Raw genomic sequence first — 92,983 nt, 5'->3', positions numbered from 1 at the left:
GGGTATAAGCGACAGCGTCCGGGGTGGGGGTGTCGAGGTCGGTCGTGGGGGTCATGCTTCCACCGTGCCGCGACGAGAACGGCGCCGGAAGGCCTACCTGGCGACCGAGCCATAGGATGAAGCTATGGCCGAGACCGCCCCGCAGCACCTCCCGAACACCCTTCCCCCGCGCCGGGACCGGACGTCGCTGGGCCTCCTGGAGCTGCTCGTCGCGACCGACAGCCACGGCTCGATCAGCGCCGCCGCACGAGCGCTGGGCATCTCCCAGCCCAGCGCCTCGGCCGGCATGCGGCGCCTCGAGAAGCACCTGGGGCTCGAGCTCGTCGCACGCTCGACGCGCGGCGCCCGCCTCACCGAGACCGGGCGCGCGACCGCGACCTGGGCTCGCGAGGTCATCGACGCCTCGGACCGCTTCGAGACGTCGGCCGCGGCGCTGCGCGAGGCCCCCTCGGCCCGGATCCGCCTGGCGGCCAGCCTGACGATCGCCGAGTACCTCGCCCCTCGCTGGCTCGCGACGCTCGCGCTCGACGGTCTGACCCCGGTGCCCGGGTCCGGGGCGGCGACCGGTCCGGTGTCGGGACCGGGCGGCTCGTCGGAGCAGCGCGGCTCGTCGGCGGCCGCCCGAGGGCCCGCCTCCCCCGACGTCGAGCTGCTCGTGCGCAACTCCCGGACCGTCATGGAGCTCGTGCTGTCGGACGACGCCGAGCTCGGCTTCATCGAGAGCTCGACCCTGCGTCGGGGGCTGCGCAGCCGCACCCTGGCCCACGACGAGCTGGTCGTGGTCGTCGCGGCGACGCACCCGTGGGCCGGGCGGCGACGGCGTACCGCGACGGTCGAGGAGCTGGTGACCGGTGGGCTCGTCGTCCGCGAGCGCGGCTCGGGAACGCGCGAGACGCTCGAGAAGTCGCTCGTGGCGGCCGGCGCCCGCCTCCCCGACCACCTGCCCTACCTGGGCTCGACCGCGTCGCTCAAGACCGCGGTGCAGTACGGCGGCGCGGTCGCCGTGCTGTCCCGGCTGACGGTCGCGGACGACCTTGCTCGCGGCACGCTCGCAGAGATCCAGGTGCCCGGTCTCGACCTCTCACGGCGGCTGCGGATGGTCTGGAAGGACGGCACCGAGCTCTCGGCGGCGGCCCGACGGATCGCGGCGGTCGCGGCCGGGAGCGCCGGAGCGCCGCGCTCGAGGACCGTCTGACAGGTCACGGGCCAGCGATCAACCTCACCGCGACACCGGCAGGGGCCCGACCGGTCAGCGCCCCGCGAGCACCAGGTCGCCGACCTCGTCGAGCGTCGCCACGACGTGCACCCCCGCCGCGCGCGCGGCCTCGGGGTCCTCCTCGTGCGGGCCACCACGCCGGGTGCCGGGACGGTCGATCCACACGCCCGTCAGACCTGCGACGGCCGCGGCCCGCGCGTCGACGTCGAGCTCGTCGCCCACGTAGACCGTGCGCGCCGGGTCCGTGCCCAGGCGCGCGCACGCCTCGAGGAACACCCGCGGGTCCGGCTTGCCGAAGCCCAGGGTGTCGACGCCCACGAGCATGGGCACGTCCGAGAGCCCCGACCGGGCCAGCTTGTCCGTCTGGAGCGCGACCGACGCGTTGGAGAGCGCGCCCACCTTGACCCCTGCGGCGGCGAGCCGCCCGAGGACCGGTGCGGCGTCGTCGTGCGCGCGCCAGCTCTCCTCGAACGTGCCCCAGAAGACCGTCTTCCACGCCGCGTACCCGTCCTCGTCGAGGACCGCACCGCCGAACGTCTCCTGCAGCTCGTTCGCACGCAGCATGCGCTGCCCGTCGAACGTCAGCTCGCCGCGCGTGTACGCGCGGTACCAGCCGTGCGGGTCGCTCCGCCAGAGCGCGAGGACCTCGCCGTACCGCTCGACCGGCAGGTGGGGCAGGTGCACCGCACACACCGCGTCGATCGCGAGCGCGAACGCGCCGCGGGTGTCGACGAGCGTGTCGTCGACGTCGAACAGGACCCCGTCGACACCGTCGACAGCACCGCCGGGCGCGACGTCCCCCGCGAGGGGAGCGACGCCGTCGGGAAGCGAGGGCAGCACCGCGCCGGGCGACGGCTCGGACGCGGTCACAGCGACGCGCGCAGCGCCCGCAGACGCGCCAGGGCGGACTCCTTGCCGAGGATCTCCATCGACTCGAACAGCGGCGGCGACACGCGTCGACCCGTCACGGCCACGCGCAGCGGCGTGAACGCGAAGCGGGGCTTGATGCCCATCTCCTCGACCAGGACGGCCTTGAGCGCCTCCTGGATCGGGTCCGTCGAGAAGTCGTCCAGGGCGTCGAGCACGCGGAGCGCGGCGTCGAGCACGGCCGAGGCCTCCTCGCGCAGCGCAGCGCGCGCCTCGTCCTCGACGGGCACCGCGTCGTCGGCCACGAACAGGAAGCCGAGCATGCCCTTGGCCTCGCCGAGCAGGACCATGCGCTCCTGCACGAGCGGCGCGCCCGCCGTGACGAGCGCCTGGTGCTCGGCCGAGAGGTCCGCGAACGAGTCGGCCGGGACGAACCCGCCCTGGTGCAGGTACGGGACCAGGCGGTCGCGGAAGTCCTCGGGGGCCAGCATGCGCAGGTGCGTCGCGTTGATGGCCTCGGCCTTCTTCAGGTCGAAGCGGGCCGGGTTGGGGTTGACGTCGGCGACGTCGAACGCCGCGACCATCTCCTCGACCGAGAAGATGTCGTTGTCCGCGGAGATGCTCCAGCCCAGCAGCGCGAGGTAGTTGAGCAGCCCCTCGGGCGTGAAGCCGCGCTCCTTGTGCAGGAACAGGTTCGACTCGGGGTCGCGCTTGGAGAGCTTCTTGTTGCCCTCGCCCATGACGTAGGGCAGGTGGCCGAACTGGGGCACGACGTGCGCGACGCCCAGCTCGAGCAGCGCGCGGTACAGCACGACCTGGCGCGGCGTCGAGGACAGCAGGTCCTCGCCGCGCAGCACGTGCGTGATGCCCATCAGGGCGTCGTCGACCGGGTTGACCAGCGTGTACAGGGGCTGGCCGTTGCCGCGCACGATCACGTAGTCCGGGACCGAGCCCGCACCGAACGAGATCTCGCCGCGCACCAGGTCCGTGAACGCCACGTCCGTGTCCGGCATGCGCATGCGCAGCACGGGCTCGCGGCCCTCGGCGCGGAACGCCGCCTTCTGCTCGTCGGTCAGCGTGCGGTCGAACCCGTCGTAGCCCATGGCCTTGGGGCGACCGGCCGCGACGTTGCGCGCCTCGATCTCCTCGGGCGTCGAGAAGGACTCGTACGCGTAGCCGCCCTCGACGAGCCGGCGGATGACGTCCTGGTAGATGTCACCGCGCTGCGACTGGCGGTAGGGCTCGTGCGGGCCGCCGACCTCGACGCCCTCGTCCCAGTCCATGCCGAGCCAGCGCAGCGCCTCGAGGAGCTGCTGGTAGCTCTCCTCGGAGTCGCGCGCGGCGTCGGTGTCCTCGATGCGGAAGACGAACGTCCCGCCCACGTGCCGGGCGTACGCCCAGTTGAACAGCGCCGTGCGGATGAGGCCGACGTGCGGCGTACCGGTGGGCGACGGGCAGAAGCGGACGCGGACGGGCGAGGAACCAGGTGCAGGGATCACGTCCCACAGCCTATCGCCGCTGGGTCCCGGGGACCGTGCGCGGCCCGTCGCCGGGCACCCAGCACGCCCCGCGGGCACAATCGCGTACATGTCCTCCTCCCCGCAGCCCACGCCCGACCCGGGCCGCACCGGTGCGAGCGAGCTCATCGCCGACGCGCTCGCCGCGGTCCACGAGGCGTTCCGCGACCTCGACGAGGGCACGGTCGCGACGTACATCCCCGAGCTCGCCACGGCCGACCGCTCGCTGTTCGGCGTGGCCCTCGCAGGAGTCACGGGCAGCATCTACACCGCGGGCGACGCCGACTCCCCCTTCACCATCCAGTCGCTGTCCAAGCCGTTCGTGTTCGCGCTGGCCCTCATGGACCGGGGACTCGCCGAGGTCCTCGAGCACGTGGGTGCCGAGCCGAGCGGCGAGGGGTTCAACTCGATCCGCCTGGACCCTGCCACGGGGCGCCCGCCCAACCCCATGGTCAACGCGGGCGCGATCGTCACGACGTCCCTGGTCCGCGGGGACTCCGAGGAGGAGCGCTTCGCACGCATCCTCGACCTGCTCGGCGCGTTCGCGGGGCGCCCGCTCGACGTCGACGGCCGCGTCTACGTGAGCGAGTCCGAGACGGGAGACCGCAACCGCGCGATCGCCTACCTCATGCACAGCGCCGGCTCGCTCACCGCGGACGTCGAGGCCACGCTCGACACCTACTTCCGCCAGTGCTCGGTCCTGGTCACGGCCCGCGACCTCGCGGTGATGTCGGCGACGCTCGCGAACGGGGGCGTCAACCCGGTCACGGGCGAGCGCGTGGTCGACGAGGTCGTGACCGAGTGGGTCCTGGCCGTCATGGCCACGAGCGGCATGTACGACTACGCGGGCGAGTGGCTGCTGCGGGCGGGACTGCCGGCCAAGAGCGGCGTCTTGGGCGGGCTCGTGTCGGTGGGCGTGGGGCAGTTCGGCCTGGGCCTGTTCAGCCCGCCGCTCGACGCGCGCGGCAACAGCGTCCGCTCGGTCGCGGCCGCGCAGGAGATCTCGCGGCAGTTCGACCTGCACCTCATGCACCGCCCCGACCGCGACGTACCGACGCTCTACCGGAGCACGCGTGCCGACCGGCTGCGCCAGCTCGCGCACCGCACGCCCTCCCAGCTCCGCCGGCTCCGCGACCTGGGCTCGGCGATCTCGGTGCGGGCAGTCCAGGGCACGGTCGAGTTCGCGGCCGCCGAGACCATCCTGCGCTCGGTCGACGAGCTCCCCTCGCCCCTGCCGAGCGGCGAACGATGGCTGATCCTGGACCTGCACCGCACCTCGCGCGTCGTGACGCTCGGTGCCCAGCTCCTGCGCGGGCTCGTCGCACGCCTGCAGGGGCAGGGCGTGCACGTCGTGGTGGTCGACCCGTTCGAGCGCGGGTTGCTGCCCGGGGTCGACCAGGAGCTGACGACGTTCGAGGACGCGCAGCGCTGGTGCGAGGACCGGCTGCTCGAGGCGGCACGGGCCGCCTGACCCGGGGCGCTCGACCGGGCCGACGCCCGTCGTGGGCCGAGAGAGGGCCGCCGTCCCGCGAGGAACGACGGCCCTCCGGCCCCACGACGGTCAGTTGCGGCGGACCACCGGGTTCGCCAGCACGCCCAGGCCCTCGACCTCGCACTCGACGCGGTCGCCCGCCTCGATGCGGCCCACGCCCGCGGGCGTGCCCGTGAGGATGACGTCGCCCGGGAGCAGCGTGAACGCCTCGGAGATGTACGACACCAGGTACGGGATGTCGAAGATCATGTCGCGCGTGCGGCCGTCCTGGCGGATCTCGCCGTTGACGCGCGAGCGCACCGCGACGTCGTCGATGTCGAGGTCGGTGTCGATCCACGGGCCGAGCGGGCAGGCCGAGTCGAAGCCCTTGGCGCGGGCCCACTGGCCGTCGGTGCGCTGGGCGTCGCGTGCGGTCACGTCGTTCGCGATCGTGTAGCCCAGGATGTACGACGCGGCATGCTCGGGGCTCACGTCCTTGGCCATGCGGCCGATCACGACCGCGAGCTCGGCCTCGTAGCTGACCTCCTCCGAGAAGTCGGGCAGCACGATGGGGTCGTCCGGACCCACGACCGAGGTGTTGGGCTTGAAGAAGATGAGCGGCGACGTCGGGACGTCGTTGCCCATCTCCGCGGCGTGGGCCGCGTAGTTCCGGCCGACCGCGACCACCTTGGAGCGCGGGATCACGGGCGCGAGGAGGCGGACGCCGTCCCCGAGCTCGATCCGTTCGCCCGTCGGCAGGACGGGCATGTAGAGGGGGTCGCCGTTGAGGACGGCGAGATAGGTCTTGCCCGCCTCCTCCTGCACGAGGGCGTAGCGGGGGTCTTCTCCGGTGGTGAATCTGGCGATGCGCACGAGCCCAGCCTACCGACGAGAAGGCCGCGGTCCCCTGGGCGGGGGTCCGCGGCCTTCTCGTGGTGGTCGTGGTGGCGCGTGCGGCGCGTCGCGCCTGCGGTTCGTCAGCGTGTCCGTCGCAGCGGCGAGGCCCGACGGCGGCGCTAGGCCCGGGCGAGCACCTCGCCGTTGAGGACGGCGAACCATCCGGCGGGCTCCTCGGCCCAGCGCAGCCACTCCTGCGCGAGCTGCTCGAGGGCGACGTCGTCCGCGAGCGCCGACTCCTTGGCCTGGACGGCGAAGTTGGAGGCGATGCAGCGCTCGGCCCACAGGCCGCCCCACCAGGCGCGGTCGGTGGGGGTCGAGTAGCACCAGACGCCGGCGGACGGCACGATCCCGGCGGGGTCGAACCCGGCCTCCTGGACCCAGGCGAGGAGGCGACGGCCTGCGTCGGCCTGGTAGCCGTAGGCGTGCGTGACCTCGTGGTAGAGCTCGTTCCACTCGGTGAGGCCCGCGGACTCGGGGTACCAGGTCATGGCGGCGTAGTCGGCGTCGCGCACGGCGACGAGGCCGCCCGGCTTGGCGACGCGCTTCATCTCGCGCAGCGCGGCGAGCGGGTCGGAGAGGTGCTGGAGGAGCTGGTGGGCGAACACGACGTCGAACGTGTCGTCCGCGAACGGCAGCTCGTAGGCGTTGGCCTGCTGGAACGAGACGTTGCTCAGTCCTGAGCCGGCGGCGAGCTCACGGGCGCTGTCGAGCACCGCGGCCGAGGCGTCGACACCGATCACGGTGCCTCCGGGCACGTGCCGCGCGAGGTCGACGGTCACGGTCGCGGGACCGCAGCCGACGTCGAGGATCGAGTGGTCGGGGCGCAGGTGCGGCAGGAGGAACCCGGCGGAGTTCTCCGCGGTGCGCCACCGGTGCGAACGCAGGACGGACTCGTGGTGGCCGTGGGTGTACGACTCGGACTCCATGCTGGGAGTGCTGCCCAGGGCCCCGGTGGGGGCATCGGGTGCGTGGGTGTCGGGCGAGGCGTCGACGGTGACGTCCTGGTCCGGCGTGGGGGTGTGGGTCATGCTTGCACGGTAGAACGCTTCCACGGTTCCCACAGCCCCGTTCTCACATCATGGGCGGTGGAGGGTCGGGGTGCGGGTCGCGGGTCGTCGCGAGGCCCGGTCGGGCGCCCCCGCGGCCGGTGCGTCCTGCACGTGCGAGCCGGCTCCGGGGGGCAGGATTCTCCCGTGAGCACCCCCGCGGCCGACCTGTCCCTCCCGAGCCTCGCGACGCCGTCGGGCGGGTTCTGGCGGCGGCACGCCGACCTTCTCCTGCCCGCGGGAGACCGCGTCCCCGGGGTGGACCTGGCGCGCGGGCTCGCGATCCTCGGGATGTTCGCGGCGCACGTGGGCGTCACGTCGGACGACTTCTCGACCGGGGAGGGCTGGCTCTCCCTGGTGCACGGACGGTCCTCGATCCTGTTCGCGGTGATCGCGGGCGTCTCGCTCGCGCTGGTCTCGGGGCGTCGCGCCCCGCTGTCGGGGGTCCCGGCGCTCCAGGCGCGCACGCGCATCCTGGTGCGGGCCGTCCTGCTCCTCGCGCTCGCGGGACTGCTCGACCTGCTGGGCACCCCGGTCGCGCTGATCCTGGGCTTCTACGCGGCGTACTTCGTCCTGGCGCTGCCGTTCCTGCGGTGGTCGCCGCCGCGGCTCGCGGGTCTCGCGCTGGTGGTGGCGGTCCTGGGCCCACCGGTCGCGTACTGGTGGCCCGAGATCATGCTGCGGGCCGAGCTCTGGCTGCCGATGGACGGCTCGGGCGCTCTGACGGACTTCCTTCTGACGGGCACGTACCCGGCCCTCGTGTGGATGGCGTTCGTGCTCGCGGGGCTCGCGGTCGGGCGGCTCGACCTGGCCTCGCGCCGTCTGCAGGTGTCGTTGCTCGGGGGCGGCCTCGTGACGTCGTTCGCCGCCTACATGGCGTCGGCGCTCGTCACGGGCAGCTGGCTGACGGCGGTGCTCGCGGGGAGCGGCCCGACGGCACTGATCGAGCAGCAGGCCGCGGACGCGTCGGGCATCTACCAGCCCGAGCCGCTGCCGTGGTCCGCTCCCCTGCCGACGCCCGAGTACCTGTGGCTCGCGGGGCCGCACACGAACACGACCTTGGAGGTCCTGGGATCGGGTGGGTTCGCGCTCGCGGTCCTGGGCCTGTGCCTCCTGCTGGGATCGAGCCGTGCGGTGCTGCGCGTCCTGGCCCCGCTCGCAGCCGTGGGGTCCATGGCGCTGACGGTGTACTGCCTGCAGGTCCTCGCTATCTGGGCGTGGGAGGACCAGCTCATGAGCGCGACCGGCAACGGCGAGCTCGCGCTGCTCGTCGTGGCGAGCCTGGTCTTCGCGACGGTGTGGCGCTGGGCGCTGGGGCGCGGTCCGCTCGAACGGTTCGTGGGCTGGGTGGCCGGGCGTGCGGCGTCGATCCCCGCGGCACCGGCACCGGATCCCACCAGCCGGGACGACGGCCCGACGGCGCCGCCCACCCCGCGAGGCGACGTACAGTCGGGCGCATGACGACGTCTTCACCCATCGCCCCTGTCCGCCCCGAGGTCCGTCGCCTCGGCTCGTCCGGCCTCGCGGTCTCCGCGATCGGCCTGGGCTGCAACAACCTGGGCCGCCCGCGCACCGCGACCGAGACCCTCGAGGGCTCGACGGCCCTGATCGACGCCGCTCTCGACGCGGGCATCACGTTCTTCGACGTCGCGGACGTCTACGGCGCGCGCCCCGGCCTGAGCGAGGAGCTGCTCGGCAAGGCGTTGGGCAGCCGCCGCGACGACGTGGTGGTCGCGACCAAGTTCGGCATGCCCATGCACGGCGCGAACGGCGAGGACTTCCGGGCACGCGGCTCGCGCCGGTACGTCGTCAAGGCCGTCGAGGCGTCGCTGCGGCGCCTCGGGACCGACTGGATCGACCTCTACCAGTTCCACACGCCGGACAAGCGCACGCCCGTCGAGGAGACGCTGTCCGCGCTCGACGACCTGGTCCGCGCGGGCAAGGTCCGCTACGTGGGGCACTCGAACCGTGCGGGGTGGCAGATCGCCGACGCCGAGTACCAGGCGCGCCTGGCGGGAACCGTCCGCTTCGTGTCGGCGCAGAACCAGTACAACCTGATCGACCGCGAGGCCGAGCTCGAGGTCCTGCCCGCCGCGAAGGCGTACGGGCTGGGCGTGCTGCCGTTCTTCCCGCTCGCGAACGGCCTGCTGACGGGCAAGTACGCGGACGGCACGGGGCCCGACGACGGCCGCCTGGTCCACAGCAAGCCGCACCTCCTCGAGTCCGCGCCCTGGCAGGCGCTGAAGGCGCTCCACACGTTCGCGCGCGAGCGCGGCGTGACCGAGGTCGAGGTCGCGTTCGGGTGGCTGCTGGCCCAGCCGCAGGTGTCGAGCGTGATCGCGGGAGCGACCCGGCCCGAGCAGGTCGCCCAGAACGCCCAGGCCGGCGCCTGGGTCCCGTCGGCCGACGACCTCGCGGCCCTCGACGCGATCTTCCCGCCGGCCCGCAAGGTGGCCCCGTTCTAGGTCAGGACGCGAAGGGCGCTTCGACGTCGACGTAGAGGCTGCTGACCCGGAACGTCACGGCGCGCTCCAGGGCGGCCAGGGCCGACGGCTTGTCGAAGTCGAACACCTGGAGCTGGGCGCTCTCGCCCGGGGGCACCACGACCTCGGTCGCGGCGCCCCACAGGAGCACGTCGCCCGCGGCGTCCAGCGCGTGGATCTCGAAGGCCAGCACGTGCTCCTCCTCGTCGAGGTTGGTGATCGTCACGGGCAGCCCGGCGTCCTCGGCGCGCGTGCCGTCGTCGCTCAGGTGCCCCGTGGGATCGGCGGCCGAGAGTGCGAGGTACTCGGGGACCACGACGCCGGTGCCGAGCACGAGGGCCGTGTCGCCGGTCGCCGCCGGGGGCTCGGCCGGGAGTCCCGTCGAGGTCGGTGCGGGCTCCTGCTCGTCGAGCACGCCACCTGCGGACGGTTCGTCACCCGCCCCCGCGCGAGCGGGGGTCGTCCCGTTCCCCGCGACGAGCAGCGTCACCGCGACGACCAGCACGACCAGCCCCCCGACGGCGGCGGCGACCGCGAGCACCTGCCGACCGCCCGCCGACCGGCGGTCCTGGACCATGCCGACGACGGCCAGTGCGACAGCCACGGTCGCCGGGACCACGGCGAGGACCCGGAGCGCTGGGAGGAAGCACAGCGGGATGGCGAGCACCACGAGCAGCACGGCTGCGAGGGGGGCCAGGCTCGGCGCTGCGGGCGCGGACGGGGCCGCGGGAGCGCCCCGGTCGAGCGTGCTGCCCGGGGAAGCGCTGCGGGACTGGTCGGACATGCGTCTCCTCGGAGGAAGGTCGATCACGAGAGGCGGCACCACCCCTGCCTGGCGCCGCGACCGGTCGACTGCTCCGCGGCGGGACCATTGTGCCGAAGAACCAGCACCTGGGAGGACACGACCGCTCGCCGGGACGCGATCCGCTCTCGATCCTGCGCCCGCAGCACCTCCTCGGGCATGCCCTCCGCTTCCGACCTACCCTCGAAGCATGGGAGAGAACACGGGGCTCGACCCGCAACCAGTCGTCCTCGGCGTTGCCCCCGGGCAACCCGACCACATCCTCCACGACGCGGCGCGCTTCGCGACGCAGTTCGGCACCGAGCTGATCTGCGCGCACGTGAACGCCGGTCGCTTCGCGGTGTCGGAGGACTCGGCCGGGGCAGTGACGTCGGCCCCGATCGACCCGGACTACCACGACGAGCGCGAGGACGAGTTCGACCCTGCGCTCGCGGCCCGTCTCGCCGCGGTGCTCGACCCGAGCGGTGTGCGCTGGAGCACGAGGCTCCTGGTCGGGGACACCGCCGATGCGCTGGCCCACCTCGCCGAGACGGTCGACGCGGCGATGATCGTCGTGGGCACGCACGAGCGCGGGTTCGGCGGGGGCGTCCAGGAGTTCTTCAACCGCTCGATCGCGGTCCACCTCGCGCACCGGCAGAACCGGCCCGTGGTGGTCGTCCCGGCCCGAGCCCCCGGGGTCGAGTCGCCGCTGCCCTGGGTGACGCGCTGATGGCCGCCGCGACGAGGCCCAGCTACCTGCGCTGGGCCTCGATCGGTCTCGTCATGATCGGAGGAGCGTTCGGCGCCGCGGGGCGCGAGGGCGTCTCGCTCGCGGTCCCCGACATCGACCAGCTGCCCATCGCGATCCCGATCGTCAACATCGTCGGAGCGTTCCTGCTGGGCTACCTCTACGAGGCCGTGGCCCGCCGCCTGCCGGGCGACCCGCGTGGGCCCCGGCTCAAGCTGCTCCTCGGGACCGGCTTCTGCGGCGGCTTCACGACGTACAGCTCGCTCGCGACCGACACCGCGGTCCTGCTCGACAAGTCGCGCGTCGACCTGGCCCTCGTCTACGTCCTGGCGACCGTGCTGATCGGTGCGGTCGCGACGTTCGCGGGGATCGTCGTGGCGACCAAGGTCAACGCCCAGAAGCAGACAAGCGACGAGGGGACGGCGCGATGACGCTCGGCATCTTCCTCCTCCTCGCGATCGCCGGTGGCCTGGGAGCCGGGACGCGCTTCGTGGTCGACGGGCTGATCCGCTCGAAGGTCAAGACGGCCTTCCCCTGGCCCACCGCGATCATCAACATGTCGGGCTCGCTCGTCCTGGGCGTCCTGACCGGCCTGGTCGTGAGCAAGATCGCCTCGACCGACGTCAGCGCCGTGATCGGCACGGGCTTCCTGGGCGGGTACACGACGTTCAGCACCGCGAGCTACGAGGCCGTCCAGCTCATCAAGCAGAAGCGCTACGGGACGGCGTTCGCCTACTCGATCGGCATCCTCGTGGTGTGCGTCGCGCTCGCCTACGTGGGCTACCGCTGGGGCGCCTCGCTCTGAGGAGCCCGTCCGTCGCCGTCGGGCAGGTGCGAGAACTCCCGTCACGCCCGACGGCGGCGCTCCCCTTCTCGGGGAGCGCCGCCGTCAGGCCGTGCGTGCTGTGAGAACGCCGCTCAGGACCGCTTGAGCGCCGGGACGAACGCCGCGATGATCAGGAACACCCACGTGGTGAGGATGTAGGGCCACGTGTAGACCGGGCCGCTCGTGAGGTCGTGCATCAGGAGCGTGACCGCGGCCGTCGCGACCGTGCCGATCAGCGCGTAGACCCAGGACGCGGTCGTGCTGCGCAGGAAGACCACCGCGAGCGCGATCGCCGTCAGGACGCCCGAGTAGCCCTCGAGCCCGTTGGCCGTGTTCTGCAGGTTCTCACCGAACGCCAGGGCGCACAGGCTCCCGACGACGCTGCCCATGACGGCCGCGAGGCCCACCTTCCACGAGGCGACGAACAGTCCCAGCAGGATCAGCGCGCCGCCCCACAGGCTGTTGACCAGCACGACCTCCGACACGTTGGTCAGCAACGAGCGGAAGAATGCCGTCGTGGTGTCGTCGGCCACGTGCGTGCCGGCCGAGGAGACGTGCAGGCTCGTGGTGGTGACGTACATGATCCCGGCGACCGTGCAGAACGGGGCCGTGGTGGCGGGCAGCGCGAACCGCTTGAGCGGCTCGGTACCGAACAGCCAGACGAAGAACCACGTCACCGGGGCGCACAGCAGGCCACCGATGAGCGCGACCACGTACGACCACGCCTGGTCGCCGCCCATCGCCGCGAACACCGCGGCACCGACCAGCGCGCCGCAGAAGCCCTGCAGGCCCATCTCGACGTTGTCCGCGCCGACCTTCATCAGGTAGCCCGCGGCCGTCGAGGCGACCGTCCCGACGACGACCAGCAGGGCCATGCGCCAGTCCGCGACCACGAAGGCCGCGAGGATCAGCAGACCCGTCCAGACGTTCTTCTGGAAGAAGATCTGCGACAGGCCGTGGGCCAGGGAACCGGCAGTCACCGCCGCCGCGTTCGAAGGTGCTGTCGCTGCGTTCGTCGCTGACATGTCATCTCCCTGCTGGTCGGGTGTCGGGTCGAGCGGTCGGTGGGGCGGGGACGTCCTGGGTCAGGAGGGACGAGGCCTTGGCGTTCATGGGACCTCAGCTCTTCCGGATCAGCGGAGCCTCGACCCCCGTGAGGAGCAGGCGCACCGCCTGCCAGGCCGCGGTGTTCGCGTGAGCCACCGCCTCGGTGTCGTCCCCGACGATCCGCACCCAGACGCCCGTGTCCCCCGGCAGGGCGCTCACTCCGAGGAACAGGTCCTCCTCGAACCGTTCGGCGAGCACCGAGTGCAGCAGGTCGGCGAGCTGGGCCGCAGGGGCGAGAGGCGTGAGCACGTAGAGCATCGACAGCACGTCCCTGTCGCCGAGCACCGCGAGGCCACCGGTCTGCCCGTCCTCGGGCGTGAGCCGCACGCGGTCGAGCGCGACGATCAGCCCGTCCGGTCGCCGGACCTCGAAGTCCGAGGCGAAGACCGTGTACCGGTGCCGCTCGTCCCGTGCCAGTCGGCCCGCGAAGACCGTCTCCCCTGCCACGAGCGTGGCCGACTCGTCGAGCCTGACCCGCGTCCGCTGGTAGAGCCGGGAGTCGGCGAACGGGATCACGGGATCAGGCAGGTACTCGGCGTAGGCGCCCGCACCGACCTCGATGTTGGTCTGGGCGACCGCGTAGTCGTGCTCCATCCGGTACACCTTGGTGTGCGCCGACGTCGTGACGTGCGCGGACGTCCCCGGACCGAACGTGAGGTCCGTCCGGAGCCGGTCACCCTGGAGGATGCCCCCACCCGTCGACATGAGGTACGTGTACGGCATGTCGGGGCGAAGCGGGTCGTAGTACAGCGGACGCATGATCTGGAGCGGCGACTTCTGGTAATGGTGGACCACCTCGGTGCCGCGTTCGTTCTTGCCGAACTCGATCTCGAGGAGCCCCACCTTGCCCGGGCTGCCCGTCGCCAGCGTGTCCGGGGTGCTGCTGTGCTGGAGGACCTCCCGCGGGACACGGTCCGGCTCGTAGTGCGTGGGCTGGAGGCGATAGCCGCCGTAGGCGTCCGCGCTCGTCCACGAGTCCCCTCGAGGGCCCGCGGGTCCCGGCGAGCCGGTCGGCTCGCCGGGCACCGCGTGCAGGGGTGCCGCTTCCGGCACGTCGGTCACGAGCTCCGCACTCATCCGACGAGCGCGCTTCGTCGGCCGTTCCACAGCGTGAAGATCTGCTCGTACAGCTCGTCGAGCCCCTGCCCCGTCAACGAGTTGGTGAGCACGACGGGCTTGCCGTCGCGGACCCGTCGCGCGTCCGACTCCATGACCCCGAGGTCGGTCCGCACGTACTGCGCGATGTCGATCTTGTTGATCACCAGGATGTCCGACTCCGTGATACCCGGACCCCTCTTGCGGGGCATCTTCTCGCCCTCCGAGGTGTCCAGCACGAAGATGAACACGTCCGCGAGCGAGGGCGAGAAGGTGAGCGTCAGGTTGTCGCCCCCCGACTCGTAGATCAGCGTGTCGACCTCGGGGAACTTCTCGAGCATCTCCGCGCCTGCCGCGAGGTTCATGGTCGGGTCGTCGCGCACCGCGGTGTGCGGGCACGCCCCCGTCTCGACGCCCACGACCCGCTCGGGGTCGAGGATCCCCGCGAGCTCGCGTCGCACGTGCTGCGCATCCTCCTGCGTGTAGATGTCGTTGGTGATGACGGCCGGCTGACGCCCGGCCGCGAACAGCTTGGGCACCAGCGCCTCCGTGAGAGCGGTCTTGCCCGAACCCACCGGTCCGCCGATGCCGATCCTCAGGACGTTCTCGCTCATTCGACTGCCTCGTCTTTCTCGTCTGCCTGTATCTCTTGTCTACGTCTCGTCCGACGCCCTGTCCACGGTTCCTCGCGGACACCGCTCAGCTGGCGAACAACCGCGCCTCGGCACGCTCGTGCTGTGCCGACATCACGTCGGCGAGAGGCACGCACCCACCCATGTCCGTCAGGTCTCGCGTCACCGCATCGGCTGTCGCGGCCTCGATGACCGGCCCGACGGCGTGCAGGACCACCTGTGCGTGCCGGTGGTCCGTGAGACGCAGGCGAAGTGCCGCGCCCACGAAGCTCACCGCGAACGCGAACATGTCCGACGCCACCGCCTGCTCGGTGCTCACGCGGGTGCCGGCGTACGCGACCGCGGTCGCGACGGGCTGACATCCCGGCGTCTCCTTGGCCGTGATCCGTCGCCCCCACTCCTCGAGCTCCGGCCCTCCGATCGCCTCACGGGCGATGTCGGTGAGCTGGTGCCCGCTGCGGACCGAGGCCTTGCGCATCTCGGCGTTGAGCTTCGAGGCGAAGAGCATCTGGTCCACCTCCTGGACCCGGTCCCAGTCGGCGTCCATCGCCGCCTCGTGGGCCCGGGCGAGCGCTGTCGCGTCGCCCGGGCCCACGGAGTGCAGCAACAGACCCGTGAGCAGCCCCTCGACGTCTCCGCGGTCGACCAGGCGCGCCTGGCTGAACCCTTCCAACCCGTGCGACATCGTGTAGAAGCCGCTCGGGAAGGCCGAGTCCGACAGCTGGAGGCTGACGAGGAGGGCACTCACGTCGGTCCTCGTCCGGGCCGTCTCGATCATGACCATCCTCAGGCGAGGAAGAAGAGCTGGGTCATGGGCAGGGACTCGGCCGGCTCGATGTGCGCGGGCTTCCCGTCGAACGTCACCTTGTACGTCTCCGGGTCGACCTCGATCACGGGGGCGACGTCGTTGCGGACCATGTGCTCCTTGCCGATCGCGCGGCAGCGGCGCACCGGCAGGACCTGGCTCTTCAGGTCGAGCTGCTCGGGGACGCCCTTGTCGATCGCGGCCTGGGACATGAACGTGATGCGGGTCTTCTGCAGCGCCTGCCCGAACGCGCCGAACATCGGCCGGTAGTACACGGGCTGGGGCGTGGGCAGCGACGCGTTCGGGTCGCCCATGAGGGCCCAGTTGATGAGCCCGCCCTTGACGACGACCTTGGGCTTCGCGGCGAACGAGTCGACGGGCCACAGCACGATGTCGGCCATCTTGCCCGGCTCGAGCGACCCGATGTAGTCCGAGACGCCCTGCGTGATCGCCGGGTTGATGGTCACCTTCGCCAGGTAGCGCAGCACGCGGAAGTTGTCGTTGTCCCCGGTCTCCTCGGGCAGCGGGCCGCGCACCGCCTTGTTGTGGTGTGCGGTCTGGAAGGCACGCGTCACCGACTCACCGATACGCCCCATGGCCTGGGAGTCGGAAGAGAACATCGACAGGACGCCCTCGTCGTGCAGGACGGTCTCCGCGGAGATCGTCTCGGCGCGGACACGCGAGTCGGCGAACGCGACGTCCTCCGGGATGTCGTGCGACAGGTGGTGGCACACCATGACCATGTCGAGGAGCTCGTCGACCGAGTTCACGGTGTACGGCAGGGTCGGGTTGGTCGAGGACGGCAGCACGTTGGGGTACCCGGCGGCCCTCATGATGTCCGGTGCGTGCCCACCGCCTGCCCCCTCGGTGTGGTACGTGTGGATGGTGCGGCCGTCGATCGCCGAGATCGTGTCCTCGACGAAGCCCGCCTCGTTGAGGCTGTCGGTGTGGATCGAGACCTGGACGTCGTACGCGTCGGCCACGGTCAGCGCGTTCCGGATCACCGCCGGGGTCGCGCCGAAGTCCTCGTGCACCTTGAGCGACGAGGCTCCGGCCTCGATCTGCTCGATGAGCGCCTCCGGCAGCGACCCGTTGCCCTTGCCGTGGAAGCCCATGTTGACGGGCATCTCCTCGGCGGCCTGGATCATGCGGTGCAGGTGCCATGCGCCGGGGGTCGTGGTCACGCCGTTCGTCGCGTCGGTCGGCCCCGTGCCGCCACCGAAGAGCGTCGTGATGCCGTTCGAGAGCGCGGCCTGCGCCTGCTGCGGCGAGATGTAGTGCACGTGGGAGTCGATCGCCCCGGCGGTCGCGATGCAGTGCTCACCGGCAAGGACCTCGGTCGTGGCGCCGACCACCAGCCGCGGGTCGACGCCGCTCTGCAGATGAGGGTTGCCCGACTTGCCGATACCGGCGATCTTGCCGTCCTTGACCCCGATGTCGCCCTTGATCACGCCGAGGACGGGATCGAGGATGATGGCGTTGGTGATGACCAGGTCGAGCGCACCCTGAGCGCTGGTGGCCTGCGGGTCGGCGGCCATGCCGTCACGGGCGGTCTTGCCACCGCCGTACACGACCTCGTCGCCGTAGTGGCCCTCGTTGTAGTCCTTCTCGATCTCGATCACGAGGTTCGAGTCGGCGAGGTGCACCTTGTCGCCGGTGGTCGGACCGAACAGGTCCGTGTACTGCTTGCGGGAGATGATGGCCATTACTTCTTCCCCTTCTTCGCAGCTCCGGAGGTCCGCGCTGCCGGCTTGCCGTCCTTGAACTGTCCCTCGGTCATACGCACGATCGAGTCGATCCGGGTCTGCTGCGAGTCGAGCCCACCGTCGACCAGGTTGTTGAAGCCGACGAGGTGACGCGCCCCGGAGAAGGCCGTCAGCGTGACCTCTCGAGTGTCGCCTGGCTCGATACGCACGCCGGTGCCGGCGGGGATGTCCAGGTGCATCCCGTACGCCTTCTCCCGCTCGAAGAGCAAGGCACGGTTCACCTCGAAGAAGTGGAAGTGCGAACCGATCTGCACGGCGCGGTCACCGGTGTTGCTCACCTTGAGCGTCACCGTCTCCCGGCCCGCGTTGATCTCGATGTCCTCGTTGGTGTGGTGGTACTTGGGGCTACCTAGCATCGTTCTTCCCTCCACTTGCTGCTGTTCGCGTCGGGGTGCTGCCTGTCGACGCAATGACCAGACGGTCTCGGCGACCGCTCAGTGACGATGTGTGAGTACCTCGTCGTTGGAGGCGCCGTGGGCTGCAGGTGCCTCGTGATGCTTGCTGTCGTGCCCGTGCGCGCTGTTCACCGGGGCGTGCGTGGGCTCCCCTCCGCCATGCGGGTGCGGGTGCGGGTGGGGATGCGGGTGGGCATGACCGCCCTGGCTCTCCTCGAACGCGTGGGAGTGCGCGTACCCGTGACCGTGGTCGGCGAGCAACCCTGTCTCGATGCCGTCGTGCCCGTGGCTCAGGCTGTGCTCGGCGGCAGCGAGCCGCTGCCGGACGACCTGGAGGATCGCCTGCTCCGACATGAGCGGACCGTAGAACCTGGCCCTCGCGAGCTCACCGCTCCCCCACGGCGCGGAGCTGGTCCTGGCGAATCCGGCCGGGACCACGACGGACTCCTCCGAGCCCAGCAGCCGGGCACGACGCACCGCGTCCGCGACGTCGCCGTCCTCCTCGACGCATGCGACCTCGACCTCGAGTCCCGCCCCGTGCGTCCGCACCAGGTGCGCCACGCGGTACAGCTCCGCATCGTCGAACGGGTTCGACGCCCGGGCCGTGATCACGAGGGCCGCCCCGGGTCGGTGCTTGGCCGTCTCGGTAGCGGCCTTGCGGAGCCACGCGATCAGGTGGTCGATCGTCCCGAAGTCGTCGCACAGGACAACTCGGCCCGCACCGTCCCCCGTGCTCAGCCACTTGAGGGTCTTGGCCACGTCCGCGACCATCGTCGGGTTCCTGCCGAACGTCATGGGCAGTACCGCGACCGGTGCGTCCCCGGAGGTGAGCAGTGCACTCACCGTGTTGTGCAGGACGCGCCCCGCCGGCGAGACGACCGCACCGGGCAGTGCGTCCCGGAGGAATCCGAGGTCAGCCCCGTCGTCGCTCTCGTGCCCCCCGACGACGACCAGCCGCGCTTCGTCGTGTGCCCCTGCCGACATATGTCAGGCCGCCACGGGGTCGTGACACGAGACCAGCTTGCTGCCGTCGACGAACGTCGCCTCGACCTGGAGGAGGGAGAGCCTCTCGCGCACGCCCGGCATGCAGTCCTTCTCGGAGACGACCTTCTTGCCGAGCTCCATGCACTCGGCCACGGACTTTCCGTCCCGCGCGGCCTCGAGAATTGCTTCCGAGATCAACGCCTGCGCCTCGCTGAGGTTCAGCTTGGTACCACGCTCACGACGCTTCCGCGCGAGATCTGCCACTTGGTACACATACAGCTTGTCGATTTCTCGTGGGGTGAGATTCATTGCCTGCACGACCTTTCGGGGTGCGACCGGCAGCCGGAAGCCATCGGTCTTCGCGTCTGATGTCTTCGACCCTACGCGGGGCGCACGGGACTGCAACCCGAGGAGAGAAAGGGCTCTGAGCAGGAGTTTTATCGCCCGTGAATCCCGACCTAGATGCGACGTCGTCGCAACAGATCGTCATCACAATTCACCCGAAACGATCATGCCGAGGCACCCGGACATTCCTGTCGGGCCGGAACGGAACGCCCCGTATAGCCTGAACGCGTGGAAACCGTGTGGCTCGTCCTCGGAATCGTCATTCTTGGTCTCGTCCTGCTCGACGTCTTCCTGACCGCGCTGAACTACGACGAGTCGGGATTCATCGCCGGGCCGCTCGCGTCGGGTCAGTGGCGGCTGCTGCGTCGCGTCACACGCCGGATGTCCAGGCGGTGGCGCCCCCTCGCGCTGCGCCAGGTCACGGGGCTGCAGATCATGATCACGGTGATCGCCTGGCTGTTCGGGGTGATCCTCGGGTTCGGGCTGATCTACTACGGCCAGATGACCAAGACGGCGTTCTCGGTGTCGGGCACCGGGGCGAGCCTCGACTTCTTCAACGCGATGTACTTCAGCGCCGCGCAGCTCTCGACGGTCGGCGGATCCTCCCTGACCGCCGAGACGGACGTGCTGCGCTTCCTCAGCATCGCGGAGACGCTCACCGGCGTCGTCCTCGTCTCGCTGATCCTGACCTTCCTCCTCGGCGTCTACGACGTGATCCGCGACCTGCGCGCTCTGTCGGCACAGTTCTTCAGCGCCGAGCGGGGCGCCGGCTCGGCCGTCGCGAGCCTCGCCCCGTACTTCCAGCAGGGGCAGCCCACCGGCCTCGACGGGCACCTCGACGGGATCGCGAGCACGTTCTCGAGCTACACGGACGGGATCCGGCTCCACCACGCTGCCTACTACTTCCAGAGCGGGCGCGACCAGTTCGCTCTCCCGTACGCGATCCGGATGCTGGGCGGCACCCTCGGCGCCCTCCGCTGGGGCCTGCCGACCGGGCACACCGCGTCGACCGAACCGGACCTGATACCCCTCTCGTTCCAGTTCCTGGAGTTCGGGGAGTATCTGCAGAAGAGGCTGCGCTGGTCGAGCGTCGACGTCCCGGAGATCGTGAGCGCCGAGGAGTTCGCGCGCCTCGCGCAGGAGAAGCGGCACCGCGGCCGGCGGGACGAGTGGGTCACCCGCTTCGTGGACCTGGAGCGCGACATGGCGGAGCTCGCGGCGATCGAGCCGCTCACCGACCTCGACGACTCCTACCGTCGTTACACCGAGTGGCTGCCCTTCGCCTACCGAGCCCAGCAGATCACGCTCGCGGTCAGCCAGGACCTGGACTACCAGCCGATCATCGTCACCGACAAGCCGGTCTCGATCCTGCACAGCGACGACGCGCTGGCGCTCCAGAACCTCGAGGAGGACGTCCCGGGCCCTGTCGTCGAGGCGCTCGGCCCCCGCGACCGCGGCGCTCGCAGCCGGCTCTCGCGCTGGGAGACCTTCGTCGACCAGCACGTCTCGCTCGTCGACCCCGGCTACGCGCGCCTCCGCGCGGCCGGACGTTCCGTGCTAGCCGCGAGCGCCGCCGTCGTCTCCTTGTACTTCCTGTTCGAGGCCACGGGGCGCGACGGGATGCAACCCGCGATGTTCGGCGGGTTCGTGGCCATGCTCAGCACCGGCATCTCGGTCGACAAGACGCTGCGCGGGCGCAAGATCACCAGCATCCTGCTGATCGTGCCGATCAGCCTCGTGGTCGCGCTCGGCGCGCTGGTCTCCGACTCCCCTGCCTGGACCGCGGTGCTCGTGGTGTCCGTCGCGACGCTCGGGGTGTGGCTCGGCCGGTTCGGGCCACGCTGGGGCGCCCTGGGCCAGGTCACGTTCGTGGCGTACTACTTCGCGCTCATCCTGCGCCTGCACCTCTCCGACGTGCTCCTGTACGTGACCGCGGCCGCGCTCGCGATCGCCTGGGCGTTCCTCCTGAACTACGTGATCCTCCCCGAGCGCCCCCGCAAGGTGCTGCAGGGTGGCATCGAAGGCTTCGGTCAGCGCCTGGTGGCCTCGATGGACTCCCTCATCGACGCCGTGTCCTGGGCGCGCTGGGACCCCGACATCCGCAAGCGTGTGAGCCTCGACATGCGCGAGCTGCACCGTGGGGCCGCGTTCCTCGCGGGCCAGCTGACCGGCGAGGAGAACGCGACGGGCCTCGATCCTGCCCGCAGCGCCGAGCTGCGCCTGCACGTGTTCGACACCGAGCTCGCCGCCGTCAACCTCAAGACGGCGGCTCGCAACGTCACGGGTACCGCGATCCCTCTCGAGCTCCGGGGCCGGCTCGCGGGCCGGCTCGAGCTGCTGCAGGCCCACCTCGCGGAGATCGCGGCCCGGCCGCTCGACGGCTCCGCGCCGACCCCCACCACACCCCACCTCGCGCCCTGGCAGGACGATCGCCCGCCGGCGGACTGGCCCCAGGCAGCACGTCTGCTGTACCAGGCCACCAACGAGCTCTACCGCGCGGCCGACGTGCTCCGGACGGCCGAGACCGCGGGCCTCGACCCCGACGCCCCCCCGCTCACCACGGTCGATCCCGACGACGCACAGGTCGACGACGCGGGCCTCGACGAGCTGGCGACGTCCGCACCACCGTCGGACGGGAAGAAGTCCCTGTCGCCCATGACGAGACGGGCCGCACAGGTCGCCGTGGCGACGGGCGCGGCGCTCGGCGTCGGCGAGGCCGTGTCCGCGACCCACCAGTACTGGGCGACGCTCGCGGCGTACCAGGTGCTGGGCGGCACGGACGGCGAGACGTTCGTCAAGGGCGCCCAGCGCATCACGGGCACCGTCGTCGGTGCAGCCGTGGGCTTCGGCATCGCGATCTGGACGGGAGCAGACCCCGCGATCATCGTGCCGCTGCTGGCCCTCGCGGTGTTCGCCTCGACGTACTACCGGCCGGTCTCACCTGCGGTGTCGAACTTCTGGACCACCATGATCTTCGCGCTCCTGTACGAGTTCCTCGGACGGCTCACCACGCAGGCGCTCGAGATCAGGATCCTGGAGACGCTCTTCGGGGCCGTGGTCGCTCTGCTCGTCGCATGGTTCGTCTTCCCGACGCACACGCGCACCAAGCTCAACAAGGACATCACCCAGCTGGTCACGGACATCGAGATCGTGATCGTCGCGGGCCTCGAGCGGCTCGAGGGCGGGAGCAAGATCTCGAGGAAGGCCATCGACAAGCGGCTCCTCGTCATCAACAAGGACGTCCGGCAGGTCAACGCCACGGCCGCGCCGCTGCGTCGGACGTCGGGCTCGCTCGAGGTCGACGGCATCGAGGGGCGCCTCACGGCCGTCTGGTCCCTGACCTACTACACCCGCCATCTCGCGCACGCGGTCGAGCGCATGATCGAGGCGGGGGGCGACCTCACGTCCGAGGACTGGGAGAACCTGCGCCGCACCACGAGCCACAACATCGGCGCCCTCCGCGCCGCGCTCGCCGACAGGCTCCCGACCAAGGTCGAGGAGAACCTCGACGTCAGCGCCGACTACGACCCGACCGGGCCCACGACTCGCAACGAGGACGTCGTGCTGCGCCAGCTCGAGCGCATCAACCAGACGCTCGTGGTGCTCGTCGAGAGCGTCGCCCCCGGGGCCACCGAGAAGGACGAGGCCGCGGCGAGGTCGACGCTCTGACATCCGGGCCGGCCAGGCGTAGCGTCGGAGGCATGGCCACCTGGGACGACGTCGGTCGGGTCGCGTCGGTCCTCCCCGACACCGAGGAGCGCCGGCCGCGCGAGTGGGCCGTGCACGGCCGGAGCTTCGTGTGGGAGAGGCCGTTGCGCCGTCGGGACCTCGACGAGCTGGGCGACCTGGCGCCGGACGCCGCTCCCCTCGCGTTCTACGTCGCCCACGAGGGCGAGAAGCTCGCCCTCGTGGGCGACGAGCCCGGCACGTTCTTCACGACGACCCACTTCGCGGGCTACCCGATCGTCCTGGCTCGCCTCGACCTGGTCGCGGTCCCCGAGCTCGAGGAGCTCGTCGAGGACGCGTGGCTGGCGCGGGCACCGAAGCGCCTGGCCCAGTCGTTCCTCGACGCGACCGAGTAGGTACGGCCTGACGCCTAGGAGGCCCACCGTTCGCGCGCGCCCTCGCGCGCTCCGGCCCCCTGAGCGCCAGGTTCCGCCTGGGTGACCTCTGCCCAGACGGCGTCGAGCGAGAGGCCGAGGACGTCGGCGATCGCAGCGACGGTCGGGAAGGCAGGGGTCGCGACCCGGCCCGTCTCGATCTTCCGGAGGGTCTCGGGCGAGACGCGGGCGTCGAGCGCTACCTCGAGCATCGAGCGATCCCCCCTGGCCCGACGCAGGAGGGCGCCGAGACGCTGTCCGCGCTCGACCTCGGCTGGTGTGAGGGGCAACCTGACCATGGTGCCGATTCTAGTACCGGGATGATATGACCGGTATAGTTATCGGAAACACGAGAGAGGCACTCCATGATCGAGATCCTGAACCCCACCGAGCTCGCCCAGGCACGCGAGACGGGCGCCCTGGTCGCCCACGTCCTGCAGACCCTCAAGGCCCGCAGCACCGTCGGCACGAACCTCCTGGACGTCGACCGGTGGGCGCAGGCCATGATCACCGAGGCGGGAGCGCAGTCCTGCTACGTCGACTACGCCCCGTCGTTCGGGCGGGGACCGTTCGGCCACTACGTGTGCACGGCCGTCAACGACGCCGTGCTGCACGGGATGCCGCACGACTACACGCTCGCCGACGGCGACCTGCTGACGCTCGACCTCGCCGTGTCGCTGGGCGGGGTCGCTGCGGACTCCGCCCTCAGCTTCGTCGTGGGGGGCTCGGAACCTCCCGAGAGCGTCGCGCTCATCGGGGCGACCGAACGGGCCCTGGCCGCCGGTGTCGCGGCCGCGCGGCCCGGGGCCCGTGTCGGTGACATCTCGCACGCCATCGGCTCGGTCCTCAGCGAGGCGGGGTACCCGATCAACACCGAGTTCGGTGGGCACGGGATCGGGTCGACCATGCACCAGGACCCTCACGTCGCGAACACGGGGCGTCCCGGCCGGGGGTACAGGTTGCGCCCCGGCCTGCTGCTCGCGCTCGAACCGTGGGTCATGGAGGACACCGCGGAGCTCGTCACCGATGCGGACGGATGGACGCTCCGTAGTGCGACGGGCTGCCGGACCGCACACAGCGAGCACACGATCGCGATCACCGACGAGGGGGCCGAGATCCTCACGCTGCCGACCCCCTCGTGAGGTCGAGGCTCCGTGCACCGCTGCCGGCCTGACGCGGTCGACCGGGACGCCCCGGTGCACCCCGGCGCTCCCCCGACGCTCTCGCCCGGCCCGCCGGGCCGTTCCGTCCTAGGCTCGGCTCATGACGTTCGCCGAGGTGATCGAGGTCGTCGGCAAGGTGGTCGACGCCGCAGGGGTCGCCGCGATCGTGGTCGGCGCCCTGTACGCGACGTTCCTGTCGGCAACCCGGCGCCATGAGGGCAACGTCTACCGGTTGTTCCGGCGCCGCCTCGGCAGGTCGATCCTGCTCGGGCTCGAGCTGCTGGTCGCGGCCGACATCATCCGGACGGTCGCCATCACCCCGACGCTCGAGAGCGTCGGGGTGCTCGCGGCGATCGTCCTCATCCGGACGTTCCTCAGCTTCTCGCTCGAGCTCGAGATCACGGGCCGCTGGCCGTGGCAGCAGGTGCCCGCAGGGGAAGAGCCTGGCGCGCAGGAGGGGCCGGCCGCGTCCTGAGCCGTGGCGCGACCGGCGGCCCCCTGCTCAGGGAGCCGTCGAGAAGATGACCGAGTCGTACTCGAACGCTCCGGGGCTGACCTCCAGGGTGAGGTCCGCCGGGTCGTTCACCCCGAACGCGACTGGGAAAGTGACCGACTGACCAGGAAGGAGCGACGTCGTCGGTCCTCCCTCCAACCCGTTCTGGGAGTCGAAGATCTGCGACCCCTCGACCCCGGCCGAAGAGAGGGTCGTGTACGTGAGGGTCGGGTCGAACGCCTCGTCGGTGCCGTTCGTCAGCGTGATGTCGATGCGGACGAACTGCGTGAACCCCTCGGCGCCGGCGGCCCACTCGGACGGGGTGTACGCCGCGGGGACGCTCGCTGCGACGGCGAGGCCGTCCTCGAACGTCGCTGTCTCCCCGAAGGCGAGCGCGAGGGCGGGGACGTCCTCGGGAGCCGGGTCGGCGGGGGCCTCGTCGACCGCGGCGTCCTCGTCGGCGGGCGCCTCGGGGGCGACCTCCTCGACCGACTCGGTCGCCACGTCGTTGACGGCGCTGTCGACTGCCGAGATGAAGATCGCGTTGGAGACGATCACCCCGATGCCCGCCACGACCGCGATGATGATCGCAGCGATGGACAGGCCCTTGCCCGGAGCACCCTTCGAGGCCTTCACGAGGCCGACGATCCCGAGGACCAGTCCGGCGAACGCGAGGATCCCGCCGAAGATGTTGACGACCGGGATGAGGCACAGGACGAGGCCGAGGAGCGCGAGCACGAAGCCCGTGATCGCCAGGCCCGACGACCCCTGCTGCGCCGGGGGCTGCGCGCCGTACCCGGGGCCTTGTCCGTACTGGCCGGGTCCGGTCGGCTGGCCGGGGTAGCCCGCCTGCTCGCCGGGATAGGTTCCGGGCTGGCCCGGGTACGCGGCGGGCTGACCGGGGTACGCGCCCTGCCCAGAAGGGTCCGGCTGACCGGGGTATGCGGGGCCGGGCTGTTGCGGGTCATCCGGGGCCGGAGGCTGCGGCTGTCCGTACGGCGGCTGAGACATGGCTCTCCTTGCGACCGGTGGCCGCTGTCGTGGGCCGTCACCGACCCCCCTGCGGTCCGGCGCGATTGCTGGACCCTGGTGCCATGTTCTCGTGTCCTCGCGCCCTTCCGCTCCTGCTGGTGGGGTGAACTTCGCTCGCCGAGCCACCTACCCTGGGACCATGCCCTCCCTCGACGTCTCCGACCGCGCCCTCGCGCCCGAGGTGCGCGGCGCCGTCGGGCAGGTCCTGGACAGCGACACGTGGCTCCCGCTCGCTGCGGCGCACGCCACGCGTGCCGACGCCCTGACCGCGGGCTGGCGCGAGCGCAAGGCCCAGGGCGAGAAGCACGCGGTCGAGGACTTCCTCTTCACCTACTACCCCACGCGCCCGGCTCAGCTGCGCCGCTGGCACCCGGGTGCGGGCGTCGCGCTCGCTCCCGGCAAGGAGGGCACGCCCGACGACGTCGCTCCCCTTCTCGCCGAGCGTGCGGACTGGCGGTGGCACCGGGCCGACGCGGCCGGCCGGGTGAGCCTCGACGTCGAGGCGTTCCTCGCCGACCGGGGCGACACCGTGCGCTACGCGCGCGAGCTGCTCGCTGCTACGGCGTCGCGCCCGGCGACGCTCGGGTGCTTCGGGCTGCACGAGTGGGCCATGGTCTACCGCGACCACGCCGAGGGGCGTGACCACCGCCACCCGCTGCCGCTGCGGCTCGGGGCACAGGGGACGGACGAGGTCGTCGCGTCGCACCCGGTGCGGTGCTCGCACTTCGACGCGTTCCGCTTCTTCACCCCGGAGGCCGTGAGCCTCAACCGGCTGCAGCCCACCCGGGAGACTCAGCCGGCGCTCGAGCAACCAGGCTGCCTGCACGCGAACATGGACCTCTACAAGTGGGCGACCAAGCTGTCCCCCGCGGTGCCGAGCGGTCTGGTCCTCGACGCGTTCGAGCTCGCTCGGGATATCCGGTGGGTCGACATGAGGGCGAGCCCCTACGACGTCTCGTCCTACGGCGAGGCGCCCGTGGCCATCGAGACGCCCGAGGGGAAGGCCGAGTACGTGCGGCTGCAGCGCGGGTTCGCCGAGCGCTCGGCCGTGCTGCGCTCCCGGCTGCTCGAGGCCTGCGAGCGCCTGCTGGGCTGAGGGACATCACGAGCCCGTGTCGTCCCGTCGAGAGCCGGAGCCGGAGCCGTGCGACAGTTGCCCGCATGACCAGGCCTCTCACGGACCGCGAGCGCAGCGTGCTCGACACTCTGCTGTCCGTCGACGTGGACGGGGCTGCCGAGCTTCGCCGTGCAGCCCGGCGCACCGTGGTGTCCGGCACGTGCGGTTGCGGCTGCCCCTCGATCGATTTCCGGCCCGGCACCGGGATGCGTGTCATGGTGAACGCGACCGTGGCCGGCTCCTTCGACAGCCTGTTCCTCTATCTGATCGACGGCGAGCTCGGCGGCATCGAATGGGTCGGGGTCAGCGACGACAGGCCGACCGAGCTTCCCGAACCTGCACGCCTCACGATCACTCCGGCCTGAACCACCTGACACTGGAGCCCACGCGGGCTGAGTGCCAGACCGCCTCGAACTCCGACTGCTCGACGAGCGCGACCACGAACTGGGGATCTTCCGCGATCTGTGCCGGAAGCGGCACAGGGATCAACCCGAGGCCGGTGCTGTCAGACTCGTGGTCCTCGTCCGCCCACGTCAGACTCCCGTCGGCGAACTCGTCGACCTTGCGCGCCTCCCACCCTCCGACCACGTGCGCCCACAGAACCACCGGGTCGTTGGCGCTGCCGTGGATCCACCGAACACGCTGGAAGTACTCGCTCGTCATTGCGCCATACTCCCGTATCGTCCTCAAGGACCGGTGAGCATGACCGGCACCGACGACCAACCGTACGTGCGGCTGCAGCGCGGGTTCGCCGAGCTCTCTGCCGTGCTGCGCGCCCGGCTGCTCGAGGCCTGCGAGCCCCTGCGGGCTGTTCCGCGACCCAGGGGGTGCCTCTCACCACCGAAGCCCGGCGGGTCATGAGGCACGGGGCGGGTCCTGGCAGGATCAGGGCATGTCGCGTCCGCCCCTTGCCATGATCCCGACCGGCCCCGTGCCCGTGCCACCCGCCGTCCGCTCGCTCGTCGACGCCGCCGGGGGCGGCGACCTTGTCCCGGTGTGGCGGAACAACCTCGGCGGGCTCACGTTCCGCTGGGGCACGAACGGCACAGGCGGCACGGACCGGTACCTCAAGTGGGTCGCCGCGGGCACACCCGAGATCGACCTCCTCGCCGAGGCAGAGCGGCTCGCGTGGGCGTCGCATCACACGGCCGTGCCCCACGTGCTGGACGCCGGGCAGGACGAGCTGGGCACCTGGCTCGTGACCGAGGCCATCGACGCGGCCTCGGCCGTCGACCCGCGCTGGGTCGCCGAGCCCGCCACCGCGGCAGCCGCGATCGGCCACGGGCTCCGCGTCCTGCACGACGCCCTGCCCGTCGAGCGCTGCCCCTTCACCTGGAGCGTCGAGGAGCGTGTCGCGCGCGCCGACGAACGGATCGCCGACGGCGAAGGCCCCACCGAGTGGTTCCCCGAGCACGCAGCGCTCACGGTCACCGAGGCCTGCGCCCGGCTCGACCTCGCGCCGCCCGTGGACCGCCTCGTCGTGTGCCACGGCGACGCGTGCGCACCCAACACGCTCGTGCGCGCCGACGGGTCGTTCGCCGCGCACGTCGACCTCGGCTCGCTGGGAGTCGCCGACCGCTGGGCCGACCTGGCCGTCGCGGCCTGGAGCACCGAGTGGAACTACGGGCCCGGCTACGACCGGATCGTCTACGACGCCTACGGCATCGAGCCGGACGAGGAACGGATCGCCTACTACCGGCTGCTCTGGGACCTGGGCTGAGACGCTCCCCCCTCCCCTGCCCGACGACGGGGCGCACCGCCACGCGCGAGGCGCGCCACGCCGTCGGGCAGGGAATGGGCACGAAGCGGACGTTTCGCGTTCATCGTCGGCTCACCCGGTAGCCACCCGGGTCAGGTGGGATCGGGACGGCGCCAAGGTCGCGCCGCCCAGCTGCCGCGCTCGCGCGCGGGACCGGACGAAGGACTGACATGACGCAGACGATGGACACCCCTGTCCGCCCGGTGCGGAGAAGCGTGCCCGCGCTCGCCCTCCTCACCCTGGTCGGCGGGCTCGTGCTCGCCGCCACCCCCACCCAGGACGCCTCCGCGGCGACCGCACCCCCCGCACCGCTGCTCACCACCGCGGACACCACCTGGAAGTACCTCGACGACAACACGGACCCGGGCACGCCCGAGAACCTGCTGTCGTGGACCCAGCCCGCCTACGACGCCTCGGCGTGGAAGTCGGCCAAGGGGTCGTTCGGGGCCAAGGGCGGCAAGCTCGCGGCCGTCGGGCCGCACACCCCCACGACCCTCCTGACCCAGTACATCGAGGGGACCACGACCGACGTCCCCACGTTCTTCTTCCGCTCGACGTTCGAGTTCGACGCCGACACGGCGGCCGAGCTCGAGAAGGTCGTCGGCAACGTCGTCTACGACGACGGGCTGGTCGTCTACGTCAACGGCGCCAAGGTCGCCGGCTTCCACGACGAGCGCGTCACGAGCACGACGACGAACCTGCAGTACGCGGGCTCGGGCGCCTCCGACCCGGTCGCGGCCTCGTTCGACCTCGACCCTGAGGCCCTGCTCGACGGGACCAACACGATCGCGGTCGCGCTCTACCAGGACCGCGCGTCGAGCTCGGACGTCTACTTCGACCTGACCTCGCTCACGCCGGTCGCCGAGGACGCCCCGGTCGTGGTCGCCCCGCCGACCCGCGTCATCCTCACCCCGACCGAGACGCCCGAGACCTCGCAGTCGATCTCGTGGCTCGCGGGCAGCGAGGCCGACACCACGGGACAGGTCGAGATCCGGCCTGCCTCCGGCGGCGCGACCCGCACGCTGCGCGCCTACGCCGCTGGCGCCGTCAACGGCAACGCCAAGCAGCACTTCTCGGTGACCGTGCCCGGCCTCAAGCCCGCGACCGAGTACTCCTACCGCGTCGGCGTGCCCGGCGCATGGACCGGGTGGAAGACCTTCGGGACGGCCGACCCGGCCGAGACGGACTTCTCCTTCATCTACTACGGCGACGCGCAGATCGGCCTCGACAGCACCTGGCCCAAGGTCGTCGCCCAGGCGCAGGCCACGGCCCCCGACGCGATCGGCTCGGTCCACGCGGGCGACCTGATCGACTCGGCGAGCAACGAGACCCAGTGGGTCAACTGGTTCAAGGGCATGGAGAACGCCGCGGCGACCAGCAACGTCATGGCCGCCCCCGGCAACCACGAGTACTCGGGCGACAAGAAGCTCGCAGCCTGGAAGGCGAACTTCGAGTACCCGCTCAACAACCCCACGACCGAGACCGTCGGCGAGCTCGCACAGCTCGCCGTGGGCGACACCCCCGTGGCCCGCCAGTACGCCGCCTACTTCGCGCACTGGAGCGAGTTCGCGGCCGAGACCGTGTACTTCACCGACTACCAGGGCATGCGCTTCATCACGATCAACGCGACCCGCGACACCGCGTTCCTCACGCCCGACGCGCTGCCCGCGTGCACCGGCACCGACTGCCCGCAGGCCAAGGTCGCCGAGCTCTGGACCCAGTTCCAGGCCGCGTGGCTCGACACCGTGCTCACCGAGAGCCCGTCGAAGTGGAACGTCGTGACCTTCCACCAGCCCGTCTACTCGACGTCGTCGGGCCGTGACGAGCCCGTGCTGCGCAAGTACTGGGTCCCCGTGTTCCAGGAGCACGACATCGACCTCGTCATGATGGGTCACGACCACACCTACGCGCGCGGCTACAACGACGAGGACCGCACCGACACCGAGGGCGTGACCGACGGCCCCGTCTACATCGTGTCCAACTCGGGAGCCAAGCACTACGACCTCGCGGCCCCCGACAAGAACGTCTGGACCAACAACGGCGCGACCCAGGTGCTGCGCGGCGAGAAGATCACGACCTACCAGGTCGTCGACGTCACGGCGGACACCCTGACCTACAAGTCCTACATCGCCGAGAAGGTCGCGGGCGCGAGCACCGACCTGCCCGTGGGCGCGGTCTACGACGAGTTCACGGTCACCAAGCGCGACGACGGTACCAAGTGGGTCACCGAGGCCGGTGTCGCCGTCCCGAGCGAGGTGACGTTCACGACGCAGCCCGCCGCCGCCGTCACGGTCGAGTCGGGCAAGAACGTGACGATCTCCTCGACCGCCGTCTCGACCTCGACGGCCACGCCCGCTCCCCGCGTCGCCTACCAGTGGCAGACCGCCGCCGCGGGCACCGACGCGTGGACCGACATCGCCGGTGCGACGTCGAAGAACCTCCTGCTCAAGAAGGTCTCGGCCACGACCGACCAGCACCGCTACCGCGTGGTCGCCACGGCCGGGAAGTCCTCGACGACCTCGGCCGTGAGCACCGTGACCGTGGCCAAGGCCCCGACGACGCTCAAGCTCGCCGCGTCCTCGCTGCGCACGGGCGCCAAGCCGCGCGTGACCGCCAACGCGTCCGTGGCCGGGACCGTCGAGGTCACGGTCGTCTCAGGGATGTTCGTGACGACCACGAGCGTCCCCGTCGCGAAGGGGGTCACGACGACGGTCACGCTGCCCCAGTCGCTGCCCTTCGGCGTGAGCGGCGCGACCGTCCAGGTCACCGCGACGCTCACCCCGACCGACTCCGTCGAGCTCGCCGGCACGACCGCGGGGTTCACGACGACGATCGGCTGACGCCGGTCGGTTGCACCTCGGCCGGTCGGCTCCCGCGATCCGCGGGGGCCGGCCGGCCGTGCGTCGCGCGACACCTGCGCACCGGTGCCCGGTGCCCGGTGCCCGGTGCGAGCATGGTCCCGTGCTCCCGACCCGCTCCGCGCTCCCGCTCGCCTCCTCGGTCCTGGCCCTCGCTCTCCTCGCCGGGTGCACCGCTCCGGCGCCCGCGCCCACCTCGGCCCGTGACGACCTCGAGCCGACCACCTCGGTGAGCGCCGCCGTCGGGCAGGAGGACGAGGCCCCCGCTCCCCCGCCCGCCGGGGCCGGGCTCGACTACCAGCTCGGCGGGGCCTACCCGCCGCCCGACGGCGTGACCGTCGTCGTCCGAGACGTCACCGACTCCCCCGCGGGCGCGGGCTACGACGTCTGCTACGTCAACGGGTTCCAGACCCAGCCCGGCGAGAGCGAGACCTGGCTGCGCGACCACCCCGACCTGGTCCTGCGCGACGACGACGGCGAACCCGTCGCCGACCTCGGCTGGCCCGACGAGCTGCTCCTCGACACCTCGACCGACACCGCGCGCCGCGAGATCGCGCAGGTCGTCGGCGCACAGCTGGACGCGTGCGCGGACGCGGGGTTCGACGCGGTCGAGCCCGACAACCTGGACTCGTTCACCCGGTCGTCGGGGTTGCTCACGCGCGACGACAACCTCGCCCTGGCCGCGCTGCTGATCGACCGCGCGCACGCGCGAGGACTCGCGATCGGGCAGAAGAACACGGTCGAGCTGGGCGAGGACGGTCGGGCGCTCGGCTTCGACTTCGTGGTCGCCGAGGACTGCGCCGTCCACGACGAGTGCGGCGACTACGCCGCCGCCTACGGCACGCGCGTCCTGGAGATCGAGTACGACGACGAGCCGGACCTCTCCGCCCGCCTCGCCGACGCGTGCGCGCGCGGGGTCTCGGTCGTGGGACGCGACCGCGCGCTCTCGACGCCCGACGACCCGGGCTACGCCTTCGAGTCCTGCTGAACCGGCGCCCACACGTCGCCCGGCACGTCCCCGGGCAGGTCGGGGTTCCCGACCCCGACGAACCGGTCGCCCGCCCCGCTCGCCCGCAGGCGCTCGAAGTCCTTGAGCGCCCCGAAGGCCCACCGGCCCAGCAGCGTGATCGCGACCAGGTTCACGAGGGCCATGAGCGCCATGGCGACGTCCGCGACGGCCCACACGGCCTCGAGCTCGACGAGCGACCCGATCCCGATCGCCGCGAGCACGAGCGTGCGCAGCGCGGTGAGCGCCTTGGCGCGGATGCCGAGGAACGTCAGGTTGACCTCGGCGTACGAGTAGTTGCCGAGCACCGAGGAGAACGCGAAGACGAACACCAGGATCGTCATGGGCCACACGGTCCACGACCCGAGCTGGGCCGCGACGGCCTCCTGCGTGAGCGAGGCCCCGGCCGCGTCGGTCGTGCTCCCCGGGTCGAACACCTCGGGTCCCGCCATGAGGATGATGAAGGCCGTCGCCGAGCACACCACGATCGTGTCGACGAACACGCCGAGCGACTGGATCAGGCCCTGCTTGGCGGGGTGCGAGACCGTCGCGGTCGCGGCCGCGTTCGGTGCGCTGCCCATGCCTGCCTCGTTCGAGAACAGGCCACGCTTGACCCCGTTGAGCAGCGCCGCGAGGATCCCCCCGGCCGTGCCCGCGACGGCCTGGTCGAGCCCGAACGCGCCCTCGACGATCTGCCGGACCACGCCCGGCACGGCGCCGAGGTTCATGAGGATGATCGTGGCCGCGAGCAGGACGTAGATGCCCGCCATGATCGGCAGCACGACACCCGCGACCTTCGCGACGCGCTTGACCCCGCCGAACAGCACGGGCGCGGCGAGGATCATGAGGAAGACCGCGGTCCAGCCCGGCGAGACGGCGTGCCCGTTGTCCAGGGCCTCGCTGATCGTGTTGGCCTGCACCATGTTGAACGCGAAGCCGAACGCGAAGATCAGCAGGATCGCGAACACGATCCCCCAGCGTCGCGAGCCCAGACCCCGCTGGATGTAGTACGCGGGGCCGCCGCGGAAGGAGCCGTCGTCGGCACGGACCTTGAAGATCTGCCCCAGCGTCGCCTCGACGAACGCCGTGGCCATGCCGATGAGCGCGACGCACCACATCCAGAAGATCGCGCCCGGCCCGCCGAGCGTCAGCGCGATCGCGACGCCCGCGATGTTGCCCGTGCCCACGCGCGAGGCGAGGCCCACGCAGAAGGCCTGGAACGACGAGATGCCGCCCTCGGCCGCGCCGGTCGAGCCGCCGACCAGCCGGAACATGAGCCCGAACATCCGGACCTGGACGGCGCGCGTGCGCACCGTGAAGTAGATGCCCGCGCCGATGAGGACGTAGATCAGGACGTAGGAGTACAGGAAGTTGCTGACCGGGTCGATCAGCGCCTCTTGCAGGACGTCCATGGGGTTCCTCCAGCCCGACGGCGGTTCTGCCGTCCGCAGGACGCTAACCTCTCGCGGTGGTCCTTGTCGCGACGGGCACTCAGCGCGGCTGCTCGTGCGCGCGCTCGCCGCGCTGGGCCTTCTGCGCGGTCTCGGCGATCCGGGCGGCGCGGGTCGGCGCCCGCCGGGCGTCCGCGATCCAGCCGAGGACGAGTCGGCGCACCCCGGGCGGGAAGGCGTCCCAGTGCTCCCGGGCAGGCGGCACGGCGGCGAACGCCGAGGCCAGGTCGTCGGGGACGACCAGCGCCTCGGCGTCGTCGTACCTCGTCCAGGAACCGTCGGCCCGCGCGGCCTCGACGACCGCGCGCCCCGCGTCGGTCATCCTCCCGTCCGCCTCGGCCCGCGCGACCCGCTCCTTGCTCAGGCGCGTCCAGCGGCTGCCGGGACGCCGGCGTGTGAGCCACATCATCGAGCGGTCGTCGTCGATCGTCTGCACGGTCCCGTCGATCCAGCCGAAGCTCAGCGCCTCCTCGATGAGCGCGTCGTAGTCGATCGGGGCGCGACCGCTGGCCCGCCGCCACTGCACGACCCAGACCCCGGGCACCTCGTCGTCGTGGTGGTCGACGAGCCACGCGCGCCACTCGGCCGCGGTCTCGGGGTGGAAGCGGGGCGCGTCCGCGCGCCGGTCGGTCACCATGCGCCCAGACTGCCACGGGACCTCCCGTGGGTCCCGGCGAGACCAGCGGGTCCCGTCGGGGCCCGGCCCCCGCGGACGACGAGGGGAGGTGCTGGTCCGGGACGCGTCCGGACCAGCACCTCCCCGGCTCGTGGGTCAGTCGCAGGTGGTGGCGTCGTAGGACACCACGACCTCCTGCGACTGCCCGTCCTGGGAGACCACGACCGTGGCCTGCCCTGCCTCGACCGCACCCGCGCGCGTCGCGAACGACGCCGACGCACTCTTGCCCGGCGCCAGCCCCACGAACGACCTGGACCCGAACACCGAGGACACCTTGACGTCCACCGGCAGGTCCTCCGCGCTCACCGCACGCACCGAGACCACCACACGCCCCGCCACGCACTGCGCCCTGGCCGAGACCACCACGTCGAACACCGGCACCACCACCACCGCATCGCTCGCCACCGCGAACACGTGCAGATCCTTGTTCCGCGGGAAGGTGATCGAGACGATCTTCTTCCCCTCGGGAGCCACGTAGGGGGCCGTGGAGAACACGAACGCGCTGTCCTTGTCCCCGTTGCGGCGGTCCATGCGCGCGACCACCGCGTTCCCCAGGACGGGGCTCCCGTCCGCGCTCGGCAGGACCCAGTCGCCGAACCCGACGGTCGTCGTGGCCGTGGTCCCGTCCTGGAACGTCACGGTCGCCTGGCCCTGCTGGGTCCCGTTGGTCGCAGCCCCGACGAGCGAGAAGCCCGCGCTCGGTGCCGGCAGGACGATCGTCTCGCCGTCGAGCGTGAGCGAGTCCGGTCGGCCCTCGGGCGAGGAGGGCCAGACGAACGGCAGGCCGCCGACGTCGTGCGCCGAGCCCGGCGTGAGCCCCGCCTGTGCGAGCGCCTCGCGCGAGAACGAGTTCCCCGCACCGTCGAAGTTGGCACCTGCCCGCTGGGCCTGGCTCGCGCTCCCGACCGTGTCGAACGCCGCGAACAGGCTGCCCTCGGCCGCGACCCGCACCGTGACCGGCACACGCCTCTCGGTGCCTCCGGCCGTGAGCGTGACCTCGACGTCGTAGAAGCCCTCGGGCACGTCCTGACCCACCGCGAAGGTGAGGTCACCGCGCAGGTGACCTGCGCCGTCGGGCACGAGGGTCTCGCCCGTGACCGTGATGTCCGCGGGCGCGTCGACCGCGACCGTGACCTGGGCGTCGAGGTCCCCGAAGAGCTGGGCGTCGACCGGGGACGTCGCCGTGCCGCCCGGAGCCACCGAGACGAGCGCGCTCCCCGCGTTCGCGACGAGCCCCTGCTCGCCCTCGCGGAACGACGGTGGCGAGGCCTCGGGCGACGTGCCCCAGGTCGTGTCGCGCTCGGCCGACAAGGCCAGCTCGACCACACCACCCTCGTGGATCAGGCCTTCGGGCAGGTAGGTCCTGTCCCAGGGCTGCCCCTCGACCGTCATGCCCGTGATGTACCGCTGGCCCGTCGACGCGCCGGGCGCCCGCAGGTCGAGCGTCTTGCCGTCGCCGAGGTCGATCACGACCCGGTCGAACCGCGGGGTGTTGATCGCCAGGACGTCGGTCCCGGGCGTCGTGGGGTACAGGCCCGCGGCGGCCCAGACGTACCAGCCCGCCTGCGCGCCCAGGTCGTCGTTGCCCGGCTTCCCGTCCGGAGTCGGGGAGAACAGGGTCGCGGTGATCTCGTCGACAAGCTCGGTCGTTCGCCAGGGCTGACCCACGTAGTCGTACAGCCACGGCACACCGAAGTTCGGCTCGTTGCCGATCCAGAGCCGGGGCTCGTTGGGACCCGAGTTGTGGGTCGTGGTGAACCGGTCGAGGCGCTCGGCCACGGCCTCCCGACCGCCCAGCCCCTCGGTCAGCGCCGCGACGTTCTGTGGGACGAGCCACGTGTACTGCTCGGCGTTGCCCTCGTCGAACCCCTCCTGCCCGAACCCGCCGCTGCCGTCCGGGACCACGAACGAGCCGTCGGCGTTGCGGGCCGCGACCGTGCTCGTGCTCGGGTCGAAGATGTTCTGCCAGTACTGGCCGCGCGCCTGGTACTCGGCCGCGATCTCGTCCTGGCCCAGAGCCCCCGCGAGACGACCGATCGCGAAGTCCGCGACCGACCACTCGAGCGTGATGGACGCCCCGACCACGCGGTGGTCGCCCCGGAACTCCTCGGTCTGCGGGGCGTACCCGCGCTCGAGGTAGGTCCCGATCCCGTGCCGCTGGACGTACCCGCTCGGGGTCCGGCCCTCGGTCGTGGCGCCCTTGACCATGTACTCGAGCGCCGTCTCGGCGTCGAAGTCTCGCGCACCGAACGCGTACATGCTCGCGATGAGCGGCACCGAGCTGTCGCCCGTCATCTGCCCCGTGTACCCGTTGGCGACGGGCCAGCGCGGGAGCCAGCCCCCCTCGACGGCCGAGCTCACGAGCGACTGCGCCATGTCCGAGGCGCGCTCAGGAGCGAGCACCGCCTGGAGCGCACCGAGCGAACGGTACGTGTCCCAGTCCGAGAAGTTGGCGTACCGGGTGCGGCCGTCGGCGACCTGGTGGATCTGCTGGTCGAACCCGACGTAACGCCCGTCGACGTCGTCGAACGTGTTGGGGTGCATCATCGAGTGGTAGAGCGAGGTGTAGAACATGGTCTTGTCGTCCGCGTCCTCGCCCGCGACCTGGACCTTGCCCAGCAGGTCGGACCAGGCCGCACGGTTGTCGTCGCGGACAGCGTCGAAGTCCCAGGCCGGGATCTCGGCCGCGAGGTTGGCCTGCGCGCCCTCGACGCTCACGTACGACATCGCGACCTTGGCCTGGACCGTCGAACCCGGCGCGAACGTCGTCCACGCTCCCGCGCGGCGGCCCTGCGCCGAGCGGTCACCCGTCGTGAGGGTCGTGCCCTCCCAGGTGCCGAACGACGAGAAGTCCTGGTCGAACTCGACCGCGTAGTAGAGCGTGTAGCGGTTGCCCTTGCCGCAGAACCCGCCGCTCGACACCGAGCCCGTGACGGTGCGGCTGCCGGTGACCTCGACCGTGGACCCGAAGACCGTGCCGAGCGAGCCGCCCGGGTTGACGATGACCTGCGCGTCCCCTGTCTGCGGGTACTCGAACGTCATGCCCCCCGAGCGCGTCGCGGCCGACAGCTCGGCCTCGATGCCCGAGCTCTTGAGGGTCACGGCGTACCGGCCCACCTCGGCACTCTCCTGGTCGTGCGAGAACTCCTCCTTGCGGTCCCACGGCGCACTGCCCACGTCCCCCGCGACCGGCAGGATGGGGACGTCGCCGAACACCCAGCACCCCGCCGACGCGTGGTTCATCGAGAACCCGCGGATCGCCTGGTGCGAGTAGCGGTACCCCGCGTACGCCCGGTCGCCGTTCCCCACCGACACCTGGGTGTCGGGCGAGAGCTGCATCATGCCGAACGGCATCGACGGTCCGGGGAAGTTGTTGATCTCCCCCACGACGCCGTTCGCCTGCCCCGTGCCGACCATCGGGTCGACCAGGTCGACCGGGTCGGTCACGAGCCCGGCGTCGGAGGCCCCGGCCGCTGGTGCCGGCGGGGCGGCGACCGCCGCCCCTCCCACGAGCCCCGCGCCCGCGACCGCTGCCGCGGCGAGCGCCGCGACGACCCTTCGTGTCCTGCCTCGTGCTGTTCTCACGCTCTGCTCCCTCGTTGGTCGTCCCTGACCTCGTGACGTGCTGCTGCGGTACGCCGGCCGCACCGGCGGACCGAGGCGCGCCCGCCCGTGTCCTGCGCGTCGGGCGGGGCGCGCCGACGGGCCCGACCGGGGTTCCCTCTCCCCGGGCGGGCCCATGGTGGGTCAGTCGCAGGTGGTGGCGTCGTAGGACACCACGACATCCTGCGACCGCCCGTCCTGGGAGACCACGACCGTGACCTGGCCGGCCTCGACCGCACCCGAACGCGTCGCGAACGACGCCGACGCACTCTTGCCCGGCGCCAGCCCCACGAACGACCTGGACCCGAACACCGAGGACACCTTGACGTCCACCGGCAGGTCCTCCGCGCTCACCGCACGCACCGAGAGCACCACACGCCCCGCCACGCACTGGGCCCTGGCCGAGACCACCACGTCGAACACCGGAGCCACCACCGCATCGCTCGCCACCGCGAACACGTGCATGTTGGTCGCGCGCGGCAGGGTGATCGTCGCGAGGGCCTTGCCCTCGGGGACGGCGACCGGAGCCGTGGCGTACAGGCCGCAGCCGATGCGCTGCGTCCCCGTGCCACTGCCTCGTGCCCCCGCCTTGGCGACGAGGATGTTGCCGGCCACGGGCGACCCCGTGCACCAGTCGCTCAGCTCGACGCGCGACGTCTGGCTCGTGCCGTCCGTGAAGCCCAGGACCAGGTCGCCCCCGTGCGTGCCGTTGTTGCTCGAGCCGACGAGCGAGACCTGGCGTGCCGTGCCGATGCTCGCGCGGACGTCGAGCACCTGACCGTTCGCGCGGACGTTGTCGGGCGCACCCGGCTCCTCGGCCGCGAGCACGTAGCCCAGCTGCGTGCCCGGGACGAGTCCCGGCACGCCCTGGACCGCGCCCTGCTCGGCGAGCAGGTCGCGCAGCAGGTAGGCCCCCTGCCCGTCGAAGTTCGCGTTGGCCGCACCGGCGTCGCCGATCCCGGCGTTGTCGAAGCTGCTGCGCAGCCACGACTCCTGCGCGACGACGACGGTCACCTCGCGGGAGACCTCGTGCCCCGCGGCGTCCGTCACGACGACCGTGACGGGGTACGCGCCGGGCGCGACGCCCGGCGCGGCCGAGAGCCTCAGCGGGATCTCGCTCGTGGCAGGCAGGCCGTCCGAGACGACCGACCACGGGCCCGAGCCGTCCTGGACCTGGACGGCGTCGCTCCCGGTCACCTGGATCTCGCCCGAGACGGTACCCGGGCCCTGCGCGACGACGCTCGCCACCAGGTCGACCGTTGCGCCCGGCCGGATGACCGGGTGCGCGGTCGAGAGGCCCGCGAACAGGCGGCTGACCTCGGCGTCGACCCGGTCGACCGCGCCCGGCGCGGCGTCGGGCCCCGTGGCCCACGCGGTGTGCTCGGCGCTCGTGGCGAACGACAGGGTGCCCGCCGCGGTCAGCTCCGGGCCCGTGAGGTAGGCGCGGTCCACCGCGGTGGCCCCTGCGGTGACCGAGGCCGTGTAGCGGTTCTCGGTCGACGTCCCCGGGGCGGTGATGTGCAGCTCGCTACGAGGGTAGAACGACTCGTCGAGGTCGATCCGGACGTCGTCGAACAGGGGCGTCGAGAGGCCCCACGTGTCCGTGCCGGGCACGATCGGGTAGATCCCGAGCCCCGACAGGACGTGCCACGCGGACATGGTGCCCAGGTCGTCGTTGCCCGTGACGCCGTCGGGGCCGTCGGTGAAGAGGGTCAGGGCCGCGCGGACCACGTCGTTGGTCTTCCACGGCTGCCCGGTCCACAGGTACACGTACGGCGCGTGGAGGTTGGGCTCGTTGTTGGGGTTGTAGGTGTCCTGGTCGTAGTAGGAATAGGTGCCGTTGACCCACACCTCGCGGGCCGTCTTCTCGGGGTCCACGAGCAGCTGGTCGTAGGCGAAGAACGAGTCGAGCGCCTCGTTGGCGGCGTCCGTGCCGCCGATCAGGTCGAGGAGGCCCGGGACGTCCTGCTGGACGAGCCACTGGTACTGGACGGCAGTGCCCTCGTGGAACCCGTCGCTCTTGGCCGGGTCCGGGTCGCCCACGAACAGGCCGTCGGCGTTGCGGGCGCGGAAGGCCCCGGTGCGCGGGTCGAACACCGAACGGTAGTTCTGGCCCCGCGCGGCGTAGCGGTCGGCGTCCTCGTCATGGCCGAGGCCCCGTGCCATGGTCGCGAGCATCGCGTCCGAGAGCGCGTACTCGAGCGTGGCCGAACCGCCGTGCTGCAGGTCGTAGTCACCGGGCTTGCCCGAACGTCCCGGCTCGTGCGGGACGAACCCGCTCGCCAGGTACGTGTCGTTGCCCGCGCGCCCGTTGAACGGGGAGTCTGCGGGGGCCATGTTGTCGGCGCTCTGCTGGAGGACCGCGTAGGCCTCCTCCTCGTGCCCCGCGAGCAGCCCCTGGCTCCATGCGCTCACGAGGAAGGGCGTGGCCGGGTCGCCCGTCATGATGTTGGTCTCGACCGTGCCGTACCCCCAGCGCGGCAGCCAGCCGCCCTGCTCCGCGGCGCGGACAACGGACAGCGCCATGTCCTGCGACTCCTGCGGGGCGAGCAGCGCGAGCAGCTGCTGCTGCGTGCGGTACGTGTCCCACAGCGAGAAGTTCTGGTAGTACGTGAAGTCCTCGGCGACGTGGACCTCCTGGTCCCAGCCGCGGTAGCGCCCGTCGACGTCGGTGCCCGTGTTGGGGGCCAGGAAGCTCCGGTACAGCGAGGAGTAGAACGTGCGCAGGTCGTCCTCGGTGCCGCGCTGGACGGCGACCGACCCGAGCCGCTCCTCCCATGCCGCGGTCGCGGCGGTGCGAGCCTCGTCGAACGTGCCCGCCTCGGCGTCGAGGTTCGCGGCCGCCCCGGCCGCGTCGACGTAGCTCATCGAGGTGGTCGCCTCGACGTCGAGGTCGCCGCCCGTGGTGTCGAACCGGAGGTAGGCGCCCACGCGGCCGTCGCCCGTGGCGGTCGCCGCGCCCGCCGTGACGGCGCCGCCCTGCCAGGTGCCGTAGGTCGTGAAGGGGCGGTCGAAGGTCGTGCGCGTGTGGATCGTGAAGGGCTGCGTGTCCTGGCAGAAGCCGCGCTGGGTGATGGTCGTCTCGACCGTGCGGTCGTCGATCACGGTCACGGTCGACCCGGTGACCCGGTTGAGGGCCTGCCCGGTGTTGATCAGCACGTTCGCCTTGTCGGTCGACGGGAACGTGTAGCGCTGGACCGCGGTGTGCTCTCCGGCCGTGAGCTCGGCGTCGATCGTGCCCGCCGACGCCTGGAGCCCTACGCGGTAGTACCCGGGCGAGGCCTCCTCGTCGTCGTGCGAGTACTTCAGGGCGTACTGCCCGTAGTCGGTCGAGGTGACGTCGCCCGTCGTGGGCAGGACCGGAAGCGTCCCGCCCAGCCCGCACCCGACCCCCGAGAGGTGCACGAGCGAGAAGCCTCGGATGCGGTCGCGCCCGTAGTCGTACCCGACGTTGTGGCCGTTGTCGGGCGAGAACTGCACCATGCCGAACGGGACGCTCGCCCCGGGGTAGGTGTTCCCGTCGTCCTTGGTCCCGATGAACGGGTTGACGTAGGAGACGAGGGGTTGGTCCACGGGGCCGACCTCGGCCTGGACCGCCGTCGGGGCGGCGGCCGGCGCCGCGCCCGCGGCCGGGAGCGCGGTCGCTGCGGGCGCGGCCCCCACGAGGAGCGCGAGCGCCAGGGCGGTCGACGGGATCGGGCTCCGACGGTGCTGCTTCGAACGAGTTGTCGCGTGCTGACGAGGAGTCATACGGCTCGCCCTCCTGCCCACCACGGCGTGGGCTGCTCGGTGTACCCAGCGTCAGTGCTGGGCGTTCTGCACCTTTGCATGGCATGACAGCGCTGTCCACAGGAGCCATAAGGTTGCCGCCAGGTCGGACGACAGCCCTGCGACGCACCGAGGACGGCGCCCGCGGGCAGGGGCAGCGCGGCCCACCGCCCGGCGCCCGCTCTGCGACAATGGCCACGATGAGCACCACGACCCCCACCACCCGTCCCGAGCCCGGCCTGGTTCGTCACCTGCCGGCACCGGACGGCTCGGGCACCCCGGACCCTGACGCCCTCTACGAAGGGTTCACCGAGTGGGCCACCGAGACGGGGATCGACCTCTACGCCCACCAGGACGAGGCCGTCATCGAGGTCTTCTCGGGCGCGCACGTCATCCTGGCCACGCCCACGGGCTCGGGGAAGTCGCTCGTCGCGGTCGGCGCGCACTACGCGGCCCTCGCCGCGCACCGCGCGGGAGTCCCCGGCCGCAGCTACTACACGGCTCCGCTCAAGGCGCTCGTGAGCGAGAAGTTCTTCGCGCTCGTCGCGGTGTTCGGCTCCGCGAACGTCGGCATGATGACGGGCGACTCGTCGGTCAACCCGACCGCGCCGATCATCTGCTGCACCGCGGAGATCCTCGCGAACATCGCGCTGCGCGACGGCGCCGACGCGGACGTCGCGCAGGTCGTCATGGACGAGTTCCACTACTACGCGGACCCCCAGCGCGGCTGGGCCTGGCAGGTCCCCCTCCTCGAGCTGCCCCAGGCGCAGTTCGTCCTCATGTCCGCGACCCTGGGCGACACCTCGACGTTCACCGAGGACCTCGAGACCCGCACGGGACGCCCCGTCGCCGAGGTCACGAGCGCCGAGCGTCCCGTGCCGCTGACGTTCAGCTACGTCGTCGAGCCGCTCAACGAGGTCCTCGAAGAGCTCGTCACGACGCACCGCGCGCCGGTCTACGTCGTGCACTTCACCCAGAAGGACGCGGTCGACCGCGCCCAGGCCCTGCTGAGCATCAACGTCGCGAGCCGCTCCGAGAAGGACGCGATCGCGGCCGAGCTGGGCGACTTCCGCTTCACCTCGGGGTTCGGCAAGACGCTCAGCAAGTTCCTGCGCCACGGCGTGGGCGTGCACCACGCGGGCATGCTGCCCAAGTACCGTCGCGTGGTCGAGCGCCTGACCCAGGCCGGGCTGCTCAAGGTCGTGTGCGGCACCGACACCCTGGGCGTCGGCATCAACGTCCCCATCCGCACGGTCCTCATGACGAGCCTCGTGAAGTTCGACGGCGAGCGCATGCGCCACCTCACGGCGCGCGAGTTCCACCAGATCGCGGGCCGCGCGGGCCGGGCGGGCTACGACACGCTCGGCGAGGTCCTCGTCATGGCCCCCGAGCACGTGATCGAGAACCGCAAGCTGCTCGCCAAGGCCGGGGACGACCCCAAGAAGCTCAAGAAGATCGTGCGCAAGAAGGCGCCGGCGGGAGCGGTCAACTGGACCGACGCGACGTTCGAGCGCCTGCGCGACGCCGACCCCGAGGCCCTGACCAGCCACTTCACGGTCAACCACGCCATGGTGCTCAACGTGCTCGCGCGGGGGGACAAGGGGGTCGATCCGGTGCAGGCCATGAAGCACCTGCTCACGGCCAACCACGACACCGAGGCCCAGCGCGAGCGCCACGTGCGCCAGGTGTTCCGCATCTACCGTTCGCTGCGCGTCGCGGGCATCGTCGAGCGCGTCCGCGTGCCGGACCCGACCTACCCGAGCGGGCAGCGCCCCACGGTGCGCCTCACGGTCGACCTGCCGCGCGAGTTCGCGCTCAACCAGCCGTTGTCGCCCTTCGCGCTCGCGGCGCTCGACCTGCTCGACGTCGAGTCCCCCACGCACGCGCTCGACGTCGTCTCGGTCCTGGAGGCCACGCTGTCCGACCCGCGCCAGGTGCTCGTCGCGCAGCAGCACCGCGCCCGCGGCGAGGCCGTCGCGGCCATGAAGGCCGAGGGGTACGAGTACGAGGAGCGCATGGCGCTGCTCGAGACCATCACGTGGCCCAAGCCCCTCGCGGACCTGCTCGAGCCTGCGTTCGTCACGTACAAGCACTCGAACCCGTGGGTCTCCGACGCCGAGCTCTCACCCAAGTCGGTCGTGCGCGACATGGTCGAGCGGGCCATGACCTTCGGAGAGTTCGTGTCCGTGTACGGCCTGGACCGCACCGAGGGGGTCGTGCTGCGCTACCTCGCCGACGCGTACCGGTCGATGCGCCAGACGGTCTCCGAGGAGCACCGCACCGAGGAGGTCCAGGACATCACCGAGTGGCTGGGCGAGCTGGTGCGAGGCACCGACTCGTCGCTGCTCGACGAGTGGGAGCGCCTGGCCAACCCTGACGTGAGCGCAGGCGACGACGTCGACCCCCACCTCGGCGACGGCCCGCTGTCCGGCACGGGCGCCGAGGCCCCGGCCCGTCCCGTCACGGGCAACCCTCGCTCGTTCCGCGTCCTGGTCCGCAACGCCCTGTTCCGCCGGGTCGAGCTCGCGGCGCGAGAGAGCTACGACGCGCTCGAGGCCCTCGACAAGGCGAGCGGTTGGGACGGCGACGCGTGGGCCGACGCCCTCGACCCGATGTTCGACCTGCACGGCAACGACGCGATCGGCGTGGACGCCGCAGCACGGTCGTCGGCCCTCGTGCAGATCGTCGAGAACGGCGTGCGGCCCGACGGCGAGCGCGTCGAGCCCGGCACGTGGTTCGTCCGCCAGGTGCTCGACGACCCGGCGGGCGACCACGACTGGGCGATCAGCGCCGTCGTCGACCTCGCGGCGAGCGACGAGGCCGGCGCCGTGGTGCTGAGCGTCGTGGCGGTCGGGACGATCTGACGCGACCTACCGGAGCACGTCGTCGGCCGGGCGGCGGGGCGTCCGCGGAGACGTCGCGCTGTACCCCAGTCGCAGCACCATCTGCGGCGCCCCGGCGTCGAGCGCCGCTGCGAGCGCGGCCCGCGTGGTCGGGTTCTCGAGGACGGTCGTCGCGAACGAGGCGTGCACGAAGTAGGTCGTCGCGGTCAGCAGGACACGCTCGAGCGCCTGGCCGGCAACGAGCCAGTCGCGCACGGAGTCGCCCGGGGTCGTGAGGACCGCGAGCGTCGAACGGTGCTCGAACGCGGCCCGGTCGCTCGTGGAGTCGCCGCCGAAGTGCCGCACGGGGGCCAGCGCGTCGTCGCTCGCGGGACCGAGCGCCGCGACCGGGATCCCGTCGGGCCGGTCGGGGTCGCTCGTGACCCAGCGCGCCTGCTCGACCCGGCCCGTGTGATCCTTGCCGGCGGCCTCCTCGGCCTCGCGCACGAGGTCCAGCAGGACCGTCCGCTCGGGGGCCTGGGGGGCGAGCGTCACGAACCGCGCCCCCTCGGACGTCGCAGCCTTGTCGAGGTCGTCGACCACGTCGGCGTCGAGCGGCTGGTCCTCGAACGGCACACGGGACGTCGCGCGGCGCTCGATCGCGACCGCGAGGTCCAGCTCGTCGGCGTCGGGCAGGACACCCGGGACCAGGTCGACGCGGGCGACCAGGGCGGGGTCGGCGTCGTCGGGCAGCAGCGTCAGCACCGGACGGAAGGACTCGCGGCGTGCCGCGACGCGCAGGTTCGCGAGGAACGCTCCGCAGCTGATGAGCATCTCGCGGCCCGCAGGGTCGGCGTGCGTCAGTCGGCGCGAGTCGTCGGCGCGCACGTCGAGCGTCGTGCCGTGCACGTGGACGGACCACGGCTGGGTGTTGTGCACGCTCGGGGCACGGGACGCGGCCGCGAGGATCCGTTCGATTCGGGGGTCGTCGATGCTCATGTGCGTTCTCCCTGCTTCCGATGCGCCCCTGACGCATCCCCTGCCGGCGGTCACCTCTGCCACCTCGAGCCTCTCAGGACGAGCACCGATCGGCCAGGGACGAAGGTCCTCGCAGGCCTGAGGTGCAGGTCACACGCCCGGCCGCCCGGGACGCGAGACGGACGCGAGCACGTCGCGGCCCGCCACGACAGGCTCGCTCCCCCGCTCTACCGTGGCCTCATGAGCGCACGGGACCAGGAGACGACACCGCACGAGGGAGAGCAGCACCGGAGCGAGGGCACGGGCGCACGGCTCAATCGCCTGCGGGCCGGGGTGCTCGGCGCGAACGACGGGATCGTGTCGACCGCGGGCGTGGTCGTGGGCGTCGCCGCCACCAGCACGTCGATCCCCGTCATCGCGACCGCGGGCGCCGCGGCCCTGCTCGCCGGAGCCCTGTCGATGGCCGCGGGCGAGTACGTCTCGGTGAGCACGCAGCGCGACACCGAGGAGGCCATGCTCGCCAAGGAGCGCCAGGAGCTCGCGACCATGCCCGACGAGGAGCTCGCGGAGCTCGCCGGGATCTACCGGGCCAAAGGACTGACGCCCGAGCTCGCGCACGAGGTCGCCGTCCAGCTCACGGCTCACGACCCCCTCGCGGCTCACGCGGACGCCGAGCTCAACATCGACCCCGACGACCTCACGTCCCCCTGGGAGGCCGCGCTCGCCTCGATCGTCTCGTTCACCGTGGGCGGGCTGCTCCCCCTGGCCGCCATCCTCCTGGCCCCCACCGCGGCCCGGATCCCCGTGACGTTCGTCGCGGTCGTCCTGGCGCTGGTCCTCACGGGCTGGGGCAGCGCGAGGCTGGGACGGTCCCCGACCCGGCGCGCGACGATCCGCACGGTCCTCGGCGGGGCGATCGCCATGGCCGTGACGTACGGGATCGGGTCGCTCGTCGACGTGAACGTCTAGCAGGAGCCGGCGTCGCGGTTCAGCGCATGAACGGCCCGAAGATGGCGGCGACCATCGCCGCCGCACGGTCGGGGTCACCGTCGGCGATCGCCTCGACCAGCTCGTGGTGGTGGCGGTGGGCCGCCTCCTCGTCGTCGCCCTCGCGCTCCTCGTCGCGCATGTGGACCGCGAAGACGTCGAGCATGCTGGAGTAGAGCTGCAGGTAGAGCGGGTTGTGCGTCGCTGCCACGATCGCGCGGTGCAGGGCGAGGTCAGCGCCGGCTCGAAGGTCGCGATCACCGGCCGACCAGACCTCTTCCCGTCGGTCGCGCAGCTCGCGCAGCAGCTCGACGTCGGCCTCCGAGCGACTCGATGCGGCGAGCGAGGCCGCGGTGCTGTCCAGGGCACGGCGCAGCTCCAGGTAGTGACGACGGGATCCCCCGGCGAGCTGGCGTTCGAGCGTGCCCGTCAGCTCGGAGCTGGAGATGACGAAGGTGCCCCGGCCCTGCTCACGGCGCAGCAGTCCTCCGTGCACCAGCGACTGGATCGCCTCGCGGACCGTGTTCCGCCCGACCCCGAACTCCGACACCAGATCGGCTTCGGTCGGGATCCGCTCGCCGACCGGCCAGCGGCCGGAGACCACCTCGTCGCGGAAGCGCTCGACGGCCTGGTCGATCAGGCCTGCTCGACGCACGGGCCGCCGTGTGTCAGACTCACCAGAATTCATCCCATGATCCCATCATTCACCGATCTCATCGTGGAGTTTAGCGTGACGACACTCTCTCCAGCGCGCATCCCGGTCCGCCGCGGACGCTTGACCGTGTGGGCCGGCCTTGCCGTCGCGCTGACGGCGGTCAACCTCCGGACGGCCGTGACCGGGTTCACCCCGCTCCTCGAGATCATCGGAGCGGACCTCGGGTTCGGCGTGGCCCTGGCGGGCCTGCTCGGGACCGTGCCCGCGGCGTCGTTCGCCGTCTTCGGCTTCCTCGCCCCGGTGGTGACGAGGAGGTTCGGGCTCGAGCGCACGGCCACGGTGGCGCTGGGCCTGACGGCGCTCTCGCTCGTGGTGCGTGCCTTCTCTCCGACGCCCCTCGCGCTCGTGCTGTCGACCGTGCTGGCCCTGGCCGGGATCGGCGCCGCGAACGTGGTGATCGTCCCCTTGGTGAAGGCCTGGTTCCCCGACCGGATCGCCCTGTGGACCTCGCTCTACCTGCTCCTGATGCAAACCGGCCAGTTCGTCGCCCCGCTGCTGGCCGTCCCGGTGGCGGAGGCGACGAGCTGGCGGCTCTCGGTAGGAGTCTGGGCGGTCCCGGCCGCGCTCGCCGCAGTGGTCTGGCTCGTCCTGGCAGCCAGGCTGCCCGCCGACCACCACCGCCCCCAGGCGCCGGCGACGACCGGCGCGAGGCCGAGGATCAGCCGATCGTCGACCGCCTGGGGCCTGGTCGTCCTGTTCGCGATGATGGCGCTGTCCAACTACGGGATCATCACCTGGGTGCCGGCCGTGCTCACCGACGCGGGCGGGAGCCCGGCTCTGGGCGGCTCCATGATCGCCCTGTACTCGGCCTGGGGCGTGGCCGCCGCCCTGGTGGTCCCGCACGTGGCCACGCGCATGGCGAACCCGTTCGTCGTGGTCGTCGCGTGCTCGGTCGTCCTGACCGTCGGTTACCTGGGCCTGATCATCTCCCCGCTCGAGGGCACGGTGCTCTGGGTGTGCGCCCTGGGGATCGGGGTGAGCACGTTCCCGCTCTGCATGACCCTGATCAACCGTCGGACCAGGACCGCGGAGTCGGCCTCGGCCGTGTCCGGCTTCGTCCAAGGAATCGGCTACGGCCTGGCCTGCTTCGGCCCGCTCGGCCTGGGCCTCCTCCGTGAGGCGACCGGCTCGTGGACGATCCCGCTCGTCGCGCTCGCAGCGACCGCCGTCCCTGGAGTGGTCGCCGGCTGGTTCGCGTGCCGCCCGCGCTTCGTGGAGGACTCGGCGACACGGCCGGACCCCGCCTCCGCTCCGTCGCCGCAGCCGGAGACGCGCACCTAGGGGCACAATCTCCCTGTGGCCAAGAAGCAGAAGTCGTCCCACGCCGGCACGCCCGGGCTCGTCGCGCTCGAGAAGGCCGGCGTCCCGCACACCGTCCACCCCTACGAGCACGACCCGTCCTCCGACCTGAGCTACGGGCTCGAGGCCGCCGCGGCGATCGGCATCCCGGCCGAGCAGGTGTTCAAGACCCTGGTCACCTCGGTCGACGGGACGCTCGTCGTGGGCGTCGTGCCCGTCGACCGCAAGCTCGACCTCAAGGCGCTCGCGCACGCGGCCGGCGGCAAGAAGGCCGCGATGGCCGAGCAGGCCGCGGCCGAGCGCGCGACCGGGTACGTCGTGGGCGGCATCTCGCCGCTCGGCCAGCGCCAGCGGCTGCGGACCGTGATCGACGAGTCGGCGCTCGCGTTCGACGCGGTCTACGTCTCTGGCGGGCGCCGCGGGCTCGACGTCGGCCTGGCGCCCTCCGACCTGGTCTCGCTCACGGGCGCGGTGACCGCTCCCATCGCGCGGGACTGACGGGCCGCCCTCCCGGCCGCCCGCGGCGCTGCTCTCCCCCGGGTAACACTGTCTCAGCATGTGCGACGGGCCTTCCGGTCCGTGGACAGCGTTCCTAGAGTGACGAACGTGCCCGAGCGGTACCCACCGCGCCGGCACGCTCCGCTCGACCCCGCCTGCGCCGTCCTGCGTGCATCTCCGCCACCCGCCTCTGCCAGCCCATGAGCCCTCAGGAGGACACCATGTCCGCTCCCCTCGACACGACCGAGAAGATCGCCGCCTACGCCCACCCCGACCGCCTCGTCTCCACGGACTGGCTCGCCGAGCACCTGCACGACGAGAACGTGGTCGTCGTCGAGTCCGACGAGGACGTGCTGCTCTACGAGACCGGGCACATCCCGGGCGCGGTCAAGGTCGACTGGCACACCGACCTCAACGACCCCGACCTGCGCGACTACCTCGACGGCAAGGGCTTCGCCCAGCTCCTGGGCTCCAAGGGCATCTCGCGCGACACCACGGTCGTCCTGTACGGCGACAAGAACAACTGGTGGGCCGCGTACTCGGCGTGGGTCTTCACGCTGTTCGGCCACGAGGACGTCCGTCTCCTCGACGGCGGGCGCGGCAAGTGGATCGCCGAGGGCCGCGAGACCACGACCGACGTCCCCACGCCCGAGCCCGTCGAGTACCCCGTGGTCGAGCGCGACGACGAGACGATCCGTGCCTTCAAGGAGGACGTGCTCGCTCACCTGGGCAACGGCCCGCTCGTCGACATCCGTTCGCCCCAGGAGTTCACGGGCGAGCGCCTGCACATCCCGGACTACCCCGAGGAGGGCGTGCTGCGCGGCGGTCACATCCCCACGGCGCGCAACGTCCCGTGGGCGACCGCGGTCGCCGAGGACGGCACGTACAAGTCGCGCGAGGAGCTCGAGGCGATCTACCAGGACGGCGGCCTGGGACTGTCGACCGACGACGACGTCATCACGTACTGCCGCATCGGCGAGCGCTCGAGCCACACGTGGTTCGCGCTGACGTACCTGCTGGGCTTCGACAAGGTCCGCAACTACGACGGCTCGTGGACCGAGTGGGGCAACGCGGTCCGCGTCCCGATCGTCAAGGGCGCCGAGCCGGGCGAGGTCCCCGCGCGCCTCTGAGGTGACGCCCCGCGCGGGGCACCCTCCTGATGCCCGACGGCGGTGGGCCGGGTCGCGCACCCGGCCCACCGCCGTCGGGCATCTCGCGTTCTCACGGCAGGCCGCCGGGGAGACGGCACGACCTGGCCGCTCGCCTGCCCGGCGCCTCCGTTCAGGCCTTGCGCACGACCGGCGGGACCCAGCGGCCGTCGAGCGCCTCGGGCAGCGGCGCGTAGAGCCGCATGGTCACTCCCACGGGTCCCCGCGGGGCCGGGAGCCAGTTGGACTCACGGTCCGCCCCGGGGCTCTCGTGCTGGAGGTACAGGTCGAGCGACCCGTCGGGGCCGTAGCGCAGGTCGTCCCGGTCCCCGATCGCGAACCGGTCCAGGGCGTTGGCGACCTGGAAGCCCTCGGCGTCGTACATGGTGACCGACCAGAAGGCCGCTGCGGGCGGGAGCTGGTCGGCCTCGAAGTGCAGCACGTAGTCGTGGTCGCCGTTCACGGGCTCGCCGTCCGCGTCCGTGACGAGCATCGGGTAGATCGCGTCCTCGACCGGGTTCGCTCCCAGACCCACGAGGGTGACGAAGGCTCGCTGGAGGTAGTAGTTGCCGTAGACGCCCATCGGCTCCCGGAAGAGCGACCACCCGTTGGCTGTGATCCCCAGCGTCGGCTGAGACTGTGCCAGCAGCTCGCGCGCGCTCGCTGCGCCCGCCTCGATCTCGACGATCTCGGCCTCGTCGAACTGGCCGGGGTCGAACTCGTCGCCCGGGACGATGCCCAGCGAACCGATGCGAGCCAGGACCGAGAAGTCCGTGGGGTGCGGCGGGTTGGTGTCGAGCAGGCGGGTCGCGTAGGTGAAGAAGTCGACCGCGCTGAGGGCCTCGACCTGCCGCAGCGGCTCGGTCCGCGTGTCCGCGGTGGGGTCGATCACGAACGGCGGGCGATCACCCAGCGCGCGCACGCTCATGCCGTCCTGCACCGCGTGCACGGCCGGGTAGTCCGCGGGGCCGTTGGTCTGGATGCGACCGATGGCCCACACGTGCGGGGTCGGCGCGACGATCAGCGCGACCTCCTCGGGCAGGTCGTCGTAGAACTCGGTGAGGTCGCCCTCGTAGTCGGGCCCCACGACCAGGTAGTCGCCAGCACCCGTCCCGGTGGTGCGCTTGCCGATCGTCGCGAAGACGTCGGTCCACATGTCCAGGAGGGGCAGCATGTAGTAGCGGTCGTCGGTGTCCGGGACGTGCAGCAGCACCGGGCCGTCGGTCAGGTCGAGCCACAGGTTCGCGTAGAGGGTGTCGAAGTTCGGGCGGACGACCGCCCGGAAGTCGGCGGGCGGGAACGCGCGCAGGTGGTGGAACGTGTTGGGCGGCCCGAACCCTGGGCGGACCCCCGCCTCCACGTTGGTGCCCTGGCGACGCGTCAGGTCCATCGTCACGAGCGGGTAGAGATAGAGGTACGCCTCCTGGCTCAGCGTGCGCAGATCGTTCGACAGCTTTCCCATGACGCTCCGTCCCTCGGCGCCGAGGGTCGGCGCGCTCGGGCCCAACGTATCCACGGCCGTCGGGCGGTGCGCGGCGAGCGTGGGCGATCTTCCGGAAGCATCACGGTGAGCCCGTCCGCAGGGCGGGCGCGGGCTGCCGCTCCGCGCCCTCGGGTGGGAGGATCGACGGATGACTGACGACGCCACGACCGAGCTGCCCCCGGTCCTCGCCGAGATCCGCGACGACTTCCTCGCGCTCGGCGAGCGTGACCGGCTCCAGCTCCTGCTCGAGTTCTCGCGCGAGCTGCCGGACCTGCCCGCGCGCTACCAGAACGCCCCGGGGCTGCTCGAGCGCGTCGAGGAGTGCCAGTCCCCCGTGCGCGCGTTCGCCGAGGTCGAGGCCGACGGCGTCCACCTCTACGCGACCGCCCCGGCCGAGGCGCCCACGACCCGCGGGTTCGCCTCGATCCTGGCCCAGGGGCTCGAGGGGCTGACGCCTGAGCAGGCCCTCGCGGTGCCCGACGACTACCCGTTCACGATCGGGCTGACCAACGCGGTGAGCCCCCTGCGCCTCAACGGCATGACGGGCATCCTGCTGCGCGCCAAGCGTCAGATCCGCGACCAGGTCGCGGCGGGCTGAGGAGCCGCCGCGGGGACGCCCGGCCCCGGGGTCGAGACGACGCGTACCGCACGTCGCCTCGCTGAGCGATCACGTCGCCCGGCTCGTCCACCCGACCGACGTCACGCCTGACCGCCCGCGGCCTGCGCGTCGAAGCCCTCGCGGTGCCCCTGGATCTCGTCGGTGTTCTCCATGGCCCACTGGACCAGCGCGAGCACCGGCGGCAGCAGCGTGCGCCCCAGGTCGGTGAGCTCGTAGTCGACCCGCGGCGGGACGACGGCATGGACGGTCCTGCTCACGAGCCCGTCCCGCTCGAGCTGGCGCAGGTTGAGCGTGAGCATCCGCTGGGAGATGCCGCTGATCCCGTGCAGGAGCTCGGTGAACCGCAACGGACCACCCGAGAGCGTACCGAGGATGAGGACGCTCCACTTGTCGCCGACCCGGTCGAGCACGCGCCGGACCTCGCTGGTCGCGTGGTCGGCGCCGCAGCCGCCACCGTCGGGGACCGGCACCTGTAAGGCGTCGGGAACTGGCACGTGCAGCGCGTCGGGGACCGGCACCTGTAAGGCGTCGGGGACCGGCTCCTGATGGGCGCCCGTGGCCGTCGTGGTCATGGACTCTCCGTTTCCTGACCCACCGGGAACACCGGTGTGCCTTTTGTAGACCTCCTTCAGGTTACCCATGATGTCCTCCGGCACAAAAGGTGACTGACCAGACGGGCAGTTACTCGTGGCCCTCTCCACCGTGGCGCACGTCGCGCCACCGACCTCGAAGGAATCACATGAACGTCGCCCTCTGGATCGCCGCTGGACTGCTCGCCGTCGCCTTCGCCGGCGCGGGCTTCATGAAGCTCACGACCCCGGCCGGCAAGCTGATGGAGCAGATGCGCTGGGTCACGCCCGAGCGCCTCACGGCCGTGCGCGTGCTCGGGGCGCTCGAGCTGCTCGGCGCGATCGGCCTGATCCTCCCGATCGTCACGGGCATCGCCCCGATCCTGACCCCGATCGCCGCGACCGGCCTCGCGATCACGCAGATCGGCGCGATCCCCCTGCACGCGCGCCTCGGCGAGAAGCAGTCCGTGCCGGTCAACGCCCTCCTGCTGCTGCTCGCCGTGTTCGTCGCCGTGGGGCGCTTCGCCGGCTGGGGCGCGTGACGCCGTCAGGCGGATGAGAGCGGACGCACCGCGGCGGGCGCGGCGTCCGGCCCCTCGACCGGGGACTGCCTGGACGGCCCGCTCCCCGCGGGCCGTCCCACGGCCCGGCCGGCCCAGCCCTCAGGCCGCGTCGCGCAGCGCGAGGCGCCGCGCGAGCACCGCGCACACGATGAGCTGGAGCTGGTGGAAGACGATCACGGGCACCGCCACGGTGCCCGCGACCGCGACCGGGAAGAGCACGGCGGCCATGGGCAGCCCCGTGGCCAGGCTCTTCTTGGACCCGCACATGAGCAGCGCGATGCGGTCCTCCACACCGAGCCGCAGCCCGGCCCCGCCCCACCACGTGACAGCGAGCATGACCACCAGGATCAGGGCGCTGATCCCGACGAGCGCGACGATCGTCCACGCCGAGATCCCGGCCCACACCCCCGCGCTCGTCGCAGCGGCGACCGCACCGAAGACCACGATCAGGATCGTGCCGCGGTCCACGGACAGCGTGAGCCACCGCCGGGCCCGGACCCACCGGCCGACGAACGGCTGCAGGAGCTGGCCCACGACGAACGGGGCGAGCAGGTGTACCAGGACGTCACGCAGGCCGCTCAGCCCACCCGTCGCGCCGCTCGACGACATGAACCACAGGACCAGCAGCGGCGTCACGACCATGCCCACGACGTTCGAGACCGTGGCGCCGCAGATCGCCCCGGCGATGTTCCCGCGCGCGACCGACGTGAACGCCACGGACGACTGGACGGTCGAGGGCAGCAACGACAGGAAGAGGATGCCCGCCGCGAGCGGCGCGCCGACGAGCGGGGTCACGGCCCAGGAGACCGCGAGGCCGACGAGCGGGAAGACGACGTAGGTCGAGGCGAGGATGCCGCCCTGGAGGCGGACGTTCTTGAGACCCGCCCACACCTCGGTGGTCGACAGGCGCATGCCGTAGACCAGGAAGAGGACGGCGACCGCGACGTCCGCGACCGCGTCCACGACGCGCTGGGCCTCTGCGGGGACCGGGACCACGAGCCCCAGGACCATGGTCGCGACGAGCGCCACGATGAACGGATCGACCCACTGCTTGAGAACCTGGCGCACGAGGACCGAGTCTAGGTGTCGCGGGGCGAGGGCCCGCCGGCTGCCCGCCGGGCGACCGTCGACCGTCGACCCGCGGGCGGCTCCTACGACGGACCAGGACCGGCGGGGCCTCGAGGCCCCGCCGGTCCTGGTCCGTCGTTCCGTGGGTGCGCCCGGGCTACGGGTGCGCGTGCCCCTGGTAGCGGTGGAGCGCGGCCTGCGCGTGCTCGGGCACGCTGCCGTCCTTGTTCGCGACCAGGAAGATCCCGCCCATGCCCATGTCCGAGTGGGACTGCACGTGGCAGTGGACCATCCACGCGCCGGGGCCGACCTTCTCGCCCGCGATCACCTGGAACCCGAACGAGTCGCCGGGGTTGAGATCACGCGTGTCGACGACCTGGGTCGGGTCGTTGGGCCCGCTGAGGTATCCCGTACGGTTGTTCGCCCACCGGTGCGCGTGCAGGTGGAAGGTGTGGAACGCGTTGCCGTGGCCGATCGCCACGAACTCGACCCGCTCGCCCTCGTTCGCCTCGAACACCGGCACGTTCGGCGCGACCTGGTTGTTGATCGACATGCCGTTGAAGGCGACCGTGTATGTGCGGTCGGGCAGGACGTCGCCCTTGCGCCGGACGATCAGCGCGCCGTACATGCCGACCTTGACGCCCTCGGTGCCGTGATCGGTCCCCAGCGCGTGGTCGTGGTAGTGCCAGTAGCCCGCGCTCCCGGGCATCCACTGACCGCCCTTGGTCGTGTAGGCGGCGTGGGTGCGCCACACGTAGGTCCGCGACTGGCCGGGCTCGTTGAACGACGCGTTGAGCGGGCTGCCGTCGGAGTCGTAGCTGTAGCTCACGCCGTGCGCGTGCAGCGAGAGCCGCTTGTCCGTGGTGTTGACCAGGGTGATCTCGAAGGTCTCGCCCTCCCACATCTCGAGGGTCGGGCCGGGGACCGTGGCCTTGCCGGGCTCGAGGCCGTAGCCGACGAGGCCGCCGGGCAGCGCCTCGGCGTACATCGTCAGGCGGCGGACCTTGTTCTTGTCCGGCTTGCCCTTGTCCTTGTCGGGCTTGCCGTGGTTCCCGTTCCCGTTGCCGTGCGCCGCGGCGGGAGCCGCGCCGAGGCCGAGCGCCGTGGGCGCCACGAGGCTCGCGACCGTTCCTGCCAGCATCGACCGGCGCGAGATCTGTCGCTTCAGCAGTCCGTCGGGGGCGGCGGTGTCCTGCGTCATGGTTCTCCCTCTCCTCTGCCCGCCGGACCGGTCGTGGGGGCCGGTGGCGGTCAGGTATTCGTCGTTGAATCCCTGCGCGCTCGCACCGGTGACCTCGCGCGATGGCAGGCACGCGAGGTCGGACGGACGAGCATGACTGCACGCGAGCTGCGTGACCGACCCCGCGGCCCACGGCGTCGTGGGCCCTGGCCTCGGTCCGGCCCCACGGTGATGGGGTCCCGGTGCACGCCCGACCCTAGGGAGACTTCTGACAACCGTCAAGCAGAAGTAGAAGGTTCACCCTTTTTGTTTTGCGATTCTTACCCCAGAAGAGGAGCGGAGTCCGAGCGGGCGACCGCGAGGCCGCCCGCCGACATGTCACCGATCAGAAGAGCGTGTACCCGCCGTCGACCGTCACGACGGCCCCCGTCATGAAGCTCGACGCCTCGCTCGCGAGCATGACCACGACCGGCCCCAGCTCGGCGGGGGTACCCCACCGCTTCATCGCGGCGGGAGCCACGCAGTCGTCGTAGTACTCGGGCTGGTCCACGGGTGACGCCTCGGTCAGGATGTACCCGGGCGCGATCGCGTTGACCCGGATCCCGTGCGGTGCCCACTCCGCCGCGAGCCCCTTGGTCAGCTGGTGCACCGCGGCCTTCGACGCCAGGTACGCGGGCTGCCACCGCGGGCGGTTGACGATCTGCGCGGACATCGACCCCACGTTGACGATCGCCCCGCCCCGACCGTCCGTGACCATCTGCCGGGCCACGGCCCGCGAGCAGTACCAGACACCGTCGAGGTTCGTCGCGAGCGTCCGGTGCCACACGTCGTCCTCGATCTCGAGGGCCGCTCCCCCGATCGAGATCCCCGCGTTGTTGACGAGCACGTCGACGCCGCCGCCCTCGCGCCCGACCTGCGCCACGACGTCGTCGACCTGCTCTCGGTCCGTGACGTCGAGCTCGTAGCCGTGCGCCGCGAGCCCCAGCGCCCGCAGCTCGTCGGCTGCCGCCTGCGCGGCCTCGAGCGTCGTCGCCGTCAACGCGACCTGGGCACCCGCCTCCCCCAGCGCCTGCGCGAGCCCGCGCCCGATCCCGCGGCTCGCGCCCGTGACGAGCGCCGTTCGGCCGGCGAGGGAGAACGTGTCGAGAACAGCCATGTCGATCCGATCCGGAGGTCAGGAGGAGCCAGCAGGTGGAGAGGGTACAGAGTTCCAGGGATGCACGACGACGGCGCCGCCCCGGGGAGGGACGGCGCCGTGCGTGGCTCAGAAGTCGAAGAGGTCCTCGAGCCAGGACTCCTTCTTCTTGCGCTTGCGGTAGCGCGGGTCGTCGCTGCGGTACTGCTCCGGGCTGCGGTACCGGTCGTCGCCGCGGTACTCGTCGCGACGCCGGTCGTCGCCGCGGTACTCGTCCCGGCGACGGTCGTCCGCGTAGCCGTAGGGCGCCGGCGGCGGGACCGGCAGCTGCTGGGTCGGGGGGTACTGCACGGGCGGTGGCGTCGCGGCACGCGGAGCCGCCGCTGCCGCCGGGCCGCCGGCCTCGGCGGCGATCTCTGCCTCGAGGCTGCGGTCGATGATCTTGTCGAGCTCACCCCGGTCGAGCCACACGCCGCGGCAGGTGGGGCAGTAGTCGATCTCCACTCCCTTGCGGTCGGACATCACGAGCACGGTCTGATCGAGAGGGCACAGCATGACGGGTCTCCTTCGTCGGGTCGAACGCACAACGGTCGGCGCGCCGCGGGGGTTCCCGCGCGCGCCGGAAAGGCACGAGCCACAGGGCAGGACGGCGGGTCAGACCTCGAAGAGGTAGCCCATGCCCGGCTGGGTGATGATGTGCCGGGGGTTCGCGGGGTCGTCCTCGAGCTTGCGCCGCAGCTGCGCGGTGTAGACGCGCAGGTAGTTCGTCTCGGCCGAGTACGCCGGCCCCCACACGTCGTGCAGGAGCTGGAGCCGCCCCACCATGCGGCCCCGGTGACGCACGAGCACCTCGAGCAGCGACCACTCCGTGGGGCTCAGCCGGACCTCCTCCCCGGCCCGCAGCACACGGCGCCGAGCCAGGTCGATCCGCAGGTCGCCCGCCTCCACGACGGGCTCCGACACCTCGGCGGGCTGGGCGCGGCGCACCGCGGCCCGCAGCCGCGCGAGCAGCTCGTTCATGGCGAACGGCTTGGTCACGTAGTCGTCGGCGCCCGCGTCGAGCGCGTCGACCTTGTCGTCGCCGAGCTGACGCGCTGAGAGCACCACGATCGGCACCGCGCTCCACCCGCGGATGCCCTCGATGACCTCGAACCCCGAGAGGTCCGGCAGGCCCAGGTCGAGCAGGATCACGTCGGGGCGCGCGCTCGCGGCCGCGTCGAGGGCCTCGGTCCCGGTCATGGCGACCGTGACGTCCCAGCCGTGCGCGCGCAGGTTGATCGCGAGCGCGCGCACGAGCCCCGCGTCGTCGTCGACGACGAGCACCCGGTTGCCTTCGCCGCTCATCCGCGCACCTCGCCCGTCTCGCTCGTGCTGCTCGTGTCGCGGGTGCCGCCGTCCGCCGTGCCTGTACCTACGCCTCTGTGCCTGCCTGTGCCGTCCGTGCTCACGTCGTCATCCTCCCGTGCCTCGCGCGGCACGGTGACCACCATGGTCAGGCCGCCGCCGGGCGTGTCCTCCGGCGTGATGCTCGCGCCCACCGCCCGCGCCAGCCCGTCCGCGACCGCGAGCCCCAGGCCCAGGCCCTCTCCGGTCGTGTCGCCGAGCCGTTGGAAGGGCTCGAACATGCGGATCTTGGACTCGTCCGACAGACCGCGGCCCGTGTCGACGATCCGCAGCTCGATCTCCCGGGGCCCGGCCGAGGCCGTGATCCGCACGGGCTCGCCCGGCGGGCTGTGCCGCACCGCGTTCGACGTGAGGTTCGCGACCGCACGCTCGAGCAGCCCGGGGTCGGTGCGCACGAGCGGCAGGTCGTCGGGCACGTCGAGGCGCACGACGCCGGGCCCGTAGGGCTCGATCGCGAGCGGCACGATCTCGTCGACCGACGCCGCTCGCAGCACGGGCCGCACGCTCCCGGTCTGGAGCCGGGACAGGTCGAGCAGGTTGTCGATGAGCTTCTCGAGGCGCCCGGTCGAGTCCTGGATGGTGCGGGTGAGCGCGTCGGTGTCCTCGGCGTCGAGGTGCACGTCGGGGGACGCGAGGCCGTCGACGGCCGTGCGGATCGAGGCCAGCGGGGTGCGCAGGTCGTGCGAGACGGCCGCGAGCAGCGCGGTGCGCGTCGCGTCGGCCTCCTCGAGGACCGCGGCCTGGGCAGCCTGCTCGCGCAGGCGCCGGTACTCCAGGACGAGCCCGGCCTGGGCCGCGAACGCCTCGAGGACCTGACGGTCGCTCGCCGGCAGGGCCCGCCCCCACAGTGACAGCCGGTGCGAGTCGTCGACGCGCAGCTCGGTCCGCTCGGCGTCGTCCAGGTGCCCGACGGCGGAGCGCGCCCCGGTGCGCCCGTCACCCTCGGCGGGGGTCCGGTCGCCCTCGGCGAAGACCCCGTCGCCCTCGGGAAGGCGTACGTCCCCCTCGACCCGGCCCGTGCTCGCCACCGTCCGCCAGGGGCCGCGCTCCCCCGCCCGCGTCTCGAGCTCGACCCTCGACAGTCCGAACGTCTCGGCGAGCCGCGTGACGATGGCCTGCGCGGTGTCCTCGCCCGAGAGCACGGAGCGCGACAGCGCGGCGAGCGTCGAGGCCTCTGCCCGCGCCCTGTAGGCCTGCGCGGTACGGCGCGCGGCGAGGTCCACGACCGACGCGACGGCCGCGGCGACCAGGACGAACACGAGGAGCGCGAGGAGGTTTTCGGGGTCCTGGACGGTGAGGAACCCGGTCGGGGGCGTGAAGAACCAGTTGAGGCACAGGAACGAGACGACGGCTGCGGCCACGGCGGGCCACAGCCCGCCCACGAGCGCGACGGCCACCGACCCGGCGAGAAACAGCATGAGCTCGGTCGAGAGCGAGACGACGTCGCGCAGGAGCCAGAAGATCCCGGTCAGCACGGCGGGCACCACGAACGCGAGCGCCCACCCGGCGGTCCGGCGCGGTCGGGACAGCGCCGACCACCGGCCACGCAGCAGCCTGCCCGCGCGCGCCTTCTCGTGCGTCACGAGGTGGACGTCGATCGTCCCGGCCAGGCGGGCGATCTCGGCGCTCGAGGACCCCAGGAGGGCCTCGCGCCAGCGCGAGTGCCGCGAGACGCCCACCACGATCATGGTCGCGTTGACCCCTTGCGCGAAGTCGACGATCGCCGAGGCGACGTCCTCGCCCACGACCGTGTGGAACGTCCCGCCGAGCGACTCGACGAGCTCGCGCGAGGCCGCGATGGCCGCGGGCGGCGCGCTGGGCAGCCCGTCGGTCGCCAGGACGTGGACCGCGACGAGCTCGGAGCCCGCCGCGCGCTGGGCGATCCGGGCGCCGCGGCGCAGCAGCGTCTCGCCCTCGGGGCCGCCCGTGACCGCGACGACGATGCGCTCGCGCGCCGGCCACGTGCCCGAGATCGCGTGGTCTGCCCGGTACCGGGTCAGGGCGTCGTCGACGCGGTCGGCGAGCCACAGCAGCGCGAGCTCGCGCAGGGCCGTGAGGTTGCCCGTGCGGAAGTACGACGACAGCGAGGCGTCGATCTGCTCGGCCCGGTAGACGTTGCCGTGCGCGAGCCGGCGCCGCAGCGCCTGCGGCGACAGGTCCACGAGCTGGATCTGGTCGGCGTCGCGCACCACCTGGTCGGGCACGGTCTCGCGCTGGCGCACGCCCGTGATGGCCTCGACGTCCGCGGTGAGCGACTCGAGGTGCTGCACGTTGACCGTGGTCACCACGTCGATGCCCGCCGCCAGGAGGTCCTGCACGTCCTGCCAGCGCTTGCGGTGGCGCGAGCCGGGCGCGTTGGTGTGCGCGAGCTCGTCGACCAGGACGACCTGGGGGTCGCGGGCGAGCACGGCCTCGACGTCGAGCTCGGTCAGCTCGACGTCCCGGTGGCTCACGACGCGCCGCGGCACGACCTCGAGGTCACCGATCTGCGTGATCGTCGCGGCGCGCCCGTGCGTCTCGACCAGGCCGACGACCACGTCCGTGCCACGCGACCTGCGCCGGTGCGCCTCGCCGAGCATCGCGTACGTCTTGCCCACGCCCGGCGCGGCCCCGAGGTACACGGTGAGCAGACCGGGACGGCGAGCGGCGCCGTCGGGCCCCCTTGCCCCCCGGCCGACCTGCCCTTCCCCGCCCGGGGACGCGCCGGGGTCCGGGCGCCCCACCTGGGGGCTCCCGGACCCTGCGGCCTCGTGGCCGCCGCGTCCCTCAGGCACGGGGCACCCGCGCCGTCCGGTCCACGGCGGAGGGCCTCGCGCTCGTCGTCATGGGTTCATCTTCTCCGAGTTCTCGAGCGCGAGGTTGAGCTCGAGCACGTTGACACGCGGTTCGCCCAGGACGCCGAGGTCCCTGCCCGCGGTGTGCTGGGCCACGAGGTCCGCGACGACGGCCTCGTCCAGGCCCCTCGCCTCGGCGACCCGCGCGACCTGCACGGCCGCGTACGCAGGACTGATCTGCGGGTCGAGCCCCGAGGCCGATGCCGTGAGCGCGTCAGCGGGCAGCGACGCGGGGTCCACGCCGTTCAGGTCGGCCAGCGCTGCCCGGCGCTCGTCGATCGACGCGACCAGCTCGGGGTTCAGAGGCCCGAGGTTGGTGCCAGCGGACGCGAGCGTGTCGTACCCGTCGCCCGCGGCCGAGGGCCGGCCGTGGAACCAGCGCTCGGCGTCGTCGGTCGCGGCGAAGTCCTGCCCGATCAGCGCGGACCCCACGACGGGCGCGCCGTCCGCGCCCGTGTCGGCGAGGGACGTGGCGTGCGTGCCGTCGCTGCGCACGAGCGAGCCGTTCGCCTGCCAGGGCAGGGCGAGCTGCCCGACGCCCCACACCGCGAGCGGGTAGGCCACGCCCAGGAGCACGGTCAGGACGAGCAGGACGCGCAGGCCCGCGAGCGTCTGGCGGAACAGCGAGGCGGCGCCGGCCGAGGCCGAGGGGCGCGCGAGGGGTGCGGGGCGTCCGGGGACGCCCGCGGGGGTGGTCAGAGTTCCAGGCATGTCAGCCAATCCCGGGGATGAGGGAGATCACGAGGTCGATGAGCTTGATCCCGACGAACGGGGCCACGAGCCCACCCACGCCGTAGACCAGGAGGTTGCGGCGCAGCATCGCGGACGCCGACGACGGCCGGTACCGCACGCCCTTGAGCGAGAGCGGGATGAGCACCAGGATGATGAGCGCGTTGAACACGACGGCCGACAGGATGGCCGACTCGGGGCTCGACAGGCGCATGACGTTGAGCACCGCGAGCTGCGGGAACACGACCATGAACATCGCGGGCAGGATCGCGAAGTACTTCGCGATGTCGTTGGCGATCGAGAAGGTCGTCAGGGCCCCGCGCGTGATGAGGAGCTGCTTGCCGATCTCGACGATCTCGATGAGCTTGGTCGGGTCCGAGTCGAGGTCCACCATGTTGCCCGCCTCCTTGGCGGCGGTGGTCCCGGTGTTCATCGCGACGCCCACGTCGGCCTGGGCCAGGGCGGGCGCGTCGTTGGTGCCGTCGCCCGCCATGGCCACGAGCCGCCCGCCGGCCTGCTCGCGCCGGATGAGCGCGAGCTTGTCCTCGGGCGTCGCCTCGGCCAGGACGTCGTCGACGCCTGCCTCCGCGGCGATGGCCCGAGCGGTCACGGCGTTGTCGCCCGTGACCATGACGGTGCGGATGCCCATGGCGCGCAGCTCGTCGAACCGTTCGCGCATGCCCGCCTTGACGACGTCCTTGAGGTGGACGACGCCCAGGACGCGCGCGGGCCCCTCGCCGACCTGCTCGGCCACGACGAGCGGCGTGCCGCCCGAGGAGCTCACGGCGTCGACGTGGGCTGCGAGCTGCTCGGCAACCGTGGCGCCGGGCCCGCTGCTCGTCCGGACACCGGTCGAGTGGACCCAGCGCTGGACCGCGCTGCCGGCCCCCTTGCGGATGCGGCGCACCCGCCCGTCGGGCAGGGGCAGGTCGATCCCGCTCATGCGCGTGTGGGCGGAGAAAGGCACCATCTCGGCCCCGGCGAAGGCGTCTGCCTGGTCGGCCTGCGCATCACCCAGCCCGTACCGCTCACGGACCAGCACCACGATGCTCTTGCCCTCGGGCGTCTCGTCCGCGAGCGAGGAGAGCCGGGCGGCCTCGGCGAGCTGCGCCGTCGTGACGTCGCCGACCGTGAGGAGGTCGGCCGCCTGCCGGTTGCCGTACGTGATGGTGCCGGTCTTGTCGAGCAGCAGGACGTCGACGTCGCCCGCGGCCTCGACCGCGCGGCCCGACATCGCGAGCACGTTGCGCTGGACGAGACGGTCCATGCCCGCGATGCCGATCGCCGACAGCAGCGCCCCGATGGTCGTGGGGATGAGGCACACGAGCAGCGAGATGAGGACGATCATCGACTGCTTGGACCCCGAGTACACCGCGAACGGCTGGAGCGTCACCACGGCCAGCAGGAAGATGATCGTGAGCGAGGTCAGCAGGATGTTGAGCGCGATCTCGTTGGGCGTGCGCTGGCGCTCCGACCCCTCGACGAGCGCGATCATCCGGTCGACGAACGTGTGGCCAGCAGGCGCGGTGATCCGCACGACGATCGTGTCCGACAGGACGACGGTCCCGCCCGTGACCGCCGACCGGTCACCGCCCGACTCGCGGATCACCGGGGCCGACTCGCCCGTGATCGCGGACTCGTCGACCGACGCGACCCCCTCGATGACGTCGCCGTCACCGGGGACGATCTCGCCCGCCCGGACGACCACCACGTCCCCGACGGCGAGCGTCGAGGAGGGAACCTCCGCCGTCGGGCAGCTCGCGAGGCCCGTCCCGGTCGCCAGGGTGTCGGACGGAGCCATGACGCGCCGCGCGGTCGTCTGCTGCTGGGTCGCGCGCAGGCTCGACGCCTGCGCCTTGCCCCGGCTCTCCGCGACCGACTCGGCGAGCGTCGCGAACAGCACGGTCGCCCACAGCCAGAGCGCGATGGCCCACGCGAAGACGCTGGGCTCGAACGCCGCGAGCGCCGTCGTGGCCACGGCCCCGAGCTCGACGACGAACAGCACGGGCGAGGCGACCAGCTCGCGCGGATCGAGCTTGCGGAACGCACCGGGCAGCGCGGCCCGGACCTGCGCCCACGAGAGCGAGGCACCGCGCCCGGGCCCGGGCTTGCGACCGCCGGAGCTGCCGGCCGAGCCAGCAGACGCCGACGAACCGGCCACGCCGACAGCACCTTCACTGACAGCACCTGCTGGGCCCCCAGCGACAGGAAGCAGGACCGCGTCGGACGCACCAGCAGGCGCATCCCCGCGGGGGGTGGGGCGGGTCGTGGCGGGTCTGGCGGAGGACCGAGGAACGAGGTCCTCTGGAAGACCCGCCCCGCCCCCCGCGGGGACGCGCCCGGAGGGAGCGACGGAAGAGGAACGATTCATGAGAGCGACTCCACGATGGGACCGAGCGACAGCACGGGGACGAAGGTGAGCCCGACGACGACCAGGGCGACGGTTCCCAGGACCCCCACGAAGAGGGGCTGGTGCGTCGGGAGGGTGCCCGCGGTGGCGGGGACCGTCTTCTGGGAGGCGAAGCGTCCGGCGAGCGCCAGGACGAGGGCCATGGGGATGAAGCGGCCGGCGAGCATCGCGATGCCGAGCGCCGTGTTGTAGAAGGGCGTGCCGGACGTGAGGCCGCCGAACGCCGAGCCGTTGTTGTTGGCCGCGGACGTGAAGGCGTACAGGACCTCGGAGAGCCCGTGCGGGCCGGCCTCCTGGATGCCTGCCTGCCCGGCGGGCAGCGCGATCGCCAGGGCCGTCCCGACGAGCACGAGGAACGGGACCGTGAGGATGTAGAGCGCGACGAGCGTGATCTCCTGGCGCCCGATCTTCTTGCCGAGGTACTCGGGCGTGCGCCCGACCATGAGCCCGGAGACGAACACCGCGACGATCGCGAGCATGAGCATCCCGTACAGGCCCGAGCCCACGCCGCCCGGCGCGATCTCGCCGAGCATCATGGTGAACATCGTGACGCCGCCGCCCGGCGCGGTCAGGGAGTCGTGCATGGCGTTGACGGCCCCGGTCGAGGTGCCCGTGGTCGACGCGGCGAACAGCGCGCTCGCGGCGAGGCCGAAGCGGGTCTCCTTGCCCTCCATGGCGCCGCCCGCGGCGAGCGGGGCGGCACCGGGGCCGACCATCTCGGCCCAGGTGATGAGCGCGACCGCGACGAACCACAGCGCGCCCATGGCCCCGAGGATCGCCCAGCCCTGGCGCTTGTCGCCGACCATGAGGCCGAACGTGCGGGGCAGGGTGAACGGGATCACGAGGATCAGGAAGATCTCGAACAGGTTGGAGAACGGGCTGGGGTTCTCGAGCGGGTGCGCCGAGTTGGCGTTGAAGAACCCGCCGCCGTTGGTGCCGAGCTCCTTGATGACCTCCTGCGAGGCGACGGGGCCGCCGAGCACGTGCTGCGTGCCGCCCGCGACCGTGTCGATCGCGGTGTGCGCGTCGAAGTTCTGGATGACACCCGTCGCGAGCAGCACGATCGCGCCCACGAACGCCATGGGCAGCAGGATGCGCACGCACGTGCGGGTCAGGTCGGACCAGAAGTTGCCGACGCGCCCGTCGGTGCCCGAGCGTACGAAGCCGCGGATCAGGGCGACCGCGACCGAGATCCCGACGGCCGCGGACACGAAGTTCTGCACCGCGAGCCCGCTCATCTGGAGCAGGTGTCCCGCGGCGGCCTCGCCCGAGTACCACTGCCAGTTCGTGTTGGCGACGAACGAGACCGCGGTGTTCCAGGCGCCGGCCGGGTCGAACGCGGCGAAGCCGAGGTTCATCGGCAGGTGCTGCTGGAGGCGGGCGATCCCGTAGAGGAGAAGGAGCGAGGCCATCGAGAAGCCGAGGAGCGAGAGCAGGTAGGTGCTCCACTTCTGCTCGGCGTCGGGGTCGACGCGCATGAGCCGGTACCCGGCCCGCTCGACCCGCAGGTGCCGGGGCGAGGTGAAGACACGTGCCATGTAGGCGCCGAGCGGGGCGTGCACGGCGGCGAGCGCGAGGAGCAGCAGGACGAGCTGCCCGACGGCGAGCCACACGCCGGGCGTCTGCGTCACCTGGGTCGCCGTGGTCTGCGTCAGCACGCTGGTCTGGGTCAGCACGGTCGCGCTCACCGGACCTTGTCGCTGCGGAGGAGGGCGACGAACAGGTAGCCGAGCAGCACCACGACGGCACCGAGCCCGACCCAGTCGAGGACCGTCATGACGTGGACCCCCCGGAGGAGCCGTGGCGGCGGGCCACGAGGCCGACGGCGGTGAAGAACACCACGGTCAGCAGGATGTAGGCCAGGTCGGCCATCTGAGTTCTGCCTTCGAACGTCGTGCGGCGGGCGGATCTCGGGGACCGCGGGCAGGTGCCGTGGTCGGCGGGGAGGCGCCGTGCCGGTGCGCAGCTCCTGCGCACACCCCAGGTCTATGCCGTGCGGGACGGCGTGGGGCGGGACGTTGACGGGTTCTTGACGGGGGCGCCGCGGGTGTTGACGCAACCCTGACGGGAGGGGTTGGGGGCGGCGTGGGGGACGCGCCCGCACGGATGAGTTGTCAGAACCACACCGGGCTATCCCCCGACCCACTTCTGACAACTAGTCCACGCTGCGTCACCGCCTCGCCGCTCCGCGTCGTGCACCGCCATGTCGACGACGTCACCACGTCACGCCGGGGTCGCCGCGACCTCGCGCCGCCCCGATGAGTTGTCAGAACCACACCTGGCTATCCCCCGGCCCAGTTCTGACAACGAAGCGGTGGGAAGGGGAGCCGTCGTCGAGACCCACCGGGCGGGCTCAGGGCAGCGGCGCAGTCGACGTCGAGCAGCAATCGACGTCGAGCGTCAGTCGACGTCGAGACGCTCGCGCAGCTCTTCCGCCAGGTGCAGGTCGTCGTCGAGCGCCGCGAGCGCGTCCGCGAGCAGGGGCAGCGCCTCGGCGCCTGCGAGGAACCGGGCGGCCGCGACGTCGTCGTGCAGCTGGAGCGCGAGGTCCGCCCGCAGGACGAGCGCCCGGAAGCGCAGGCGCTCGGACACGGTGCGGGTCCTGACGCCCTCGGCGTCGAACGCCCTGTCGAGCACGCGGGCCGCGCCGGTGGGGTCCCCGGCCCCGCGCAGGATGCGCGCGTGCTCGACCGCTCGGGCGATGTCGGACGGCGCGTCGACCGTGCGTCGCGGGAGGCGGCCCAACGGCACCTCACCACGCTGCACCACGTGAACCTCCTCGTGCGCGTCGGGCCACGGAGGCTCCCGACGCACCGTGTCCGATCTGTCCGTCCTCGTCCACCCTAGCCGCGACCTCCGGGCACCGCTCGGGATGGGGACGGCGCGCCGCCGACGAACGGCGACCGGGCGAAGTGCGAGCGCGACGGCCCCCGGGGCCGCCCCCAGCCGCCCCGAGATGCGGCGAACGGGGGCCCGGAACGCTCCCGGACCCCCGTTCGCCGCATCTCGACGAGCACGGTCAGCGCTGCACGCGCGCGCTCCCGCCCGAGGCGAGCTTGCGGACCTCGGCGAGCGACGCCGTCGACGTGTCGCCCGGCGTGGTCATCGCGATCGCCCCGTGGGCCGCGCCGTACTCGACGGCCTCCTGGATCGAGCCGAGCTCCATGAGCCCGTACGCGAGGCCCGAGGCGAACGAGTCTCCCCCGCCCACGCGGTCGAGGATCTCGAGGTCGGCGCGGTGCGTGGCCTCGGCGAAGCCCTGGACCCGGGACCACGCGATGGCCCCCCAGTCGTTGCGCGTGGCCGAGCGCACGGCCCGCAGCGTGGTGCCGATGACCTGGAAGTTCGGGTACGCGGCTGCGGCGGTCTCGATCATGGCGCGGAACGCCGCGGTGTCGAGGTCCGTCAGGTTCTCGTCCACGCCCTCGATCTCGAACCCGAGGCTCGCGGTGAAGTCCTCCTCGTTGCCGATCATGACGTCGACGTACTGCGCGAGGTGGCGGTTCACCTCCTGCGCACGCGCAGGCCCGCCGATGCCCTGCCACAGCGAGGGACGGTAGTTGAGGTCGTAGGACACGACGGTGCCGTGCTTGCGCGCGGCCTGCATCGCGGCCTCGGCGACGTCCGCGGACGACGCGGACAGCGCGGCGAAGATCCCGCCCGTGTGCAGCCAGCGCACGCCCCGACCGAACAGCTCGTCCCAGTCCACGTCCTCGGGCCGCATCTGGGCGATCGCGGTGTTGCCGCGGTCGCTCACGCCCACCGCGCCGCGCACGCCGTATCCGCGCTCGGTGAAGTTGAGCCCGTTGCGGACCGTGCGACCGATCCCGTCGTACGGGACCCACTGCACGTAGCTCGTGTCGAGGCCGCCCGTGAGCATGAGGTCCTCGACCAGGCGGCCGACCTCGTTGTCCGCGAGCGCCGTGACGATCGCACCGCGCAGGCCGAAGCAGCGGCGCAGGCCGCGCGCGACGTTGTACTCGCCTCCCCCCTCCCACGCGTCGAACGAGCGGGTCGTCTTGATGCGGCGCTCGCCCGGGTCCAGGCGGAGCATGACCTCGCCCAGGGAGACGACGTCGTAGGTGCAGTCCGCGGCCGGGCGCAGCTCCAGGGGGGCACCGGCGGGAAGGGTGGTCGTGTCGGTCATGTCAGCTCACATTCCTGCGGCGGCAACGGCGGGGTCTCCGGCGACGGGCGCCGGAGAGACGGTGGGCACTGCGGGCGCGAGCGACGCCGCGAGGGCGACGGCCTGCGCCGAGCGGCGCGCGATCTCGGCGAAGTCTCCGGCCTCCACGAGGGACTTCTCGACCATCCACGAGCCGCCCACGGCCAGGACCGAGGGCACCGAGAGGTACTCGGTCGCGTTGGCCGCGCTCACACCGCCCGTGGGGACGAACCGCAAGCCGGGGAACGGCGCGGACAGCGCCTTGATCGCGGGCACTCCCCCGTTGATCGCGGCGGGGAAGAACTTCACGACGTCGAGCCCCAGGGCCAGGGCGGCCATGATGTCCGACGGCGTCGCGACGCCCGGGAAGATCGGCAGGCCGTGGTGCTGCGCTCGGCGCACGACGTCGGCGCTCAGCCCGGGAGAGACCAGGAAGCGCGCACCGGCGTCGACGGCCTGGTCGACCTGGTCGGCGTTGACGACCGTGCCGGCCCCTGTCACGAGCTCGGGCAGCTCGCGCGTGACGGCGGCGATCGCGGCGCGGGCACCGGCGGTGCGGAAGGTGATCTCGGCGATGGGCAGGCCGCCGTCCAGGAGAGCGGCTCCGAGGGCGAGCGCCTGGGCCTCGTCCTCCACGACGACCACGGGCACGACCCGCACCGTGGCGAAGAGCTGGTCGAGGTCGGTCGGGGGCGCAGCGGGTGACATGAGGCCTCGCGTTTCGTTATAGTGAACGGATGTTCTGGAATACGAAATCACTCTACGTGGGCGGAGCGCCCAGGTGGTAGCCCGCCCGAACACCGAGACCCCGGGTACCCACCCACCGACAGACCGCACCCCGGCAGACCACGCCGCCGCGAGCAGCCCGCTCGGCTCGGTCGACAAGGCCCTGCTCGCCCTCGAGCAGCTCGCGGCCGCCGGGCCCGGCGGGCTCACCCTGGGCTCGCTCGCGGCCGAGCTGGGCCTCAACAAGACCTCGCTGCACCGCACCCTGTCGGCCCTGCGCTTCCGCGGCTACGCGGACCAGGACCCTGCGACGGGAAGCTACCGACTGGGCCCTGCCGCGACCGCGCTCGGCGACACGTTCCTGGGCGAGGAGAACCTGCCGGCTCTCCTGGGACCGGCTCTCACGGCCGTGTGCGAGGCGTCGGGCGAGCTCATCCACCTGGGCGTCCTGTCGGGCCCGGAGATCGTCTACCTCGACAAGGTCGAGCCCGCACGGGCCGTCCGGGTCTGGTCGGCGATCGGACGCCGCCGCCCCGCTGCGACGACCGCGCTCGGACGGGCGCTCCTCGCGTTCCGGACCACAGATCGCTCGGCCATGTCCTGGTACGCCGCCGCGACCGGCGACACGGGCCCCACGACGATCACCGCGGACTCGCTCTGGGACACGCTGACCACCGCCCGGGCCGACGGCTACGCGACCGAGACCGAGGAGAACGAGCCAGGGATCAGCTGCCTCGCCGTGCCGCTGCTGCGCGCTGGACAGGCCGTCGCCGCACTGTCCGTCACGGCGCCGGCCGACCGCATGGGACCGGACCGGCACCGCGAGCTCGCCCGGATCGTCCGGTCCGTGACCCCGCCGCTCCTGCCGTCGTCGCTGAGCCTCCCCGACGCACTCGACGCGAACGCCTGACCTGCGACGGGATGCCCGGCGCCACCCGCTTCCCGCCGGGGAGCCCGCGACGAGGGGCGAGCGCCACGGGACGCGCGGCGCCGTCGGGCATCCGGACGTGCGACGCGCTCCCACGCTCCCTGCGCGCACCCCCGGGGTGTGAGAGAGTGCGAGGGCACACGCGATCTGCCCGCGGATCCGGGCACGACGAACGAGGAGCACAACGGCGATGACCGTTCTTGTGGCCTACAACGACTCGCCACAGGGTGAGGCGGCCCTGCATGCCGGAGCCGCCGAGGCGGTCCGCCGAGACCTGCCGCTGGCGATCTTCGTCCTGACCCCGCTCGAGGGCCCGCCGCAGGACGACCCGCCCCTCCCGCCCGACCTGGCGCACCTGCTCGACGCCCTGCCCGCGGGCACCCCCGCGGCGAGCGTCACCTACCGCGAGTCGCGCGTCGACCCCGCGGACGCGATCCTCGACGAGGCCGAGCGCCTGACCGCGAGCCTCGTCGTGATCGGCTCTCGCAAGCGCTCCCCCGTGGGCAAGTTCCTGCTCGGCAGCACCACGCAGCGCGTCCTGCTCGACGCCCACGCTCCCGTGCTGGTCATCAAGGCCAAGCACTAGCCCCACCTCACGCCAGGAGGTCTCATGGACCCGGTCGTCGCAGGTCTCGTCATCGTCGCCGTCGGGTTGCTCCTGTGCTTCTTCGGCGTCGGTTCGGTCCACCTGGCGGTGATCGCCTCCGGGTTCGGCCTCGGCTGGATGCTGGGTGACCTGTTCGGGGCGAACCAGTCCACCGCGCTGCTGCTCGGGGTCCTGGGCGGGCTCGTGGCCTGGATCGCCGTGGCGTTCGTGTTCAAGCTCGCGTCGTTCTTCATCGGGATCGTGACGGGCGCCGTGATCGGCGCCAAGCTCTACGGCACGGTCTCGGGCGACTCGGGCAACTGGGTCCTCGCGGCGATCATCGTCATCGCGGTCGCGGCGGCGTGCGGCTTCCTCGCCGACAAGTACCGGCGCCGTGCCCTGCTGTGGCTCACGACGATCGGTGGCGCAGGCCTCGTGCTGGGCGGCCTGGGCCGCGTGTCCCCCGACACGCTGGGGTTCCTGCGCGACCCGTCCGCGGGGTGGGAGCAGGTCGTGTCGTTCCTGGCGTGGGCCGCGCTCGCGCTGGCCGGGTGGCTCGTGCAGCGCAAGCTGTTCGCCAAGCGTCTGGGCATCACACGCGGTGAGGCCGAGGCCACCAAGAGCTGACACGGGGTCCGCTAGGTGCGGGGCTCGTGCGAGCCGCGCCGGGCACGCACCGCACGAGCCGCACCCAGCGGGGGGCGAGCGCGCCTCAGCGCACCGCGACCTCGATGAGGTTCTTCCACGGGTCGTCGAACCGCAGCGTCGCGCCGTCGTGACGCATCTGGATCCCGCGCCGGGACAGCCGGTCGACGAGCGCCGTGACGTCGTCCTCGGAGGGCACCGAGATCGCGACCTGCCCCAGGCCCAGCGTCGAGGCACGCGGCCCCGCCCCCTGGCTGTTCCAGGTGTTCATGGCCATGTGGTGGTGGTACCCGCCCGCCGAGACGAACAGTGCGCTCGGCAGCGAGGCCGTGGCCTCGAAGCCCAGGGTGTCGACGTAGAACTCGCGGGCCGTGGGGATGTCGCCCACCTGGAGGTGCACGTGCCCCACCACGGTGTCGTCCGGCCCGACGACGTCGGTCGAGAGCGCACGCTCGAGCGCCGCGTCCGTGAGGTGCTCCTGCATGAACGCGTTGGGGTCGATGTAGAGCGTGTCCATCGCGACCTGGCCGTCCTGCCAGCTCCAGGTCTCGCGCGGGCGGTCGTGGTAGAGCTCGACGCCGTTGCCCTCGGGGTCGGTGAAGTAGAACGCCTCGGAGACCAGGTGGTCGCCGCTGCCGACGAACGTGCTGGGCGCGGTGCGCGCGACCGAGGCGACCGCTGCCGCGAGCGCGGGCGCGTCGTCGAACAGCAGGGCCGTGTGGAACAGGCCCGCCTCGCCGCGGCGTGCGCGCGGCAGGTCCTTGCCGCGGCGCAGGACCACGAGCGGGGTCGCGCCGCGCCCGAGGACCACGGTCTCGTCGCGCGAGCCGGTCCCGGCGCCGGGGATCGCCGCGAGCAGGGCGTCCGACGGCGCCAGCACGGCCAGGGAGAGCGCGTCCCGGTAGTAGCGGGTCATCAGGTCGAGGTCCGCGACGTGCAGCGTCACGGCGTCCATCGCGGTCTCCGCGGACAGCAGGTCCTTGGTCGCGAAGGCTGTGGCGTCGGTGCCGGGCAGGCGGGAAGCGGTCTCCGCGGGGCTGTTCGTTCGGTCAGTCATGGTGTCCTCCGTCCAGGGCCGGGTCCCGACCTCTGCCTTCCAGAATAGTTGAAGGTTTAACTAAATGGAAGCCCACGATGTTCCCGGCACCTGCCCGTCGGCGTCGAGTGCATGGTTGTGCTGCGACACGCCGGGCGTGTCGCAGCACAACCATGCACTCAGCGGGAGGCCGCGGTCAGGCCGACGTCATGCGGCCGACGTCACGCCCACCGCAGCCCGCAGACCCTCGGCGAGCGGCGTCGTCGGGCGCCCGATGAGGCGCGCGAGCTCGCCCGACGTCGCCGCGAGCAGACCGTCGCGCGTGTTGCCGTCGAGCGCGACCACGAAGCCCGCGGTCCCCTCGTCGAGGCCCGCGTCGAGCAGGACCTGGGTGTGCACCTCGGGGGTCACGTCCTGGTAGACGACCTCGCGACCGACGATCTCCGCGATGGTCGCGGCGAGGAACGGGTAGTCCCACGCGACGTCGCCCGAGAGCTCGTGGACGCCGCCCTCGTAGGCCGCGTCGTCGTTGGCCGCGGCGAGGACCACGGCCGCCGCCTCGGCGTAGTCCTTGCGGCTCGCGGACGCGACGCGCCCGTCGCCCACGCTGCCGAGCACGACGCCGGTCTCGCGCGCCTGCTCGACGTTGCCGACGTAGTTCTCGGTGTACCAGCCGTTGCGCAGGATCGTGGCGGGCAGGCCCGAGGCCGCGATGAGCTCCTCGGTCGCCTTGTGCTCGGGGGCCAGGACCAGCGCGGACATGGTGGCCTGCGGAGCGCTGGTGTAGACGAGGTGGCGGACGCCGGCGGCCCGGGCAGCCTCGACCACGTTCGCGTGCTGCTGGACACGCTGACCCACCTCGGAGCCCGAGACGAGGAGGACGACGTCGACGCCCTCGAGAGCGGTCCCGAGGGTCTCGGGGCGCGAGTAGTCGGCCTCGCGGACGACGACGCCACGCTCGGCGAGGTCGGCGGCCCTGGCCGGCGTGCGGACGGCGGCGACGACCTGCTCGGGGGCGACGCCGCGCTCGAGGAGCGAGTCGACGACGAGGTGTCCGAGGTGTCCGGTGGCGGCGGTGACGGCGATCATGGGGTCCTCCTGAAGGGGTGGTGGGTACCGCGACAGCCTGGCACTAACTTTTCGTAAGTGCAATCCTTTCAGCAGTGCGGCATACATCACAGTGCTCACGAACCGCCTGCGCGCTAGGCTGTCCTCGTGACAGACCTCCAGCCCGCCCCCGAGACCACGGGACCGTCCGACGAGATGCTCGCGGACGTGTTCCAGCGCGGCTGCACGTCCCGCCACGCGCTCGAGGCCGTGACGGGCCGCTGGGGAGTGCTGACCGTCGCAGGGCTGCGGGACGGCGCCGTGCGCTTCAACGCGCTGCGTCGACGCATCGACGGCGTGAGCGAGAAGATGCTCGCCCAGACGCTCCAGGGGCTCGAGCGCGACGGGCTGGTCGTGCGCGAGGTCCGCGCGACCATCCCCCCGCACGTCGAGTACTCGCTCACCGACCTCGGGCGGGTCGTCGCCGACAAGCTCGTCGACCTCATCGACGTCCTCGAGGGCGCGGTCCCGCAGGTGGTCGCCGCCCAGGAGGCGTACGACGCCCGGTCCGCGCGCTGACCCGTCACCGCTTGTTCGCGCGGCCGTCCCGCCGAGTGCCGGATCGCGCTGCGACACGCCCGGCGAGTCCCAGCCGAATCACGCACTCAGCACTGGGCAGACCCCGCCCGACCTCCCGCCGCTGCGTAGACTCGCGACCATGACTGCCGTCGCGCTCGGCCTGCCCCGCGTGCGCTCCTCCGGGGCGCCGAGCACCCTGGGACGCCCGGACACCGAGGCGCTCGTCGACCGCTACGGTCGCGTCGCCCACGACCTGCGCGTCTCGGTGACCGAGAAGTGCTCGCTGCGCTGCACCTACTGCATGCCCGCCGAGGGGCTCCCCGCGATCCCCCGCAAGGACCTGCTGACCCCGGCCGAGATCGGGCGCCTCGTGGGGATCGGCTACCGCCTGGGCATCCGCGACGTGCGGTTCACGGGCGGCGAGCCGCTCATGCGCCCCGACCTCGCCGAGATCGTGCGCCGCTCACGCGCCGCCGCCCCGGGCGTGCGGATCTCGATGACGACCAACGCGATCGGCCTCGACAAGCGCGTCGGCGAGCTCGTGGATGCCGGGCTGGACCGCGTCAACGTGTCGCTCGACAGCATCGACCGCCGGCACTTCGCCGAGCTCACGCGGCGCGACCGGCTCCCCCAGGTGCTCGCGGGGATCCAGGCCGCGCTCGACGCGGGCCTGTCGCCCGTCAAGCTCAACGCGGTCCTCATGCCCGAGACCCTCGCGGGTGCGGCCGACCTGCTCGCCTGGGCCGTGGAGCACGGGTGCCGGCTGCGGTTCATCGAGCAGATGCCGCTCGACGCGGACCAGAACTGGGACCGCGACCAGCTCGTCTCGGCCGAACGCCTGCTCGACGTCCTGGGCGCCCGCTTCGACCTGACTCCCGTGGGTCGCGAGGACCCGTCGGCCCCCGCCGAGGAGTGGGCCGTCGACGGCGGGCCCGCGACCGTCGGGATCATCGCCTCGGTCACGCGCTCGTTCTGCGGGGACTGCGACCGGACCCGGCTCACCGCGGAGGGGACCGTGCGCTCGTGCCTGTTCGGCAACGAGGAGGTCGACCTGCGCGCTCTCCTGCGGTCGGGTCACGACGCGGGCTCCCGGGCAGCGCCACGCACGCACGTGCCCGACGACGGCGCGTCCGACGCGCAGATCGCTGCGGCCTGGCAGGCAGCCATGTGGGCCAAGCCGTTCGCGCACGGTCTCGACCGCGGGGCCCCCGACGCCGGGGCGATCGGCGGCCCGGCAGGCGACCCCGAGGCCTTCGCGCGCACCGAGCGCAGCATGGGCGCGATCGGGGGCTGAGGACCCGCTGGACGCGGCGGGCGACGCGCCTCGACCAGCACGTCGACGAGCACGTCGACGAGCCGCGCAGAACGTGTCCAAGGTCATCGGGTGATCCGCCCCGGCGACCCTCGCGGCGCCCGGCCGGAAGGGCCCTCCAGACCTACCATGGAGGAGTGGCACTCCTCGAACTTCCCAGCGACACCAGCACCGCCCCCGAGCCCGCTCCCCGGACCGACGCCCTCCCGGTCCACCGCCCCGGCCCGAGCCGCCTCACCGCGGGCCCCAGCACGGTGCTCGGCACCCTGATCGGCACTGTGGCGGGCACGCTCCTGCTCGCCGGCCCCGGCCTGATCCTGGGCGCCCTCGTCGGCATCGGGTTCGGCCTCCTCAAGGACAACCCGCGCGACTGACCGGGCAGGCGTCAGCCCCCTCCCGGTACAAGGCGCCTAGAGCCCGACCCACTCGGAGTCGCCGTCGGTGAAGTGCTGACGCTTCCAGATGGGTACCTCGGCCTTGATGCGCTCGACGAGCAGCGAGCAGGCCGCGAACGCCTCGGCCCGGTGCCCCGAGGCGACGCTCGCGACGAGCGCGACGTCCCCGATCGTCAGCACGCCGTACCGGTGGACGGCCGCGACGCGCAGGCCCGTCTCCGCGGAGACGGCCGCGCAGCACCGCCGGAGCACCTCGGTCGCGTCGGGGTGCGCCTCGTAGTCGAGGCCCGTGACGTCGCGCCCGCCGTCGACGTCCCGCACGACCCCGCGGAAGGTCACGACGGCGCCGCACTCGCGCGAGGACACCGCGCCTTCCACGGACCGCACCACGGCGTCGTCGAGCACGTCCCTCGTCACGCGCGACACGTCGCGCGCTGCGGCACCGCCCTGCCCGTCGATGCCCGGCTGCTCGCGTCCCGCGTCGGCGACCGGCGCGCCCTCGTGCTGCTTCTCGTCGCGCGTCACCGTCTGGTCTCCCTCGGTCGTCGTGCCCGTCCCGTCCATCCCGCTCACAGCCTCACGACCCGTACCTGCTCGCCCGCCGCGACGCGCCCGACGCCCTCGGGCACCTCGATGAGCACGTCGGCCGCGGCCATGGTCGCCACGAGGTGCGATCCCGCGCCGCCGACGACCGTGACCCTCCCGTCCGGTCCCGTGCGCCCCCGCAGCATCTGCCGCTTGCCCGGCGGCGAGACGATCACCTCGACGGTCCTGCGGGTCTCGGGGTCGCGTCGTGGTCTCCCCGCCGCGCGTTCGAGGACGTCGCGCGCGAACACCACGAACGAGACCTGGGCGCTGACCGGGTTGCCCGGGAAGGTCAGGACCGGCGTCCCGTGGACGGTGCCGAAGCCCTGCGGCCCGCCGGGCTGCATCGCGACGGGACGGAAGGTCACCCCGTCCCCCAGGGTGTCCTTGACGACCTCGTACGCCCCCTGGCTCACACCGCCCGACGTGAGGATCAGGTCCGCCTCCTGCGCGGCCCGTGCGAGCACGGCCGACAGCTCGGCAGGGTCGTCCCCCGTGCGCTCGGCCAGGGTCACGACGGCGCCGGCCCGCCGGGCCGCGGCCGAGAGCCCGGTGAGGTTCGCGTCGTAGACCTGCCCGGGGACCGCGACCTGCCCGGGCTCGACGACCTCGGTCCCGGTCGAGACGACCGCAACACGTACGCGCACCACGACGTCGAGCTCGGCCACCCCGCACGACGCGGCCGCGGCCAGGTGCTGCGGGCCCAGGAGCGTCCCGGCGGGCAGGACCAGGTCGCCTGCGCGGACGTCGGACCCGACGTCACGCACGAACTCGCCGGCGCCGCGCGGCGCGAGCACGCCGACCTGGTCCCCGAGGGTCCCTCGCGTGGCCCCGGGCGTGCGCCCACCGAACCTCGCGGCGTCGGTGTCCTCGACGGGCACGACGGCGTCGCTCCCCTCGGGCACGACGGCTCCGGTCATGATCCGGGCCGCGGTCCGCGCGGCGAGCGGGGCGGGCACGCCCGGCCCCGCGGGGATCTCCGCGACGACGGGCAGCAGCACAGGGCTCCCCTCGGTCGCGCCTGAGACGTCCGCGGACCGCACCGCGTACCCGTCCATCTGGGAGCTGCGGAACCCGGGCAGGGGGGACGGTGCGTGCAGGTCGGTCGCGAGCACCCGGTCGAGGGCGTCGGCGATCGTCACGCGCTCGGAGCCGCGACCGGCGAACGCGGGGCCCAGGAGCGCCTCGACCTCGCGACGGTGCTGCTCGACGCTCACCCGCACCACGCCCGTCGCCGACGGTGGACTCTCCGCCGGTGCCGTCTCTGCACCGAAGGCGAGCCCCGTCGTCGGGCCGCTCGATCCCTCGCTGCTCGGCGCAACCCGCTCTGCTGTCACTTCTGCTCCTCGTCCGGGCCCCGCCCAGGGCCACCTTGCCCCAGCCTGTCACGACCGGGCTGCCGCGAGCACGAACGCCCAGCGGGCTCAGTAGCCGGTGTGAGAGTCGAGCGCGCGCCAGGCGTCGAACGGCTCGCCCGACGATGCGGTGCGCTGCCGCCGGACGGGCGGCGAACGGTCCTCAGGAGCCTCCGCGAAGAACTCGTAGAACGTGGCGTCGTCGAACCCTGCGCGTGCCGCGTCTCCTCGGTCGGCCGCGAACCAGATCGCGTCGACCCGTGCCCAGAGGCCTGCCGCCAGGCACATGGGGCACGGCTCGCAGCTCGCGTAGAGCACCGACCCTCGAAGGTCGAACGTCCCCAGGGCGGCGCAGGCCGCTCGGATCGCGACGACCTCCGCATGAGCAGTCGGGTCGTTGGTCGAGGTCACGCGGTTGGCGCCCTCGAAGACCTGTCCGTCCGAGGTCACGAGCAACGCGCCGAACGGCCCCCCGTCGGCGGCGACGTTCGCGACGGCGACGGCAACGGCTCTCTCGAGGTGCGCGGCGTGCGTGTCAGAGGTATCCATCGGTCGACGCTAGCAGCGAGGGACGCGAGGCACGGACGCCCCGCGCAGGCGGCCCGCACGGTTCCGGACACCCGTTGCGCCAGGCGCCGCGCGCTGCGACCTTGGAGCGGTGACGTCCACTCCCCCGGTCCCGCCGACCCAGCCCGGCGGGCGCCCGCTCCTCCCCACGCTCGACCAGCGCCCGGGGCCGCCCCTGCGCTTCCCCGTGCGTCCGGTCGCCCCGGCCGTCCGGCAGTTCCTCGCGACCGAGGCGGGCGGCGCGGTGCTCCTCCTCGCGGCGACCGTGATCGCGCTCGTGTGGGCGAACTCGCCGTGGTCTGCCGCGTACGAGGACCTGTGGTCCACCACGGCCGGCATGCACGTCGGCGACTGGTCGCTCGACATGGACCTGCACCACTGGGTCAACGACGCCGCCATGGCGATCTTCTTCCTGGTGATCGGCCTCGAGATCAACCGCGAGGTCACGAGCGGCGAGCTCCGCAACCGCCGGACGGTCGCGGTCCCCGCGCTCGGCGCGCTGGGCGGCCTCCTGGTGCCCGCGCTGATCTACCTGGCGTTCAACGCGGGCACCGACGCACAGCACGGCTGGGGCGTGGTCATGTCGACCGACACCGCGTTCCTCGTGGGGGTCCTCGCACTGTTCGGCCCGCGCTGCCCCGACCGGCTCCGGCTGTTCCTGCTGACGCTCGCGGTCGTCGACGACATCGGGGCCATCACGGTGATGGCCGTCTTCTACAACGACGGCGTGTGGCTGCCCGGGCTGGGCATCGCGGGCGTGCTCGTGGTCGCGCTCCTCGTGATGCGCTGGCTCGGTGTCTGGCGCCTCGCGCCCTACGTGGGCGTGGGTGTGGCCCTGTGGCTCGCGGTGTACTCCTCGGGCGTCCATGCGACGCTCGCGGGCGTGCTCGTCGGGCTGCTCATCCCGTCGCGCCGGTCGCGACGCGACCAGGTCGACGACGTCCCGGGGTACGCCCAGCGGCTGCGCGAGGAGACGACGGCGGAGCGCGAGCACCTGACCGAGCTCGCCGCGCGCGCAGCGGTCCCCGCGAGCGACCGGCTCCAGCGCGTCCTGCACCCGTGGAGCGCGTACGTCGTGGTCCCCGTGTTCGGTCTGGCCAACGCGGGCGTGCAGCTCGACGCCGAGTCGTTGTCGGCCGCGATGACGTCCCGGCTGACGATCGGCGTCGCGGTCGCGCTCGTGGTGGGCAACGCCGTCGGGATCTTCGGCGCCTCGGCCCTCGCGCTGCGTCTCGGCCTGGGCGACCTGCCCGGCCGGGTGCGCTACTCGCACCTGCTGGGCGGCGCGATGCTCGCCGGGATCGGGTTCACCATCTCGCTGTTCATCGCCGAGCTCGCGTTCGACGACGAGGCGCTGGTCGAGCAGGCCAAGATCGGGATCCTCGCGGGCTCGCTGGTCGCCGCGGTCGCGGGCTCCGTGACGCTGCGCATCCTGGGCGAGCGGCTGCCGCTGTGCTCGCCCGAGTCCCCCGGACCGCCGCCCGGGCTGCCCCCGAGACCGTGGCGGGCGCCCGAGGCCGCGCAGGACGCCGACGCGTAGACCTCCTGGCCACCGACCGGTCACGACGCCCGTCGTGCGGTGGCCCGTCCGCCCCCCGGGCGACACACTGAGACTCTCAGCGGGCCGCCGACGACCCGCTGCCGCGACGCAGACGACAGGGGCGACCATGGGCTCGCGCAGCACCAGAGCAGACCGTGCCACGCACCGCTGAGCGCGCCACGGGCATCGTCCTGCTGACGCTCGCCTCGGGCCAGTTCGTCATGACGCTCGACAGCTCGGTCATGAACGTATCGATCGCCCAGGTCGCGCACGACGTGGGCACCACCGTGACCGGCATCCAGACCGCGATCACGCTCTACACGCTCGTCATGGCCACGCTCATGATCCCGGGCGGCAAGATCGGCGGGCTGATCGGACGCCGTCGGGCCTTCGTGATCGGCTGCGTGATCTACGCGTGCGGGTCCTTCACGACCGCCCTGGCACCGAACCTCGGCGTCCTGATCTTCGGCTGGTCCTTCCTGGAGGGGATCGGCGCGGCGCTCATCATGCCCGCGATCGTGGCGCTCGTCGCCTCGAACTTCGCCGCCCCCGACCGGCCGCGCGCCTACGGTCTCGTGGCCTCGGCGGGCGCCATCGCCGTGGCGGCCGGGCCGCTCATCGGCGGGCTCGTCACGACGTACTGGACGTGGCGCTACGTGTTCGCGGGCGAGGTCGTGATCGTGGCCGTGATCCTGCTGCTCACGCGCAAGATCGCCGACGCCCCGCTCGGCCCGAGGTTCCGGCTCGACCTGGTCGGCGCTGCGCTCTCGGCGATCGGCCTGGGCGTCGCGGTGTTCGGCGTGCTGCGCTCGGGCGAGTGGGGCTGGGTCCAGACGCGACCCGGCGGACCCTCGTGGATCGGGCTGTCCCCGACCATCTGGCTGATCCTCGCGGGGCTGCTGGTCCTGCGGCTGTTCTTCGCGTGGGAGCACCGCGTCGTCGCGGCGGGCAAGGAGCCGCTCGTGCGGCCCGACATGCTGCGCAACGCGCAGCTCAACGGCGGCCTGACGATGTTCTTCTTCCAGTTCCTGCTCCAGGCCGGGCTGTTCTTCACGGTCCCCCTGTACCTGTCGGTCGCACTGGGGATGTCCGCGCTCGACACGGGCATCCGCCTGCTGCCGCTGTCCGTGACGCTCCTGATCGCCGCGGTCGGGATCCCGCGCTTCTTCCCGCGCGCCTCGCCGCGCACGGTCGTCCGCTGGGGCGTCGCCTCGCTGCTCGGGGGGATCGTGAGCCTGCTGGCCGGGCTCGAGGTGGGGGCCGGCGCCGAGGTGGTCACGGTTCCCCTGGCCCTCGCCGGGCTCGGTGTGGGGGCGCTGGCCTCGCAGCTCGGGGCCGTGACGGTCTCGGCCGTGCCCGACGAGGAGAGCGGCGACGTCGGCGGGCTGCAGAACACCCTGACGAACCTGGGGGCCTCGCTCGGCACCGCGCTCGCGGGGTCGGTGCTCATCGCGGGCCTCACGGCCACGTTCCTCCAGGGGGTCGCGGACAACCCGGCGGTCCGCGCCGAGATCGCCGCGACGGCCCAGGTCGAGCTCGCGGGCGGGGTCCCCTTCATCTCCGACGCCCAGGTCGAGGAGGCGCTCACGGCCGCTGGCCTGCCCGACGACGAGGTCGCCGCGATCACGGCCGAGAACGAGGCCGCGCGCATCACAGGGCTCCGGGCGAGTCTCGCGGTCCTCGCGGTCGTCGCACTGCTCGCACTCTTCTTCGCGCGGCTGATCCCGACCCGCCCCGTGGGCGAACCGGCCGCCGGTGGGACCGGGCCGGACGACTCGGCACCTCCCCGTGAGCCCCAGGACCGGGACGAGCCCGCTGCCCACGACGCCGCGGGGGCGCCGTCACCGCCTGCTCCGGAGGACGGGACCCCTCAGGCGCCCTGACCCGCGGCGGCCAGCGCGGCGGCGACCGCGGCACGCAGGCCGTCCTCGGTCACGCGCCCGCGGTACCTCTCGCCGTCGACGTACACCGTGGGCGTCCCGCGCACCCCGAGCGCGGCCCCGGCCAGGTAGTCACGCTCGACGACGTCTCCGTGCCGCTGCGCTGCGTCGCCGACCACGCTCGCACCGTCGAGCCCGAGCTTCTGCGCCCAGTGCGCGAGGGCCGTGTCGTCGAGCCGGTCCTGGTGCGCGAACAGGAGGTCGTGCATGTCCCAGAACCGGCCCTGCTCCCCCGCCGCCTCGGCCGCGAGCGCCGCCGTGAGCGCGTACGGGTGCACCTCGAAGAGCGGGAAGTGGCGGAAGACCAGGCGCACCTGCCCGCCGGACTCCTCGACGACCGATCGCAGCGCGGGCGCCGCGTCGTGGCAGTAGGGGCACTCGAAGTCGCCGAACTCGACGATCGTCACGGGGGCGTCGGGGTTCCCGAAGACGTGGGCGTCGGGCGGGACGAGGTCGGTGGCTCGCGGCGTGGCAGGGCCGCCCGGTGCGGAGGTCATGTGCCCCAGCATCACACCGGCCGCACGTCGACGCCCGTTACCCGGCCCGGCGTCCGATCGCTGCGCAACCAGGCGACCAGGGCGTCGACCGCGGACGCCGCTCCACGGGCCGTGACGAGCACGGTCCCGTCGGGCAGGTTCTGGGCCTCGCACGCGAGGCCCAGCTCGGCCGCCCGGCGTGCGGTGGCCCAGCGGAAGCCGACGCCCTGCACGTGACCGTGCACGACGGCGCGGACCGCAGCGTCGGACGCGTCTGCCACTACTGCCAGACCCCGAGGATCGCGCCCATGACCGCGAGCGAGAGCACGTCGTGGAGCCCGTCGATCACGGTGAGCTGGGTCGGCAGGTGTGCGAACCCGTTGTGGATCACGTGGGCTCCGGCCCGGAGGACCAGCCCGACGACCGCACCGAACAGCAGTCCCTCCCAGAGTCCCTCGACGCCCGTCGCCAGGATCAGGGCTCCGAGCAGGATCGCGGTCAGGAGCGAGGCGATTCCCGTGGCGACGAAGCGCGGGCCTGCGCCGGCGCTGCTGTTCATCTCCTCCTCGGTCAGCCCGACGAGCCCGGCCCACCGTCTGCCCAGGGCCCCGCTCGCGTAGAAGAGGAAGCCGACGAGGAACGTCGAGGCGGTCGCGACGAGCACGGCCCACCAGTTGAGGTCTCCGATCGCGTCCAGCCATGCCATGTCCCGCTCCTCCCGCGAGCGCCCTCACGGGCGACACCGACCGGCGGCGCGCCGCGTCACCGTCTCCAGGCCAGCGAGGCCCGCCTCCCGCCGCCCTCCCGTCATGCCGCGCACTGCTCACGGCGTGCGATCACCGACCGACGTGGGTCGGTCGTCACCGGTCCGGGGCCTGCCGCGCCTCCGCTCAGTGGTGCACGTGCGCAGGCACCCCCGTGGAGCCCTCGATCTCCGACTCCGCGAGGCCGAGCAGCCGGTCGGCGAGCGCGCGCAGCGCACGCGCCGCGGCGACGTGGTCGCCGATCGCCTCGATCTCGGCGTCCCCGGGGTCCTTGCGAGCCCTGCCCACGGCGTGGAGCTCGGACGGGACGTCCCCGACCAGGATGGCCTCCGCCGTCGTGCGTCCCTCGCTCTCCACGAGGCTGACCTGGACGTGCCAGGACTTCGAGTGCACCGGGACCGTGACCTCGTGCGCGACGGCCCCCTCCACCGGGGCGCGGACCAGGGTGTCCGGCCCCGGGTAGACCAGGGTCCGTTCGCCCGTGTCGGCCCACTCGACCAGGAAGGGCGGCGAACCGTCCTCGTGCTGGACCTCGACGACCATGCCGTCCCGCACGGCGCCGCCCACCACCCCCGAGGCCCGGATGATCCTGTCTCCCACCGCTGCCTTCATGACGTGCCTCCTCGTTGAGGAACCTGCTTCCATCATGCGCGCCGCGGGCCGCGCACGAAAGGGCGCGCGCCGCCCGGCGGAAGCCACGGACCCCGCAGGGGCCGCCGTGCCCCGGTCAGCGCAGCCGGCGCAGGAACTCCCGTGTCCGCTCGCGCTGCGGGTCGCCGAGGACCTGCTCGGGCGTGCCACGCTCGTGCACGCGCCCCTGGTGCAGGAAGCAGACCTCGTCGGCGACCTCGCGCGCGAAGCCCATCTCGTGGGTCGCGACGAGCATCGTCACGCCCTCGGCACGCAGGTCCGCGAGCAGGTCGAGGACCTCGCCCACGAGCTCGGGGTCGAGCGCCGAGGTGACCTCGTCGAGCAGCAGGAGCTCGGGCGAGGACACGAGCGCGCGCGCGATCGCGGCCCGCTGCTGCTCTCCCCCGCTGAGCTGGTCGGGGTAGGCCGTCATGCGGTGCGCGAGGCCGACCCGGCGCAGCATGGCCTCGGCCGCCGCCTCGGCCTCCGCGCGACCCCGCTTGTGCACGAGGCGCGGGGCGAGGGTCACGTTGTCCATGACCTTCATGTGCGGGAACAGGTTGTAGGACTGGAACACCAGGCCCATGCGCGCCCGGACGACGTTCGCGTCGAGACGCGGGTCGGCGACGTCCTGGCCGTCGAGCAGGATCTCGCCGTCGTCGATCTCCTCCAGGAGGTTCACGACGCGCAGCAGCGTCGACTTGCCCGAGCCCGACGCCCCGACGAGCACGACGCAGCGGTGCTCGTCGACGTCGAGGTCGATCCCGTCGAGCACCAGGCGCTCGCCGTACGACTTGCGGATCCCGCGCAGGGACAGCAGGTGGCTCATCGGATGGCCCCCGCACCGCTCACGGTCGCGAGCGACCCGCGCCAGCCCTGGCGCGCCGAGTAGACGTCGACCACACGCGTGAGCGGGATCGAGACCAGCAGGAACAGGACGCCCGCCACGACGTAGGGCGTGAAGTTGTAGCTGCCCGAGGCAGCGATCTGCGCGGCCCGGATCGCGTCCACGGCACCCAGGATCGAGATGAGCCCCGAGTCCTTCTGGAGCGAGACGAGGTTGCTCGCGAGCGGGGCGGTCACGTGCCGCACGGCCTGCGGCAGGACGACCCTGCGGGTCGTCTGGGCGCGCGTGAGGCCGAGCGATCGCGCCGCGGAGACCTGCGACGGGTGCACCGACTCGATCCCGGCCCGGAACACCTCGGCCAGGTACGCGGTGTACGTGAGGATGATCGCGAGCGCACCGAGGAACGCCCCCGACGTCGGCAGCCACTCGAGCCGAAGCGCCGGCAGGCCGAACCCGACGAGCAGCAGGACCAGCAGCAGCGGCACGCCGCGGAACACGTCGACGTACGCGACCGCGAACGCGCGCAGCGGGAACAGGGCCGGGATGCGGCTCGTGCGGATCACGGCGAGCGTCATGCCGAGCACCATCCCGACGACCGACGCCACGACCCACACCCGCAGGTTGAGCCACAGTCCCTCGGCGATCGCGGGCAGCGAGTCCCAGGCGCTCTGCGGGGAGAAGAACGCGTCGCGCGTGCGCTCCCACCCGGGGGCCGTGGTCACCACGACATACAGGACCGCGACGACGACCACGGTCGAGAGGACGGACACCCATGCGGCCCGACGGCGGCGCGCACGTCGGTAGGACTCCCTCGCCCGGGCGAGGGGCGACGGGGTCCAGCCCGCGCTCGCGGGGCGAGCGCCGTCGTCGGGCACGGGGCCGTCCTGCGGCGCGGCGCCCGACGCGCCCTCGCTCATCTCAGCCCAGCTCGGGGATGTCGTCCGACTTGAGCCAGGTCGTGCGCAGCTCGGCGAGCGTGCCGTCGGCCTCGAGCGCGTCGACCGCGGCCGAGACGCACTCGGTGAGCGTCGAGTTGAGGTCGAGGACCAGGCCGTACTGCTCGACCGTGCCCTGGTCCGGCAGCGTGCCGACGACCACGGAGTCGGGGAAGTACTCGGTCGAGGCCGCGACGCCCTGGTCGACGTCCATGATCATGACGTCGATCGTGCCCGACTGCAGCGCCGTCATGCCGTCGCCCGCACCGTTGAACGGGACGAGGTTCGCGTCGTCGCCGAATGCAGCCTTGGCGAGCGTGAGGCTCGTCTGGGCGGCCGTGACGCCGATGCGCAGGTCCTTGAGCTCGTCGAGCGTCGTGGCCGAGGCGTACGGGCCTGCCTCCTGCACGATCACGCCCTGGCGCGTCGTGAGGTAGGGGCTCGAGAAGTCGACGGCCTTGCGGCGCTCGTCCGAGATGGACGTCTGCCAGGCCGCGAAGTCGAACTCCTTGATGCTGGGGCTGACGATCTGCTCGAACGTCACGAGCTCCCACTCGACGTCGTCCGCGGCGTACCCGAGCCGGTCGGCGACCTCGTAGACGAGCGCGGACTCGAAGCCCTCGCCGCTGTCGTGCTCACCGATGTACCAGGGCGAGTAGGCCTCGCCCGCGGCGACGGTCAGCTTGCCGTCGGTGTGCGTGGGCAGGGCGCCCGGCTCGCACGTGGGGGTCGCTGCGCCGGACGGACCGGCGTCGGTCGACGAGTCGGACGAGCAGCCCGCGAGGAGCAGGGCGGTCGAGACGGCTGCGACGGGCAGCACGGCGTTCAGGCGGCGCATGAGGACCTTCCGGGGTCAGGAGGGTGACGAGGCGGTACCGGGCCGCCGCGGGTGACGCGTGCTGCCGGGACTCGCCGGAGGTCGACTCTACGCCGGTCCCACGCGGTGAGACATAGGCGGGACGTCCGGTGAGACGGTGGGGCGCATCACACCGCGCGTCAGTCCTCCGGGAGGTGGAGCGCGTCGAGCCGCCCTTCGGTGTCGAGGGACTCGAGGATCGCCCGGGCGATCCCGTCGAGCTGCTCGACCTGCTCCGGGGTGAGGCGGTCGATGATGTGCTCGCGCACCGTGCCGACATGGCCGGGTGCGGTCGCGACGACCTTGTCCCACCCTGCGTCGGTCAGGACTGCGAGCGTGGCCCGGCGGTCCTCGGGGCAGGGCGTGCGCTCCACGTAGCCGCGCCCCTCGAGCCGCTTCACGACGTGGGACAGGCGCGGCAGGGTCGCGTTGGTCTTGAGCGCGAGGTCCGTCATGCGCAGCGTGTGGTCCTGGGCCTCGGAGAGCATCGCGAGCACGAGGTACTCGAAGTGGGTCAGCTGCGCGTCGCGCTGGAGCTGGGCGTCGAGCACGCCCGGGAGGAGCTCGGAGACTGCCTGGAGGCGCATCCAGGTCCGCAGCTCGCGGGGGGAGAGCCATCGCACGTCGTCGGTCATGGACCCAGTCTACCGAAGATGGTTGACACAACAACTAAGCAGGTCTATGTTAGTTGTATCAACAACTAATCACGCCGGCTCGGGCCGACGTCGCAGCCCCGGAGGACTTCATGACCAGCATCACGATCATCGGCGCAGGGAACATCGCAGCAGGCGTGGCGCGTATCGGCCTCGACGCCGGCGCACAGGTCCAGGTCCTGGCGCGCGACGCCGAGAAGGCCGCGGCGCTCGGCTCGGGCGCGTCGTTCACCTCGGGCGTCGTGGGTGACGAGATCACGGGCGAGCTCGTGGTCCTCGCCCTCCCCTTCCCCGCGGTGCCCGAGGTCCTCGCGCAGTACGCGGGCCGCCTCGACGGCAAGGTCCTCGTCGACCCGACCAACCCCGTCGACTTCGCCACGTTCGATTCGCTCGTCGTGCCCGCCGACTCCTCGGCCGCCGCCGAGATCGCCGCGCTCGCCCCGACGGCCAAGGTCCTCAAGGCGTTCAACACCAACTTCGCCTCGACCCTCGCGAGCGGACAGGTCGCCGACCAGACCGCGACCGTCCTCGTCGCGGGCGACGACAACGACGCCAAGGGCACGCTCGTCAAGCTGGTCCGTGCAGGTGGGCTCAAGGGCGTCGACGCCGGCTCGCTCAAGCGCGCTCGCGAGCTCGAGGCCCTCGGCTTCGTCCAGATGACGCTGGCCGGCTCGGGCGCGACCCAGTGGACGACCGGCTTCTCGCTCGCCGACTGACACGTCGCGATCGGTTGTCAGAGCTGGCCCGGGGTCGAGCCCGGGCCAGCTCTGACAACTCATCCGGGGCACACGGCGCCATTCAGGACCGTGCAACCCGGGAAATGACGAAGGCCCGGTGCAGCATTTCTGCTGAACCGGGCCTTCCTTTGTAGCGGGGGCAGGATTTGAACCTGCGACCTCTGGGTTATGAGCCCAGCGAGCTACCGAGCTGCTCCACCCCGCGTCGGTAAACACCACTCTACGCGATCTTCGGCCTGCACTCCTACCTGATTCCCTGTCGGCCACGTCACACCTCGGACGATGTGACCCCTGGCAGGCGGACGACGGACGGCCGCTGGGCCGCGATCCGGCAACGGGCCGGGTAGCGAGGCCACGGCGGCGCGCACCCGGTCGCGAGCCGCACCGTGACCAGCCCGATCAGTTGTCAGAGCTGGCCCGGGGTCGAGCCCGGGCCAGCTCTGACAACTGATCCGGGCGCGCAACGCGACGCAAGGACTCCGCGGGAGCCTCGCCGAGCCGAGCGGGCCGAGCGGCGAGAAGGGCAGGCCTCGACGGGCCGACCAGCGGGTCGGGCGCCAGACGGGTGCGCCATACCCCACGCATGACGAAGGCCCGGTGCAGCATTTCTGCTGAACCGGGCCTTCCTTTGTAGCGGGGGCAGGATTTGAACCTGCGACCTCTGGGTTATGAGCCCAGCGAGCTACCGAGCTGCTCCACCCCGCGTCGGTAAACACAACCTTACGGGAGATGGGCCGAGGCGCCAAATCGGGCACCCCGGCCTCCCGTTCACCCCTGGCGCGGCGCGACCACCCGGGCCCCGAAGCGGAACTCGCGCCCCTCCCCCGGCTCGAGCCGGACCTGCTGCGCACAGTCGGGGCGGTTGAAAGCGTTCGTCAGGCTCTCGACGGGTTCGAGCGCGATCGACGTCCGCGCCCGGCCGCCCAGCCCGTCGCCCGTGTAGACGTGCATGTTGCCGCGCTCCTGCCACACCTCGACACCCGCGCCGGTCGCCGGGTCGAGAACTCGCGTGCGAACCCGGCCGTCCGCGTCGGGCACCAGGTCGGTGAACGCGGTGTCGAGCGTGGTCCCGGCGAGCCCCAGCGGCCCGACGACGCCACGCACCTCCCGGGCCGTCTCGCCGTCGAGCGGGATGAGGCTGGCATCCGTCACGATCGTCGCCCGCGCCGGCACGTGCAGCTCCAGGGCGTCGATCGTGGCGTGACCTGGGATGCGGAAGTACGGGTGCCAACCGGCCGTGACCGGCGCGGCCACCCGCCCGGCGTTGCGGTAGGACCAGGTCACGTCGAGGGTCTGCTCGGTCAGCTCGAAGCGGATCCTCGTCTCGAGGTCGAACGGATAGCCTGCGACGTCGGTCGACCGGACGCACGTCGCGAGCGTCACCGAGACCGCACCGTTGGCGGGACCGTCGACGTCGGCGTCGGGCACGACCTCCCAGTCCTGGAGCCGGACGAAGCCGTGGAGGGTACCGATCTCTCCCGGTGCGGGCGGGACATGGTGCCTGGCTCCGTCGAACGTGTAGGCCCCCGCGGCGATGCGGTTGGCGAACGGGAACATGAGCCCCGAGCGCGTCGCCTCCTGCGCGAGCAGCTCGGACTCGGCCTCGTACCCGTCGAGGAGGTCAAGAACTTCGCGCCCCACGGAGCCGATGCCCCACGGCGCACGCCAGGCCAGCGCGGTCGCACCGCGGAGGGCGACGACGAGCTCCGCGCCGCTCGGATGGATGAGCGCGACCGTCGGCAGTGCGCCGAGCGCCCCCTCGACGATGTAAGCGTTGCTGCAAACGGTTGCACTGGTCATGAGGCCCAATGCTTGCCTGCCGTACCAGAAATGACAAACCGTGCCGTCCGGTCGCGCGTGTCGGTCACCCTCAACGTCCGGGTCCGTCACCCTCGGCGTCCGGGCCCGTCACCCTCGGCGTCCGGGCCCGTCACCCTCGGCGTCCGGGCCCGTCACCCTCGACCGGGTAGGCGGCTTCCGCAGACACGACGGAGCGCCGCCCCCGACCCTCTCGGATCAGGAGCGACGCTCCGTCGTCGTGCTGCTCACCTCGACGGGTGGCCGCCGCTCGGGCGCCCCGTGCGGGGCGTCGTGTCACGGTGTCGCGGTGTCCCCCAGCTGCTGCTCTGCGGCGATCGCCGACTCGAGCGCGGTCTGCAGGCGTTCCTGCGACTCGCCGTACGCCGCGAAGTCACCCTCGGCGAGGGCGGCCTGACCGTCCTTGATCGCCTGGCTGGCGGCCTGGAGCGCCTGGTCGAGCTGGGCGCGCGCCTCGGGGTTCTCGGTGCCGGTGTCCGGCGTGGTGCCCGTGCCGGGATCGGTACCCTCGGCCGGCGGGGTGGTCTCCCCGTCCGTCGGGATCTCCGGCAGGACCTCGCCCCCGGCATCACCCGCGTCCGCACCGGACTCGCCCCCGAAGACCTGGTTGAGGGCTTCGTCGAGCGTGTCCGCGAACCCGACCTGGTCACCGAAGTTGACCAGCACCTTGCGCAGCAGCGGGAACTTGGTGCCTTCGGACGCCTGGACGTACACGGGCTGCACGTAGAGCAGCCCGCCGCCCACGGGAAGCGTGAGCAGGTTGCCGTGGATGACCGTCGAGTTGCCGCGGCTGAGGATGTTCAGCTCGTTGGAGACCGTGGGGTCCGAGTCGAACGTGTTCTGCACCTGGCCCGGTCCGGGGACCGTGGCGTTGCGCGGCAGCTCGAGCAGCCTGAGCTTCCCGTAGCTCTCCGACTTCACGCCGGCCGTGCTCCCGGCCTCGGCGTCGACCGCGAGGAAGCCCGTGAGGATCTCTCGGTCGGAGTTGCCGCCCGGGATGAACGTCGTCATGAGCGAGAACGCCGGCGCCTCCTGACCGGGCATCTGGAGCGTCAGGTAGTACGGCGGCTGGAACGGCTTGGTGCCGGCCCCGCGCACCGTGGGGTCGCGCGGCACGTTCCAGAAGTCCTGGCCCGAGAAGAACTCGCGTGCGTCGTCGACGTGGTAGCTCGTGAGCAGCGAGCGCTGGACCTTGAACATGTCCTCGGGGTAGCGCAGGTGGCTCATGAGGTCGCCGCTGATCTCGGAGATCGGCTGGAGCGAGGTCGGGAACACGTTGTTCCACGCCTTGAGGACGGGGTCCTCGGTGTCCCACGCGTACAGGTCCACGGAGCCGTCGTACGCGTCGACGGTGGCCTTGACCGAGTTGCGGATGTAGTTGACCTGCTGCGGCGCGAGGGCCGCGACCGACTGCGAGTTGACCGTCAGGGTGTCCTGCGTCGCCTCGTCGAGGGGCTGCGACGCCGAGTACGGGTAGCTGTTCGTCGTGGTGTAGCCGTCGACGATCCACTTCACGCGCCCGTCGACGACGGCCGGGTAGACCTTGCCGTCGAGCGTCAGATACGGGGCGACCTTGGCGACGCGGTCGCGCGGCGAGCGGTCGTACACGATCTGCGAGTCGGCCGTGACACGGTCGGAGAACAGGATCTGCTCGGAGCCGAACTTGAGGGCGTAGAGCAGCTTGGTGCCGAACGAGCCCACGCTGGGACCCGCGACGGCCCCGTCCTCGGCGCCGAACGTGTTGTTGACCTGGCCACCGGCCTCGTCGTCCGGATAGTCGAACTCCCACGGCTGGGTGCCCTCGGGGGCTCCGACGATCGAGTACTGGGTCGAGTCCGGGCTGAAGTAGATGCGCGGCTCGTACTCGGGCAGCGACCCCACCGAGGGGATGTCCCCCTCGTAGAAGGCCGGCTGCCCGCCCGGGCCGATCTGGTTGCCGTACGCCGCGACGACGCCGTAGCCGTGCGTGTACACGGTGTGGTCGTTGACCCAGTTGCGCTGGCTCGCACCCAGACCGGCGAGGTTGAGCTCGCGGACCGCGATCACGGTGTCACGGCTCTCGCCGTCGATCATGTACCGGTCGACCGAGAGGGTCTCCTGGAAGTTGTAGTACTGCTTGTTCTGCTGGAGCTGGCGGAACGTCGGGCTGACGATCTGCGGGTCGAGCAGTCGGATCGACGCGGTCGTGTCGGCGTCCGCGCGCAGGGCGCCGGCCTCGGCCTGGGTCTTCGCGTCGTAGTTCGCGGCCTCGACGTCGTCCAGCCCGAACGCCGTCTTGGTCGCGTCGATGTTGCGCTGGATGTACTCGGCCTCGAACTCCTGGGCGTTCGGCGCGACCTGGAAGCGCTGGACCACGGCCGGGTAGATGCCGCCGATCGCGATCGCGGAGACCACCATGAGGCCGACCCCGATCGCGGGCAGGCGCCAGTTCCCACGGATCGCCGTGAGCACGAACAGCAGCGCCACGAGGATCGCGACACCGGTCAGGATCGCCTTCGAGGGGATCACGGCGTTGACGTCGGCGTACGAGGCGCCGTCGAACTTGTCACCCGTCGAGGTCAGCAGCGAGTAGCGGTCGAGCCAGTAGTTCGCACCGATGAGGAGCATGAGGACCGCAGCCGTCACGGAGAGCTGCACGCGCGCGGCCTTGGTGGTGCGGGGCCCGTTGCCGGCCCCCGCGCCGATCCGCAGCCCGCCGTACAGGTAGTGCGTCGCGAGCGCCCCGATGCCCGCGATGATCACCGCGGCCATGAGGAACCCGACCACGAACCGCAGCACGGGCAGCGTGAACACGAAGAACGAGATGTCCATCCCGTACTGCGGGTCGTCGGTGCCGAAGGGCACCGAGTTCATCGCCAGCAGGACCGTGCTCCACTGCGAGGACGCCGCCGCTCCGGCGAAGAACCCGATGATGGCGGGCCCAGCGACGGTCACGACCTTGCGCAGCGGCTCGACGGCCTCGCGGTACTGGTCGAGCGTCGCCTGCTCGGGCGTCGAGGGCGCGTAGATGGGGCGTGACCGGTAGGCGAGCGACAGGGACAGGAAGACGAGCCCTCCCATCACCAGGAAGCCGCCGACGAACAGCGCCGCGCGGGTCCCCCACTCGGTCCACAGGACGTCCTGGAAGCCGAGCTGGGTGAACCAGAGGACCTCGGTCCAGAACTGGGCGAGCAGGAACAGCAGGAGGACGAGGGCGGCCACGACTGCGACGGCAATGCCGAGCGGGCTACGTCGTCGTTTGGAGCCGGCCTCGCGCCCTGCGGGGCGTCGTGGCGCTGCGGCGAATGACACGGTGGGCTTACCTCTTTGCGTTCGGTCGAGCGTCAGGTCGTCGGGCGTCTGCACCGGTCCCCGTCGCTCGCGCCGACCGCCCGCATCCACAGGTGGTCCACAGCCCTGACAGGGTCCGG

General features: G+C 72.2%; 84 protein-coding genes and 2 tRNA genes. 32 read left to right on the top strand and 54 right to left on the bottom strand.

What is annotated here, in order from left to right:
• The first annotated feature begins 124 nt into the window (after positions 1 to 124).
• Positions 125 to 1,195: a LysR family transcriptional regulator gene (locus tag OERS_RS07065; RefSeq protein WP_083201284.1), complete on the top strand. Its 1,071-nt coding sequence runs from the start codon at positions 125 to 127 to the stop codon at positions 1,193 to 1,195.
• Positions 1,196 to 1,249: 54 nt separating this feature from the next.
• Here the strand turns inward: OERS_RS07065 and OERS_RS07060 are convergent, their stop codons facing one another.
• Positions 1,250 to 2,086, bottom strand: a complete 837-nt coding sequence (locus OERS_RS07060) for an HAD family hydrolase (RefSeq protein ID WP_322788284.1) — start codon at positions 2,084 to 2,086, stop codon at positions 1,250 to 1,252.
• Complete coding sequence (gene gltX / locus OERS_RS07055; protein WP_083201283.1) at positions 2,083 to 3,672, bottom strand: glutamate--tRNA ligase; 1,590 nt, start codon at positions 3,670 to 3,672, stop codon at positions 2,083 to 2,085. The genes OERS_RS07060 and gltX overlap by 4 nt, the downstream gene beginning before the upstream one ends.
• Here gltX and glsA point away from each other — a divergent pair.
• Positions 3,671 to 5,071: a glutaminase A gene (gene glsA, locus OERS_RS07050; protein WP_068625252.1), complete on the top strand. Its 1,401-nt coding sequence runs from the start codon at positions 3,671 to 3,673 to the stop codon at positions 5,069 to 5,071. The genes gltX and glsA overlap by 2 nt on opposite strands.
• A 90-nt stretch (positions 5,072 to 5,161) precedes the next feature.
• Here glsA and OERS_RS07045 read toward each other — a convergent pair whose 3' ends face one another.
• Together OERS_RS07045 and OERS_RS07040 are read right to left on the bottom strand one after the other, a co-directional pair.
• A complete protein-coding gene (locus OERS_RS07045) occupies positions 5,162 to 5,944 on the bottom strand; it encodes a fumarylacetoacetate hydrolase family protein (protein ID WP_056648194.1) in 783 nt (260 codons plus the stop codon).
• Positions 5,945 to 6,087: 143 nt separating this feature from the next.
• Entirely contained in the window at positions 6,088 to 6,897 is an 810-nt protein-coding gene (locus OERS_RS07040; RefSeq protein WP_056648269.1) for a class I SAM-dependent methyltransferase, read from the bottom strand.
• Between the two features lie 267 nt (positions 6,898 to 7,164).
• Here OERS_RS07040 and OERS_RS07035 point away from each other — a divergent pair, with 267 nt between their 5' ends.
• On the top strand, positions 7,165 to 8,478 hold the full coding sequence (locus tag OERS_RS07035; protein ID WP_068625251.1) for a heparan-alpha-glucosaminide N-acetyltransferase domain-containing protein: 1,314 nt from the start codon (positions 7,165 to 7,167) through the stop codon (positions 8,476 to 8,478).
• A complete protein-coding gene (locus OERS_RS07030) occupies positions 8,475 to 9,482 on the top strand; it encodes an aldo/keto reductase (RefSeq protein ID WP_068625250.1) in 1,008 nt (335 codons plus the stop codon). The genes OERS_RS07035 and OERS_RS07030 overlap by 4 nt, the downstream gene beginning before the upstream one ends.
• A gap of 1 nt (position 9,483) precedes the next feature.
• On the opposite strand, the gene OERS_RS07025 is transcribed toward OERS_RS07030, so the two are convergent.
• Positions 9,484 to 10,284 (bottom strand): hypothetical protein, encoded by an 801-nt coding sequence (locus tag OERS_RS07025; protein WP_068625249.1) that lies wholly within the window; start codon positions 10,282 to 10,284, stop codon positions 9,484 to 9,486.
• 208 nt (positions 10,285 to 10,492) lie between these two features.
• Between OERS_RS07025 and OERS_RS21485 the strand changes: the two genes are divergently transcribed.
• From OERS_RS21485 to crcB, 3 genes are read left to right on the top strand one after another with little or no spacing between them, the layout of a single operon-like run.
• A complete protein-coding gene (locus tag OERS_RS21485) occupies positions 10,493 to 11,011 on the top strand; it encodes a universal stress protein (RefSeq protein WP_068625248.1) in 519 nt (172 codons plus the stop codon).
• Positions 11,011 to 11,460, top strand: coding sequence for a fluoride efflux transporter FluC (locus OERS_RS07015; protein WP_068625247.1), 450 nt, complete (start codon positions 11,011 to 11,013; stop codon positions 11,458 to 11,460). The genes OERS_RS21485 and OERS_RS07015 overlap by 1 nt, the downstream gene beginning before the upstream one ends.
• Entirely contained in the window at positions 11,457 to 11,834 is a 378-nt protein-coding gene (crcB, locus tag OERS_RS07010) for a fluoride efflux transporter CrcB (RefSeq protein WP_056648207.1), read from the top strand. Before OERS_RS07015 ends, crcB begins: the two co-directional genes overlap by 4 nt.
• A 113-nt stretch (positions 11,835 to 11,947) precedes the next feature.
• Here crcB and OERS_RS07005 read toward each other — a convergent pair whose 3' ends face one another.
• The 8 genes from OERS_RS07005 to OERS_RS06970 form a co-directional block, all read right to left on the bottom strand.
• Positions 11,948 to 12,835: an urea transporter gene (locus OERS_RS07005; RefSeq protein ID WP_056648210.1), complete on the bottom strand. Its 888-nt coding sequence runs from the start codon at positions 12,833 to 12,835 to the stop codon at positions 11,948 to 11,950.
• A 139-nt stretch (positions 12,836 to 12,974) separates the two neighbouring features.
• Positions 12,975 to 14,039 carry an urease accessory protein UreD gene (locus OERS_RS07000; RefSeq protein WP_083201280.1) on the bottom strand — a complete coding sequence of 355 codons (1,065 nt, stop codon included), beginning with the start codon at positions 14,037 to 14,039 and terminating at the stop codon, positions 12,975 to 12,977.
• On the bottom strand, positions 14,036 to 14,671 hold the full coding sequence (ureG, locus tag OERS_RS06995) for an urease accessory protein UreG (RefSeq protein ID WP_056648213.1): 636 nt from the start codon (positions 14,669 to 14,671) through the stop codon (positions 14,036 to 14,038). The genes OERS_RS07000 and ureG overlap by 4 nt, the downstream gene beginning before the upstream one ends.
• An 85-nt stretch (positions 14,672 to 14,756) precedes the next feature.
• Entirely contained in the window at positions 14,757 to 15,437 is a 681-nt protein-coding gene (locus OERS_RS06990) for an urease accessory protein UreF (protein WP_231907726.1), read from the bottom strand.
• 38 nt (positions 15,438 to 15,475) lie between these two features.
• Entirely contained in the window at positions 15,476 to 17,200 is a 1,725-nt protein-coding gene (gene ureC, locus OERS_RS06985) for an urease subunit alpha (RefSeq protein WP_068625246.1), read from the bottom strand.
• On the bottom strand, positions 17,200 to 17,616 hold the full coding sequence (locus tag OERS_RS06980; protein ID WP_068625245.1) for an urease subunit beta: 417 nt from the start codon (positions 17,614 to 17,616) through the stop codon (positions 17,200 to 17,202). The genes ureC and OERS_RS06980 overlap by 1 nt, the downstream gene beginning before the upstream one ends.
• A gap of 78 nt (positions 17,617 to 17,694) precedes the next feature.
• Entirely contained in the window at positions 17,695 to 18,450 is a 756-nt protein-coding gene (locus OERS_RS06975) for a hypothetical protein (protein ID WP_139107729.1), read from the bottom strand.
• Between the two features lie 192 nt (positions 18,451 to 18,642).
• The gene (locus OERS_RS06970) at positions 18,643 to 18,948 is read right to left on the bottom strand and encodes an urease subunit gamma (RefSeq protein WP_056648226.1); all 306 of its coding nucleotides are present in this window, start codon (positions 18,946 to 18,948) and stop codon (positions 18,643 to 18,645) included.
• A gap of 264 nt (positions 18,949 to 19,212) precedes the next feature.
• Here OERS_RS06970 and OERS_RS06965 point away from each other — a divergent pair, with 264 nt between their 5' ends.
• Positions 19,213 to 22,653, top strand: a complete 3,441-nt coding sequence (locus tag OERS_RS06965) for an FUSC family protein (RefSeq protein ID WP_139107728.1) — start codon at positions 19,213 to 19,215, stop codon at positions 22,651 to 22,653.
• A 32-nt stretch (positions 22,654 to 22,685) separates the two neighbouring features.
• Positions 22,686 to 23,066 carry an MmcQ/YjbR family DNA-binding protein gene (locus OERS_RS06960; protein WP_068625242.1) on the top strand — a complete coding sequence of 127 codons (381 nt, stop codon included), beginning with the start codon at positions 22,686 to 22,688 and terminating at the stop codon, positions 23,064 to 23,066.
• 14 nt (positions 23,067 to 23,080) lie between these two features.
• Here the strand turns inward: OERS_RS06960 and OERS_RS06955 are convergent, their stop codons facing one another.
• On the bottom strand, positions 23,081 to 23,383 hold the full coding sequence (locus OERS_RS06955; protein ID WP_056648233.1) for a helix-turn-helix transcriptional regulator: 303 nt from the start codon (positions 23,381 to 23,383) through the stop codon (positions 23,081 to 23,083).
• Between the two features lie 66 nt (positions 23,384 to 23,449).
• On the opposite strand from OERS_RS06955, the gene map reads away from it, so the two are divergent.
• Entirely contained in the window at positions 23,450 to 24,226 is a 777-nt protein-coding gene (gene map / locus OERS_RS06950; RefSeq protein WP_068625241.1) for a type I methionyl aminopeptidase, read from the top strand.
• Between the two features lie 121 nt (positions 24,227 to 24,347).
• Positions 24,348 to 24,722, top strand: coding sequence for a DUF1622 domain-containing protein (locus tag OERS_RS06945; protein ID WP_068625240.1), 375 nt, complete (start codon positions 24,348 to 24,350; stop codon positions 24,720 to 24,722).
• Positions 24,723 to 24,749: 27 nt separating this feature from the next.
• Here OERS_RS06945 and OERS_RS06940 read toward each other — a convergent pair whose 3' ends face one another.
• Positions 24,750 to 25,751, bottom strand: a complete 1,002-nt coding sequence (locus OERS_RS06940; RefSeq protein ID WP_068625239.1) for a hypothetical protein — start codon at positions 25,749 to 25,751, stop codon at positions 24,750 to 24,752.
• 160 nt (positions 25,752 to 25,911) lie between these two features.
• On the opposite strand from OERS_RS06940, the gene OERS_RS06935 reads away from it, so the two are divergent.
• Together OERS_RS06935 and OERS_RS06930 are read left to right on the top strand one after the other, a co-directional pair.
• Positions 25,912 to 26,868, top strand: coding sequence for a 3-methyladenine DNA glycosylase (locus OERS_RS06935; RefSeq protein WP_231907725.1), 957 nt, complete (start codon positions 25,912 to 25,914; stop codon positions 26,866 to 26,868).
• A 98-nt stretch (positions 26,869 to 26,966) separates the two neighbouring features.
• Complete coding sequence (locus tag OERS_RS06930) at positions 26,967 to 27,254, top strand: hypothetical protein (RefSeq protein ID WP_211268446.1); 288 nt, start codon at positions 26,967 to 26,969, stop codon at positions 27,252 to 27,254.
• On the opposite strand, the gene OERS_RS06925 is transcribed toward OERS_RS06930, so the two are convergent.
• The gene (locus OERS_RS06925; RefSeq protein WP_068625237.1) at positions 27,241 to 27,552 is read right to left on the bottom strand and encodes a DUF6881 domain-containing protein; all 312 of its coding nucleotides are present in this window, start codon (positions 27,550 to 27,552) and stop codon (positions 27,241 to 27,243) included. The genes OERS_RS06930 and OERS_RS06925 overlap by 14 nt on opposite strands.
• A gap of 229 nt (positions 27,553 to 27,781) precedes the next feature.
• Here OERS_RS06925 and OERS_RS06920 point away from each other — a divergent pair, with 229 nt between their 5' ends.
• The 3 genes from OERS_RS06920 (at position 27,782) to OERS_RS06910 (ending at position 32,494) form a co-directional block, all read left to right on the top strand.
• Entirely contained in the window at positions 27,782 to 28,609 is an 828-nt protein-coding gene (locus tag OERS_RS06920; protein ID WP_068625236.1) for an aminoglycoside 3'-phosphotransferase, read from the top strand.
• Positions 28,610 to 28,818: 209 nt separating this feature from the next.
• Positions 28,819 to 31,488 (top strand): purple acid phosphatase family protein, encoded by a 2,670-nt coding sequence (locus OERS_RS06915; RefSeq protein WP_068625235.1) that lies wholly within the window; start codon positions 28,819 to 28,821, stop codon positions 31,486 to 31,488.
• A 121-nt stretch (positions 31,489 to 31,609) separates the two neighbouring features.
• A complete protein-coding gene (locus tag OERS_RS06910) occupies positions 31,610 to 32,494 on the top strand; it encodes an endo alpha-1,4 polygalactosaminidase (protein ID WP_068625234.1) in 885 nt (294 codons plus the stop codon).
• Here OERS_RS06910 and OERS_RS06905 read toward each other — a convergent pair.
• From OERS_RS06905 to OERS_RS06890, 4 genes are all read right to left on the bottom strand, one after another.
• Positions 32,473 to 33,924 carry an alanine/glycine:cation symporter family protein gene (locus tag OERS_RS06905; RefSeq protein WP_068625233.1) on the bottom strand — a complete coding sequence of 484 codons (1,452 nt, stop codon included), beginning with the start codon at positions 33,922 to 33,924 and terminating at the stop codon, positions 32,473 to 32,475. The two genes, OERS_RS06910 and OERS_RS06905, sit on opposite strands and share 22 nt — an antisense overlap.
• Before the next feature lie 79 nt (positions 33,925 to 34,003).
• Positions 34,004 to 34,600, bottom strand: coding sequence for a YdeI/OmpD-associated family protein (locus OERS_RS06900; protein WP_068625232.1), 597 nt, complete (start codon positions 34,598 to 34,600; stop codon positions 34,004 to 34,006).
• Between the two features lie 135 nt (positions 34,601 to 34,735).
• Positions 34,736 to 38,224 carry a GH92 family glycosyl hydrolase gene (locus OERS_RS06895; protein ID WP_211268445.1) on the bottom strand — a complete coding sequence of 1,163 codons (3,489 nt, stop codon included), beginning with the start codon at positions 38,222 to 38,224 and terminating at the stop codon, positions 34,736 to 34,738.
• A gap of 162 nt (positions 38,225 to 38,386) precedes the next feature.
• The gene (locus OERS_RS06890) at positions 38,387 to 41,992 is read right to left on the bottom strand and encodes a GH92 family glycosyl hydrolase (protein WP_068625230.1); all 3,606 of its coding nucleotides are present in this window, start codon (positions 41,990 to 41,992) and stop codon (positions 38,387 to 38,389) included.
• Positions 41,993 to 42,210: 218 nt separating this feature from the next.
• Between OERS_RS06890 and OERS_RS06885 the strand changes: the two genes are divergently transcribed.
• Positions 42,211 to 44,874, top strand: coding sequence for a DEAD/DEAH box helicase (locus OERS_RS06885; protein ID WP_083201287.1), 2,664 nt, complete (start codon positions 42,211 to 42,213; stop codon positions 44,872 to 44,874).
• Positions 44,875 to 44,880: 6 nt separating this feature from the next.
• Here the strand turns inward: OERS_RS06885 and OERS_RS06880 are convergent, their stop codons facing one another.
• Complete coding sequence (locus tag OERS_RS06880) at positions 44,881 to 45,831, bottom strand: Acg family FMN-binding oxidoreductase (RefSeq protein WP_068625229.1); 951 nt, start codon at positions 45,829 to 45,831, stop codon at positions 44,881 to 44,883.
• A gap of 219 nt (positions 45,832 to 46,050) precedes the next feature.
• Between OERS_RS06880 and OERS_RS06875 the strand changes: the two genes are divergently transcribed.
• Complete coding sequence (locus OERS_RS06875) at positions 46,051 to 46,779, top strand: VIT1/CCC1 transporter family protein (protein WP_056762462.1); 729 nt, start codon at positions 46,051 to 46,053, stop codon at positions 46,777 to 46,779.
• A gap of 19 nt (positions 46,780 to 46,798) precedes the next feature.
• Here OERS_RS06875 and OERS_RS06870 read toward each other — a convergent pair whose 3' ends face one another.
• Entirely contained in the window at positions 46,799 to 47,452 is a 654-nt protein-coding gene (locus tag OERS_RS06870) for a FadR/GntR family transcriptional regulator (protein WP_211268444.1), read from the bottom strand.
• A 75-nt stretch (positions 47,453 to 47,527) separates the two neighbouring features.
• Between OERS_RS06870 and OERS_RS06865 the strand changes: the two genes are divergently transcribed.
• The 3 genes from OERS_RS06865 (at position 47,528) to OERS_RS06855 (ending at position 50,439) form a co-directional block, all read left to right on the top strand.
• Positions 47,528 to 48,793: an MFS transporter gene (locus OERS_RS06865; protein ID WP_169834196.1), complete on the top strand. Its 1,266-nt coding sequence runs from the start codon at positions 47,528 to 47,530 to the stop codon at positions 48,791 to 48,793.
• 15 nt (positions 48,794 to 48,808) lie between these two features.
• Positions 48,809 to 49,309, top strand: coding sequence for a Cys-tRNA(Pro) deacylase (ybaK, locus tag OERS_RS06860; protein ID WP_068625227.1), 501 nt, complete (start codon positions 48,809 to 48,811; stop codon positions 49,307 to 49,309).
• A gap of 221 nt (positions 49,310 to 49,530) precedes the next feature.
• Positions 49,531 to 50,439, top strand: coding sequence for a sulfurtransferase (locus OERS_RS06855; protein WP_056647844.1), 909 nt, complete (start codon positions 49,531 to 49,533; stop codon positions 50,437 to 50,439).
• Positions 50,440 to 50,590: 151 nt separating this feature from the next.
• Here OERS_RS06855 and OERS_RS06850 read toward each other — a convergent pair whose 3' ends face one another.
• Positions 50,591 to 51,919 carry a DUF1254 domain-containing protein gene (locus OERS_RS06850; protein ID WP_068625226.1) on the bottom strand — a complete coding sequence of 443 codons (1,329 nt, stop codon included), beginning with the start codon at positions 51,917 to 51,919 and terminating at the stop codon, positions 50,591 to 50,593.
• Positions 51,920 to 52,088: 169 nt separating this feature from the next.
• Here OERS_RS06850 and OERS_RS06845 point away from each other — a divergent pair, with 169 nt between their 5' ends.
• Complete coding sequence (locus OERS_RS06845; protein ID WP_056647981.1) at positions 52,089 to 52,538, top strand: SufE family protein; 450 nt, start codon at positions 52,089 to 52,091, stop codon at positions 52,536 to 52,538.
• Positions 52,539 to 52,639: 101 nt separating this feature from the next.
• On the opposite strand, the gene OERS_RS06840 is transcribed toward OERS_RS06845, so the two are convergent.
• Complete coding sequence (locus OERS_RS06840; protein WP_082848942.1) at positions 52,640 to 53,131, bottom strand: winged helix-turn-helix transcriptional regulator; 492 nt, start codon at positions 53,129 to 53,131, stop codon at positions 52,640 to 52,642.
• Between the two features lie 167 nt (positions 53,132 to 53,298).
• Between OERS_RS06840 and OERS_RS06835 the strand changes: the two genes are divergently transcribed.
• Entirely contained in the window at positions 53,299 to 53,670 is a 372-nt protein-coding gene (locus OERS_RS06835; protein WP_068625225.1) for a DoxX family protein, read from the top strand.
• Between the two features lie 120 nt (positions 53,671 to 53,790).
• On the opposite strand, the gene OERS_RS06830 is transcribed toward OERS_RS06835, so the two are convergent.
• The 13 genes from OERS_RS06830 to eda form a co-directional block, all read right to left on the bottom strand.
• Positions 53,791 to 54,759, bottom strand: a complete 969-nt coding sequence (locus tag OERS_RS06830; protein ID WP_082608641.1) for a bile acid:sodium symporter family protein — start codon at positions 54,757 to 54,759, stop codon at positions 53,791 to 53,793.
• A gap of 157 nt (positions 54,760 to 54,916) precedes the next feature.
• Positions 54,917 to 55,960: a multicopper oxidase domain-containing protein gene (locus OERS_RS06825; RefSeq protein ID WP_068625224.1), complete on the bottom strand. Its 1,044-nt coding sequence runs from the start codon at positions 55,958 to 55,960 to the stop codon at positions 54,917 to 54,919.
• 364 nt (positions 55,961 to 56,324) lie between these two features.
• The gene (locus OERS_RS06820) at positions 56,325 to 57,095 is read right to left on the bottom strand and encodes an SDR family NAD(P)-dependent oxidoreductase (RefSeq protein ID WP_056647836.1); all 771 of its coding nucleotides are present in this window, start codon (positions 57,093 to 57,095) and stop codon (positions 56,325 to 56,327) included.
• A gap of 108 nt (positions 57,096 to 57,203) precedes the next feature.
• Positions 57,204 to 57,629 carry a TFIIB-type zinc ribbon-containing protein gene (locus tag OERS_RS06815; RefSeq protein ID WP_068625223.1) on the bottom strand — a complete coding sequence of 142 codons (426 nt, stop codon included), beginning with the start codon at positions 57,627 to 57,629 and terminating at the stop codon, positions 57,204 to 57,206.
• Between the two features lie 99 nt (positions 57,630 to 57,728).
• Entirely contained in the window at positions 57,729 to 58,418 is a 690-nt protein-coding gene (locus OERS_RS06810; protein ID WP_068625222.1) for a response regulator, read from the bottom strand.
• On the bottom strand, positions 58,415 to 61,099 hold the full coding sequence (locus OERS_RS06805; RefSeq protein ID WP_409365918.1) for a DUF4118 domain-containing protein: 2,685 nt from the start codon (positions 61,097 to 61,099) through the stop codon (positions 58,415 to 58,417). Before OERS_RS06805 ends, OERS_RS06810 begins: the two co-directional genes overlap by 4 nt.
• 201 nt (positions 61,100 to 61,300) lie before the next feature.
• Positions 61,301 to 62,023 (bottom strand): potassium-transporting ATPase subunit KdpC, encoded by a 723-nt coding sequence (gene kdpC, locus OERS_RS06800; RefSeq protein ID WP_083201277.1) that lies wholly within the window; start codon positions 62,021 to 62,023, stop codon positions 61,301 to 61,303.
• A 1-nt stretch (position 62,024) separates the two neighbouring features.
• Positions 62,025 to 64,202 (bottom strand): potassium-transporting ATPase subunit KdpB, encoded by a 2,178-nt coding sequence (gene kdpB / locus OERS_RS06795; protein WP_068625221.1) that lies wholly within the window; start codon positions 64,200 to 64,202, stop codon positions 62,025 to 62,027.
• A gap of 206 nt (positions 64,203 to 64,408) precedes the next feature.
• Entirely contained in the window at positions 64,409 to 66,082 is a 1,674-nt protein-coding gene (kdpA, locus tag OERS_RS06790; RefSeq protein WP_068625258.1) for a potassium-transporting ATPase subunit KdpA, read from the bottom strand.
• A gap of 53 nt (positions 66,083 to 66,135) precedes the next feature.
• Positions 66,136 to 66,228: a potassium-transporting ATPase subunit F gene (locus OERS_RS21050; RefSeq protein ID WP_139107727.1), complete on the bottom strand. Its 93-nt coding sequence runs from the start codon at positions 66,226 to 66,228 to the stop codon at positions 66,136 to 66,138.
• Positions 66,229 to 66,851: 623 nt separating this feature from the next.
• Positions 66,852 to 67,220 carry a hypothetical protein gene (locus OERS_RS06785; protein ID WP_068625220.1) on the bottom strand — a complete coding sequence of 123 codons (369 nt, stop codon included), beginning with the start codon at positions 67,218 to 67,220 and terminating at the stop codon, positions 66,852 to 66,854.
• Positions 67,221 to 67,470: 250 nt separating this feature from the next.
• Positions 67,471 to 68,598, bottom strand: a complete 1,128-nt coding sequence (locus OERS_RS06780) for a sugar kinase (RefSeq protein ID WP_068625219.1) — start codon at positions 68,596 to 68,598, stop codon at positions 67,471 to 67,473.
• A 6-nt stretch (positions 68,599 to 68,604) separates the two neighbouring features.
• Positions 68,605 to 69,324 (bottom strand): bifunctional 4-hydroxy-2-oxoglutarate aldolase/2-dehydro-3-deoxy-phosphogluconate aldolase, encoded by a 720-nt coding sequence (gene eda, locus OERS_RS06775; protein ID WP_068625218.1) that lies wholly within the window; start codon positions 69,322 to 69,324, stop codon positions 68,605 to 68,607.
• 73 nt (positions 69,325 to 69,397) lie between these two features.
• Here eda and OERS_RS06770 point away from each other — a divergent pair, with 73 nt between their 5' ends.
• The 3 genes from OERS_RS06770 (at position 69,398) to OERS_RS06760 (ending at position 71,483) form a co-directional block, all read left to right on the top strand.
• Entirely contained in the window at positions 69,398 to 70,252 is an 855-nt protein-coding gene (locus OERS_RS06770; protein ID WP_083201276.1) for an IclR family transcriptional regulator, read from the top strand.
• A gap of 208 nt (positions 70,253 to 70,460) precedes the next feature.
• A complete protein-coding gene (locus OERS_RS06765) occupies positions 70,461 to 70,856 on the top strand; it encodes a universal stress protein (RefSeq protein WP_056647815.1) in 396 nt (131 codons plus the stop codon).
• A gap of 24 nt (positions 70,857 to 70,880) precedes the next feature.
• Positions 70,881 to 71,483, top strand: coding sequence for a DUF4203 domain-containing protein (locus OERS_RS06760; protein WP_068625217.1), 603 nt, complete (start codon positions 70,881 to 70,883; stop codon positions 71,481 to 71,483).
• An 85-nt stretch (positions 71,484 to 71,568) separates the two neighbouring features.
• Here OERS_RS06760 and OERS_RS06755 read toward each other — a convergent pair whose 3' ends face one another.
• Positions 71,569 to 72,456: a VOC family protein gene (locus OERS_RS06755; RefSeq protein ID WP_068625256.1), complete on the bottom strand. Its 888-nt coding sequence runs from the start codon at positions 72,454 to 72,456 to the stop codon at positions 71,569 to 71,571.
• Between the two features lie 288 nt (positions 72,457 to 72,744).
• Positions 72,745 to 73,626, bottom strand: a complete 882-nt coding sequence (locus OERS_RS06750) for an SDR family oxidoreductase (RefSeq protein WP_068625216.1) — start codon at positions 73,624 to 73,626, stop codon at positions 72,745 to 72,747.
• A gap of 126 nt (positions 73,627 to 73,752) precedes the next feature.
• Between OERS_RS06750 and OERS_RS06745 the strand changes: the two genes are divergently transcribed.
• The 3 genes from OERS_RS06745 to OERS_RS06735 all read left to right on the top strand — a co-directional run bounded on the left by OERS_RS06745 (position 73,753) and on the right by OERS_RS06735 (position 75,849).
• On the top strand, positions 73,753 to 74,163 hold the full coding sequence (locus OERS_RS06745; RefSeq protein ID WP_255354265.1) for a winged helix-turn-helix transcriptional regulator: 411 nt from the start codon (positions 73,753 to 73,755) through the stop codon (positions 74,161 to 74,163).
• 139 nt (positions 74,164 to 74,302) lie between these two features.
• On the top strand, positions 74,303 to 75,457 hold the full coding sequence (gene moaA, locus OERS_RS06740) for a GTP 3',8-cyclase MoaA (RefSeq protein WP_068625215.1): 1,155 nt from the start codon (positions 74,303 to 74,305) through the stop codon (positions 75,455 to 75,457).
• A 155-nt stretch (positions 75,458 to 75,612) separates the two neighbouring features.
• Positions 75,613 to 75,849: a hypothetical protein gene (locus tag OERS_RS06735; protein ID WP_068625214.1), complete on the top strand. Its 237-nt coding sequence runs from the start codon at positions 75,613 to 75,615 to the stop codon at positions 75,847 to 75,849.
• A gap of 36 nt (positions 75,850 to 75,885) precedes the next feature.
• Here the strand turns inward: OERS_RS06735 and OERS_RS06730 are convergent, their stop codons facing one another.
• The 3 genes from OERS_RS06730 to OERS_RS06720 form a co-directional block, all read right to left on the bottom strand.
• A complete protein-coding gene (locus OERS_RS06730; RefSeq protein WP_083201274.1) occupies positions 75,886 to 76,434 on the bottom strand; it encodes a molybdenum cofactor biosynthesis protein MoaE in 549 nt (182 codons plus the stop codon).
• A gap of 5 nt (positions 76,435 to 76,439) precedes the next feature.
• Positions 76,440 to 77,672 carry a molybdopterin molybdotransferase MoeA gene (locus OERS_RS06725; protein WP_248948418.1) on the bottom strand — a complete coding sequence of 411 codons (1,233 nt, stop codon included), beginning with the start codon at positions 77,670 to 77,672 and terminating at the stop codon, positions 76,440 to 76,442.
• A gap of 207 nt (positions 77,673 to 77,879) precedes the next feature.
• Positions 77,880 to 78,359 carry a nucleoside deaminase gene (locus OERS_RS06720; RefSeq protein ID WP_068625213.1) on the bottom strand — a complete coding sequence of 160 codons (480 nt, stop codon included), beginning with the start codon at positions 78,357 to 78,359 and terminating at the stop codon, positions 77,880 to 77,882.
• Positions 78,360 to 78,468: 109 nt separating this feature from the next.
• Between OERS_RS06720 and nhaA the strand changes: the two genes are divergently transcribed.
• Both nhaA and OERS_RS06710 read left to right on the top strand, forming a co-directional pair.
• On the top strand, positions 78,469 to 79,917 hold the full coding sequence (gene nhaA, locus OERS_RS06715) for a Na+/H+ antiporter NhaA (RefSeq protein ID WP_083201273.1): 1,449 nt from the start codon (positions 78,469 to 78,471) through the stop codon (positions 79,915 to 79,917).
• A gap of 155 nt (positions 79,918 to 80,072) precedes the next feature.
• Complete coding sequence (locus OERS_RS06710; RefSeq protein ID WP_248948416.1) at positions 80,073 to 81,800, top strand: MFS transporter; 1,728 nt, start codon at positions 80,073 to 80,075, stop codon at positions 81,798 to 81,800.
• Here OERS_RS06710 and OERS_RS06705 read toward each other — a convergent pair.
• The 8 genes from OERS_RS06705 to OERS_RS06670 all read right to left on the bottom strand — a co-directional run bounded on the left by OERS_RS06705 (position 81,788) and on the right by OERS_RS06670 (position 87,000).
• On the bottom strand, positions 81,788 to 82,354 hold the full coding sequence (locus OERS_RS06705; RefSeq protein ID WP_139107726.1) for a DsbA family protein: 567 nt from the start codon (positions 82,352 to 82,354) through the stop codon (positions 81,788 to 81,790). The two genes, OERS_RS06710 and OERS_RS06705, sit on opposite strands and share 13 nt — an antisense overlap.
• Positions 82,355 to 82,365: 11 nt before the next feature.
• Complete coding sequence (locus OERS_RS21045) at positions 82,366 to 82,614, bottom strand: acylphosphatase (protein ID WP_068625211.1); 249 nt, start codon at positions 82,612 to 82,614, stop codon at positions 82,366 to 82,368.
• Positions 82,614 to 83,039, bottom strand: coding sequence for a DUF1761 domain-containing protein (locus OERS_RS21040; RefSeq protein WP_068625210.1), 426 nt, complete (start codon positions 83,037 to 83,039; stop codon positions 82,614 to 82,616). The genes OERS_RS21045 and OERS_RS21040 overlap by 1 nt, the downstream gene beginning before the upstream one ends.
• Positions 83,040 to 83,223: 184 nt before the next feature.
• Positions 83,224 to 83,709, bottom strand: coding sequence for a dsRBD fold-containing protein (locus tag OERS_RS06690; protein ID WP_068625209.1), 486 nt, complete (start codon positions 83,707 to 83,709; stop codon positions 83,224 to 83,226).
• A 115-nt stretch (positions 83,710 to 83,824) separates the two neighbouring features.
• A complete protein-coding gene (locus tag OERS_RS06685; RefSeq protein ID WP_068625208.1) occupies positions 83,825 to 84,556 on the bottom strand; it encodes an amino acid ABC transporter ATP-binding protein in 732 nt (243 codons plus the stop codon).
• Positions 84,553 to 85,491: an amino acid ABC transporter permease gene (locus OERS_RS06680; RefSeq protein WP_082608633.1), complete on the bottom strand. Its 939-nt coding sequence runs from the start codon at positions 85,489 to 85,491 to the stop codon at positions 84,553 to 84,555. Before OERS_RS06680 ends, OERS_RS06685 begins: the two co-directional genes overlap by 4 nt.
• A 1-nt stretch (position 85,492) precedes the next feature.
• On the bottom strand, positions 85,493 to 86,347 hold the full coding sequence (locus tag OERS_RS06675) for an ABC transporter substrate-binding protein (RefSeq protein WP_068625207.1): 855 nt from the start codon (positions 86,345 to 86,347) through the stop codon (positions 85,493 to 85,495).
• A gap of 158 nt (positions 86,348 to 86,505) precedes the next feature.
• Positions 86,506 to 87,000, bottom strand: coding sequence for a MarR family winged helix-turn-helix transcriptional regulator (locus tag OERS_RS06670; RefSeq protein WP_068625206.1), 495 nt, complete (start codon positions 86,998 to 87,000; stop codon positions 86,506 to 86,508).
• A gap of 110 nt (positions 87,001 to 87,110) precedes the next feature.
• Between OERS_RS06670 and OERS_RS06665 the strand changes: the two genes are divergently transcribed.
• Complete coding sequence (locus OERS_RS06665) at positions 87,111 to 87,734, top strand: NADPH-dependent F420 reductase (RefSeq protein ID WP_068625205.1); 624 nt, start codon at positions 87,111 to 87,113, stop codon at positions 87,732 to 87,734.
• Between the two features lie 152 nt (positions 87,735 to 87,886).
• Here the strand turns inward: OERS_RS06665 and OERS_RS06660 are convergent.
• The 4 genes from OERS_RS06660 to OERS_RS06645 form a co-directional block, all read right to left on the bottom strand.
• A tRNA-Met gene (locus tag OERS_RS06660) sits at positions 87,887 to 87,960 on the bottom strand.
• Positions 87,961 to 88,386: 426 nt separating this feature from the next.
• Positions 88,387 to 88,460 (bottom strand) — tRNA-Met (locus tag OERS_RS06655).
• A gap of 63 nt (positions 88,461 to 88,523) precedes the next feature.
• Complete coding sequence (locus tag OERS_RS06650; RefSeq protein ID WP_068625204.1) at positions 88,524 to 89,555, bottom strand: aldose 1-epimerase; 1,032 nt, start codon at positions 89,553 to 89,555, stop codon at positions 88,524 to 88,526.
• A 294-nt stretch (positions 89,556 to 89,849) separates the two neighbouring features.
• Positions 89,850 to 92,864 carry a UPF0182 family membrane protein gene (locus OERS_RS06645; RefSeq protein WP_068625203.1) on the bottom strand — a complete coding sequence of 1,005 codons (3,015 nt, stop codon included), beginning with the start codon at positions 92,862 to 92,864 and terminating at the stop codon, positions 89,850 to 89,852.
• Positions 92,865 to 92,983 lie beyond the last annotated feature (119 nt).

The organism is Oerskovia enterophila (genome assembly GCF_001692445.1).
Lineage (GTDB): Bacteria > Actinomycetota > Actinomycetes > Actinomycetales > Cellulomonadaceae > Oerskovia > Oerskovia enterophila.
The sequence above is the reverse complement of the archived record's forward strand: the minus strand, read 5'-3'. Positions and strand labels throughout refer to the sequence as shown.

Bases quoted from the DNA above. Each gene is read 5' to 3' on its own strand.
- OERS_RS06935 (WP_231907725.1), top strand. From the start codon at position 25,912: ATGCCCTCCCTCGACGTCTCCGACCGCGCCCTCGCGCCCGAGGTGCGC.
- OERS_RS06685 (WP_068625208.1), bottom strand. From the start codon at position 84,556: ATGAGCCACCTGCTGTCCCTGCGCGGGATCCGCAAGTCGTACGGCGAG.
- OERS_RS06970 (WP_056648226.1), bottom strand. From the start codon at position 18,948: ATGAATCTCACCCCACGAGAAATCGACAAGCTGTATGTGTACCAAGTG.
- OERS_RS07040 (WP_056648269.1), bottom strand. From the start codon at position 6,897: ATGGAGTCCGAGTCGTACACCCACGGCCACCACGAGTCCGTCCTGCGT.
- OERS_RS06820 (WP_056647836.1), bottom strand. From the start codon at position 57,095: ATGGCTGTTCTCGACACGTTCTCCCTCGCCGGCCGAACGGCGCTCGTC.
- OERS_RS06670 (WP_068625206.1), bottom strand. From the start codon at position 87,000: ATGACCGACGACGTGCGATGGCTCTCCCCCCGCGAGCTGCGGACCTGG.
- OERS_RS06810 (WP_068625222.1), bottom strand. From the start codon at position 58,418: ATGAGCGGCGAAGGCAACCGGGTGCTCGTCGTCGACGACGACGCGGGG.
- OERS_RS06780 (WP_068625219.1), bottom strand. From the start codon at position 68,598: ATGACCGACACGACCACCCTTCCCGCCGGTGCCCCCCTGGAGCTGCGC.
- OERS_RS06835 (WP_068625225.1), top strand. From the start codon at position 53,299: ATGAACGTCGCCCTCTGGATCGCCGCTGGACTGCTCGCCGTCGCCTTC.
- OERS_RS06900 (WP_068625232.1), bottom strand. From the start codon at position 34,600: ATGGTGACCGACCGGCGCGCGGACGCGCCCCGCTTCCACCCCGAGACC.
- OERS_RS06675 (WP_068625207.1), bottom strand. From the start codon at position 86,347: ATGCGCCGCCTGAACGCCGTGCTGCCCGTCGCAGCCGTCTCGACCGCC.
- OERS_RS06980 (WP_068625245.1), bottom strand. From the start codon at position 17,616: ATGCTAGGTAGCCCCAAGTACCACCACACCAACGAGGACATCGAGATC.
- OERS_RS06955 (WP_056648233.1), bottom strand. From the start codon at position 23,383: ATGGTCAGGTTGCCCCTCACACCAGCCGAGGTCGAGCGCGGACAGCGT.
- OERS_RS06650 (WP_068625204.1), bottom strand. From the start codon at position 89,555: ATGACCAGTGCAACCGTTTGCAGCAACGCTTACATCGTCGAGGGGGCG.
- OERS_RS06755 (WP_068625256.1), bottom strand. From the start codon at position 72,456: ATGGACGCCGTGACGCTGCACGTCGCGGACCTCGACCTGATGACCCGC.
- OERS_RS06680 (WP_082608633.1), bottom strand. From the start codon at position 85,491: ATGAGCGAGGGCGCGTCGGGCGCCGCGCCGCAGGACGGCCCCGTGCCC.
- OERS_RS06975 (WP_139107729.1), bottom strand. From the start codon at position 18,450: ATGACGTTCGGCAGGAACCCGACGATGGTCGCGGACGTGGCCAAGACC.
- OERS_RS06815 (WP_068625223.1), bottom strand. From the start codon at position 57,629: ATGCTGTGCCCTCTCGATCAGACCGTGCTCGTGATGTCCGACCGCAAG.
- OERS_RS06705 (WP_139107726.1), bottom strand. From the start codon at position 82,354: ATGACCTCCGCACCGGGCGGCCCTGCCACGCCGCGAGCCACCGACCTC.
- OERS_RS07065 (WP_083201284.1), top strand. From the start codon at position 125: ATGGCCGAGACCGCCCCGCAGCACCTCCCGAACACCCTTCCCCCGCGC.
- OERS_RS06690 (WP_068625209.1), bottom strand. From the start codon at position 83,709: ATGAAGGCAGCGGTGGGAGACAGGATCATCCGGGCCTCGGGGGTGGTG.
- OERS_RS06905 (WP_068625233.1), bottom strand. From the start codon at position 33,924: ATGGACGTCCTGCAAGAGGCGCTGATCGACCCGGTCAGCAACTTCCTG.
- OERS_RS06760 (WP_068625217.1), top strand. From the start codon at position 70,881: ATGGACCCGGTCGTCGCAGGTCTCGTCATCGTCGCCGTCGGGTTGCTC.
- OERS_RS06825 (WP_068625224.1), bottom strand. From the start codon at position 55,960: ATGACGCAGGACACCGCCGCCCCCGACGGACTGCTGAAGCGACAGATC.
- OERS_RS07030 (WP_068625250.1), top strand. From the start codon at position 8,475: ATGACGACGTCTTCACCCATCGCCCCTGTCCGCCCCGAGGTCCGTCGC.
- OERS_RS06720 (WP_068625213.1), bottom strand. From the start codon at position 78,359: ATGGATACCTCTGACACGCACGCCGCGCACCTCGAGAGAGCCGTTGCC.
- OERS_RS06845 (WP_056647981.1), top strand. From the start codon at position 52,089: ATGACTGACGACGCCACGACCGAGCTGCCCCCGGTCCTCGCCGAGATC.
- OERS_RS06840 (WP_082848942.1), bottom strand. From the start codon at position 53,131: ATGACCACGACGGCCACGGGCGCCCATCAGGAGCCGGTCCCCGACGCC.
- OERS_RS21050 (WP_139107727.1), bottom strand. From the start codon at position 66,228: ATGACGGTCCTCGACTGGGTCGGGCTCGGTGCCGTCGTGGTGCTGCTC.
- OERS_RS06750 (WP_068625216.1), bottom strand. From the start codon at position 73,626: ATGATCGCCGTCACCGCCGCCACCGGACACCTCGGACACCTCGTCGTC.
- OERS_RS06940 (WP_068625239.1), bottom strand. From the start codon at position 25,751: ATGTCTCAGCCGCCGTACGGACAGCCGCAGCCTCCGGCCCCGGATGAC.
- OERS_RS06915 (WP_068625235.1), top strand. From the start codon at position 28,819: ATGACGCAGACGATGGACACCCCTGTCCGCCCGGTGCGGAGAAGCGTG.
- map (WP_068625241.1), top strand. From the start codon at position 23,450: ATGATCGAGATCCTGAACCCCACCGAGCTCGCCCAGGCACGCGAGACG.
- kdpC (WP_083201277.1), bottom strand. From the start codon at position 62,023: ATGCCTGGAACTCTGACCACCCCCGCGGGCGTCCCCGGACGCCCCGCA.
- OERS_RS07015 (WP_068625247.1), top strand. From the start codon at position 11,011: ATGGCCGCCGCGACGAGGCCCAGCTACCTGCGCTGGGCCTCGATCGGT.
- OERS_RS06890 (WP_068625230.1), bottom strand. From the start codon at position 41,992: ATGACTCCTCGTCAGCACGCGACAACTCGTTCGAAGCAGCACCGTCGG.
- OERS_RS06880 (WP_068625229.1), bottom strand. From the start codon at position 45,831: ATGAGCATCGACGACCCCCGAATCGAACGGATCCTCGCGGCCGCGTCC.
- OERS_RS21040 (WP_068625210.1), bottom strand. From the start codon at position 83,039: ATGGCATGGCTGGACGCGATCGGAGACCTCAACTGGTGGGCCGTGCTC.
- glsA (WP_068625252.1), top strand. From the start codon at position 3,671: ATGTCCTCCTCCCCGCAGCCCACGCCCGACCCGGGCCGCACCGGTGCG.
- OERS_RS07025 (WP_068625249.1), bottom strand. From the start codon at position 10,284: ATGTCCGACCAGTCCCGCAGCGCTTCCCCGGGCAGCACGCTCGACCGG.
- OERS_RS06730 (WP_083201274.1), bottom strand. From the start codon at position 76,434: ATGGACGGGACGGGCACGACGACCGAGGGAGACCAGACGGTGACGCGC.
- OERS_RS06765 (WP_056647815.1), top strand. From the start codon at position 70,461: ATGACCGTTCTTGTGGCCTACAACGACTCGCCACAGGGTGAGGCGGCC.
- eda (WP_068625218.1), bottom strand. From the start codon at position 69,324: ATGTCACCCGCTGCGCCCCCGACCGACCTCGACCAGCTCTTCGCCACG.
- crcB (WP_056648207.1), top strand. From the start codon at position 11,457: ATGACGCTCGGCATCTTCCTCCTCCTCGCGATCGCCGGTGGCCTGGGA.
- moaA (WP_068625215.1), top strand. From the start codon at position 74,303: ATGACTGCCGTCGCGCTCGGCCTGCCCCGCGTGCGCTCCTCCGGGGCG.
- OERS_RS06945 (WP_068625240.1), top strand. From the start codon at position 24,348: ATGACGTTCGCCGAGGTGATCGAGGTCGTCGGCAAGGTGGTCGACGCC.
- OERS_RS06850 (WP_068625226.1), bottom strand. From the start codon at position 51,919: ATGGGAAAGCTGTCGAACGATCTGCGCACGCTGAGCCAGGAGGCGTAC.
- OERS_RS06665 (WP_068625205.1), top strand. From the start codon at position 87,111: ATGACCAGCATCACGATCATCGGCGCAGGGAACATCGCAGCAGGCGTG.
- gltX (WP_083201283.1), bottom strand. From the start codon at position 3,672: ATGTACGCGATTGTGCCCGCGGGGCGTGCTGGGTGCCCGGCGACGGGC.
- OERS_RS06960 (WP_068625242.1), top strand. From the start codon at position 22,686: ATGGCCACCTGGGACGACGTCGGTCGGGTCGCGTCGGTCCTCCCCGAC.
- OERS_RS06875 (WP_056762462.1), top strand. From the start codon at position 46,051: ATGAGCGCACGGGACCAGGAGACGACACCGCACGAGGGAGAGCAGCAC.
- OERS_RS06885 (WP_083201287.1), top strand. From the start codon at position 42,211: ATGAGCACCACGACCCCCACCACCCGTCCCGAGCCCGGCCTGGTTCGT.
- ureG (WP_056648213.1), bottom strand. From the start codon at position 14,671: ATGAGCGAGAACGTCCTGAGGATCGGCATCGGCGGACCGGTGGGTTCG.
- OERS_RS06855 (WP_056647844.1), top strand. From the start codon at position 49,531: ATGTCCGCTCCCCTCGACACGACCGAGAAGATCGCCGCCTACGCCCAC.
- ureC (WP_068625246.1), bottom strand. From the start codon at position 17,200: ATGGCCATCATCTCCCGCAAGCAGTACACGGACCTGTTCGGTCCGACC.
- OERS_RS06920 (WP_068625236.1), top strand. From the start codon at position 27,782: ATGTCGCGTCCGCCCCTTGCCATGATCCCGACCGGCCCCGTGCCCGTG.
- OERS_RS07000 (WP_083201280.1), bottom strand. From the start codon at position 14,039: ATGAGTGCGGAGCTCGTGACCGACGTGCCGGAAGCGGCACCCCTGCAC.
- OERS_RS21485 (WP_068625248.1), top strand. From the start codon at position 10,493: ATGGGAGAGAACACGGGGCTCGACCCGCAACCAGTCGTCCTCGGCGTT.
- OERS_RS06925 (WP_068625237.1), bottom strand. From the start codon at position 27,552: ATGACGAGCGAGTACTTCCAGCGTGTTCGGTGGATCCACGGCAGCGCC.